Raw genomic sequence first — 99,954 nt, forward strand, 5'->3', positions numbered from 1 at the left:
CCCGTAAACCAGCGCGATGACGGCCAGGGCAATGGCCACATATTTCGCCAGCCGATGGTTCAGCAGATCCAGCAGCGGATTTTGCTGTAGCGGAAAATGGTGCGTCGCAGCGTCATACCAGAAGCCGGTTAGCCATCGGTCGAGCGATTCATCGCGAGAAAGCCAGGTAAAAAGCACCGCGAGGGCGATCAGCACGAAAAGTTGGTAACCATAAAAGCGGGCGGGCAACCGGTAAAGGCGTTTTGTCTTATTTATCGGTAAGGTAGATAATTCTGAAGGGCTGACGGCGTGTGTCATAATTTCGGTCAATAACGTGAAATAGCGCTATCTTAACGAGGGCAACTTAAGGAAACCTTAAACAACAACGATAAGTGCGTTATTTCTGTTTTCTCACGTTATTGTGCTATCTCAGACAGCAGCAATTCATTACACTCATCGCGATTTTTTCATACTAAAGAGATTGCATGATAAACCGTTCTTCTTCCGGTAATCGTCTGGGCCGTCAGGCGTTACTTTTTCCTCTGTGTCTGGTGCTTTACGAATTCTCTACCTACATCGGCAACGATATGATCCAGCCGGGCATGCTGGCCGTGGTTGAGCAGTACAACGCAGGTATTGAATGGGTGCCAACATCCATGACCGCCTATCTCGCGGGCGGCATGTTTTTACAGTGGCTGTTAGGGCCGCTGTCGGATCGTATTGGCCGCCGTCCGGTGATGCTGACGGGGGTGGTGTGGTTTATCGTCACCTGTCTCGCCACGCTGCTGGCGCAGAACATTGAGCAGTTTACGCTGCTGCGCTTCCTTCAGGGCGTGAGCCTGTGCTTTATCGGCGCCGTGGGCTATGCCGCCATTCAGGAGTCGTTTGAGGAGGCGGTATGTATCAAGATCACCGCGCTTATGGCGAACGTGGCGCTGATTGCACCGCTGCTGGGGCCGCTGGTAGGGGCCGCATGGGTGCACGTTGCGCCGTGGGAAGGGATGTTCGTCCTCTTTGCCCTGCTTGCGGCTATCTCTTTCTTTGGCCTGCACCGCGCGATGCCGGAGACCGCGACGCGTCTGGGAGAAAAGCTCTCGCTTAAAGAGCTGGGCCGTGATTATAAAGCGGTGCTGAAAAACGGTCGTTTTGTCGCAGGCGCGCTGGCGACGGGGTTTGTCAGCCTTCCGCTGCTGGCGTGGATCGCCCAGTCGCCGGTCATTATCATCAGCGGCGAGCAGCTTAGCAGCTATGAGTATGGCCTGTTACAGGTGCCGATTTTTGGCGCGCTGATTATCGGAAACCTGGTGCTGGCGCGTCTGACGGCGCGCCGTACCGTGCGTTCACTGATAATTATGGGCGGCTGGCCGATTGCGGCAGGGCTGATCGTTGCGGCGGTAGCGACCGTTGCCTCGTCGCATGCGTACCTGTGGATGACCGCGGGGCTGAGCGTTTACGCGTTTGGTATTGGCGTGGCGAATGCTGGTCTGGTGCGCCTCACGCTGTTTGCCAGCGAAATGAGTAAAGGCACGGTGTCTGCCGCGATGGGGATGCTGCAAATGCTGATTTTTACCGTCGGTATTGAGGTGAGCAAGCATGCTTACGCGTTTGGCGGCAACGGGCTCTTCAGCCTGTTTAACCTCGCCAACGGCGTGCTGTGGGTAGGGCTGATGGTGGTGTTCCTGAAGGACAAACGCGTCGGAAGCGCACTGCAACCGTAATCCTTATTCCGTCTCTCTGCGGGGTGAGGGCATCAGGCCGCAGTAAATTTTGCCCGGTGGCGCTGCGCTTACCGGGCCTACGGGCTGGGTGTTCTCCCTCTCCCTGTGGAGCGCACGGAATCAATTAAACGGCGCCTTCCCATCCAGCACCTTATCAATCACGTCCAGTACGCCTTCGTCATTATTGTTCGGCGCTTCATAGCGGGCCACCGCCTTAATGTGCGGTTTGGCATTGGCCATCGCGAAGCCATACCCTGCCTGGCGCAACATCTCCACGTCGTTACCGCTGTCGCCAAAGGCCACCACTTCGCTGTCTTCAATGCCCCAGCGCGCCTGAAGGATCCGCAGGCCGTTAGCTTTATGCACGCCGGGGATGATCAGGTCGATACTGCCGTGTCCGGTGGTCACCGGCACCATGATGTCGCCGAGCTTTTCGTGCAGCAGCGCCTGAATACGCGGGATCTCTTCGTCGGAGACGTTAAGCCCGAACTTGAAGAAAATATCGTTGAGATGGTCAAAGCTGCTGACGCTTTCAAGGCGGTGATAGTACTTCGCGGCGACCGCTTTGAAGAGGTCGTCATAGGTTTGCAGCGTGTAGGCGCTGTTTTTACCGCAGGCGATAATTTCAATGCCGGGTACCTCATTCAGCAGGGTGGCGACGGTCAGGAAGTGCGCTTTCGACAGTTCGCCGTTAAACACGTCTTCGCCGGCATCCACCACCCAGCCGCCGTTTTCGGCCACGAATGCGATTTCATGGGCGATCTCCGGGAAAAACGAGATCAGCTGGTAGTACTGGTTTCCGCTGGCAACCACAAAACGGATGCCTTGCTCTTTCATGCGCGCGTACTGCGCCAGAAAACGCGCACGATTATAGGTTTTCGCATCGCTCAGGAAGGAGCCATCCATGTCGACTGCAATCAGTTTAACGCTCATATCCCTTCTCCATTGACGTTGTTTCTGCTTCCGGTTTTGCCACCGCACGCGCCACCAGTGCGGCAATAATAACTAACCCTAATACCACCAGCATCGCGCTGCGTAATCCGTAGTGCTCACCGAGGAACCCAAGCAGCGGCGGCCCCACCAGGAAGGCGAGGTAGCCGGTGGTTGCCACCACGCTCACGCGCGTCGGCGCATCCGGGCCGGTATCGCTGGCAGCAGAAATGGTCAGCGGGAAGCCAAGGGAGGCGCCAAGTCCCCACAGGATCACCGACACGCCGGCAATCCAGTCAACATCCACAAAGATGATCATCGCGATGCCCAGCCCGCCCAGCAGAGCGCTGGCACGCACCACCGCCACGCGGCTGTAGCGGTCGATAAACCAGCCGCCGGTGAAGCGCCCGACGGTCATACCGAGCGTAAACCCGGCGTAGATCAGCGAGCCGGAGGTGGGGCTAAAGCCGTGTCCGTCCACCATCAGCAGCGGCAGCCAGTCGTTGGCGGAGCCTTCAGCAAACGCCATCGCCAGCACGACCACGCCAATCAGCATCAGCTGGAAGTCACGGTAGAAGGGCAACCCTTTTGCCGCAGACTTCTGTTCATCCGAGGCGTTTTGTCCCGTACCGGCGGGGATAGCCCTGATGCCGGTGAGGATAGGGATAATGCAGACCAGCGCCGCCAGCAAAATATGCACGTTAGCCGCAATGCCCAGCGCCGTCAGCGCCATCCCCACGCCCGCGCCCGCCAGCGTGCCGAGGCTGTAAAAGCCATGCATCATCGGCAGCACCGTTTTGTTCATCTCCTTCTCGACGGCGGCGCCTTCAACGTTAATGGCGACTTCTGCCGCACCGAAGCTCCCGCCGAACACCATCAGCCCGAGGGCGAACATCAGGGGCGAGGCAAACCACAGCGCCACGCTCAGCGCGACCATTCCGACCACGGCGAAGCACATGGTCGTGCGGATCACCGTACGGGTGCCAAAGCGCTTCACCAGCCAGGCCGAGCACAGGATGCCGCTCATCGAGCCAATCGACAGGCCAAACAGCACAATCCCCATCTCTGCCGTCGAGACGGATAGCGTATCGCGGATGGCCGGGGTGCGCGTCGCCCAGGAAGCCATCAGCAGCCCGGGTATGAAGAAGAACATAAACAGCGCCCACATGCGCAGATGCAGGGCTTTGCGGGGAGAAGATAACGTCATTGGGATCAGCACCAGAAGAACAACAATAGCGACAACACTAGCAACTTTGTGTACATTTGTACACAAACCGGATGAGGAATTTATGAGCAGACCACCGAACGACCCTAACCGTCGGGAGAAGATACTTCAGGCGACGCTGGACACTATTGCAGAGCACGGTATTCATGCCGTGACACACCGCAAGATTGCCACCTGCGCAGGCGTACCGCTGGGGTCGATGACCTACTATTTCGACGGCATGGAGTCGCTGCTGGAAGAGGCATTCACGTGGTTCACGCAGCAGATGTCCCGGCAGTACCGGGATTTCTTCGCGGGCGTTACCGGGCGGGAGAGGGCATGCGAGGCCATTACCACGCTGATCCACAGCTCAGCCGTGACCACGCCACACAATATGGCGCTGATGTATCAGCTGTACGCCTTTATGCACCGCAGCGCCGCGCTGAAAACGGTCATGCAGGACTGGATGAAGATGAGCCAGACCACGCTTGAACAGTGGTTCGATCCGGCGACCGCCCGCGCGCTGGATGCGTTTATCGAAGGGATGACGCTGCACTTCGTGACCGACCGCGCGCCGCTAACCCGGGAGGAGATCCGGGCGATGGTGGGACGCATCGCGCAGGAGCAGGTGCCCTGCGATTAACCGCAGGGCAACCGCGACGTTATCGTCCCTGAATTTTTTTGCCGGAAGCGTCTACAACCGCTTCGCCATCCTCTTTGGTGAACGCCCCTTTTTGTGCGTCGGGCAGAATATCCAGTACGCGCTCCGACGGACGACACAGCCTCGTCCCCAGCGGAGTAACGACAATCGGGCGATTGATCAGAATCGGATAGTGCAGCATGTAGTCAACGAGCTGGCTGTCGCTAAACCTGTCTTCCGCCAGGCCAAGGTTTTCGTAAGGCTCCACGTTTTTTCGCAGCAGATCGCGGGGTGAAATGCCCATCTCAGCCAGCAGCTTCACCAGTTCGTCGCGAGACGGCGGCGTCTCCAGATACAAAATAATCTCGGGTTCGGTGCCGCTGTTGCGGATCATCTCCAGCGTATTGCGCGACGTGCCGCAGGCGGGGTTGTGGTAAATGGTAATGTTGCTCATATCAGGTACTCACTACAGTGTAACGGAGAGACGTAACGCCAGCGCGGCAAGCGTTACAAACAGGACCGGCAGCGTCATTATCAAGCCCGTCCGGAAATAGTAGCCCCAGGAAACGATCATGTTTTTCTGCGCCAGTACATGCAGCCAGAGCAGGGTGGCCAGGCTACCGATAGGGGTGATTTTCGGCCCCAGATCGCAGCCAATCACGTTCGCGTAAATCATCGCCTCTTTAATCAAACCTGTTGCCGAACTGCCATCAATTGAGAGCGCGCCAATCAGTACCGTTGGCATATTGTTCATTATGGATGACAGGAAGGCGGTGATAAATCCGGTGCCCAGCGTGGTGGCCCAGAGTCCATAACCGGCTAAGCGATCCAGAACGTCTGAGAGATGCTCCGTCAGCCCGGCGTTGCGCAGGCCATACACCACCAGATACATCCCCAGCGAGAAGATAACGATCTGCCACGGTGCGCCGCGAAGCACTTTTCCGGTATTAATAGCGTGCCCACGTTTTGCGACGGCAAACAAAATCAGCGCGCCCACGCTCGCGATGGCGCTGACGGGAATGCCGAGAGGCTCAAGCACAAAGAATCCGACGAGAAGTAACAGCAGCACGATCCAGCCCGTCCTGAAGGTTGGCAGATCGTTTATGGCACGTGCCGGCTCCCGGAGTTTCGCCAGATCGTACGTCGGAGGAATTTCCTTGCGAAAGAACAGGTGCAGCACGATGAGCGTGGCGGCAATCGCGGCGATATCAACCGGGATCATCACCGAGGCGTATTCGCTGAACCCCAGCGAGAAGAAGTCTGCCGACACAATGTTGACCAGGTTGGAGACAATCAGCGGCAGGCTGGCGGTATCGGCGATAAAGCCTGCCGCCATCACAAACGCCAGCGTGGCTTGTTGACTAAACCCGAGTGCCAGCAGCATGGCGATAACGATAGGCGTGAGGATCAGTGCCGCACCGTCATTGGCGAACAGCGCCGCAACGGCCGCACCCAGCAGCACGATCCAGGTAAACAGCAACCGCCCCCGACCATTTCCCCAGCGGGCAACGTGCAGCGCCGCCCACTCGAAAAAACCGGACTCATCCAGCAGCAGGCTGATAACGATCACCGCGATAAACGTGGCAGTGGCGTTCCAGACAATATTCCAGACCACCGGAATATCGTTAATATGAATAACGCCGCTCGCCAGCGCCAGCGCGGCGCCAATGGTCGCGCTCCAGCCGATGCTGAGCCCTCTGGGTTGCCAGATGACCAGCACCAGCGTGAATAAAAAAATCGCTCCTGCCAAAAACATTGTTTACTCCATTATATCTGATTTCGTGAATGTGTTTTGCTTAGCATGCACCCGGAACTTTACCTTTCAGCTTCAGGCGGGTGTCTTCACGCAGGCAGTTCCAGCTGTTATCGATAATGGACGCTGCCCACGCGGGCATGTTCGGAGATAAACGGTAATGGACCCATTTCCCTTCACGTCGGTCGATGACCAGCCCGGTCTCGCGGAGCAGTGCCATATGGCGGGAGACTTTCGGCTGCGGCTCGTTGGTGGCGGCGCAGAGATCGCATACGCACAGTTCCCCCGCTTCACGCAGCAGCATGACGATGGCGAGCCGCGTTTCGTCGGAGAGGATTTTGAAGAGCTGGAGCGGGTGGAGCATGGGTGTTCCTGGATGTGTGATTTTTATATGCGTTTAATCATATATGTTTTGGTTGCTGCAGAGAAGCAGAAGTAGATCCGATGCTGCGAGATGGCAGTCTGTAGTTGGGTTGCGCATCTTTTACATGAATCAACGTCCGTAGGAGTATAACTAATGGCATAAGTTATACTAGAGCAGCATGGGTTTGAACTCCATTATTAATCAATGGGTTAGGTGAGTGAAACTTTTTTAGCGTTAAAAGCATATTTTTGCTGTATGTATAACTGTGATGTTGAGAGGAAATGTGAACGATATATTCAGGATGTCACTTGCCCAGCGGACGGATAGAACTTTTACATACAGATTGTCGCTAGCTCTGACTATAGTGTTGAGGGCAAGGACATTGCGATTACGCTGTTAGACAGCAAGGAAGTACACATTAGTGATTCCTCACTTGAGAGCGATAATTAGTGTTATAGGCCTTACAACATGATTGTTATGCATTTTGTTGAGTTTGAAACTTTAAAACGCTACTATCATTGAACTGAATTTATGGTTTTGGGGAATTAGAGGCGGCCCCCCGAAAGTTGATACCGCCTAGTTGGTAACTTCGTCGAACGACTGGGACTCCAACCGTGCCGGCTGTGAGGTCGGCTCTATTTTTTAGACTTGGGCAATTCGTACTTCAAATTCACATCTCGCGTAAGGATATCCCTTGGTCCTTTCGTTCTGTCGAAAAAAAGCCAAATATTAAATTTGCGCTCTTTTGGCCAAGTGTCATACATAAGCGAATCCCACCCTAAATAAGACGCAACTTTGTTGGCAACTGCTAACTTCGCATCCGAAGTTGCTTTGCCTTGATAGGCGCACATCACTGCGCCTAGAAGAAAATCTGCAATTTGAATATGTTCAGAAGATTTTGAATCCTTTGTGACGACGCTCTTGATAATGTCTCTACGGCCAAACCTTTTTGCTAACGTGTGGTTAGTAATGACTTCAAATGCCTCATCAGCTTTTTTATACCGCGATGGAAGTGGGTCCACTTCCACACGGAACTCGCATTCCCTATCTGGATGAGCCTTGATAACGTTGCCTATTTTAGTTTCAATCAGCTTGCCAAAATGCTTACGCATAGCCAGATCGTAGTCGCCGCCATGGAAGGATTTTTCTACTTTTGATTTTTCTACAATGATGCAGTGGAACGCCAGCCATTGGTGTTTGAAGAACGTTTCAAGGAGGTCATGATAAAAAGCAGCATTTCTCTTTGAATGAGCTTTTTGCCACTTTATTTCATCGCTACAGTTATGCTTTTCCCTAAGCTCACGAATGATGCGTACGAAGTCGCCACGCCTTTGGTACTTCATCCACAGGCTGCCAAATCCATAAAATCGCTGACCATCAATGCCTGACTCATCGCAGGCGACATGCCATATCAGCTTCCCAGGATCAGTTGCGTCCATGTTTTTCCTTCATGAGTAAAATTTCAGCGTAGGATTATGATTTAACCACATCACTAAGTGATTGATAAGGATCAGTTTTAATCTGTAACAAGAAGGCTATTCAATGCGAACTTGAGTGGCTTAGGTTTTGCGTGGGGGCATGGCGGACTTTTGCTGGGTTTATGTACACCATAAGTGCCGAGTTGCGTGTAGATTTGCATGATCAAAAGGAGCGTAACGGTGCTGACCCACCAGAACTGCCGCACTTTCCAGCCATAAAACTATTATTTAAAGCGGGCAGGCGTGGCGGGGATACGAGCGCGCGCTCACAGAATGGTTTCAGTAGTTTGTTTAAATTAGGTTATGCAAATTTTGAGAGGATCTTGATTTTGGATAAGCGCTATCAGGTATTTGTTAGTTCAACGTTTTCAGATTTAGAAGAAGAACGCCAAGAAGTGATGCAGGCACTATTGGAGCTTGATTGTATGCCAGCAGGGATGGAGTTATTCCCGGCAACTAATAGCGATCAATGGAGTTTGATAAAGAAAGTAATTGATGACAGTGATTATTATATAGTCATCCTAGCAGGACGATACGGATCTATTGGACCCGATGGACTAAGCTATACGGAAATGGAGTATCGTTACGCAGTTGAAACTGGAAAACCGGTTATTGGTTTTATCCACAAAAACAAGGAAAATTTGGCTGCAAGACTTTGCGAGTCAACCTCTGATGGTAAAGAAAAACTGGCGAGATTTGAAGAGTTGGTTAAAAATCGGCTTTGTCGCTTCTGGGAGTCCCCTGCAGAACTCGGAAGTCAGGTCAGTAGAAGTTTAATCAAACTTACACGAGAATCACCTGCTGTTGGCTGGGTTAAAGGTAATCTTGTTGCCAGTGAAAGTGAAGCTCAAGAAATACTGAAATTAAAAAGAACAATTGAAGAGCTTGAGAGTCAACTTGTTGCCAGCAAAACAACTGCTCCAGTTGGAAGTGAAACTTTATCTCAGGGTGATGATTTATTTGAATTTGAGTATACATTTAATGCATCCCCCTCTCAATGGACCCATGATGGAAAACGTTACTCTGCTAGTGCGAAAATTAGCTGGAATGAGATTTTTTCCTATGTTTCACCGATGATGATAGATGAAATTGCTGATGAGGGATTACATTCTGCAGTTAATTCTTCTATATCAAAAATTGTGCGTGATCAGCTTACGGATAATGAAGATGTTTTGGGGCTGAATATACTTTCAATAATAATGAAGTCATCATCATTTCAAACGGTGAAAGTTCAATTGAGAGCGCTTGGTTTAATAACGAAAAGTGAAAGGAATCGGAGCGTAAAAGACAAAGGGACATATTGGACGCTTACTCCTTATGGTGAGAATCTTATGACAACTCTTCGTGCAATAAAAAAATAAAAAACTGCCGGGGAAGTCCTCGGCTGTTTTTTATTTGATATGATGATGTGGTTTCAGTTTTCTTTAAACGCACTCCATCTTTTAATGAGTGCTGTCAGAGATATACGATGTATCGTGTTTATTATGCTATTATGATAAATATCATAGCCTTCATTGATGACTTTTTTAGAGAAATGAATTGTCAAAAACTCCGGATGTATAGCACATAAATTTAGATCAAACAGAGTATGAATGTCGCTTCTGAGCAGCAATCCGTTGCTTATATGGTTATGACTTTCATTTCTGTAAGCATCAATATGTGCCGCCTCAAGAATATCTACAAGCTCACATCCTGTAACTGCGCATATAGGGCTGGACTTTAACAGCTTATCTCGAAATGTTTTCTGTCCACGTCTTTGCCTGATCTGCCTATCTACTAGTTTCCTCTGATCACCTTCAAGCAAATCTGGAGAGTCGTTATCTGCTTCTCCTGCAGTAAGAAGAATCGACGATATTTGAGCATCAAATAGTTCTTTTGCCCACTGTATATTTACTTCCTGTATGGATAACTGAACGTTATAGCGCAAGCTTTCAGCTTCAAGTTTATCAAGAGGGATGTCTTTTAGTTTCTTAAAAACGGAACCATAAGTAGCTATAAATCCTATAGCAGGCTCTAAAACCAACCTTCTCTCATTAAATTCATGTCCGTTATCGCAACGCCACTTTGGCATCATTGTTTTGCGTGGGCGGATCTTTTTTGCATTGCATTCGTCATGGGGGCATTTATACACATTTTTTTCAGTGTCGTATGTTTCTAATTTTTCTATAATAGAGATTCCTAAAATATTATCTCTATTTCTAATTATTACAAGATCTCCTTCTTTGACATTTTTGTAATTTGGGACAGAATTATTGTAGCGATAGAAAACTGAGTAATCGTCGTTATAGCCATCATTTGCCCAGTACCTTACGTTGCCTTTTTCAATTGCTTTAAAGGACCATGCTTGTTGTACCACGAACTTTTCCCACTGATCAGATTTTTGGTTTGTTCTATCGAACAGCAAAACATGTTGATTTACAAGCATCATCAGCCCAGATAATATGACTTAAATCGCAAAATTTCGTCTCTTACCAGTTTTTTACTTTATCCATTCTTTTCTGTGACGGCAGTAACTCATTTCGAAAAAAAAACTTGGTCGCTTTCTCCTCATCCCCAAACCCCCAACATTACTCGGCATAATTTCCATCATCTGAGGTGGTACAAGATGTGCTGCCATCATGTCGTCCCGGTTCACATTCTTGTTGTTCGAAAACTCATCCTTAGCCGCCACCTCTGACAGAGGGATGATCAGAATTCTGTCTTTTTGCCGTTAGGCGAGTACATAAACAGGTTGCGGAATTTGCCCGGCCCCTTGCGTTTTTCATGGCCTGGCGGATATTGTTTATTACCTCCTGGTTCTGCGCGGTGTCGGTCATGTACAAGATGAAACTCGCGTGGCTGCCGTTAATGTAATACTTCTGGCGGAACAGGGTGGCGAACTCGTTGAGCAGGACTTAAGTATAGCGGACAGGTATGCCAGCAGGCCGTAAATTTCATGGTTCATATCCGGCTCCATCAGATGAAGTTGCTGCCTTGAGTGAACTTATACGGCTGCGTGGTCATGCCGTATTGCACAAACCAGTAAGTATCGAGGTCGATCCAGCGGCGTGTGTATTTCGCCAGCGATGGCTTCAGTTACAGAATGTCCACCAGTCTGTTCGTCCGTTTCTCCAGGTAGGCGTTACCAGACACCTGTCTCCAGGTAGGCGTTACCAGACACCTGATAGTCCTGAACAAAGCGGCTGAATGCCTACTGGCTCAGCAGCGGACGCGGGATAAAGGTGCTGGTGAGAATGTTATGTTTCACCGCAATCGGTGAGCTGTGATGTACGGCGGTGTGTCCGGTCAGTTTTTTGCCGTATCGGGCTTGGGCATTTTCGGTGGACCGCTAGGACGAAAGCTGGGCGTAAAGCGTTAAGCACCGGAAGAAAACCATGACAGCAATGGAGCTGGAGGCGAAGCAGGGAGATTATCTGGTGGGTGCGGATGAAAATGTGCTGGTGCTGAACCGGGCCTATGCCAACAGGGCCGCCAAAATGCAATGGGAGCTCTACAGCGTGGTGTGGCGTCTTTCTCCCTTTAACTGAGAAGGCCGTGCCGATCTCTACACGTAAATGCCCGTGAAGGGAAGATTAGCGGCTTTAAGCAGCTCATAGATGATGCGGAATGGACAATCACCACGTTCATGCATACGGCCAGCGCTGACAGTGGTTTCACAACCAGTATTGAGTTTGAGGTGAAAATTGATGAGTTCGCAATGGAACAATTAGTTCAAAATTGCGAACAATCATCTCTCATTATTGCTATTTAGTTAATAATTAGATCTGATTATTATGATGAATTGTTCTATGTGCGTACAGGCGGCACATATCTGAAACAGTTTCCAAGTTTCCAATCAAACCAAAGAACGCTACAACCTGTGCACTAATATCGAGTACGGGCATACCATCGTGTCGCATGAAACTTTTGTACGGTCAGTATGCCGTCCGCAAAAAATCAGCGCAGCAGCGCCTCATCCCAAAAATATGTAGAAGCAATTTGCTTACTGATTCTGACCCGCCGCTGGCGGTTTTTTTTATTGTTATAGTAAGCTGGATGAACTTTTAAAAAGTATTTAAATCCGGAGTACACATGGATTTTGCAAGTTCGTTCTCTTTTATCGAAAAGATTATTCCTGCATTGGTCGGTTTTGCAGGTGCTTGGGCAGGTAGTCGATGGGGACTCACTAAGTTCAAGAAGGAAAAGTATTGGGAATCAAAAGTTAAGGCATACGAAACTACTTTGAGTCATTTTGAAAAAATTGCTTTCTGGGGGCGTTCTAATAAGGCACAAGCTCACTGTGCCGTAACTGTTGGAGATAACGATTTGCATCCACAAACGTTCAATGAGTCTATGCGTAACCTTGCACAGTTAGAAATTACTGCATTTGTATACTTTGATGGTGAATTTAGAGATCTGATCAAAGAACACAGACATGCTATGGAAAGCATTTACATAAATGAAATTGAAAAATTGGAAGGGGAGCCTAAGGAGAGCGCTTACTACAAGTATGCTGATACACAAGGAAAAATAGGTGATATGGCCTATGCGGCTTTAGAGGTTCTGAACCAACAGGCTCATAAAGATATCGGCCTGAAAGGGCATTGCTGCGAAAGACTTATGGTTAAAATCACCGATGATTGGCGAGAATTTAGAAAAAACATTCAATAGATTACACAAAAATCCGCCGCCATTCCTATCGAAATGGAGCTCTAACTACCTGATTAAAAAGGTCACGAACTTCAGACAACAAAAAACCCATCAACCTTGAACCAAAACGGCGGGGTTGATGGGCTCCACAAATTGGGGACATCAAAGAAAAGCAGTGGCAATAGTTATGACTGTGACCTGTGTAAAAAGTTCTGCACGTAACGAAAATTTTTTCAGCCACGCGCAAACTTGAGACTTATCCGAGTCCAGGCCAGATAATGACGATCAGCGTACCTGCCAGCGTCAGCAGCACGTTTGCGATCGCGTATGTGCCTGCATAGCCCAGCGCCGGGATATTGCTGCGCGCGGTGTCGCTGATGATTTCCATCGCCGGTGCGCAGGTACGCGCGCCCATCATCGCGCCGAAGAGCAGGGCGCGGTTCATGCGCAGCACGTAGGCACCGAACAGGAAGCAGATCACCACCGGCACCAGGCTGACGACAAGTCCGGAAAGCAACATTTGCCAGCCGACAGCGCCCAGTCCGTTGCCAATGCCGCTCCCGGCGCTTAAGCCGACACCCGCCATAAAGACCATCAGGCCGAACTCTTTCACCATGTTCAGCGCCCCCTGAGGGATATAGCCGAAGGTCGGATGGTTCGCTCGCAGGAAGCCCAGCATGATCCCGGCGAACAGCAGGCCGGCAGCGTTACCGATGCCGAAGCTAAAGTTGCTGAACTGGAAGGTGATCATCCCAATCATCAGGCCGACAATGAAGAAGGCGCAGAACGCTAACAGGTCCGTTACCTGGCTGTGAATGGAGATAAAGCCGATACGATCGGCAACGGTTTTAACACGTCGGGCATCGCCGCTGACCTGTAACACGTCGCCTTTGTTGAGCACAATGTTATCGTCGATAGGCATTTCAATCTGGCTGCGGATCACGCGGTTGAGGAAACAGCCGTGGTCGGTCAGCTTCAGCTGCGCCAGACGGCGGCCCACGGCGTTGTGGTTTTTCACCACAATCTCTTCGGTGACGATACGCATGTCCAGCAGGTCGCGGTCGAACACCTCTTTCCCGTTGCGGAAGCTGGGATCGAGACGCGCGTGGGCGTCCGGGTAGCCGACAAGGGCGATGTCATCGCCCATCTGGAGCACCGCGTCACCGTCCGGGTTAGCCAGAATACCGTTACGACGAATTCGTTCGATGTAGCAGCCGGTCTGACGGTAGATCCCAAGTTCGCGCAGGTTTTTCCCGTCGGTCCAGGCAACCAGCTCCGGGCCGACCCGGTACGCGCGGATCACCGGCAGGTAAACCTTACGTTTGGAGTCCGTGTCCAGGCCGCGCTCGCGGGCAATGGTCTGGGCGCTGGTCTGGAGATCCTGATGCTGAAGTTTCGGCAGATAGCGCGCGCCAACAATCAGGCTTACCAGACCAATCAGATAGGTCAGGGCATAGCCCAGGCTCAGGTTGTCCAGCGCGACGGAAAGCGGCGTGCCTGCCATGCCAGAATGACGAAGCGTGTCCCCGGCACCCACAAGCACCGGCGTGGAGGTCATCGAGCCGGCCAGCATACCGGCCGTTAAGCCAATGTCCCAGCCAAACAGTTTGCCCAGCCCTAACGCAATCAGCAGCGCGCTGCCGACCATCACCAGCGCCAGCATCAGATAATTTTTGCCGTCACGGAAGAAAATCGAAAAAAAGTTCGGGCCGGCTTCCACGCCTACGCAAAAAATAAACAGCATGAAACCTAAGTTAAGCGCGTCCGTGTTAATACTGAAATGTTGCTGACCTAATAACAGCGAGACGACTAAAACGCCAATGGAATTACCAAGTTGAACTGAACCCAGGCGCAATTTACCCAGACAAAGGCCCAGTGCCAGTACCACAAATAATAACAGGATGTAATTCCCATTTAACAAGTCTGCGACGTTTATATTCACGGAGGCTAACTTCTTGTTTACCAGTAAGTTGTTGAATGAAAGGACTATTTGGGCTACTGTTTTCAGAGTCAGGGAATCACTGAGAACCTCCCTGCTTCCTGATAAATACCCTAAACACTAGCAGGCGGTTAGTTTAATCGTAATAGCTACCGACAGCCACCTATTATCGCACGACTTCCGTGCGTGTTTTGGCAAGGATTGCCGCAATGCTTTATCTGACTGGGCGTCCACCGGACGATTTTTGTATTTGATAGAGATAAGTCAGGAGGATAGTTTGAACTTTAAACGAAACTGGGCTGGCGTAATCAGCTGTTTTTTGCTGTTTACGGTAGTTTGCATGTCGCTTGCATTTAACGTGAAGGGCGCCTTCAGAGCGTCCGGTCATCCGGAGCTGGGCCTGCTGTTTTTCATTCTGCCGGGGGCCGTGGCCAGTTTTCTCTCGCGCAAAGGCGAGGTGGTGATGCCGCTTCTGGGGGCAATCCTTGCGGCGCCCATCTGCTTGCTTCTGATGCGCGTGCTGTTTCTCTCGTCGAGAAGCGTCTGGCAGGAAGTGGCGTGGTTGTTGAGCGGCGTTTTCTGGTGTGCGCTGGGCGCGCTGTGTTTCTTATTTACGCGCAGCCTGCTGCAACAGCGGAAGCACCGTAAATAAAAACGCCCTCAGGGTGAGGGCGTCTTCGGATTGCCTTACTGAGCGGCAAACAGGCCAAGGTGCTCTTTGGCGTAGGCTTCAAAATCGGTGCAGCCGCCGATGTGTTTCTGGTCGAGGAAAATCTGCGGCACGGTTTCAACCGGTTTACCCACGGTTTTTTCCAGATCGGCTTTGCTGATGCCTTCCGCGTGGATATCCACGTAGCGGAAGTTAAAATCATCACGTTCTTCAGTCAGTTTCTCAGCCAGCTCTTTCGCGCGCACACAGTAAGGGCATCCTGGACGACCAAAAATTACTGCAAACATTTCTCTCTCCTCAAAAAACAAGCCTGACGGCGAATAATGCCTATAGTGCACGATAACCTGTCGTCATGGAAAGAAGGTTTCACCTGTCACTTTGATACAGTCAGGCTATGTTTCGCCAATTACATCATGGGGATCATTGCCTATACTGGCTGCCATACGTTTTACGCAATACAAAGAGAGACAAAATGACGCCAACCATTGACCTGCTTCGTTCCCACCGTTCCATTCGCCATTTTACCGATGAGCCAATTACTCAGGCACAGCGGGAAGCGATCATCGATAGCGCGCGCGGCACCTCCAGCTCCAGCTTTTTGCAGTGCAGCTCGATTATCCGCATCACCGATCCGGCGATGCGTGAACAGCTGGTGACGCTCACGGGTGGACAAAAGCACGTTGCCCAGGTGGCCGAGTTCTGGGTGTTCTGCGCCGATTTTAACCGTCACCTGCAAATCTGCCCTGAGGCGGAGCTGGGGCTGGCGGAACAGCTGCTGCTGGGCGTGGTCGATACGGCGCTGATGGCGCAAAACGCCTTCACGGCGGCGGAATCGCTGGGGCTTGGCGGGGTGTATATCGGCGGGCTGCGCAACAACATCGAAAGCGTGACCGAGCTGCTGAAGCTGCCGAAACACGTGCTGCCGCTGTTTGGCCTGTGCCTCGGCTGGCCGGCGGACAACCCGGATCTGAAGCCGCGTATTCCTGCCGCGATGCTGGTGCATGAAAACCACTACCAGCCGGTCGACCAGGACGTTCTGAATCAATACGACGAAGAGCTGGCGAACTACTACCTGACGCGCGACAGCAACAACCGTCGCGACACCTGGAGCGACCATATTCGTCGCACCATTATCAAGGAGAGCCGCCCGTTCATTCTTGATTACCTGCACAAGCAGGGCTGGGCAACGCGGTAGTCCATTCCTCCCGCGCCTCGTGTATGATAGGCAGGCTTTTACCATGTCTTTAGAGAGGTGCAGGGTGAAGATTGCCATATTGTCCCGGGATGGAACGCTCTATTCATGTAAACGTCTGCGAGAAGCGGCGGCGAAGCGCGGGCATCAGATTGAGATCCTCGATCCGATGTCCTGCTATATGAACATTGACCCTGCGGCGTCGTCGATTCACTACAAGGGCCGCAAGCTGCCGCACTTCGATGCGGTGATCCCCCGCATTGGCTCCCAGATCACCTATTACGGCACGGCTGCGCTGCGCCAGTTTGAAATGCTGGGAAGCTATCCGCTCAACGAGTCCGTGGCGATTTCCCGCGCCCGCGATAAACTGCGCTCGCTACAGCTGCTGGCGCGCCAGGGGATCGATCTGCCTGTCACCGGGATTGCCCACTCCCCGGACGACACCAGCGATTTGATCGACATGGTGGGCGGTGCGCCGCTGGTCATAAAGCTGGTGGAAGGCACGCAGGGAATCGGGGTGGTACTGGCGGAGACGCGTCAGGCGGCTGAAAGCGTGATTGACGCGTTTCGCGGTCTGAATGCCCATATTCTGGTGCAGGAATATATTAAAGAGGCCGAAGGGTGCGATATCCGCTGCTTTGTGGTGGGCGATGAAGTGGTGGCTGCCATTGAGCGGCAGGCGAAAGAGGGCGACTTCCGCTCAAACCTGCACCGCGGCGGCATTGCGCGGGTGGCCATTATCAGCGAGCGCGAGCGTGCGATCGCGGTGAAAGCCGCACAGACGTTAGGCCTGGACGTTGCGGGGGTCGATCTGCTGCGCGCCGAGCGCGGGCCGCTGGTGATGGAGGTCAACGCCTCGCCGGGGCTGGAAGGGGTGGAAAAAACCACGGGCGTCGATATTGCAGGTAAAATGATCGCGTGGATTGAACGTCACGCAACGCCGGGATTTTGCCTGAAAACGGGCGGTTAAATGGATCGGCGCGCACTTTTTGCGTAATCTGGACAACGTTTTTATTTAAGAGGCTGCACAGCGATGGATTTACAGGTCGTACCTACACTGGATACGTTACGTCAATGGCTCGATGATGCCGGTATTACTTTCTTCGAATGCGACTCCTGCCAGGCGCTGCATCTGCCTCACATGCAAAATTTCGACGGCATTTTTGATGCCAAAATCGATCTGATTAACGACGTCATTCTTTTCTCGGCGCTGGCCGAAGTGAAGCCTTCCGCGCTGCTGGCGCTGGCGTCCGATCTGTCTGCAATTAACGCCAGTTCTCTGACGGTCAAAGCGTTTCTCGACATACAGGATGATAACCTGCCGAAGCTGGTGGTTTGCCAGTCTTTATTCTCCGGCGCCGGGCTCTCCTTCAAGCAGTTCGCCTGGTTTATGCGCCTGAGCGAAGAGCAGATTTCCATGGTAATGATGGAAGCCAACGCACACCACCTGCTGTACAGCGCGGAAGATGATGCTGAGAATAATGATGCATCTCCCAATTTTCTCCACTAAGGCCGTCTGACTTTTGCGCAGTCGCTGCCAGAGCGGCTGCATAACACCGTTTTTTCTGCTGCTTTTAACCTTTCTTTAAAGAATTTTTCACCTCCTCTCAGGCCGTTTCGGCTTATCACGTAGACATAATCTGCATAAAAAATTGATAAAAGGCGTTTTTTCGTCTGGGCTATAGCCGGAGACACGGGCTACAGTTATTCTTGCGATGCTTAAAAAAGCGAGCGGATCCTGCCGGAAAAAGGGGGTTATATTTATTTCGGGCAGAGCGACAAACTATGCATGATTATTGCATATCTTCAGGCTGCACAGTTTTGGTTCGTTTGTTAACGAGCTTTCAGAAGGAATAACAATATGATCGCCTTGAATAAAAAATGGTTATCGGGTCTGGTTGCGGGTGCTCTGATGGCCGTCTCTGCCGGCACGCTCGCTGCGGAACAAAAAACGCTGCACGTCTATAACTGGTCTGACTATATTGCGCCGGACACCGTCGCCAATTTTGAAAAAGAGACCGGCATTAAAGTGGTCTACGACGTATTCGATTCCAACGAAGTGCTGGAAGGCAAACTGATGGCGGGCAGCACCGGCTTTGACCTGGTTGTGCCGTCGGCAAGTTTCCTTGAACGTCAGCTGACCGCCGGCGTTTTCCAGCCGCTGGATAAGAGCAAATTATCCAACTGGAAAAACCTCGATCCGGAGGTGCTGAAGCTGGTGGCTAAGCACGATCCGGAGAATAAATACGCGATGCCATACCTGTGGGCGACCACCGGCATCGGCTTTAACGTGGATAAGGTCAAAGCCGCGCTGGGCCCGGACGTCAAGCTGGACAGCTGGGACGTGGTGCTGAAGCCGGAAAACCTTGAAAAACTCAAAAGCTGCGGCGTCTCTTTCCTCGATGCGCCGGAAGAAATTTTTGCCACCGTGCTTAACTACCTTGGCAAAGATCCCAACAGCAGCAAGGCCGACGACTACACCGGTCCGGCAACCGACCTGCTGCTGAAGCTGCGTCCGAATATTCGCTACTTCCACTCCTCTCAGTACATCAACGACCTGGCGAACGGCGATATCTGCGTGGCGATCGGCTGGGCGGGTGACGTCTGGCAGGCGGCGAACCGTGCGAAAGAGGCGAAAAACGGCGTGAATGTTTCCTACTTCATTCCGAAAGAGGGCGCGCTGGCGTTCTTCGACGTCTTCGCCATGCCGGCTGATGCGAAAAACAAAGAGGAAGCGTATCAGTTCCTCAACTACCTGATGCGTCCGGAAGTGATTGCCCACATTAGCGACCATGTTTACTACGCTAACGGTAACAAGGCCTCCGTGCCGATGGTCAGCGAGGATATCCGCAATAACCCGGCGATCTATCCGCCAGCGGACGTCTTTGCCAAGCTGTTCACCCTGAAGGTGCAGGAGCCTAAGATCGACCGCGTGCGTACCCGCGCGTGGACGAAGGTGAAAAGCGGTAAGTAACGGCGTTTGATATCGTTGCCCGGTGGCGCTAACGCTTACCGGGCCGACACAACCCGTAGGCCGGGCAAGCGTTAGCGCCGCCCGGCGATGCGCACCCTGACGGTGCGTTTGCACCAGTGTTGATCTATGCCGGAGAGCACCCCGTGAATGACGCGATCCCCCGCCCGCAGGCGAAAGTCCGTAAAGCGCTGACCCCGCTTCTTGAAATTCGTAACCTCACCAAATCCTTCGACGGCCAGCATGCCGTGGACGACGTCAGCCTGACGATCTACAAAGGCGAAATATTCGCTCTGCTCGGCGCATCGGGCTGCGGTAAGTCCACGCTGCTGCGCATGCTCGCCGGGTTTGAACAGCCGACCGCCGGGCAGATAGTGCTGGACGGCGTTGATCTCTCCAGCGTGCCGCCGTACCAGCGGCCCATAAACATGATGTTTCAGTCCTACGCGCTGTTTCCGCACATGACCGTCGAGCAGAATATCGCCTTCGGCCTGAAGCAGGACAAGCTGCCGAAAGCCGAAATCACCGCGCGCGTGGCGGAGATGCTGAGCCTGGTGCACATGCAGGAGTTCGCGAAGCGCAAGCCGCACCAGCTTTCCGGCGGCCAGCGTCAGCGCGTGGCGCTGGCAAGAAGCCTGGCAAAGCGTCCGAAGCTGCTGCTGCTCGACGAGCCTATGGGCGCCCTGGATAAAAAGCTGCGCGACCGGATGCAGCTGGAAGTGGTGGATATCCTCGAGCGCGTGGGCGTGACCTGCGTGATGGTGACTCACGACCAGGAAGAGGCGATGACCATGGCCGGGCGCATTGCGATCATGAATCGCGGTAAGTTCGTGCAGATTGGCGAGCCGGAAGAGATCTACGAGCACCCGACCACCCGCTATAGCGCGGAGTTTATCGGCTCGGTGAACGTCTTCGAAGGGCTGCTGAAGGAGCGTCAGGACGATGGCCTGGTGATTGAATCGCCGGGGCTGGTGCACCCGCTGAAGGTCGACTCTGACAACTCCGTGGTGGACAACGTGCCGGTCTACGTGGCCCTGCGCCCGGAAAAAATCATGCTTTGCGATGAGCCGCCCGCCGATGGCTATAACTTTGCCGTGGGTGAAGTGGTGCACATTGCCTATCTCGGCGACCTGTCGATTTATCACGTTCGCCTGAAAAGCGGGCAGATGCTCAGCGCCCAGCTACAGAACGAGCACCGGTATCGCAAGGGACAGCCAACCTGGGGCGATGAAGTGAGCCTGTGCTGGGATGCGGACAGCTGCGTCGTACTGACGGTATAAGGAGCGGCCATGAGTACACTTGAACCTCCAGCCCGCGTCAAAACACCGGGCGGCTTCGCGCGCTGGCTGGCGCGCGTGCAGATGGCGCATGGCCGCAAGCTGGTCATCGCCATGCCGTATATCTGGCTGATCCTGCTGTTTCTGCTGCCGTTCCTGATCGTCTTTAAGATCAGCCTGGCGGAGATGGCGCGGGCGATCCCGCCGTACACCGATCTGTGGGAGTGGGCCGACGGGCAGCTGACGCTGACGCTGAATCTGGGCAACTTCCTCCAGCTCACCGAGGATCCGCTCTATTTCGAAGCCTATTTACAGTCGTTGCAGGTGGCCGCCGTTTCGACGATATGCTGTCTGCTGATGGGCTACCCGCTGGCGTGGGCGGTGGCGCACAGCAAGCCGTCAACGCGAAACATTTTGCTGCTGCTGGTGATTTTACCGTCGTGGACGTCGTTCCTGATCCGCGTATACGCCTGGATGGGGATCCTGAAAAATAACGGCATCCTGAATAACTTTCTGCTGTGGCTTGGCGTCATCGACCAGCCGTTGACCATCCTGCACACCAACCTCGCGGTGTATATCGGGATTGTTTACGCTTACCTGCCGTTTATGGTGCTGCCGATTTACACCGCCCTGACGCGCATTGACTACTCGCTGGTGGAAGCCTCGCTGGATCTCGGCGCGCGGCCGCTGAAGACCTTCTTCAGCGTGATCGTGCCGCTGACCAAAGGCGGGATCATTGCCGGGTCGATGCTGGTGTTTATCCCGGCGGTCGGGGAATTTGTGATCCCGGAACTGCTCGGCGGTCCGGACAGCATCATGATTGGCCGCGTGCTGTGGCAGGAGTTCTTCAATAACCGCGACTGGCCGGTGGCCTCGGCGGTGGCGATCGTCATGTTGCTGCTGCTGATCGTGCCGATCATGTGGTTCCACAAGCATCAGCAGAAACAGATGGGAGATCGCGGATGAACAACTTACCGGTAGTACGCTCTCCGTGGCGCATTCTGATCCTCGTGATTGGCTTCACCTTCCTGTACGCGCCGATGCTGATGCTGGTGATCTACTCGTTCAACAGCTCAAAGCTGGTGACCGTCTGGGCGGGCTGGTCGACGCGCTGGTATAGCGCATTGTTCCACGATGAGGCGATGATGAGCGCGGTCGGATTAAGCCTGACCATTGCAGCGCTGGCGGCGACGATGGCCTGCGTGCTGGGCACGATTGCCGCGCTGGTGATGGTGCGCTTTGGCCGCTTCCGCGGGGCCAACGGCTTTGCGTTTATGATCACCGCGCCGCTGGTGATGCCGGACGTGATCACCGGCCTGTCGCTGCTGCTGCTGTTTGTGGCGCTGGCGCACGCCATCGGCTGGCCGGCGGATCGCGGGATGCTTACCATCTGGCTGGCGCACGTGACCTTCTGTACGGCCTACGTGGCGGTGGTGATCTCCTCGCGTCTGCGCGAGCTGGACCGCTCCATTGAAGAGGCGGCGATGGATCTCGGCGCCACGCCGCTGAAGGTTTTCTTCATCATCACGCTGCCGATGATTATGCCGGCGGTCATCTCCGGCTGGCTGCTGGCGTTCACGCTCTCGCTCGACGATCTGGTTATCGCCAGCTTTGTCTCGGGGCCGGGCGCGACGACGCTGCCGATGCTGGTCTTCTCCAGCGTGCGCATGGGGGTGAATCCGGAGATTAACGCCCTGGCGTCTATCATCCTTGGCGTGGTCGGAATTGTCGGATTTATAGCCTGGTATTTGATGGCGCGCGCGGAAAAGCAGCGCGTTCGCGATATCCAGCGTGCAAGACGCGGCTGAAGGAATTATTATTTCCAGTGATGTGCCGCGTATGACGCGGCACTGTTTTTCAGGGAAGTAAAAACATTGGGATTCTTGCAAAAAACACGTCATTCGCACGCCCGTCCGAACGTCCCTGCGCTGGTTCAGGTGGCGGCGCTCGCCATTATTATGATCCGCTGCCTGGATGTGCTGATGATTATGAACACGCTGGGCCCGCGGGGCATGGGGGAGTTCATTCATCGCAGCGCGCAGACGTGGAATCTGACGCTGGTGTTTCTCAGCAGCCTGATGCTGGTGTTTATTGAGATCTATTGCGCGTTCTCGCTGGTAAAGGGGCGCAACTGGGCGCGCTGGGTCTATTTTCTTACGCAGATCACCGCCGCCAGCTATCTGTGGGCCGCCTCGCTGGGCTACGGCTATCCGGAGCTGTTCAGCATTCCCGGCGGTTCCCGCCGCGAGATTTTCCATTCCTTAGTGATGCAGAAATTGCCGGACATGCTGGTGCTCTGCCTGCTCTATGTTCCCGCCTCCAGTCGGCGGTTCTTCCGCCTGCAATAATGTGTATAATCGCAGCCCTCGTTTTCCTTGAGGTTTTCATATGCAGTGCGCACTCTATGACGCCGGTCGCTGCCGCTCCTGTCAGTGGATAGAACAGCCGGTCTCTCAACAACTCACCGCCAAAATGGCCGATTTACAGCAGCTGCTTGCCGGTCACGCGGTGGGCGAGTGGTGCGCACCCGTCAGCGGGCCGGAGCAGGGCTTTCGTAATAAAGCCAAAATGGTGGTCAGCGGCAGCGTCGAAAAGCCGCTGCTGGGCATGCTCCACCGTGACGGCACGCCGGAAGACCTCACCGCCTGCCCGCTGTATCCCGCTTCGTTTGAACCGGTGTTTGCCGCACTGAAGCCGTTTATCGCCCGCGCGGGGTTAACGCCCTATAACGTTGCCCGCAGGCGCGGCGAGCTGAAATACCTCCTGCTGACCGAAAGCCAGATCGACGGCGGCATGATGCTGCGCTTCGTGCTGCGCTCAGAGAGCAAGCTGGAGCAGCTGCGCGCAGCGCTGCCGGCATTGCAGGCCCAGCTTCCGCAGTTGCGGGTGATCACGGCCAACATTCAGCCGGTGCACATGGCGATCATGGAAGGGGAGAAAGAGATTTTCTTCACCGAACAGCATGCGCTGGCGGAGAACTTTAACGGCGTGCCGCTGTGGATCCGTCCGCAAAGTTTCTTCCAGACTAACCCCGCCGTCGCCAGCGCGCTGTACGCCACCGCGCGCGACTGGGTGCGCGCGTTACAGGTTCATCACATGTGGGATCTGTTCTGCGGCGTCGGCGGCTTTGGCCTGCACTGCGCCACGCCTGAGATGCAGCTCACCGGCATTGAAATCTCCGCCGAAGCGATTGCCTGCGCAAAGCAGTCCGCCGCTGAACTGGGGTTAACCAATCTGCACTTCCAGGCGCTGGACTCCACGCAGTTCGCGACCGGGCAGGGCAACGTGCCGGAGCTGGTGCTGGTGAACCCGCCGCGCCGGGGCATCGGCCAGGCACTGTGCGACTACCTGAGCCAGATGGCGCCTAAGTACATCGTTTATTCCAGCTGTAACGCACAGACTATGGCGAAAGATATCGCTAATCTGCCGGGTTACCGCATTGAGCGCGTTCAGCTCTTTGATATGTTCCCGCACACCGCGCATTACGAAGTGCTGACGTTGCTCGTGAAATCTTAAACAAAATGTGAACTCTTCATCCCTGCGAAATCAGGTAAGCTTACGTCATAAAAATTGTATAAAGGCTTAGCGATGAAGCAGATCCTGCTGGTGGAAGATGACCACGATATTGCGGCGCTCCTGCGCCTCAACTTAGAAGACGAAGGCTACACCATTACCCACGAGCCGGACGGGGGGAAGGCGTTACCGCTTCTGGAAAAACAGCCGTGGGACGCGGTGATCCTCGATCTGATGCTGCCGAACGTCGACGGCCTGGAAATTTGCCGCCGTATCCGCCAGATGACCCGCTACCTGCCCATTATCATCATTAGCGCCCGCAGCAGTGAAACCGATCGTATTACCGGCCTGGAAACCGGGGCGGATGATTATCTGGCAAAACCGTTCTCGGTGCAGGAGCTGATTGCCCGCATTAAGGCGCTGTTCCGCCGTCAGCAGGCGATGGGGCAGGCGCAGACGGACGGCATTATCCAGGCGCACGGCCTGACGATCGATCCGCTGGCGCGCAGCGTGCGTCTCAACGGCCAACACGTCGATCTCACCCCGCGCGAATTTGAGCTGCTCTATTTCTTTGCTCGCCATCCCGGCGAGGTCTTCTCGCGGCTGGCGCTGCTGGAACAGGTGTGGGGCTATCAGCACGAAGGCTACGAGCACACCGTCAATACCCACATCAACCGCCTGCGCATCAAAATAGAGAAAGATGCCGCCGAGCCGGAAATCATTCGCACCGTCTGGGGCAAAGGCTATAAGTTTGCGGAGCGTAACCATGATGCGTCGCTTTAGCCTGAGCCAGCGCCTGACGCTGCTGTTTACGGCGTTATTGCTGCTCTGCGCTACCGTTGCCTGTGCGGTGCAGCTCTACAGCAGCATGCAGTACGGCAACGCCATGGTGCAGCGGCTCTCCGGCGGGCTGGCGCAGCAGATCGTCCAGCGGGAACCGATTCTAAACGCGCAGGGCAGGGTGGATCGCAGTGCCTTAAAGCCCCTGTTCGACCGGCTGATGACCTTTAATCCGAGCGTCGAGCTGTATGTTGTCTCCCCGGATGGCGAAATCCTGGCCGATGCCGCCCCGCCGGGCCACATCCAGCGGCAAAAAATTGACCTTGCGCCGATTCAACATTTCCTGAGCGGGACGGTGATGCCGGTGCTGGGCGACGACCCCCGCAGTCAGAATAAAAAGATCTTCAGCGCCACGCCGCTGCGTCAGGACGGCGAGCTGAAAGGCTATCTGTACATTATTTTGCAGGGGGAGGAGTTCAACGCGCTGGCGGAGACGGCCTGGCACAAAGCGCTCTGGAGTACGGCGCTGTGGTCCATGCTGCTGGTGGCGCTGTTTGGCCTGCTGGCGGGGGTGCTCATCTGGTACTGGGTGACGCGTCCGGTCAAACAGCTCACGATGGACGTGGCCGGGCTGGAGCAGGACAGCATCAGCGCGATCAAGCAACTGGCGGCCCAGCCGCTGGCGCCTGCCGGCCAGGATGAAGTGGCGATCCTGCGCAATACCTTTATTGAGCTGGCGCGCAAAATCACCTCTCAGTGGGATCGGCTGGCCGACAGCGACCGTCAGCGCCGGGAGTTTATCGCCAATATTTCACACGATTTGCGTACGCCGCTGACTTCGCTGCTGGGGTATCTGGAAACGCTGTCGCTGAAATCCGCGACGCTGACGCCGCAGGAGCACCAGCAGTACCTCGCCACCGCGCTGCGTCAGGGGCAAAAGGTGCGCCATCTGTCGCAGCAGCTGTTTGAGCTGGCGCGTCTTGAGCACGGCGGCATCAAGCCCCAGCGCGAGCGTTTTGCCATGGCCGAGCTGATTTCCGACGTGGCGCAGAAGTTTGAGCTGGCCGCCCGCACGCGGGAGTTAAATTTGCATATTGATGTGCCGGGTCCGCTGCCGCTGGTGAACGCCGACGTCTCCATGATTGAACGGGTGGTGACGAATCTGCTGGATAACGCGATACGCCATACGCCACCGGGCGGAGACATTCGTCTGGCGGTGTGGCAGGAGAACGACCGGTTGCAGGTTGAAGTGGAAGATAACGGCGCGGGCGTCGATGCGGCCTTGCGGGACGATCTGTTCCAGCGGCCTTCAGCGTTAAATCCTCAGGCGTCGCGGGACAACCGGGGCGGATTAGGGCTATTGATCGTGAAAAGAATGCTGGAGCTGCACGGCGGGGGGATCCGGTTGATGGAGTCCGTAAGCGGGGCGCGGTTCAGGTTCTTTGTGCCGCTGTGAGAAATTGCCGGGTGGCGCTGCGCTTACCCGGCCTACAGACCACCCCCGTAGGCCAGACCACCCGGCAAAAAGCGATTACTGCGGGAACCACTGCTCGCTGATTTTCTGATACGTACCGTCAGCCTTGATCGCTTTCAGCGCGCCGTTCAGTTTCTCCAGCAGGGCTTTGTTATCCGGGCGTACCGCGATGCCGAGGCCAGTACCGAAGTACTGCGGATCGGTCACTTTCTCGGTCGCCGTCCCCAGCTGCGGGTTGGTTTTCAGCCATTCGTTCACCACGGCGGTATCGCCGAATACGCCGTCAATACGGCCATTTTTCAGGTCGATAATCGCGTTCTGGTAGCTGTCATAGGCCACGGTTTTGACTTCAGGGTGCTTGTCCTGGAGGTATTTCTGGTGCGTGGTGCCGTTTTCCATGCCGATGCGCTTGCCTTTCAGCTGGTCAAAGGAGGTGTACGCGCCTTTCTTCGCAATCACCACCGCAGAGTTGGCGTAGTACGGGTCGGTGAACGCGACCTGCTTGCTGCGCTCTGGGGTGATATCCATACCGGAGATCACCGCATCGTATTTTTTGAACTTGAGGGACGGGATCAGGCTGTCAAACGCGTGGTTAGTAAAGGTGCAGTCGGCCTGTATCTGCTTGCACAGCGCTTTCGCCAGGTCGATGTCGAAACCGACGATCTGGTTGCTGGCATCCAGCGATTCAAACGGCGGATAGGTGGCAGAAACGCCGAAATTGATTTTATCTGCGGCTGAGGCGCCAGCGGCGAAGGTTGCCAGTAATGCGGCCAGAACTAACTTTTTCATTGTGTTGCTCCCGTCTGTAGGTCTTATGAACGTACAATGCCATTTAATGAATTTATATGCAATATAAACGATTAAATATTGGGTGGTGGGCAAAAAAAAACGGATAACCAAAAGGTTATCCGTCACGTGTATTCACGTTTATGCATTTTCTGCCGGGCGGGCCCGGCCTACGATCTCCGCTCGAATGCAAGCGCCTTACGCTCGATCAGGCGCATCATCAGCGTCAGCAGGCCGTTGACCACCAGATACACCAGCCCGGCCGCACCGAACACCATCACGTCGTAGGTGCGTCCATACAGCAGCTGCCCGTGGCCCATCACTTCCATCAGGGTGATGGTGTAGGCCAGAGAGGTACTTTTGAACACCAGAACGACTTCGTTGGAATAGGAAGAGAGCGCGCGCTTAAAGGCGTACGGCAGCAGGATCGCCAGCGTGTCCTTCTTGCTCATGCCCAGCGCGCCGCAGGACTGCCACTGGCCTTCCGGGATCGCGCGGATCGCACCGTAAAACAGCTGCGTGGTGTAGGCGGCGCTGTTCAGCGAGAGGGCAATCAGGGCGCATAGCCACGGCTCAGAGAGCAGGTGCCAGAGCACCGGGTATTCCTGCAACGACGGGAACTGCCCCGGGCCGTAGTAAATCAGGAAAATCTGCACCAGCAGCGGCGTACCGGTAAACAGCGTAATGTAACCGCGTACAATCCACACCAGCACCGGCGTTTTCAGCGTCAGGACGATGGTGAAGATCAGCGCCAGAATCAGCGCCACGATGATGGACGCGACGGTCAGCGTCAGGCTGGTGTGCAGCCCTTTCATCAGTTCGGGTAAATAGTCCAGCATCAGCCTGGTCTCCGTTCAAAACGCGTTGCACGCAGATCAATACGCTTAAGAACGTACTGGCTCAGCAACGTGATCGCCAGGTAGATCGCTGCCGCCACAATGTACCAGGTAAAGGGCTCCTGCGTACGGGTGGCGATACTTTTGGTTTGCAGCATCAAATCGTTCACGCTGATCAGGCTCACCAGCGCGGTATCTTTCAACAGGACCAGCCACTGATTACCCAGCCCCGGCAGGGCATGACGCCACATCTGCGGCATCACCAGGCGGAAGAAGATCGCCGCTTTCGACAGGCCCAGCGCCTGGCCGGATTCCCACTGACCCTGCGGCACTGCCTTCAGCGCGCCGCGCAGCGTTTGTGACGCATAGGCCGAATAGAGCAGGGAGAGCGCAATCACGCCGCACAGGAACGGGCTGACGTCGAAGTTCTCGATCTGCATCTGCACCGGGATCTGCGCAACGCCGAGGTTAAGGGTAAAGCCGTCCGACAGCGTGAGCAGCAGCTGTGAGGAACCGAAATAGATAAACAGGACCACCAGAATTTCCGGTAGCCCGCGCAGCACGGTTACCAGCGCTGAACCGAGCCATGCGACAGGGCGCCACTTAACGGACTCCCACACCGCAAAGAACATCGCCAGTACCAGGCCGATAATCAGTGCACAAACGGCAAGGCCGACGGTCATCCCGGCGGCGCTTGCTAAAGGAAAAATTTCATTCATCAGGAATTACTTCTGGAACCATTTTTTGTAGATGGTTTCGTAGGTGCCGTCTTTCTTCACTTTTTCCAGCGCAGCATTGAATTTCTGCTGCAACTCGGTGTTGCCCTGACGTACGGCAATACCCAGACCTGTACCGAAGTAGTCTTTATCGGTCACCTTGTCACCCACGGCGGCCAGCTTGTCGTTCGCTTTCAGCCATTCAGTCACGACAGCCGTGTCCCCGAAGACCGCATCGATACGACCGTTTTGCAGGTCCAGCTTCGCGTTCTGGTAGCTGTCATACGGCACGGTGGTGATTTCCGGATGCTTATCCATGATGAATTTCTGGTGCGTGGTGCCGTTCTGTACGCCCACCTTCTTGCCTTTCAGCAGATCGACAGAAGCGTATTTGCCTTTCTGACCGATGAACAGGGCAGAGTTGTCATAGTAAGGCGCAGTGAACAGAACCTGCTTTTCACGCTCCGGGGTGATGTCCATGCCGGCCATCACCGCGTCGATGCGGCGGAACTTCAGGCTCGGGATCAGGCTGTCGAACGACTGGTTGCTGAAGGTGCAGGTCGCGTCGATCTCTTTACACAGGGCGTTGGCCAGGTCCACGTCGAAGCCAACAATTTTGTTGTTCGCATCAATGGATTCAAACGGAGGATAAGACGCTTCGGTGGCGAAACGGATGGTCTGGGCTGCGGTAGCGGAAAGGCTGACGCTAGCGAGCAGCGCGGCAATCAATACTTTTTTCATTATAATTTCCCTAACACGTCAGTGAGATAAGTAATTTTTGAAGGCATCGGTTTGCGGGTTGGTGAAGCAGCTCGCGTCACCTTGCTCAACGATATACCCGTTTTCCATGTAGACCACGCGGCTGGCGGTTTTGCGCGCCACTTCCACCTCGTGGGTCACGATGACCTGGGTAATGTTGGTTTCCGCCAGCTCGCGAATAATACTCACGATCTGAGCAGTAATTTCCGGATCCAGCGCCGCGGTCGGCTCGTCAAACAGCAGCACCGCCGGCTCCATCATCAGCGCACGGGCAATCGCTACGCGCTGCTGCTGACCACCGGAGAGGTGAAGCGGATAGCGGTCGCTGTAGGGCTTCAGGCGCAGACGTTCCAGCAGCTTGTCGGCACGCGCCATCGCCCGATCTTTGCTTAAGCCGAGCACGCGGCACGGGGCTTCAATCAGGTTTTGTACCACGGTCAGGTGCGGCCAGAGATTGTATTGCTGAAAAACCATGCCCACGTTTTGACGCAGTTCACGAATCGCTTTATCAGAAGGGGTTTTCGCAAAATCAAAATGGTTACCGGCAATGGCCAGCGTGCCCGAGCGGGGCATTTCAAGCAGATTCAGAACGCGCAGAAGGGAGCTTTTTCCCGCGCCGCTTGGGCCGAGCAAAACCAGCGTTTCGCCCTCCGGGCAGCTCAGCGTAATGTCGAACAGCGCCTGGTGTGCGCCGTAGAAGCAGTTAATGCCGTTTAGTTTAATACTCATCGGGGCAGTCTTTACTCATCCAGGCAATCTATAGCAATTGAGGCCGCAGATAGTACCGTTGACAGAATAGTTATGCAATATTTCTGCGTTAAAAGTTAAATATAACCCGTATTTCTTCTTAAACATAGCACAAAATAGCGAAGGGGGAGGGGGGCGAGAATAAATGTCGGCATTCCGCCTGAAATGCCGGACATTTTACGGGGTTAACGTTTATTTCACCGCTGCGTTAGCGGTTTTCAACGGACTGGCGCAGGGTGCCAGCCGGGGCATGAACGCTGCCGCCAATGTAGCGAACATCATCGATGGCCCAGCACTGCCCTTCACGGATCATCAGCACTTCATCCTGCCAGGTCTGGGTGCCCTGCGTCAGTTTCACGCGCAGCGGAATATTGCGCGCGTCGGTGTTCGGGATGGTTGACGCGCTGGCAACCTCGGCGCTGTCGGGCAGCGTCGCGCGGCTGGAGAACGGATCGGCAGACAGCAGCGCGTTATGCTGCGGATCGCGCGAGGCGTCGTTAAGCAGTTTCGCCAGGTTATCGCTCAGGTACGGGCGCAGGGCGGTGAGGTCATTACCGCGATGCTGAATGCGATAATCATAGAACTGTTGCGCCACGGCGTCCGGGCCGCCCTCGATGCAGGGGCCGCTGCGGGAACCGATATCCTTAAAGGCTGGCGTGACCGGCGTAGTGCAGGCGCTGAGCACCAGCGCGCAGGGCACTAAAAGCGTTAAAGCAGAGTAGCGCATGTTGATTTCCTTATTTATTAACTATCCTTTCAATCATAGCGTAACGAACCGATAATGCAGTTGCTAACGCATTGAACGCTAAAGAAGGAGAGAAAGTATGCAGTTTTCAACGACCCCAACCCTGGAAGGGCAACCGATCACCGAGTACTGCGGCGTGGTCACCGGCGAGGCGATCCTTGGCGCTAACGTCTTCCGCGACTTTTTTGCCGGCATTCGCGACATCGTCGGCGGGCGCTCCGGCGCGTATGAAAAAGAGCTGCGTAAAGCGCGAGAGATTGCGTTTAAGGAGCTGGGCGAGCAGGCCAAGGCGCTGGGCGCGGATGCGGTGGTGGGTATTGATATCGACTACGAAACAGTCGGTAAAGATGCCAGCATGCTGATGGTGAGCGTAAGCGGCACGGCGGTGAAGATCCGTTGATGACGCGTTCGCTCTCAGCCGTCCTGCTGGCGCTGCTGCTGGCAGGATGCGCCGCGGAAAAAGGCATCGTTGATAAGGGTGCTTATGAGCTGGATACGCGCCATCAGGCGCAGGCGGCCTACCCGCGTATAAAGGTGCTGGTTATTCACTACACCGCAGACGATTTTGACACCTCGCTTGCAACCCTGACCGATAAAAACGTCAGCTCCCATTATCTCATCCCCGCCAGGCCCCCCGCGCCGGACGGTAAACCACGCATCTGGCAACTGGTGCCGGAGAGCGAGCTTGCCTGGCATGCGGGCATCAGCTTCTGGCGCGGCACCAACCGCATCAACGATACCTCCGTGGGGATTGAGCTGGAGAACCGTGGCTGGCAGAAAGTTGGGGGAGTAAAAACCTTCGTGCCCTTTGAACCGGCACAAATCGCGGCGCTGATCCCTCTCGCTAAAGACATCATTGCCCGCTACGACATCAAACCGCAGAACGTCGTGGCCCATGCCGATATTGCCCCGCAGCGTAAGGACGATCCCGGCCCGCTGTTCCCGTGGCGCGAGCTGGCGCAGCAGGGGATAGGCGCGTGGCCCGATCCGGCGCGCGTGGCGTTCTATATGAACGGGCGATCGCGTTATGAGCCGGTGGATACCGCGGCGCTGCTCGATCTGCTGGCCCGCTACGGCTACGAGGTGCCCGAAGACAGCTCCCCCGTGCAGCAAAAGCGCATCATCATGGCGTTCCAGATGCATTTCCGCCCGCAGCTGTGGAACGGTGTAGCCGACGTTGAATCCCTGGCTATCGCCGAAGCGCTGTTAGAGAAATACGGACAGGGGTAATCCTTCGGAATACCCCCGAATAGGTATATTCTCCTTACTTGTCATGAGATTAATCTTAAGTACATCGTCAATTAACTTTTAGTAAATTGACTTAAAATTATCCGGATTTAAGATAGACACATAGCTTGCTAACTAAATTGGCAAATAAATAAAAGCATTATTCTTTCTTTTTTTTCTTGAGAATGTCATCAGGACTCATATTCAGGATTCGGCGTCATGCCGGAGCCATTAATAATCATTAAAATCTTAAATCGGGTATAACAATGTTAAGAATCTACGCAAATAAATTACGTCCGCAGGCCGAGATGGAAAAAATTATCGCTGCCACTTCCGGCGTTGAGGAAAAAACGCTGAAGAAATGGCAAAAAATCTCTACGGCTGATTCCGAATACATCCATATTATCGTCAGCGGTGAGGTAGAGTTTCGCCGTGAGTCAGACGAGCTGTGTATGTTCAGCGTAACGGGATACTGCATATTCGGCCTCTCCTCAATGTACTACCAGTCCGCCCATATGTACGGCCTTGTGCGGGCGAATACCGTGGTTCGCTCCATTAAGAAAGAGGATTTCGCCCGGCTGATGACCGAGAAAAACCTGTGGCCTGAACTGACGAAGGTGCTTTCCTGGTATATCTGCATGCTGAGCAAACGCGATGATGTTCTGGTTGCCCGCAGCGCGTATTCCGTTGTTCGCGAATTTTTATATGAAATAAACGATCTGATTGTCCAGCATCAACGCGATATCAACGTTTATGATTACATTCAGGAATACACTAACCTGGCGCGCAGCACCATTATTAAAATTCTCTCCGACCTTAAAAAAGGCCAGTATATTGTGGTGGAAAAAGGTCGACTGCTTAATCTCACCTCTCTGCCTGAAAAATATTAATGCTGCACCCGCCGGTCTCCTGATTCATCTGACGGAGGCCGGCTATTATCGCTCTGTTTTACGCTTGCCTGCGTATTATCCTGCGTTTCGTCTACCGGCGGCGCGGGTATTTTTCCCTGCGAATAATCCTGCTCCTGTTCTTTCAACGCCTGCTTAAGTAATTCTTCAAGAGACGCATCGTTGCTGCCTGCGCTGGCGGGCGCGATGTCGCGTTCGTGCGCCTCGGTTCCCGGCAGGGTATCCCGCGACGTGTCCTGCGGCACCGCACCGTCGGGCGCCTGCTGCCAGTCGGCATCATCGCTGTTTATGGGCAGATCCTGCATGGGCGGTACATCAACATGCACCGGCGCAGGTTTAGGCTGCGGATGCGGGAACGGTTTACTCACATACACGTAATGCATATCTGAAAGCTGCGTTTCCGGCTTCGCCACGCTGGCTTTGACCGGTTCGGGCGACGGGTGGCGGAGGTGCCAGTACACATGTGCATACAGGCCGGTAACCAGCATGGCGCAAAGCCCGAACGCCCATAACACCGTTTTGCCGAATACGTTTTTCAGACTGGGGAGGCGGTACGAGAACCAGACCGCCTCTCCGGTTGTGTAGCTGCGCTGGGCCGCAAGACAGATGGTCGACATTAGGCTTTTTTCTCCTGCGTTTTCGCGTCCAAGGTGGTGCGGGCGGCCTGAATCAGTACGCTCGGCGTGCTGTTGGTCACGCGCATTAATTGCATCAGCGTGTCTTCTCCCGGGATGCCGTCCACGTGCAGTTTCATTTGTTGCTGGAACTCGCGGGTGCGTTTCATCATCTCTGCGGTCCAGATCCGGGCGTGCGTTTCCGGCTTGCTGAGCGCGAGGCTTAACTGCTGATCGAGCCAGGCCATGTCTTTACCGTCGCTGGCGGCGCCGATCGCGTCCTGGCCTTCCGGCGTCAGGCGGTGCAACTGGGTAAAGTTGCCGGTCGCATGCTGGTTAAACCAGCTGCGGCTCACCTGCCAGGTCCGGTTATTCATGAGCAGGTCAATCGACGTGTCGCCCACCCGGGCGACAACCGCATAGTTAAGGTGACCGCCGGTTTTGAGCTCGCTGACCCACGGATACCCCTCCCGCGCCAGCGCGTCCGGCGTCGCGTTCCCCTGCTTACACATCAGGTTCACTTTCGCGGCGTTATGGCACAGGGCCTCTTCTGCCGAGGCGTCATACCCCCACATCAGATAAAGCTGGTGCATCGCATCCGGCTGATTCACCATTTCGTTGTCGATAACCGGCACCACGGCTGCTTCAGGTTTTGGCGTCGGCTGTTTCCAGCTGACGGGGACCGGCAGCGGGATGGGAAGGTGCGCGCTGATCGACGAGGTCAGATACCAGCCGCAGGCCGCAAACAGCACCGACGCGAACAGCCCCACGGTCGCCAGGCGCTTACCGTGTTTTTTGGCGGGCAGGATCTCTCCCGCCGCCAGGCGTAAATGACGCGGGCTGACCTGCGCCGCGCGTTCCGTCCAGGCGGCGAGCATTGACAGGTGTGCCAGAGCATTCAGTTTGCTGATGTTGCCTTTGGTCAGCGCGTGCATTTTGCGCACGCGGGCTGGCGTTAACGGCGAATTTTCACAGCCGTGTTCTTCGCACTGCGCCTGCACGTAGCTCAGGTATTCGCGGCAGGTCAGGGGGCGCAGAACGTGATGGGTGTGCATGTATTCGCGCAGTTCAGGTTGCTTAATCAGGCTTTCCCGATCCGCTGCGCCCATTAGCACCACGGACAGGCGGACGTTCAGCTCCTGGGCACGCGTGAGCAGCGTACCCAGGACTTCCAGACAGCCCTCTTTCATGGCTTCGCAGTGGGCGATGGTCAGCACTCTGGATTTCGCTTTTCCCTCCTGCCACTGGCGCAGTATGGCATCCACCGCCTGCATACGGTTGCCGATCGCTTTCGTTCCCGGGTTGAGCTTGTACAGCAGGCTACTGGCACTCAATTTTGGAAACGCGCTGATGGCAAGCACGTTGCCGCTGCTGGCTTTCAGCGCATCGCTGAAGTGAGCCAGAAGCGGCGCGTCGTCGCTAAAGAGCCCGATAATGCCCGCCTGTTGGGTTTTCTCTTTCAGCAGGTTAAACACATCCTGATGATAAGGCACCAGAAAATCCCCGGATAAACGGGCGATCGTCCTGAATGGCGGGTTTTTAAAATTAAAGTGGCTCTGATACATAACGACTTACCGTCTCTGATTAGGAATAGCAACAGCACCAGAAAGTAAGTTAATGCTCTGAGGTGGTCAATTTGCAAACAGGGTAAAAATATCCTGCTGGCAGCGCCTAACATCTGGATTTTATACGGTCAATATTTTTCTTTATGAAAGTTAGCGGCAAAGGCAGTGGTCGCATTTGCAACAGCTTATTACTATTTTCATCCATATTGGCGCAGTATGACGCTGCTTATTTTTGCTTTGCTATAGGCCGGATAAAAAATGAGGTTCTCATTTCTGTCACGGTGGATAACGCCTTGTATTATGTTTGTGTTGCTGATTTTTTGCGGCCAGCAAGGGTATCTCACCTTTAAAGATTATAAAAAAGTTACGAATAAGTTGGCTAATTCTGACGAGCAGCCGCTGAAAACCTTGCGTGAGGAAAAAGTCTTCACGCTATTCACCGCGGCCGTGCGTCAGGATAACGTGCCCGCGGCGGTAAAAGCCCCGCTGGCGGCGGAAATCGAGGGCATCGTGAGCAGCGATGACGCCTGGCTCTCCTTCGCCGTCATCAAAACGGCGGGCGGCCAGAAAAGCTACCGCGAGGGTGAACCGCTCACCGGCTTTAACGACGCATTTATTCAGGAAATTAATAAAGATAATGTGGTTGTTAATTATGAAGGTGCTACGCAGGTACTGGCATTAAATAAGCCGGACTATTTTAAGGGCGGCACAGAAAGCGGCCCGGTGACCAAATCGACAAAAGATCCCGGTGCAGACAGTTTGCATCTGGATGATTATCTGGTGTTAAAGCCGTTAATAGAAAAGGGCCAGCTGGAAGGCTACAGGATCAACCCACGGAATGCCTCCTCGTTCTACAGCCAGTCTGGTCTGGAAAAAGGGGATGTGGCGGTGAAAGTTAATTCTGTCGATATGACTGATGAAGCAAAAGCGAAAAGCATTATTGCTAACTGGTCGAAAATGAAAGAGGCGGAGGTCGTGGTTCGGCGTCACGCTCACCTTGAAAATATTCGGGTCAATGTTCTAAACAATTAACAAGTGTACAGACATGAAGAAATTTCCATGGGCGTGCGTGGCGCTGACCGCATTGTCGTTATATTCCAGTTCGCTGCTTGCAGCTAACTTTAGCGCGAGTTTTAAAAATACCGATATTCGCGAGTTTATCGATACGGTAGGCCGCAATCTCAACAAAACCATTCTGGTCGATCCGTCCGTTCAGGGCACCGTCTCGGTCAGAACCTACAACGTGCTGACGGAAGATGAATATTACCAGTTCTTCCTGAGCGTGCTGGACCTGTACGGCCTGTCGGTGATCCCGATGGACAACGGCATGGTCAAAGTGGTGCGCTCCAGCGTGGCGCGTACCGCCGGTGCGCCGCTGGCGGACAGCAAAAACCCGGGCAAGGGCGATGAGATCATCACCCGCGTGGTGCGCATGGAAAACGTGCCGGTGCGCGAACTGGCACCGCTGCTGCGCCAGCTGAACGATGCCACCGGCATCGGTAACGTGGTGCATTTTGAGCCGTCCAACGTGATGCTGTTAACCGGTAAGGCCTCGGTGGTGAACCGCCTGGTGGATCTGGTGCAGCGCGTTGACAGAGAGGGCGTTCAGCGCCGTGAAATCGTGCCGCTGCGCTTTGCCTCTGCCAAAGATCTCTCCGACATGTTGAACAACCTCAACAATGAAGAGCAGAAGGGGCAGAACGCGCCGCAGCTCGCCACCAAAGTGGTGGCGGATGACGAAACCAACAGCCTGGTGATCAGCGGTTCGGAAGATGCACGCACGCGCACCCGCTCCCTGATTCACCAGCTCGATCGCGAGCAGAACAACGAGGGGAATACCCGCGTCTTCTACCTCAAGTACGCCAGCGCCACCAAAGTGGTTCCGGTGCTGACCGGTATTGGCGAGCAGCTGAAAGACAAGCCGGGTACGGCCAAAGCGAAAACCGCGAGCGCCGCGACGGACCTGAATATTACCGCCGACGAGTCAACCAACTCGCTGGTGATCACCGCCCAGCCTAACGTGATGAATTCCCTGGAGAAGGTGATCGACAAGCTCGATATTCGCCGTCCGCAGGTGCTGGTAGAAGCGATCATTGCGGAAGTGCAGGACGGTAACGGCATGGATCTCGGCGTGCAGTGGACCGGCAAGCACGGCGGCGTGCAGTTCGGCGCCACCGGCTTACCGATTAGCCAGATCAAGAACGGCACCATGAAGGGGACGAGCTTCACCGGCCTGGCGACCGGCTTCTTTAACGGCGACTTCGGCGCCCTGGTGACCGCGCTCTCCACCGACGGCAAAAACGACATCCTCTCCACGCCGAGCGTGGTCACGCTGGATAACAAAGAAGCGTCGTTTAACGTGGGTCAGGACGTGCCGGTGCTTTCCGGCTCGCAGACCACCAGCGGCGACAACGTCTTCAACTCCGTTGAGCGCAAGACCGTGGGTACCAAGCTGAAAATTGTGCCGCAGATTAACGACGGCGATATGATCCACCTGAAGATTGAGCAGGAAGTCTCCAGCGTTGACAACAGCGCGACGGAAGACGCCAGCCTCGGCCCGACCTTCAACACCCGCACCATCAATAACGAGGTGATGGTCCACAGCGGCCAGACGGTGGTGCTCGGCGGCCTGATGGAAAACGTCACCAAGCAGTCGGTCTCTAAGGTGCCGCTGCTCGGCGATATTCCGCTGGTGGGCCAGCTGTTCCGCTACACCTCGCAGGATACGTCCAAGCGCAACCTGATGGTATTTATTCATACCACCGTCCTGCGTGACGACGACAACTACAGCGCGGCGTCGAAGGAGAAATATGACCAGATCCGGGTGCGCCAGATGCAGCGACTGGAAGAGAAAAAGCTCGGCATCATTGCGCCGAGCGACAATGCCGTCCTGCCCGCATTCCCTGTCGACGCCAGCGCCGCGCCGGTGAAAACCAGCGCCACGCGCAATCCGTTTAAAGAATAGTGCGGAGGGGGCAACGTGGACGAACTGAGTAAAGCGCTGTGCAGCAGCAGCTACGCAAAGGATAACGGCGTTCTGTTTTATAACAATGATGTCTATATCCGTGACGACACCCCGGCGTATGCACTGCTGGAGGTGCGCCGTGTACTGGGACGTGCGTTCGTTCCGGTCACCCTGACGCCGGAAGCCTTCGATGAGCTGCTGGCCAAAATCTGGCAGCAGAGCAGCGGCGTTTCGCAGCAGCTGGTGGACGATATGGACGCGGATATCGACCTGATGGCGCTAACCGAGGAGATCCCGGATAACGAAGATCTGCTCGATAACGACGAAAACTCGCCGGTGATCCGCCTGATCAACGCCATTCTCAGCGAGGCGGTGAAGGACGGCGCGTCGGATATTCATATCGAAACCTTCGAGCGCACGCTGAGCATTCGCTTCCGCGTCGACGGCGTGCTGCGCCCGGTGCTACAGCCGGCGCGCAAGCTCGCCCCGCTGCTGGTGTCGCGCATCAAGGTGATGTCGAAACTGGACATTGCCGAGAAGCGCCTGCCGCAGGATGGCCGTATCTCCCTGCGCATTGGCCGCAAGGCGATCGACGTGCGCGTGTCGACCATTCCGTCCCAGTACGGCGAGCGCGTGGTCATGCGCCTGCTCGATAAAAGCAACCTCAAGCCCGACATCAACAAGCTCGGGCTGATTGATGAAGAGCTGGAGAAGCTGAAGGGGCTTATCGATCGCCCGCACGGGATCATCCTCGTTACCGGCCCTACGGGTTCCGGTAAAAGTACTACCCTGTACGCCATTCTTTCGGCGCTGAACGGGCATGAACGCAACATCCTGACCGTGGAAGACCCGATTGAATACGAGCTGGAAGGGGTGGGGCAGACGCAGGTTAACCCGCGTGTCGATATGACCTTTGCCCGCGGGCTGCGCGCGATTTTGCGTCAGGACCCGGACGTGGTGATGATCGGGGAAATTCGCGACGGAGAGACCGCGCAGATTGCGGTGCAGGCGTCGCTTACCGGTCACCTGGTGATGTCGACGCTGCACACCAACAGCGCAGCCGGGGCGATTACGCGTCTGCGGGATATGGGGCTGGAGTCGTTTTTGATTGGTTCATCGCTGCTCGGCGTCATTGCCCAGCGTCTGGTGCGTCGGCTGTGCACGCACTGCCGGACCACCAGTCCGCTGGACGTCAATGAAAAAGCGCTGTTCAGCTTTATGGACGCGCCGCCAAAAACGATCTACCGCGCGGTGGGGTGTGAACACTGCCGCCAGAGCGGCTATCAGGGCCGCGCCGGTATTCATGAATTTCTGGTGGTGGACAGCACCATGCGCCGCGCCATTCATGAAGATAAGGACGAAATGTCCATCGAAACGCAGCTGTTTAAGCAGGCCTACAGCCTGCGCGAAAACGGGCTGCTGAAGGTGATTAGCGGCGTGACGTCTCTGGAAGAGGTGATGCGCGTTACCGCCGAGCGTGGGGGGGATGCGTAATGGCCTTCTACGCCTGGACGGCGACGGATGCTGCCGGAAAAACCCAGCGCGGGACGCTACAGGCCGAGGGGCAAAAGCAGGTTCGCCAGACGTTGCGCGAACAAAAGCTGATGCCCGTCAGCATCACCGAAACCCGCGAGGCGGCGGCAGCCGGAAAAGCAAAAACCGGGGCGAAGCTCTCCACGCCGGTGCTGTCGATGTTTACCCGCCAGCTCTCGACGCTGGTGAACGCCGCGCTGCCGCTGGAGAGCGCGCTAAAGGCCATCTCAAAACAGACGGAAGACAAAAAGCTGGCGGCGATGGTCGTGGAAATTCGCGAGAAAGTGGTGGAAGGGCATACGCTGTTCGACGCCTTCAGCCAGTTTCCGCGCACCTTCGACAAGCTCTACTGCACGCTGGTGATGGCCGGTGAAAAGACCGGTCACCTGGGCGACGTGCTGGAAAAGCTGGCGGAGTACAACGAGCAGCGTCAGAAGATGAAAAGCAAGCTGACGCAGGCGATGGTCTACCCGATTACCCTCACCGTGGTCGCCATCGCGGTCATCAGCATTCTGCTGGTGGCGGTGGTGCCGCAGGTGATTGAGCAGTTTACCCATATGAAGCAGCAGTTGCCGATCACCACCCGCACGCTGATTGCGGTCAGTGATTTCCTGCAAGCCTGGGGCATTTATATTGCCGGCAGCCTGGCGGGGGCGTTCGTCGGCTTTAAAACCTGGGTGCGAAACGTGAAAAACCGTTTTCGCTGGCACAGCTGGCTGGTGAACGGCTCGCCGATTAAAAAGCTGGTGTGCGCCATCAATAGCGCCCGCTATATCCGTACCCTGAGCATTTTGCAGGCCAGCAGCGTGCCGCTGCTGGAGGGCATGTATATCGCAATGGACGGGATTGAAAACCTCTATGCCCGGCAGGTGCTGGAGCAGGCCGCCGACACCGTGCGCCAGGGGGCGTCGCTGTATGCGGCGCTGGAACAGGCGAAATTATTCCCGCCAACCATGCTGTATATGATTGCCTCCGGCGAAGAGAGCGGGGAATTGGGTAATTTAATGGATCGCGCGGCGGAAAATCAGGAATCGGCTTTACAACATCGAATTACATTAACGCTGTCGGTTTTTGAACCGGCGCTGGTGGTATCCATGGCGACGATTGTTTTATTCATCGTGCTGTCAATATTACAACCGCTTCTGCAACTTAATAATATGGTAGGTTAAATCATGGCTTTAAAACGTAAAAACCTGGCTCGCCAGGCGGGCTTCACCTTGCTCGAATTAATGGTGGTGATTGTTATTCTCGGCGTTCTGGCGAGTATGGTGGTGCCAAACTTAATGGGAAATAAAGAAAAAGCGGATGAGCAAAAGGCGACCAGCGATATTGTCGCGCTCGAAGGCTCGCTGGATATGTACAAGCTGGATAACCACCGCTATCCGACCACAGAGCAGGGCTTGCAGGCGCTGGTGACGAAGCCTGAGATCGCACCCATCCCGAACGGCTACCGCGCGGACGGCTATATCCGCCGCCTGCCGCAGGATCCGTGGGGCGGTGATTATATTCTGGTTAGCCCGGGTGAACACGGCGCGGTTGACGTCTTCTCCGCCGGTCCGGACGGCGAAGCGAATACCGCCGATGACATTACCAACTGGTCTCTGGATAAGAACGAGAAATAATGAAAAATCAACGCGGCTTTACGTTGCTGGAAATTATTCTGGCGCTGGTGATATTTGCCAGTTGCGCCATGATGGTGGTGTCAACCATACCTTCACGCAGCGGTACGGATATATTTGGCCAGCAATTAAAAGCCCTCGTTGATTATGGTTCAGACCGTGCGGTCATGGACGGAAATATTGTCGGGCTGGTGATGACCACGGATAAATATCAGCTGGTGACGATCGACGATAAAAATGGCGAGCGTCACTGGGTGCCATTATCCGCCGGACGTATTACCACCAAAGGCGATTTCCCCGAGGAGATGCACGTTTCGCTCTCGCCGCAGCGCCTGGCCGCAACGGTGACGTCCGAGCCGCAGGTGATCTTTTTACCGGACGGTGAAATCAGCCGCTTTACGCTGACGCTGCAAAGTTTCGACAAACAGCACCATTTCCGCGTGGTGTCGCAGGGTGCGGCACCGGTATCGGTAGAAAACGATGACTAAGGACAACAAAAAGCAAAAGGGGATGACGCTGCTGGAGGTGATGGTTGCCCTGGTGATTTTCTCCACTGCCGCGCTGGCGCTGATGAACTCGGTCTCCCTGAACGTGCGGTTTACCCATGGTCTGGCCGACACCTTGCAGGCCAGTTGGGTGGCGGAAAACCAGCTGGCGGAAGCACAGCTCACCAAAACCGACTTCCCGGATGCCGAGCAGCAGGGAACGGAGATCATGGGCGGGCGCAGCTGGAACTGGCGCAAGCAGCGGGTGAAAACCGCCGACAACGTCTGGGCGAACGCCATTCGCGTCTATGCGGAAGGCGACGAGAGCCAGCCGGTCATCTCCCTGCACGTCATTCCGCCGGGAGAGAGCAAGTGAAAAAAACGCGACGCCAGCGCGGGTTTACCCTGCTGGAGATCATGATTGCGCTGACCATCTTCGCGGTGATCAGCACCCTGGCCTGGCAAATTCTGGACGGCGCGATGCGTACCAGCTCGGCGACGGATGCCAGCGCCGCCAGCCTCAACCAGCTTCAGCGCGCCTGGAGTCTGATGGAGCGTGATTTTTTCCAGCTCCAGGCGCGGGCCCCGCGCAATGAGCCGGAGCTGTTTCGTCAGGAGGGCGATGCCCTTGAGCTGACCACCCTGAACGGCGTGAGCGGAACGGTCCAGCTGGAGCGCGTGCGCTGGCGGCTGGAGGAGGGGCAATTGTATCGCGACGTCTGGCCGGTGATTGACGGTCCGGCAGACGTGAAGCCCGACGACGTGCCGATTGTCAGCGGGGTGAAAGCGTTACGGTGGCAGTTTTATCGTCAGGGCTGGCTGAAGTCCTGGCCCGATGCCACCCATCTGCCGGACGGTGTGGAGGCGACGCTGACGATGGATAACGGGGAGACCTGGCGCTGGGTGTTTACCACGCCGGGCGATATGCCGGAAGTGACCGCTGCCGCAGCGCCTGAGAAAGCCGCCGACGCGCCGGCGGCGACCCCGGATGCCGCCCCTTTGCCGGAGGCCAAACCATGAGCCGGATCCGTCAACAAAAGGGCGTTGCCCTGCTGGTGGTGCTGATTTTACTGGTGATGATGTCTGCCCTGGCCGCCAAAATCAGCCAGCAGTTCTGCCGAAATTTGCAGAAAACCCATTATCAGGTAAGCCAGCAACAGCTGCGCTGGGCGATGCAGGCCCAGGAAAAAGTGGTGAAGGACCGGTTGCAGACTGACGCCAGCGGCGAAAGCAAGCCGCTGTCGCTGGACGGCGACTGGCATCAGCCGCTGGAGACGCGGGGTGAAGACTACACGGTCGTAAGCCAGGTGGAAGACGCCCAGGACTGCCTTAACGTCAATAACCTGTTGACCGCCGAGGCCGCACCCCAGGGACAAAGCGCGCCCGGCGTGGTGGAAAAACCGCGTAAAGAGCAGAGTGTCGAGCAACTGCTGACGGAGAGCGGCCTCAGCCAGAGCACGGCGGAGGAGGTCTATTTCCAGCTGGTGGATTATCTCGATGGTGACAGTACAACGGCGAAAGAGGACGCCGAAAGCGACGCGTGGGCCGGCGTCGTGCCCGCGCGGCAACCGGCAAACCAGATGATGCGCAGCATCGCGGAAATCAAGCTGCTGCCGGCGTTTCCTGCTTCGGCCTACCCGAAGGTGAGCAAGCTGCTGTGCGCGCTGCCGGACGCCGCCAGCAAGGTTGACGTGAACACCCTGCAACCGGAACAGGCCGCCGTGCTGGCGGCCATGTTCCCCGGAAAACTCACGCAGGATGACGCCGTTCGCCTGCTGGATTCGCGGCCTGAATCGGGCTGGGAAAATATGGAGGCGTTCAGCAAAGCGCTGGAGCAGACCTTCCCGCAGGTCAAAGACGATCTCCCCCAGGTGGCCGATCGCTTTTCTGTAAACAGCCGGTACTTCCGCGTGAACTACAGCGGCAATACCGATGAATTAACGCTTCGCGTGGTCAGCCAGCTTCAGATTAATAACGAAGCCGGCGAGATCGTGACGTGGCAGCGCCGTTACCGAATGATTGAATAAGAAAAGTAGAACGTTATGAAACAGGTACTTTTTGTTCGTCCCGACAGCCGCGAGGGCGGGAAAATAATGTGGTGTGAGTCCGGCAGCGAGCACGTTGAGGTGCTCGACAGCCTGGAGGCGCTGGCCGATCACCCGCTGGCGGCACGCGTCTGTCTCCTGCTGCCCGCCGGCGACATGATTTTCCGCCACTTCACGCTGCCGAAAAAGGTGGCTTCTCAGGCGATGGCCTTCTCGTGGATGGCGGAAGAGACGCTGATTGGCGACGTAGATACCCTCCACTGGACGGTGCTCCACAAAAAAGGGGCCGAGGTCGACGCCGTGGCCATTGACGCCGACCGCCTGCGCGCGGCGCTGGCCCGCTGTCAGGAGGCCGGACTCCGCGTGATTCAGGCTCTGCCTGATGCCTGGCTGCTGCCCGTGGCGGCAGGCGGCAGCACGCTGGTCGCGCAGGATAATGGCTACTGGCTGCGCTTATCGCCCCACGTGGCGGCAGAAATGGAGGCCAGCCTGCTGCCGCTGCTGATGCAGAAAGCCGGCGAAGGCGAGGTGTGGTGCTACGGCGACGCGCCTGCAAACGTCACCGTTGATGTGCAGCATGCCTGGCAGCATCCGCTGGTGCTGATCCAGCCGCAGTGGCAGGCCTGTCGCGTGAATCTGCTTCACGGTGAATTCAGCCTCAAGGCCGGTAACGGGCGCGTCGCGAAACGCATGAAAGCCGCAGCGGTGGCGGCGGGCCTGCTGTCCGTTGGCCTGCTGCTGGGGCCGCGCATTGCGATGGCCTGGATGCTGGTGCAGCAGGAAAACCAGATACAGGAGGAGATCCTCCAGGTGTATCAGCACCATTTCCCCAGCATGCGTCACCAGACCAACATCAAATATCACTTTGGTCAGAACGTCAAAAAACAGAGCAAGGGGATCTTCCTTCAGCTGGACGAGCTGGCCGCCGCCCGGCAGTCAGTCCCTGCGATGGAAATCGATCTGCTGGAATACGATGCGCAGCAAAACACGCTAACGCTGAGCGTCAGCGCGCAAAACCAGCCCGCGTTGCAAACGTTTGTTAATCAGACCCGTGAGAATTTCGATTTTACCTTACAGCCTGTTTCAACCACCGAACCGTATACCGCCATGATCGCAGGGAAACATAAATGAAAGAGCGAATCGCGCAGCTGAAATCACGCTATCAGAATTACAGCGCCCGGGAGAAAGTTATTTTAAAACTCTGCATCGTCGCCCTGCTTGGGGCTGCGGTGTATTACGCAGGAGTCATCCCTTTGGATAATATGATTCAAAATAGTAAATCGACGCTTAAACGACAAAAAGAGACGCTAAACTGGATGCGCAGTGAAATTAATAAAAATCATCTTCAGGTCCAGTTAGTCAAAACGGATAATCCACGTACGGTGGTTGAGAAAAGCGCCCATGAAATTAACCTTTCACTGACGGACGTGCGTCAGGAGGGACAAACGTTATCGTTCGTGGTGAGTCGGGTAAATGTGTATGAATTAAAAAACTGGCTGCGCGAAATTAATCAGACCTCCGGCGTCAGGTTACAAAAAATAAACCTCACGCCGGTTGACCACCTCAGCGATGTGAAAGCGCAGGTGCAGCTCACCTGGGCAAAAAACGCATGAATACCGTCTCTCTGATGCGGGAGGCCTGTCCGGTTAGTTTCGCGATGATGAGTGCGATCCTGGGCGGGATTATGGGCAGTTTTCTGGGCGTTGTGGCCGAGCGCCTGCCGGGGATGATGATGGACGAGGAGGGGAGCGGCAATCTGCTCTTTCCTGCCTCGCACTGCCCGGTGTGCCAGCACACGCTGGCTGCATGGGAAAATATCCCCCTGGTCAGCTGGCTGTTGTTACGGGGTCGCTGCCACCAGTGCGGCACGGCCATCCCGCTGCGGTTATTTTTGGTCGAATTGTTCTCCGCGCTGTTTTTTGGCGTCACGGCCTGGTGCATGCCGGACGTTCAGGCGATGTTTTCCCTGTGGTTACTGGCGCTCTTTTTACTGCCTCTGGCGATGATCGACTGGCAGCACCAGCTTCTCCCGGACTGCCTGACCCAGCCGCTGCTGTGGGCCGGTCTCCTGCTCCATACTTTTGACCATAAATTGCCGTTGCACGACGCGCTGTTCGGCGCGGTAGCGGGCTATCTGTCGCTCTGGCTGCTCTACTGGGCCTTTCGTTTGGTCACGGGGCGGGAAGGCCTGGGCCACGGCGATTTTAAACTGCTGGCGGCGCTGGGCGCCTGGTGTGGCTGGCAGGCGCTGCCCACCATTGAGCTGGCGGCAGCGTTAAGCGGTATTGTCGGTTATTTCGTCCTGAATAATGTAAATAAAAATAACCTCACTATTTCTTTCGGACCGTATCTCGCCTTTGCTGGAATAACTGTGTTTATCAGCCAGCAACTGGTTTCCACATTTTAAATATAGCGGTCAAGTTATTTTATAAATTTTTTTGACGGTGGAAGAGAAGGACGTCTCTTTACGCCCGGTGTATCGTAAGGGATATAAGCTAGACGGAATTCAGGCTTGTATCTTTTTATGGAGGAATACAACGCAGTAAAAAGCTTTTTTTCACGGCATTCAGGTTGGTTAAATACGCATTATGCGAAGCGCATCCATGATCTCACGGAAGACATGGATTATTACGTTACGAATAAATTTATCAGGAAATAAAAATGAAATTTATGAAGCCTAAATATCTGGCGCTTTTTGTTGCAGCCGCAACGAGCTCGGTATTTGCAGCGGCACCGGGTACACCGTCAATTACATCAGGCAACGATAAGTTTGCGCTGGTAGAGGTGGATCAGGCGGCACAGGACTACAACAACCTCATCAAAGTCCACAAAGATGGCGTTGACGTGAAGGTTGAGTGGAACGTGTGGAGCGGCGACGCCCCTACGTCAGCAAAAGTGCTGCTGGACGGCCAGACCGTCTGGACCGGAGCGGGCAGCACCGCCGGCTCTGCGACGTTCAAAGTGAAAAAAGGCGGACGCTATCAGGAACAGGTCGAGCTGTGTAACGACAGCGGCTGCACCAAGAGCGCCAGCAAGCTGATCATCGTGGCGGACACCGACGGTAGCCACCTGCTGCCGCTCAACACCCCGCTGCTGGAAAACAACAAAGCGTTCGCGCAGCACACTGATAAAGTGGTTGGTGCTTACTTCCCCGAGTGGGGCGTGTACGACCGTAACTTCTCTGCTGACAAAATTCCGGCGGCGAACATCAACCACCTGCTGTACGGCTTCATTCCAATCTGCGGCGGCGACGGCATTAACGACAGCGCCAAATCCTCCGGCGCGCTGGAATCTCTGAAGCGCGCCTGCCAGGGCCGTCAGGACTACACCGTGGCGATCCACGATCCGTGGGCGGCGTTGCAGAAACCTCAGCAGGGTGTGACCGGCTGGGATGAACCGTACAAAGGCAACTACGGTCAGCTGATGGCGATGAAAAAAGCCCATCCGGATCTGAAAATTCTGCCATCCGTCGGCGGCTGGACCCTGTCCGACCCGTTCTATCAGATGGATAATAAAGTGCTGCGCGACCGCTTCGTTGCGTCCGTGAAAGACTTCCTGACCACCTGGAAAGTGTTCGACGGCGTGGATATCGACTGGGAGTTCCCGGGCGGCGGCGGTGAAAACGCTAAACTGGGTAACCCGCAGACCGATAAAGCGACTTACACCGCGCTGATGCACGACCTGCGCCAGATGCTGAACGAACTGTCTGCGGAAACTGGCCGTACCTACGAGCTGACCACCGCTATCGGTGCAGGCAAAGATAAGATCGAAGACGTGGACTACAACACCGCGCAGCAGTACATCGACCACATCTTCCTGATGAGCTACGACTTCTACGGCGCTTGGAGCAATACCGACCTCGGCCACCAGACCGCGCTGTACGGTGCGTCCTGGAAACCAGACACCAACTACACCACTGATAACGCAGTGAAAGCGATGCTCGAGCAGGGCGTTCAGCCAGGCAAGATCGTGGTTGGCGCAGGCATGTACGGACGCGGCTGGACCGGCGTTCACGGCTACACCGGCGACAATCCGTTCACCGGCACCGCCACCGGCCCGGTCAAAGGCACGTGGGAAAACGGCATCGTTGACTACCGTCAGATTGTGAACCAGATGCTGGGCAAACCGGGCTGGGAGTACAAATACGACGAAGCGGCAGAAGCGCCGTACGTGTTCAACAAGTCTACCGGCGAGCTGGTGACCTACGATAACGCCCGTTCCGTGAACGCGAAGGGCAAATACGTACTGAACAAAAACCTGGGCGGCCTGTTCGCGTGGTCTATCGAATCCGATAACGGCGACATCCTGAACGCCATGAATGAAAGCCTGCTGGGCGGCAGCTCTACGCCAGTTGAGCCGGTGGTAACCAACCATGCGCCTGTCGCGTCTGCTACCGACATGACGGTAACAGGCCCGGCGACGGTCACGCTCGACGGTTCAGCCTCCAGCGACCAGGACGGCGATGCGCTGACCTACAAATGGACGCAGGTTTCCGGCGCTACCGTGACCCTGGCGAACAGCACCAAAGCGAAAGCCAGCTTCAGCGTACCGGCTGTGACCAGCGATCAGAACCTGGTGTTCCGCCTGACCGTGACCGACGCGAAAGGCCTGAGCAACGCGATCGACGTGCAGGTTGTGAACAAAGCGCCGAAAGCGAACCAGGCGCCAGTAATCAATGCCATGGACGCCGTGACCGTGGAATCCGGTGAAGCGATTTCCCTGCATGCACAGGCGACCGATCCAGACGGCGACGCGCTGACCTACAGCTGGAGCGTACCGGCAGATATGAACGCAACGGGGACGAATACCGCCAACGTTCGCATTACTGCGCCAGAGGTCAACAACACCTCTTCCTACACCCTGAGCGTTGTGGTCACCGACGGCAAAACCAGCGTGCAGTCTAACGTGCAGGTAACGGTGAACCCGAAAGCAGCACCGGCCCCGGCGCCTGTGGACGAAGACACCACCCCGGCCGACGAAGGTAACGTGCCGTCTGACGAAGGGAATACTCCGTCTGACGAAGGCACTACTCCGGCAACCGGCAGCTGTGATGCGCCAGTTGATCCGGCGGCCAGCCAGCATGCGGTTTGGGAATCCAGCAAGGTCTACAACGGTGGCGACATCGTGAGCTTCGACAACCTGGTATGGAAAGCGAAGTACTGGACTCAGGGCAACCAGCCTGGCTTCGGCGCAGAAGCGTGGGAGCTGGTCAGCCAGGTGAAATTCAACTGGCGTTCCGATGTGGTCTATAACGGCGGCGAAACCACCACGTACGAGGGCAATGTTTATCGTGCGAAATGGTGGACCCGCGGTGATAACCCTGCGAACAGCGATGTATGGGTGAAAGAAGGCGCAGCACCAGACTGCAAATAATCTGACCCGATAAACGCTCACCGCGCCCGTCACGGTGCGGTGAGCGATTTAAATTCATTTTACAGGATGTGGGTAAGGAGAAATAACCGATACTGTCAGCAGGTAAAAATGAAAAAGCTCATTTTGTTATTGTTAATAATAAGCCAAAGCGCACTGGCGAACTGTTGGGATAAAGCGGCGCATTATTATCATGTCGATCCTTATTTATTGTATGCCATCGCCAATGTGGAATCTGGAATGAATCCGTATGCGGTTGGACAAAACCGCGACGGCACGCGTGATGTTGGACTGATGCAAATTAACAGCACGCATTTTACCGCGCTGGAAAGCCGGGGCATCGATGAATATCGCTTAATGACGGAGCCGTGTACGTCCATCATGGTGGGCGCCTCGATTCTCTCCGGCATGATTAAAGTGTATGGCTATAACTGGGAGGCCGTAGGCGCCTATAACGCCGGGTTAAAGAAAGAGAATTATCCACAGCGCATGAAATATGCCCATAAGGTCTGGGCGAAATACCAGCAACTGAAATTAGCAGCACGGTATTAACGTTTTTTATTTTTGAAGAATTCCTGAAGGTGTTCTTCGAAAAGTGAAAACAGCTGAATGTGGTTTATGTATTAACGAAATAATACCTAAGCCGGGATTTTAACGTTTAATCTGAATAAACAGGAATACTGAAATGAACAAAAGGACGTTATTGAGTGTACTCATTGCGGGAGCCTGCGTGGCGCCATTGATGGCCCAGGCTGCAAATCTGAAGGAAACCAGCAGTGAGCCGTACACCATGAAAGCCAGCGATCTGGCGAAGAAAGAAAAAGAATTAACCGATTTCCCGCTCATGACGTCGGTTAAGGAGACCATCAGGACGCTGGATAACGCGCAGGTTGAAATGATTGAGCCAGGCCGCGCGGCAAACCCGGAAAACGTTAAGCGCGTTGAAGGGATTGTGAAAGCCAGCGACTGGGAATATCTCTTCCCGCTGCGCGCTCAGGCCTATACCTACAGCAACTTCCTGAAGGCCGTGGGTAAATTCCCGGCGCTGTGTAAGACCTACGACGACGGTCGTGACAGCGACGCCATCTGCCGTAAAGAGCTGGCCACCATGTTTGCCCACTTTGCCCAGGAAACCGGCGGCCACGAAAGCTGGCGTCCGGAAGCCGAATGGCGTCAGGCGCTGGTTCACGTGCGCGAAATGGGCTGGAGCGAAGGGCAGAAGGGCGGCTATAACGGCGAGTGTAACCCGGACGTCTGGCAGGGGCAGACCTGGCCGTGCGGTAAAGATAAAGACGGCGACTTCCTGAGCTACTTCGGTCGCGGCGCCAAGCAGCTGTCCTACAACTACAACTACGGTCCGTTCTCCGAAGCGATGTACGGCGACGTGCGTACCCTGCTCGACAAGCCTGAGCTGGTGGCGGACACCTGGCTGAACCTGGCGAGCGCGATCTTCTTCTTCGCCTACCCGCAGCCGCCAAAACCAAGCATGTTGCAGGTTATCGACGGAACGTGGCAGCCGAACGATCACGATAAAGCCAACGGCCTGGTGCCGGGCTTCGGCGTCACCACCCAGATCATTAACGGCGGCGTTGAGTGCGGCGGTCCAACCGAGATTGCCCAGTCTCAGAACCGTATTAAGTACTACAAAGAGTTCGCCAATTACCTGAAAGTACCGGTTCCGGCAAACGAAGTGCTGGGCTGCGCCAACATGAAGCAGTTCGACGAGTACGGTGCGGGCGCGCTGAAGATTTACTGGGAGCAGGACTGGGGATGGAGTGCGGATACGCCAAACGGTTCGACCTACGCGTGCCAGCTGGTGGGCTACCAGACGCCGTTCAGCGCGTTTAAAGACGGTGACTACACCAAGTGCGTGCAGAAGAACTACAAGGTGAATATCGTGAACGATGACGGGTCTGCCGACACGCCGGTGACCCCAGCGCCAACGCCAGCTCCGACGCCAGCCGAGGACGAAACGCCGGCCCCTGCGCCAGCGCCTGTTCCGGATGAAACACCAGCAGAGCCTGTCGTGGTGAACCACGCGCCGGTTGCGCAGATTGCGGGCCCAATCGGTGCCGTTGAAGCGGGCGCGCAGGTTTCGCTGAGCGCTGAAGGCTCTACCGACGCAGACGGCAACACGCTGACCTATACCTGGCGTGCTCAGGACGGTCAGACCGTGGCTGGCGAAGACAAAGCGGTAGTGACCTTCACTGCACCGGAGTCTGCAACGGCGCAGCAGTATGAAGTGAGCCTGACCGTCAGCGACGGCGAGCTGAGCAGCACCACGACTTACCTGCTGAACGTGAAGGCGAAAGCGTCTACGCCATCCGAAGAAGACACGTCGTACCCGGCGTGGAGCGCGAACAGCAAGTACAACGCAGGTGATATCGTGAACAACCACGGTAAGCTGTTCCAGTGCAAACCGTTCCCGTACAGCGGCTGGTGTAACAGTGCCCCGTCGTACTATGAACCGGGCGCAGGCCTGGCATGGGCAGATGCCTGGACGGCGCTGTAAAAGCAAACGGCAACCCTCGGGTTGCCGTTTTTGTATTTGCTCTTTCCCCTCACCCTAACCCTCTCCCCAAAGGGGCGAGGGGACAGTACGGTGCAGTTGTAGGCCCGGTAAGGCGAAGCCGCCACCGGGCAAAAAGGCTAGCGGTGCAACTTCCCGTGATCCCGTAACCACGCCGCCGTACGCACAATCCCTTCATCCAGCGATACAATCGGCTTGTACCCCAGCTCGTTCTCCGCGCGTGAGATGTCCAGCGTAAAATCAAAGTTGAGCTTCGACACGCCGTAATGGGTCAGCGCAGGCTCCTTCGCCGATTTACTGCCAAAGCGCTCCATGCTGCGGGCGATCATGTCCAGCATCGGGTAAGGCACGGAACGAATGCGGCAGTCGATTTTCAGCTCGTCAATCAGCCTTTGCACAATGCTGCGCAGGGTGCAGGGTTCGCCGTTGGTGATGTTATACGCGCGGCCCGACACCAGCGTATCGCAGTCCGGCTGGCTCGCCAGCCACATGGCGTGAACGGCGTTCTCGTAATAGGTCATGTCCACCAGCGCATCGCCGCCGCGCGGTAACAGCACGCTGCCGTAGTGGTGCATCATCTGGGCCAGCCGCGGGATGAATACTTTGTCGTGCGGCCCGAACAGGCTCTGCGGACGCAGCACGGTAAAGCGGGTGTGCGGGTTTGACTGGGCCAGCAGGTCGATCACCTCTTCGCCAGCCGCTTTGCTGCGGGCAAACTCACAGGCGAAGCGCGCCGGGCGGAAATCTTCCTGAATATCGCGGTGGTGGTGGTAGTCAAAATAGAGCGACGGGGAGGAGATATGAATAAAGTTACGCACGCCCCAGGCGACGGCCCATTCGCCCAGACGGCGCGTGGCGCGCACGTTCGCGAGATCGAAGGCTTCCTGGGTCCCCCACGGGGAGGTAAAACTGGAGCAGTGCCACAGCGTATCGATACCGGCGAGCATCACCTTAGCCTGAGAGGAGACCAGCTCCGTCAGGTCGGCATGGACAAATTCAGCGCCCATTTTTTGCAGGAGCTTGCCCATCGCCTCGTTGCGACCGGTGGCCCTGACGCTGATGCCTTTGTTGCGCAGAAATTCGACCGCATTTCGGCCTAAGCCGCTGGTCGCCCCGGTAACCAGTACCTTCATAACAATCCACTGTGTTGAAAAGAATTTCGTGCGCATTCTTTCGTGAATTACGATGTGTTGCAATGGGAAAGGTGAAAGAAAAAGGGTTTTATTTACTTACCTTCTCGCTTTTCTTCTGCCAGTTGCGCAATCCGTTTCGCCATTCCACGGAAGATAAACAGGTGTGCCGGGATCATCAGCAGCCAGTAGAACAGGCCCGGCATGCCGTGCGGGTGCCACCACGCCCGAACGTCCAGTTCACGGTGGTCGCCGTGGTCCTTAAGGGTGAAGCAGAGCCGCCCCAGCCCCGGCGCCTTCATGCCAAACAGCAGCGCCAGCTGTTTTTCTGGCTCAACGATGATCACCTTCCAGCTGTCGACCGTATCGCCCACGTTCAGATACGGGGCGGCAGGGCGGCCTTTTGCCAGCCGGTGACCCACCAGCAGATCCAGCGCCCCGCGCGTCTGCCAGAGGATATTGCCGAAGAAATAGCGCTCTTTGCCGCCGATCTGGTTCACAACGTCCCACAGCGCGCTAAGACTGGCCGAGGTTTTTACCGTACAGCCCGCCTGTTTCGGGTAATAGCCGTACTCGGGTCGCCAGCGGGCAAAGGCCTGCGCGTCGTAGCCCCAGTCGCTGGAGTTCACCAGCTTCTCTTCTTCTTTCAGCGTATTGCGCACCGCGTCGTCAAAGCGGATCAGTTCCTGCGGGATCAAGGCCCGCAGCGCGCGATCGTCCGCCAGCAGATCGTGCTTCAGTCCCTGGATCAGCGCCTTCGCGGTTGTCGGAGGAACAGAGGTAATGACGTTTAAAAACCACACCGAGATCCAGCGGGTCGGGAAGGGGATGGGCACCAGCCAGCGTTTGCGGCCGCTCACCCGCATAAAATGTTCGAACTGCTCCTGATAGCTCAGCACCTCCGGGCCTGCCGCCTCCAGCACGCGGTGTTGCTCCGCCGGGTGATCCAGCAATGCCACCAGATAGTGGAGCAAATTCTCCAGCGCAATGGGCGTGGTGCGCGAGCGTACCCAACGCGGCGGCGTCAGCACCGGCAGGTTATAGACCATATCGCGCATTACCTCGAACGCGGCGGAACCCGCGCCGACGATGATCCCGGCCCGCAGCTCGGTAACGGGAATATTCGCGCCGCGCAGCGTGTCCGCCGTCAGCTGGCGGGCGCGCAGGTGATCGGATTGCTCGATCTCAGGGGCCTGGAGCGAGCTTAAAAAAATCACCTGCTTCACCGGCGTTTGCAGCAGCGCGTCGCGGACGTTCATCGCCACCTGACGCTCGTGGGCGATAAAATCCCCGCCTTCGCCCATGCTGTGCACCAGGTAGTAAAGCGTGTCCACCCCTTCCAGCAGCGCGGGAAGCGTCTTCGGCCAGCTAAGGTCAAGGTGGTGACAGGTTACGCCAGGCAAATGGCGCTTTTGCAGGCGCTCAGTGTTGCGTGCCGCTGCCAGCACCTGATGCCCCTGCTGGCTTAACGCAGTGGTCAGATGCTGACCGATATACCCGCTGGCACCGAGCACCAGAATACGTTGCGGCACGGTATGCTCCTTAACGCTGTAAAAACGCCTGCCAGTGTTTCACCACGTCAGTTAACTGTTCGCGGTTAACGTCAAGATGCATCACCAGACGCACAACCGGGGAGGCGTTGATCAGCACGCCGCGCGCTTTCATAAATTCGCCCAGCGCAGCGTGTTCATCGCCGACGCGGACAAACAGCATGTTGGTGTCGTGACGCATTACGTCAGCGCCGATCTCGCTCAGCTGTGCCGCCATCCACGCAGCATTGTCGTGATCGTCTTTCAGGCGCGCCACGTTATTTTTCAGCGCGTACAGTCCGGCAGCCGCCAGGATCCCCGCCTGACGCATCCCGCCGCCGGTCATTTTGCGCCAGCGGTTGGCGCGCTTGATGTAGTCTGCGCTGCCGACCAGCAGCGAACCCACCGGCGTACCCAGCCCTTTTGAGAGGCAGATGGTGAAGGAGTCGCAATTTTGAGTGATGTCCTTCAGCTCGCAGCCATACTCCACCACGGCGTTAAAGATGCGCGCGCCGTCCACGTGCAGGCCGAGGTTGCGCTCGCGAGTGAATTCCCACGCTGCTTTCAGGTATTCGCGCGGCAGGACCTTGCCGTTGTGGGTATTTTCCAGACTGAGCAGCTTTGTGCGGGCGAAGTGAATATCGTCGGCTTTGATTTTCGCCGCGACCTTATCCAGCGGCAGCGTGCCGTCCGGCGCGGCATCGATCGGCTGCGGCTGGATGCTGCCAAGCACCGCCGCGCCGCCGGCTTCGTACAGGTAGTTATGCGCGCCCTGGCCGACAATATACTCTTCTCCGCGCTCGCAGTGGCTGAGCAGCGCCACCAGGTTAGCCTGGGTGCCGGTGGGCAGGAACAGGGCGGCCTCTTTGCCGCCAAGTTCGGCGGCATAGCGTTGCAGTTCGTTGACCGTCGGGTCATCGCCGTAGACGTCGTCCCCGACCGGGGCGGCCATCATCTCTTCGAGCATGGCGCGACCCGGGCGGGTAACGGTATCACTACGTAAATCAATCATTTCACATCCCTTTACTTTAAGAGGTCATGTGAAATGTTTTACCTGAGCCAGTTGGTTTTTGCCAGTTCGATCACCTCGTCACCGCGCCCGCTGATGATAGCGCGCAGCATGTAGAGGCTGAAACCTTTGGCCTGTTCCAGCTTGATTTGCGGCGGGATCGCCAGCTCTTCTTTGGCCACCACCACATCCACCAGCACCGGGCCGTCGATGGAGAAGGCGCGTTGCAGGGCATCGTCCACCTCAGAGGCTTTCTCCACCCGAATGCCGGTGATGCCGCAGGCTTCGGCAATGCGGGCGAAATTGGTGTCGTGTAGCTCGGTACCGTCCGTGAGGTAGCCTCCGGCCTTCATCTCCATCGCCACGAAGCCCAGCACGCTGTTGTTAAAGACAACGATTTTCAGCGGAAGCTTCATCTGCGCTACCGACAGGAAATCCCCCATCAGCATGCTGAAGCCGCCGTCGCCGCACATCGCTACCACCTGACGTTCAGGTGCCGTCGCTTTTGCGCCCAGCGCCTGCGGCATGGCGTTCGCCATCGAGCCGTGGTTGAACGAGCCAAGCAGGCGACGCTTACCGTTCATCTTCAGGTAGCGTGCGGCCCAGACGGTGGGTGTACCCACGTCGCAGGTGAAAATGGCATCGTCGTCGGCGAAATGACTGATCTGCTGCGCCAGATACTGCGGGTGAATGGCTTTCTCGCTCGGTTTGGCGAGGTCGTCCAGCCCCTTGCGCGCATCGCGATAATCGCTCAGGGCTTTATCGAGGAATTTGCGGTCCGTTTTCTCTTCCAGCAGCGGCAGCAGGGCGGCGAGGGTAGATTTAATATCGCCGATAAGCGCCATATCCACCTTGCTGTGCGCGCCGATACTGCCAGGGTTGATGTCGATCTGAATAATTTTGGCGTCCGTTGGGTAGAACGCGCGGTACGGGAACTGGGTGCCGAGCAGGATCAGCGTGTCGGCGTTCATCATGGTATGGAAGCCGCTGGAAAAACCGATCAGCCCGGTCATGCCGACGTCGTACGGGTTATCGTACTCAACGTGCTCTTTCCCGCGCAGGGCGTGGACGATTGGCGCCTTCAGCTTAGCGGCAAATTCCACCAGCTCATTATGCGCACCGGCACAGCCGCTGCCGCACATCAGGGCGATATTGCTGGAGTATCGCAGCAGCTGCGCCAGCTTTTTCAGCTCTTCTTCAGCGGGGGTGACGGTCGGCTGCGGCGCCGAGTACCAGTGGGTGGTGGCGGTTTCAGGTGCGGCCTTCAGCGCCACGTCGCCCGGCAGGACGACCACAGAAACCCCACGATTCAGGACCGCCTTACGCATGGCTATCGCCAGCACCTGCGGGATCTGCTCCGGCGAGGAGACCAGTTCGCAGTAGTGGCTGCATTCACGGAACAGCTCCTGGGGATGCGTCTCCTGAAAATAGCCGCTGCCGATTTCGGATGATGGAATGTGTGCGGCAATCGCCAGCACCGGCACATGGTTGCGGTGACAGTCGAAAAGACCGTTGATAAGGTGAAGGTTTCCTGGCCCGCAGGAGCCGGCACAGACGGCGAGTTCGCCCGTGAGCTGCGCTTCGGCTCCCGCGGCAAAGGCGGCGACCTCTTCATGGCGGGTGGGCATCCATTCTATGGTCTTCATCTTGTTAAGGCTGTCGCTGAGTCCGTTCAGCGAATCGCCGGTGACGCCCCAGATACGCTTTACGCCAGCCTGCTCAAGGGTTTTCGCTATGTATGCAGCCACGGTTTGTTTCATGGTTGTCCTTCTCCTTTATGTGATATCGCTTACAAGCTTAGAAGAAAGTGACTGTATTGCCTGTGCAACAACCTTCATTTAACGATGGCTTTCACGGCAATGGAATGCGTGTGGCGAACCCGGCAAACTCTTGTTACGACTTGCCTTACAGGCGGCAGGCCCAACGTAGGCCGGGTAAACGCAGTGCCACCCGGCAAAAAAGCCCGGTGGCGCTGACGCTTACCGGGCCTACAAGGGTTACAGAGACAGATGAGCTGGACCGGCTAAAAGCCCGGTGGCGTTAACGGTTACCGTTTATGCAAGCACCAAATCCCCCTGCGGGTGACACGAGCATGCCAGCACGTAACCTTCTGCAATTTCCGCGTCGGTCAGCGTCATGGTGCTGGTGACGGTGTACTCACCGGAAACCACTTTAGTCTTGCAGCATCCGCACACCCCAGCACGGCAGGCTGCCGCTACCGGCACGTTGTTGCTTTCCAGCGCTTCAAGCAGCGTGGTGCCCACGCGGCCAAAGAAGGTCTGCGCCGGTTGCAGCTTCGTGAACTTCATCCCGCTGGTTGCCGCTGCCGCCACGGGCGTGAAGAACTGCTCTTTGAAGAAGCGGGTCACGCCCAGCGCTTTCACTTCTTTCTCTACACTCTCCATGTACGGCGCCGGGCCGCAGGTCATCACGGTACGGTTCGCAATGTCCGGCACGCTTTGCAGCAGCTCGCGGCTCAGGCGGCCCGCGATAAACCCGTGCGTAGCATTGTTCTCCGCGACCAGCGTCACCGGATAGTTGCGCCATTCTTCGGCAAAAATCACATCTTCCGGGGAGCGCACGCTGAAGATCGCCTGCACGTCGGCCTGCGGACGGTATTTCGCCAGCCAGCGACGCATGGACATAATCGGCGTCACGCCACAGCCCGCCGCCAGCAGCAGGAATTTATCTTCCGTCTTATCGTCACAGGTGAACTCGCCCTGCGCGTCAGACAGCCAGATATAATCCCCGCGCTTCACGTCACGGGTCAGCCACTGGGAGCCTGCACCGTCATCAATGCGGCGGACGGTGAGCGTAATGTATTCGCTCACGCCCGGCGTTGAGGAGATCGTGTAGGCGCGCAGGGTGTCCGCTGAATTGCGGACGCTGACCAGCGCATACTGACCCGCGCGGTACGGGTAGTAGTCATGGCACAGCAGCGACAGCGTCCACACATCCGGCGTCTCCTGATGGATGTGATGCACCTGCATCCGCCACGGACATTGTGAGGTTGGCATGGTCATGAATTACTCCTTACGCGCTCAGCAGCTGTTTCATATCATCTTCAACATTGGTCACGGAACGCAGACCAAATTTCTCGTTCAGGATGGCCAGCAGGTCCGGCGTCAGGAAGCCTGGCGCGGTCGGCCCGGTGACGATGTTGGTCACGCCGAGAGAAAGCAGGGTCAGCAGGATGACGATCGCTTTCTGCTCGAACCAGGAGAGCACCAGCGACAGCGGCAAATCGTTCACGCCGCAGCCCAGCTTCTCTGCCAGCGTGACCGCCAGAATGATGGCTGAGTAAGCATCGTTACACTGGCCGGCATCCACCAGGCGCGGCAGACCTTCGATGTTGCCGAAGTCCAGCTTGTTGAAGCGGTACTTACCGCAGGCCAGGGTCAGGATCAGACAGTCATCCGGCACGCGGGTGGCGAAATCGGTGAAGTAGTTACGTTCGCCGCGCGCGCCGTCACAGCCGCCGATCAGGAAAATGTGGCGCAGCTTTTCACGGCTGACGAGGTCAATCAGAGAATCTGCCGCCCCCAGCAGCGTTTCGCGGCCAAAGCCGACGGTGATCAGATGTTCGATTTCACTGTACGGGAAGCCCGCCATCTGCTGCGCCTGGGCGATAACCGGACCGAAATCATCGCCTTCAAGGTGGCTCACGCCCGGCCAGCCGACGATGCTGCGGGTCCAGATGCGGTCATCATACGCGCCCACTGTAGGGTCGATGATGCAGTTAGAGGTCATCACGATAGGGCCAGGGAAGCGGGCGAACTCTACCTGCTGATTCTGCCAGCCGCTGCCGTAGTTACCCACCAGATGACTGAACTTGCGCAGTTCCGGGTAGCCGTGGGCGGGCAGCATTTCGCCGTGGGTATAGACGTTAACCCCGGTGCCTTCGGTCTGCTTCAGCAGGTTGTAGAGATCTTTCAGGTCGTGGCCGGAGATCAGGATGCATTTGCCTTCGGTCGCTTTGACGTTGACCTGCGTCGGGGTTGGGTGGCCGTAGGTGCTGGTTTCACCGGCATCCAGAATGCTCATGACCTTGAAGTTCATCTGGCCGATTTCCATTGCGCATTCGAGCAGGGCGTTCATGTCGGAAGGCCAGGTGCCGAGCCACGCCATGATTTTGTGGTACTGGGCGTAGATATCGTTGTCGTACTGACCGAGCACATGCGCGTGTTCCATATAGGCCGCTGCACCTTTCAGGCCGTACAGGCACAGCAGACGCAGGCCGAGGATGTTCTCGCCAATCGCCGCTTTGTCCTTATTGGGGGTAAATTCTGCGGCCTGGCGCTGTAGCTCGCCCAGGTCGTCGCTCACCAGCTGAAGCTCCGCCATTGGGTTGTCCACGTGGGCACTGACATCGGCATTCAGGCACTGCGCTTTCAGAGCTTCACGCAGGGCAATCGCTTCGCGGGCATAGCCCACAATACGTGGAGAATCGAAGTTAACGTTGGTCAGCGTGGAGAAAAATGCGCGCGGCGCAAAGCTGTCGACATAATGATCGACAATGCCATATTCACGGGCCTTGAAGGCCCAGGCGGACAAGCCTTGTAGCGCTGCAATCAGCAGATCCTGAAGATCGGACGTTTCTGCGGTTTTACCGCACATACCCTGCGCGTAAGAGCAGCCGTTGCCTGCCGGGGTACGGATGGTTTGTTCACATTGCACACAAAACATAATCACACCTGTTAAAGTTATATTTGAGATACATGTTTAAGGTTATGCCTGTGCCACAGCAGAGAAAAGTGCTTTCTTGTACTAAGTGGAGGGTTATTGATTTAGCGCAATTTTGGCGGCAGGGTCACTACCGCCAAAGCAGTATCAGGCTGAGAAAAACGCCATGAGAATGGGCACCAGCAGGCTCAGAATAAAGCCGTGTACGATGGCGGCAGGGACCATCTCCAGCCCCCCCGAGCGCTGTAGCACCGGCAGGGTAAAGTCCATCGAGGTAGCGCCACACAGGCCCAGCGCGGTAGAGCGGCTGCGGCGCACCAGACCGGGGATCAGCATAATGGCTATCAGCTCGCGCGCCAGATCGTTAAAAAAGGCGGCGCTGCCAATCACCGGGCCAAACGATTCGGTCAGTAAAATACCGGAGAGAGAATACCAGCCAAACCCGGATGCCATTGCCAGGCTGGTTTTCAGCGGCAGGTCGAGAATAAAGGCGTTAATCACGCCCCCGGCCATTGAGCTGACCACAACGATAACGGCAACAATCATTCCCCTGCGGTTAAGGACAATCTGTTTCAGCGTCATGCCGTTATTGCGCAGCTGAATACCGATCAGGAACAGCAGGAAAATCAGCGTATATTCGCTGGCTTCCGTTGCGTGCTGTAAAAATGCCCAGCCGGTCAGCCCCAGTAAAAAACCGAGCACCACAACGCCGCACAGCTTTAATGATTCCAGCGCCATCGCAATTCGGGAGGGAAGCTTTTCCTGATGGTGGTGATTTTTCCAGGGAATAGTGCGTTCCAGCCACAGTAGCGCGGCAATATTGCACAGCAAAATAACCACGACCGTGACCGCAGAATAATGCAGGATGGAAAGTAAATTTGTCGCCAGATTATCCAGAAACGCCAGGCTGATCCCCATAAAGAAAAGAATGACGTAAACAATCCAGCTGAGAAAACGATTAATGAGCTTTAAGGCCGATTCATGACGCAGCGGAATAAGGTAGCCCACAATCAGGGGCAGAAGAATGATGAGGAGTCCTGAGAACATGAACAGCCGGTCCTTTTGAGTTTTCGTTAAGCGCCAGAGACACTACCCAATAAAGGCTGTACAGTAAAGCGGCAAAAGAAAGCCGGGTGGCGGCTACGCCTTACCCGGCCTACAAAGTGCACACTCACGTAGGTCGGGTAAGCTTTAGCGCCACCCGACATTACAGGCCGCACTTAATTAATCGCGTTTTTCCAGCAGGGCGCGATACAGCACGCCGCCCAGAATACCGCCGACGATCGGCATCACCCAGAACAGCCACAGCTGCTCAAGCGCCCATCCGCCCTGGAAAATGGCGACGGCGGTGCTGCGCGCCGGGTTTACGGAGGTGTTGGTCACCGGAATGGAGATCAGGTGGATCAGCGTCAGCGCCAGGCCAATCGCGATAGGGGCGAAGCCGGCAGGCGCATGTTTGTCCGTCGCGCCGTGGATCACCAGCAGGAAACCGGCGGTGAGGACAATTTCAATCACGATGGCTGACAGCATTGAGTAGCCGCCCGGAGAATGTTCGCCGAAACCGTTCGAGGCAAAGCCGCTGGCCGCTGCGTCAAAGCCCGCTTTACCGCTGGCAATTACGTACAGCACCGCCGCGGCAATAATACCGCCAATAACCTGAGCAATAATATAGCCAATAATGTCTTTCGCCGGGAAACGTCCGCCCGCCCATAAGCCTAACGTAACGGCCGGGTTGAAATGTCCCCCGGAAATATGCCCTACGGCGAAGGCCATGGTTAATACCGTTAAACCGAATGCCAGCGCAACGCCGACAAATCCAATACCTAATTCCGGAAATGCGGCTGCCAGTACTGCGCTACCGCAACCACCCAATACCAGCCAGAATGTACCAAAACATTCTGCCGCTAATTTTCTGAACATAACCACCTCAAAAATAAACCTCCGCACGCAGCTCTGCGCGCGGTTTATATCGTCATAAAGGGATGACGACGCAAAGAGCCAGTATTTTGAAACCATCAACTTTCCTTCGCCACTCAAATAAATTCACTAAATTTGATTTAAGGCAATGTGATGGCATTCCTTGTTAAGAACGGAGGGAACCGCGCATGGCCCAATGATTAATCGGGCATATATTCTACTGTCGTGACACATAGCCTGCCGCTATACTGCTGATAACGTGAAGGAAAAAGTGGCCGAAATGCGGGGGATGTATGCTACTCGAACGTGTGGAGATTGTCGGGTTCCGCGGGATTAACCGCCTGTCACTACAGCTGGAACAGAACAACGTCCTGATAGGCGAAAATGCCTGGGGTAAATCCAGCCTGCTGGATGCCCTGACGCTGCTGCTTTCGCCCGAAGAGAACTTGTACCACTTCGTTCATGACGACTTCTGGTTTCCGCCGGGGGATGTCAACGGACGAGAAAAACATCTGCATATCATTCTGACCTTCCGCGAATCCGAGCCCGGTCGCCATCGCGTGCGCCGTTTTCGTCCGATGTCCCCCTGCTGGGTGCCCTGTGAAGACGGTTTCCACCGTATTTTCTATCGCCTTGAGGGCGAAATGGCGCAAAACGACGGGGTATTAACCCTGCGTGAATTTCTTGATGAGAAGGGAAATCCGATCCCGCTCGAACAGATTGACGATCTTGCCCGCCATCTGATCCGCCTGTCTCCCGTGCTGCGCTTACGTGACGCGCGCTTTATGCGGCAGATCCGTAACGGCACCGTGCCGAATATGCCAGAGGTGGAGGTGACCGCCCGCGAGCTGGATTTTCTCGCCCGGGAACTGGTTTCGCGGCCGCAGAACCTCACCGACGGCCAGATCCGTCAGGGTCTTTCTGCCATGGTGCAATTACTGGAGCACTACTTTTCCGAGCAGGGAACGGGCCAGGCACGCCACCGCCTGATGCGCCGCCGCTCGCACGATGAGCAACGAAGCTGGCGCTATCTCGATATCATCAACCGCATGATCGACCGCCCCGGCGGGCGCACGCATCGGGTGATCCTGCTGGGACTTTTCTCCACACTTTTACAGGCGAAAGGGACGGTGCGTCTGGATCGGGACGCGCGCCCGCTGCTGCTGGTGGAAGATCCGGAAACGCGTCTGCACCCGATTATGCTTTCCGTGGCGTGGCATCTTCTGAATCTGCTGCCGTTGCAGCGTGTCACCACCACGAATTCCGGCGAGCTGCTCTCCCTGACGCCGGTAGAGTACGTCTGCCGCCTGGTGCGTGAGTCGTCGCGCGTTACCGCCTATCGGCTCGGGCCCGGCGGGTTAAATGCCGAAGATGGGCGTCGAATTGCGTTTCATATCCGTTTTAACCGCGCCTCTTCCCTGTTTGCCCGCTGCTGGCTGCTGGTGGAAGGGGAAACCGAAACCTGGGTGATAAACGAGCTGGCTCGCCAGTGCGGACACCACTTTGATGCCGAGGGGATCAAGGTGATCGAATTTGCCCAGTCCGGCTTAAAGCCGCTGATCAAATTTGCGCGCCGGATGGGGATCGAGTGGCACGTGCTGGTAGACGGCGATGAGGCGGGGAAAAAATACGCGGCGACCGTGCGCAGCCTGCTCAATAACGATCGTGAAGAGGAGCGGGAGCATCTGACCACGCTGCCCGCGATGGACATGGAGCACTTCATGTACCGCCAGGGATTTGACGACGTTTTTCACCGCGTGGCGATGATCCCGGTAGACGTGCCCATGAATATGCGTCGGGTGATTGCCAAAGCCATTCAGCGGTCGTCGAAGCCGGATTTGGCCATAGAAGTGGCGACGGAAGCGGGCAGGCGGGGCGTGGAGTCGGTGCCGACCCTGCTGCGTAAAATGTTCTCCCGCGTGCTCTGGCTGGCGCGCGGGAGGGCAGATTAGCGGGCGGTCGCCTGCGAAACCTGCTGGATCAGGCTATCAAGCAGGGCATAGCGGCGGCGGTATTCGGCCCGTTTTTTACTCGCAATCTCTTCCATCGGTTTACGGGGCATGGTTAAAGGCAGAGCAAAGTGGCCATTCTCCTGCTGCTGTCCGCCAAGAGAGCGCCAGAAGCTGTCGTAGTCAGCCAGCAATTTTCCCTCTTTTTTCTTGCGATAGCGCCAGCTGCGGTAGATGTGGGTGGCGTTGCTCACCGCGAGGATCTGCTCGACCGGGAAAGCGTCTGCCAGCGTCATGACCGCTTCCACCAGCAGACGTTTTGGGAACAGTCCGTGGCAGGCTTTTGTCGCAAGCTGAATGTGCTCGTGCGGGACATGCGCTTTCGCCCCCTGCATTCCGCCGATAAACAGCGTTGTCTTGCCTTCATATTTGCACAGCGTAAAGGTCAGTTCGGCCAGCACCGTGTTCTCGTGGTCGCAAAACGTAAGGGTCGCTTCCCCTTCTTTATCCAGAAATGCATCCGCGCTCAGGCGAATGCTAAACTGTTGCTCCTCTTTGCCCGTTAACGTCACCAGCGTGATGCCCTGGCTGGAGAGGTAGCCGTTCAGCAGCGACGTCGGTAGATGGCGGTTCATCATCTGATAATGATCGTTCAGGGCCTCCAGCGTATGCTGACGGTCCATGTTGACGGTCAGCCACGGTCGGTGCAGGCGGCACGGCAGACCGGGCTGCACGCGCAGAAGCTGCATCAGACGGGGCTGTTTCGCAAGGTTTGCGAGCAGGCGCGCAGTGGTCAGAGGCGTTGCCAGCGAGCGCAACATAAACTTACGTCGATAGGCCGGGTTTTGCCACGCCAGCCCCGGCGTGAGGGAACCCGATGCCAGGCTTTTGAACAGTTGCCAGCCCGATTTAGGCTGGGGCAGCGTTGAATAGGGTGTATCGACGATGGAAGACATGTTAGATCCTGCTTCTGGTGGAATGTCGCTATTTCAGCAGGCGCTTTATCAACATCGGGTAAACAATTCCCGACGATTACGGGGATCGGGGGTTTCGTTGAGGAGTGGTTTAGATAAAATCAACGTTGATGGTAGCCAGAACAACTATTTGGAATATTTATGAACCTGAAGGGAAAACGCAGAAAGCTGTTTCTGCTGCTGGCGGTTGTGGTGCTGGCGGGCGGATTCTGGTTATGGAAGGTGCTGAACGCGCCGGTGCCACAGTATCAAACGCTGATTGTCCGTCCGGGCGAGCTGCAACAGAACGTGCTGGCGACGGGAAAACTGGATGCTCTGCGTAAAGTTGACGTGGGCGCGCAGGTCAGCGGCCAGCTTAAAACCCTGTCAGCTGAGATTGGCGATAAGGTTAAAAAAGGCCAGCTGCTGGGGGTGATCGATCCTGAGCAGGCGCAAAACCAGATCCGCGAAGTGGAAGCGACGCTGATGGAGCTGCGCGCGCAGCGCGCTCAGGCTCAGGCGGAGCGTAATCTTGCCCAGGTCACCCTGACGCGCCAGCAGGCGCTGGCGAAAACGCAGGCCATCTCGAAACAGGATCTGGACACTGCCGCCACGGAGCTTGCGGTGAAGCAGGCGCAGATTGGCACCATCGATGCGCAGATTAAGCGGAATCAGGCCTCGCTGGATACGGCGAAAACCAACCTTGATTACACGCAAATCGTTGCGCCCATGGCCGGGGAAGTGACGCAGATCACCACCCTGCAAGGCCAGACGGTTATCGCCGCGCAACAGGCGCCGAACATCCTGACCCTGGCAGACATGAGCACCATGCTGGTGAAAGCTCAGGTGTCCGAAGCGGACGTCATTCACCTTAAGCCGGGGCAGAAAGCCTGGTTTACGGTGCTGGGCGATCCGCAAACCCGCTATGAGGGCGTGCTGAAAGATATCCTGCCGACGCCGGAAAAGGTAAACGACGCCATCTTCTACTATGCGCGTTTTGAAGTGCCAAACCCGCAGGGCGTGCTGCGTCTGGACATGACCGCTCAGGTGCATATTCAGCTGACCGGCGTGAAAAACGTGCTGACGGTTCCGCTCTCCGCGCTGGGCGAATCCGCCGGGGATAACCGCTACAAGGTGAAAGTGCTGCGCAACGGCGAAACCCGCGAGCGGGAAGTGGTGATTGGCGCGCGTAACGATACCGATGTGGTGGTGGTGAAAGGGCTGGAGGCGGGTGAGGAAGTGGTCACCAGCGAAAGCCTGCCCGGAGCCGCGCAATGACGGCGCTGCTTGAGCTGAATGACATTCGCCGCAGCTACCCGTCCGGCGACGGGCCGGTGGAGGTGTTGAAGGGCATCTCCCTGCGCGTGGAAGCCGGTGAAATGGTGGCGATTGTCGGGGCGTCGGGCTCGGGTAAATCAACGCTGATGAACATTCTCGGCTGTCTGGATAAACCCACCGGCGGCACCTATCGCGTGGCCGGCACGGACGTGTCCACCATGGACGGGGACGCGCTGGCGAAGCTGCGCCGCGAACATTTTGGCTTTATCTTCCAGCGCTACCATCTGCTTTCACACCTGAGCGCGGCGCAGAACGTGGAAGTGCCGGCGGTGTATGCGGGCGTGGAGCGGAAAAAACGCCTTGAGCGCGCAAAGGCGCTGTTAACGCGTCTCGGGCTGGCGGAGCGGGTGGATTATCAGCCCTCGCAGCTTTCCGGCGGTCAGCAGCAGCGCGTGAGCATTGCCCGCGCGCTGATGAACGGCGGACAGGTGATCCTCGCCGATGAGCCAACCGGGGCGCTCGACAGCCATTCCGGGGAAGAGGTGATGGCGATCCTCCACCAGCTTCGCGATCAGGGGCACACGGTGATTATCGTCACCCACGATCCGCAGGTGGCGGCACAGGCCGAACGGATCATTGAGATCCGCGACGGGGAGCTTGTCAGCAACCCGCCGCCGCGTCAGTCCAGAGCGGCCGCACCGAAGGAAGCCTTGCCCGCGTCTGGCGGCTGGGGACAGTTCTCCAGCGGCTTTCGCGAGGCGCTGACCATGGCCTGGCTGGCGATGGCGGCAAATAAAATGCGCACGCTGCTGACCATGCTCGGCATCATCATCGGTATTGCCTCGGTGGTGTCGATTGTGGTGGTGGGCGATGCGGCGAAACAGCTGGTGCTGGCGGATATTCGCGCCATCGGGACCAACACCATCGACGTCTATCCCGGCAAAGATTTTGGCGACGACGAGCCGCAGTATCAGCAGGCGCTGAAGTATGACGATCTGGCGGCGATTCAGAAGCAGCCGTGGGTCAATTCCGCCACGCCTGCCGTCTCGCAAAATCTGCGTCTGCGCTACGGCAACATTGACGTGGCGGCCAGCGCTAACGGCGTCAGCGGAGATTACTTCAACGTCTACGGCATGACCTTCAGCGAAGGGGCGACCTTTAACGCCGAACAGCTGGCGGGCAGGGCGCAGGTGGTGGTGCTGGATGCCAACTCGCGCAGGCAGCTTTTCCCCAATAAAACGAACGTAGTGGGCGAGGTGATACTGGTCGGCAACATGCCTGCCACGGTGATTGGCGTGGCGGAGGAGAAGCAGTCGATGTTTGGCAGCAGCAAGATCCTGCGCGTCTGGCTGCCGTACAGCACCATTTCCGGGCGCATTATGGGGCAGTCCTGGCTTAACTCCATCACCGTGCGGGTGAAGGAGGGCTACGACAGCGCGCTGGCGGAACAGCAGCTGGAGCGGCTGTTAACCCTGCGCCACGGGAAGAAGGATTTCTTCACCTGGAACATGGACGGCCTCTTGAAAACGGCGGAAAAGACCACACGTACTCTTCAGCTGTTCCTGACGCTGGTGGCGGTGATTTCGCTGGTCGTCGGCGGGATCGGGGTGATGAACATTATGCTGGTGTCGGTGACGGAGCGTACGCGGGAGATTGGCATCCGCATGGCGGTCGGGGCCAGAGCCAGCGACGTGCTCCAGCAGTTTTTGATTGAAGCGGTGCTGGTCTGTCTGGTGGGCGGTGCGATGGGGATTGCGCTCTCGATGATGATCGCCTTTGCGCTCCAGCTCTTCTTACCGGGCTGGGAGATTGGCTTCTCGCCGATGGCGATCCTGACGGCGTTTTTATGTTCCACCTTCACCGGTATTCTTTTCGGCTGGCTGCCGGCGCGAAACGCGGCGCGGCTCGATCCGGTGGATGCGCTGGCGCGAGAATAACCCGAAAATAAAAATGCCAGCCGATCGGGCTGGCATTTTGCCTGCGGGGTGTACACAATGAATCAGAGAGCTATGCAACCGTTTCTGCTTCAACGGGCACGATAAGACTGGCGTGATTGCCTTTTGGCCCTTGGTGTACATCGAACCGGACGGACTGCCCGGCTTTGAGCGTCCTGTAACCATCCATCTGAATGGTGGAATAGTGAGCGAAGATATCCTCGCCGCCGCCTTCGGGGCAGATGAAGCCAAACCCCTTGGCGTTGTTGAACCACTTAACAGTACCCATTTCCATGCTTCGACATCCTTCGTAAATCTTATAAATTAAGATGGAATGAACCGGTGGTGGAGTGGGGGCTGTTCAAAACCTCGCCAACTCACGCTTGTACAATTTAGAGAATCGGAAGACGCCGTCAAGCGTTTGGCGCTGGAGTTGGGACAATAATCAACCAAAATTTGAGGCAGTTAACGCTATTGCAACAGTTTGTGACAGACATCGCGGATGACAGTAATAGATGATTGTTATCTAACATCTGAGGTAGATTCAAAGTGGTTATGCATCATGGGTAAGACCAACGACTGGCTGGATTTTGACCAGCTGGCGGAAGATAAAGTGCGCGACGCGCTAAAACCGCCATCTATGTATAAAGTTATGTTAATGAACGATGATTACACGCCAATGGAATTTGTTATTGACGTGCTACAAAAGTTCTTTTCTTATGATGTTGAACGTGCAACGCAACTGATGCTTACCGTTCATTATCGTGGCAAAGCGATCTGCGGCATCTTCACCGCCGAAGTCGCGGAAACCAAAGTAGCGATGGTGAACGACTATGCAAGGGAGAACGAGCATCCGTTGCTGTGTACGCTGGAAAAGGCCTGATAAGGCATAAAATTGGGGGAGGTGCCTATGCTCAATCAAGAACTGGAACTCAGTTTAAACATGGCTTTCGCCAGAGCGCGTGAGCACCGACATGAGTTTATGACCGTCGAGCACCTGCTGCTCGCATTGCTTAGCAACCCATCTGCCCGCGAAGCGCTGGAAGCCTGCTCCGTGGATCTGGTGGCGCTACGTCAGGAACTCGAAGCCTTCATCGAACAAACCACACCGGTGCTGCCCGCCAGTGAAGAAGAGCGCGACACGCAACCGACGCTCAGCTTCCAGCGCGTATTGCAGCGCGCGGTTTTCCACGTCCAGTCTTCCGGACGTAGCGAAGTGACTGGCGCAAATGTCTTGGTCGCCATCTTCAGCGAACAGGAGTCCCAGGCGGCCTACCTGCTGCGTAAACACGAAGTCAGCCGGCTCGACGTGGTCAACTTCATCTCTCACGGAACGCGAAAAGACGAGCCTAACCAGGCGTCGGATCCCAGCGGGCAGATCAACAACAGTGAAGAGCAAGCAGGCGGGGAGGATCGTATGGAAAACTTCACCACCAACCTTAACCAGCTTGCTCGCGTCGGCGGTATCGACCCGCTGATTGGCCGCGACAAAGAGCTGGAGCGTGCCATCCAGGTTCTGTGCCGTCGCCGTAAGAACAACCCGCTGCTGGTGGGGGAATCTGGCGTGGGTAAAACCGCGATTGCCGAAGGGCTGGCCTGGCGCATTGTGCAGGGCGACGTGCCGGAAGTGATCGCTGACTGCACCATCTACTCGCTGGACATCGGTTCGCTGCTGGCGGGCACTAAATACCGCGGTGATTTTGAAAAACGTTTCAAAGCGCTGTTAAAACAGCTGGAGCAGGATACCAACAGCATCCTGTTTATCGATGAGATCCACACCATTATCGGCGCAGGCGCGGCCTCCGGTGGACAGGTGGATGCCGCCAACCTGATCAAACCGCTGCTCTCCAGCGGCAAGATCCGCGTGATGGGCTCCACGACGTACCAGGAGTTCAGCAACATTTTCGAGAAAGACCGTGCGCTGGCGCGTCGTTTCCAGAAAATCGACGTCACCGAGCCGTCTGTTGACGAAACGGTGCAGATCATCAACGGCCTGAAAACGAAGTACGAAGCGCACCACGACGTGCGTTACACCGCGAAAGCGGTGCGTGCGGCGGTGGAGCTGGCGGTGAAATACATCAACGATCGTCATCTGCCGGACAAAGCGATCGACGTGATTGATGAAGCGGGTGCGCGTGCGCGCCTGATGCCGGCCAGCAAGCGTAAGAAAACCGTGAACGTGGCGGATATCGAGTCCGTGGTCGCCCGCATCGCGCGTATTCCTGAGAAGAGCGTTTCTCAGAGCGACCGCGATACGCTGCGTACGCTCGGCAATCGCCTGAAAATGCTGGTCTTTGGTCAGGATAAAGCCATTGAGGCCTTAACCGAAGCGATCAAGATGGCCCGTGCTGGCCTTGGGCATGACCACAAGCCTGTTGGTTCCTTCCTGTTCGCCGGCCCGACCGGCGTGGGGAAAACCGAGGTAACGGTTCAGCTCTCTAAGGCGCTGGGCATTGAGCTGCTGCGCTTTGACATGTCCGAGTATATGGAGCGTCACACCGTCAGCCGTTTGATTGGTGCGCCTCCGGGATACGTGGGCTTTGACCAGGGCGGCCTGCTCACCGACGCGGTGATCAAGCATCCGCACGCGGTACTGCTGCTCGATGAAATCGAGAAAGCGCACCCGGACGTGTTCAACATCCTGTTGCAGGTGATGGACAACGGAACGCTGACCGATAACAACGGGCGCAAGGCGGACTTCCGCAACGTGGTGCTGGTGATGACCACCAACGCCGGGGTGCGTGAAACCGAGCGCAAATCCATCGGCCTGATCCACCAGGATAACAGCACCGATGCGATGGAGGAGATCAAGAAGATCTTCACACCGGAGTTCCGTAACCGTCTGGACAACATTATCTGGTTCGATCACCTGTCTACCGAGGTGATCCATCAGGTGGTGGACAAGTTCATCGTCGAGTTGCAGGTTCAGCTGGATCAGAAAGGCGTGTCGCTGGAAGTGAGCCAGGAGGCCCGCAACTGGCTGGCTGAGAAAGGCTACGACCGTGCGATGGGTGCCCGTCCGATGGCGCGCGTGATTCAGGACAACCTGAAGAAACCGCTGGCGAACGAGCTGCTGTTTGGATCGCTGGTGGACGGCGGCCAGGTGACCGTGGCGCTGGACCAAGCGAAGAACGAGCTGACGTACGATTTCCAGAGTGCGGCGAAGCACAAGCCGGAAGCGGCTCACTGATTTGTAACGTAGGTCTAAAAACCGGGCAATAGCCCGGTTTTTTTATGCCTGCCTTTCTCCCTCTCCCCGTGGAAGAGGGCCGGGGTGAGGGCATCAGGGCGCAGAGGAATTTTGCGAGGCGCTTTCCAGTTTCGTTCGAAGTTGGTTGCTGGATAAATCCACAGTAATAAAATGGCGGCGCACCTGCAAAATCAGGTGCCGGGATTGGCGTCCTGATTACACACATATGGAAAGATGTTGCTAACGCAACGTCACTTGTTTCGTTCACTCTTTATTTAGCTACGGTATAATCCGTATCTTCAAATATGGTGGGCTGAACCGGGGCTTCTTTTGAAGCGCCGATTTTCCATATGGTCGGTACGCCAAACCGGTTCAGTCTGCCACCCAAAGTTGGCGTTTTTGGTGGCAGTTTTCAGCTTTTAATATGGAAATTATGAATATGGAAAACCAGTCTATCTCCCAGCTCTATAGCGAACTTTCACTCAACCCCGATCTCCCAACTCTTGCCGAACGCTGTAACCTGCTTACTGAAATCCTGCTCGACTGTCATTCGCTCCCACAAACGCAGCCTGTTTGCCGCTGTCTCGGAGCTTATCTGGAAGAGGTAAAATCCGGCCTCACAGAATCCATGCGTGATTTTCAGATACTGGAATTTGAGGAAGAAGCGGAACAACCGCGACAAAAGGAGTGGCTGCTGGAAGATACAGAAACGAAATGTGACTATTGCCGGGCGTTAAACCACGTGCTGCTGGTATCGCATTTTAACCACGATACGCTGCCGCACCTGACGGGACTGCTGCATGACATTACTCATTCTATGGCCGCTGATGTCGTTGCGCCTCCACGTGCAGAATCGGTAATTCACATTATTTCCTGAGTGGAATCCGAGGCGTCGGGGGCAGGCCTCTAACGCCTCTGGCTTGACCCTTTTTTTGATGTTTACGTAACGTATTGATTTATATAAGGCGAACTTACGTGCCAGAAAAAAGGGTTTTATGCGCGAAAGTTGATTATTTTGTTTTCAAACAATAAGATGGCGTGGTTTTCTTTCAGTTCACTGCCGTACAGGCAGCTTAGAAATCTGTAACGGTGTACCGGTAGAAGCGACCATCGTTCACTGCCGTACAGGCAGCTTAGAAATTTTTTCACAGAGACGTCGATCGCGATTCTTTGTTCACTGCCGTACAGGCAGCTTAGAAAGCATCTTCGTTTACTGCACCTTGCGTCGCATCGTTCACTGCCGTACAGGCAGCTTAGTAAAGCATCGACGCAAACATAGTTAGAGTGTGGCTGTTCACTGCCGTACAAGCAGCACAGCTAAACTCAATCCGCTCAAACATTCACGCTATCTATTCAAAATTAAATACCATCATACCTCCCCCCCTTTTTTTTTTAAATTAAATAAAAAACCTATTCACACACCAATCATATTGCTAAATATATATTATCCACAAAAATAATAAATCAAAAGGAAAGGTCAGATTTCATCCGTCTATTACAGTAATTACTATTCATTTGATACCCGTCACATTTGTCCTCATCTTATGTTCGATAACATACCAGCACTCAACGCATTGAACTAAAAGCCCTTTATATGTCTGTAAACAGCATCACCCCCACGGATTTAAAAACTATTCTGCATTCAAAGCGCGCCAATATTTATTATCTTGAAAAATGCCGTATTCAGGTGAATGGTGGACGCGTTGAATACGTCACTCAGGAAGGTAAAGAATCGTTTTACTGGAATATTCCCATCGCCAATACGACAGCGGTGATGCTGGGCATGGGAACCTCCGTGACGCAAATGGCAATGCGGGAGTTCGCGCGAGCGGGGGTGATGGTCGGTTTTTGTGGCACGGATGGCACGCCGCTTTATTCAGCGAATGAAGTGGATATTGATGTCTCCTGGCTGTGTCCGCAGAGTGAATATCGTCCGACGGGATATTTACAGAACTGGGTGTCATTCTGGTTCAACGAAGAAAAGCGTTTGCAGGCGGCAAAACAATTTCAGTTTATCCGTTTACTGCAAATCGAAAAACAGCGGACAGGGCTGCGTATGCAGCGGGAAACGGCCTTTCAGCCAGATAAAGATGCACTGAATATCCTGCTTGAGCGTGCCAGACAAGGCATGGAAAAGGCTCAGGACCACACCTCACTGATGCTCCAGGAAGCCCAGCTCACGAAATCTCTCTACAAACTCACCAGCCAGACGACGGGTTATGGCAGTTTTACCCGAGCTAAACGGGGAGGCGGTGTGGATATGGCAAACCGTTTTCTCGACCAGGGTAATTATCTGGCCTACGGGCTGGCGGCTGTTGCGGCCTGGGTGACGGGCATTCCGCACGGTCTGGCTGTAATGCATGGCAAAACCCGACGCGGCGGGCTGGTTTTTGATATTGCCGATTTAATAAAGGACGCGCTGGTCATGCCTCAGGCATTTATGGCCGCAATGGAAGGAGAAGATCATCAACAGTTTCGCCAGCGCTGCATTAATGCCTTTCAGCAGGCGGACGCGCTGGATGTGATGATTACCACGTTGCAGGAAACATCCCAGACACTGGCGGTAACCGCGCCATAAATGTTCTCATTATTTCCCGATGTACGAAAAACGCCCGGGATGAAAGCTGTCGCATTATCGACCAGTTTGCAGAGCGCACGGGCGATGCGGCCTGGCAGACAACCATAACCCTGGATGGCGTTACCACGCTCAGAAAACTTTTGCGTAAAACGGCGCGGCGCAACACCGCGGTGGCCTGTCACTGGCTGAAGAAAAGCGGGGAAACAGAGCTGCTGTGGATTGTCGGAAACCTTCGTCGCTTCAATGCGCAGGGGCGCGTTCCCACCCATCGCACCACGAAAAATGTGCTTAAGAATGGTGATGAGCACCGCTGGAACAGCGCTGAAAGCATCGCGTTGCTGGCTGCTATCGCCGGTCTGTTCCACGATTTTGGAAAAGCAGGGATGTGCTTCCAGCAAACGCTGCTGAAAGAGAGTCAGCATCGTTTTCAGCCATACCGGCATGAATGGATCTCGGTGCGTCTGTTTCAGGCTTTTGTAGGGCAACAAACCGATGCGCAGTGGCTGGCATCGCTTGAGCATCTCAAGTCAGCTGACGAAAAAGGTATGCTGAAAGCCCTGACGATGGATACGCCGGAAAGAAGCGGGAGTCCACTGGGTAACCTGCCCCCTCTGGCGCGAGTAGTGGCATGGTTGATGCTGTCGCACCACCGTTTACCGCAGTCCCGTTCGGCAGAGCCACAATTAATGTACTGCGATGGCTGGCTTGAACGACAACTGAATGCGGACTGGAACTCCCTGAATCACCGATCTGAAAAACCCAAATGGACCGAGCGTGATAAAAAGAATGTCTGGAAATTCCCTCACGGCACGCCGTTAAAAAGTAAAACCTGGCGCGAGAAAGCCCGACAGATTGGCAAACGTATCAGGAATACCCCCGCGTTATTTAACTTTGGATCGCTTGATAACCTGTTCACTATCCACCTTGCGCGTCTGTCGCTGATGCTGGCAGATCATTTTTACTCGTCGCAGCCTGCGTATTCAGGATGGCAGGACGAAGCTGTCCAGACCTGGGCGAACAGTAATCCCGAGCCCAACCAAAAGCTGGATGAACATAACGTGTGCGTGGCGCATCATGCTCTGCTGATGGGCCGTTCTCTTCCCACTTTACGGCGCGCATTACCCGCCATTGCCCGACATAAAACGTTTCGGGAAAGGGCGAAAGATCCGCGTTTTCACTGGCAAAACAGGGCCTGGGACGTTGCCTCTTCGCTACGGGCAAAAAGCGCTGAGCAAGGCTTTTTTGGCGTCAATATGGCCTCGACCGGATGCGGTAAAACCTTTGCCAACGCCCGGATTATGTACGCCCTGGCGGACGAGCAGGAGGGATGCCGCTTCAGCGTCGCGCTGGGGCTACGGACCCTAACCCTTCAGACGGGACATGCGTTGCAGTCTCGTCTGGCTCTCGACGATGATACTCTGGCCGTCGTGACCGGCGCGGCGGCGGTGAAGGAGCTTTACCAGGGCAACGACGCAGAAGATAACAACAGCGCCAGCGACGAAGCGTTTTTTGCCAGCCATCATTACGTCCATTACGAAGGCGCGACGAGCGGCGGCACGGCGCAGCAGTGGCTGGCGAAAGAACCCGCGCTTAATCGTCTGGTCAGCGCGCCGGTGCTGGTGACAACCATTGATCATCTGATGCCGGCAACCGAGGGCGTGCGCGGCGGCAGGCAGATCCCTGCCATGCTGCGCCTGCTGACCAGCGATCTGGTGCTTGATGAACCTGATGATTTTGACATCGATGATTTGCATGCCCTTTGTCGGCTAATGAACTGGGCGGGAATGCTCGGCTCTCGCGTGCTGCTTTCCTCTGCGACGCTACCGCCCGCGCTAACGGAAGCGTTGTTTGAAGCCTATCGGGAAGGGCGAAAAGCCTGGCAGGCTGCATGCGGTCAGTCTGACAGACCAATGAGCATCTGCTGCGCCTGGTTTGATGAGTATGGCGCGCAGTCGCAGGATGTGACCGACGACGCGCATTTTCGCCGGGCGCATGACGATTTTGTTCGCCAGCGAATCAAACGTCTGCCTGAACAGCCGCGGCTTCGTCTGGGAAAACTGGCTGCCGTGAAGCCGCACTCTTCAAGGTCGGCAGATGTTATCTCCGCGCTGGCACAGACGCTACACCAGCAAATTATCGCGCTGCATGGCCTTCATCACAGCACGCACAAAAGCGGCAAAACCGTGTCGTTTGGTCTGGTGCGGATGGCCAACATCAATCCGCTGGTTGCCGTCGCGCAAGCGCTGATGGCATTACCCTCACCGGACAACTTCTGCATTCATTATTGCGTTTATCACAGCCAGCACCCGCTGGCGGTGCGTGCGGCGATTGAAAAACGACTCGATTGTGCATTTACGCGGCACGAGCCGGATCTGGTCTGGCAGTTGCCCGAAGTTAAGCAGGCGCTGACGTCATCGGAGCAGCATCATCTTTTTGTCGTGCTGGGAACGTATGTTCTTGAGGTCGGGCGCGATTTTGATGCCGACTGGGGGATTATTGAGCCGAGCTCAATGCGTTCACTTATTCAGTTTGCGGGGCGTATTCAGCGCCATCGTCAGATCGCTCCTGAGAGCGAAAACCTGGTAATTCTGGATCGCAACGTCCGCGCCCTTCGTGGGGAAAAGGTTGCCTACTGCCGACCCGGTTTTGAAACCGGGCAGCATCTGCTACCTCATCACGATCTCCATGAACTGATCGATAAAGAGGGCTATCGCACCCTGAATGCGATTCCGCGCATCGCTGCGGGTATTCCAGGCAATGCTCTTGCGGCACTGGAGCACGCCCGGTTGCGTGCCGCGCTGCTGGACGGAGGCGACAAATCTGATGCGGTCGCCGCGTTGTGGTGGCGACGGCCCTTAACCTGGAACGGTGAACTTCAGAAACGTACGCCATTTCGGCGAGCTTCACCTCAGGCTTCTTTCTTTTTGCGTTTGGAAGAGGAAGGCGATGATCCTGAGTTTTGCCTGATGCAGGAAAACGGGGAGTTAAAACCTGCGGGACGTTTTTGCAAACAGCCGTTATCCGTGGCTGATGGCGTAGAGCCGTGGATTGCTATTGATTATGCCGAGGTATTACAGGCGCTGGCGGACATGAAGCAGCTAGAGCTGGCTGCGGTGTCGCGACGGTATGGTGAAATCACATTAAGAGTGTCCAGGGAGGAGGAAACAGAGCAATGGTTGTATCACCCGGTATTGGGTGTGTTCAGGGAATATCTATAAAGAGCCAGGAGCGAGTATGTCAGTTGAAGCACTAAGCGCTTTCATCGCTGAGTACATTGCCGGACGACGGCAAACAAAGCTGGAAGCATTTGATAAAGAGGCCGCGAAGCGCAGCGATACAGATAGCGCAACGCTTGCGGCCGAACGCCGGGAGCTGGAACTTCGCTATGAACCGAAAGCATGGCTGACGGATGCCGCGAAGCGGGCCGGACAAATTAACCTCGTGACCCATGCGGCGAAGTTTACCCACGGGGATTCAAAAAGCAGCAGTATCTACAGCGAGGCAGTGGCGCAGGAAGGGTATCTCAACACCGCGACGCTGTCAGGTCTGGAACCGGATGCGGTAGGCAACGCCGCGGCGCTGGATGTTGCGAAGCTGCTGCAAACGCGGGTAGAGGGCGGCGACTCCCTTCTGGCAAGCCTGAAACGAGGCGATCGCGCTGCGCTGGCCGCTTTTACCGATGACGAGAATCAACTGAGGGAGTGGATTGACGGGTTTTCCCGCGCGTTAACTCCTGGAGAACCGGCTTCGCACAAGCTGGCGAAACAGGGATATTTTCCGGTAGGAGAAGGTTACCACCTCTTAAGCCCGTTATTTGCCACCTCGCTTGTTCACGCCATGCATCAGAAAATGATTGCCTACCGTTTTGGCGATGAGGTTAAAGCGATCTGGAAAGCACGACGCGAGAAAACATGGCATCCCACTCCGCTGACGCTTTTCCCTGATTCAGCGGAAATACACTTCGGTGGCACTAAACCGCAAAATATTTCCTATCTCAACAGCGTGCGCGGCGGACGTAGCTGGCTCCTTTCCTGCCAGCCACCGCAGTGGAAAAGGGCAGAAAAGCCACCAACGCATTTGCGTTCTGTTTTCGCCTCGGGTGGGCAATTTGACCGTCGTGCCAGGAATCACATTCAGCTGCTTGTTTCCTTGCTGACGAGAACGGGCGATTACACCAGCTTTCGTATTCGTGAAGCGCGTGATGGCTATATCAATATGCTTATCGATCTGCTGTTCGAAATTGCATCTGAACTTCAACGTGGAGGCTGGCAGAACTGGACGCTCAACAACCCGGATCTGAAACCACATCAACAGCTCTGGCTCGATCCCTGGCGCACAAAAACAGATGAGGCCTTCCGACTTGAGCGAGAAAAAGACGACTGGCAGGACGCAGTGGCAGAAGATTTTGCCCTGTGGCTGAACGCTCGTCTGCGCAAGGCGATGCCGGATTTAGGCGCCGTGGAAAAACGTGAATGGGAAACCCGCGAACGTTTACGCACCAACCTCCGGGAAATGGAAAAAATCATTCAGGAGGCGCTGAAATGAGCTCACTGATCCTGCTTCGTCGTATCAGAGTTGAAAACGCCAACGCCATTGCGGGCCTGACGTATGGTTTTCCAGCCATCACCCATTTTCTGGGATTTTCCCATGCGTTATCTCGCAAGCTGAAGGAAACGCACGGGCTAAACATTGATGGTTGTGCTGTCGTCAGCCACGAGCACCAGATCCATGCGCATACGTCCGGTCGTGATTATCAGTTTGCCCTGACGCGCAATCCGCTTACCCGTGACGCGAAAACGGCCTCCTTTAATGAAGAGGGGCGCATGCATATGACGGTTTCGTTGCTGCTGGAATGCCATGGGGAGATCCCTAATGGCGAATACGGGCAGCGCGACCTCGCAGAGCATCTCCGGCAAGTTTGCCCGACGCTCAGGCTGGCGGGTGGCATTATCGTCGATATTCAGGCTATTACCGTCATGGCGATGCCGTCCAACAGCCGTGACCTGTGTCGGTTGCAGTGGCAGCTGATGCCCGGTTTTGCCTTACGCGATCGCAGCGGCTGGCTGGGGGAACATTATCAAACGCTTCTGGAAAACGATCCCAACACCACGATGCTCGATGCCTGGCTCGATTTCGCTGCGCTGAAGTTTCAGGCTGAAACGCCGGAGGAGGGCGACATGCGCGAAGGCGAGCCAGCAAGCTGGCACTATGTTCCGAAACCAAACCCGGGTTATCTGGTGCCCTTAATGACTGGCTATCAGCGGATTTCCGAACTCTATTCCCCTGGCGTTGTAAGCAACGCACGTGATGCAGAAACACCCTTTGCATTTACGGAGGCAGTGTATGGCGTAGGCGAGTGGTGCGGCCTGCACCGGATCCAGTCTCTTGATGAAATTTTCTGGCGTTTTCATACGACAGAAACCGGCTACTACTGTCAGGGCGCGGGCGCGCCGGTGACATCTGCACATTCAAAATAAAAAGGATTTAGCTATGGCAAAGGCTCCAACTGCCGTTAAAACGGCATCTGTACTGGCATTTGAACGTAAACTGGCGACATCGGATGCGGTGATGTATGCGGGAAACTGGCAGGGTAAGACCTGGCAACCGATACGCATTCAGGAAAAAGCGGTGCGTGGCACCATTTCCAACCGCCTGAAAAACGCGCTCACCAACGATCCGGCAAAACTGGATGCTGAGATCCAGAAAGCTAACCTACAGCGGGTGGATGTGGCAGCGCTGCCCGCAGACGCGGATACCTTACAGGTGAAGTTTACCCTGCGCGTGCTGGGAAATTTATCCACGCCTTCCGTATGTAATGACCGCGCCTATCAGGATGAACTTCAGCAGGTTATTGACGGCTACATCAGCGAGCATGGTTTTGCAGAACTGGCGCGCCGCTACGCAACTAACCTGGCGAACGGACGTTTTTTATGGCGTAACCGCGTTGGCGCTGAAAAAATCATCGTGAACGTGACGGGCAGTAAGGCGTGGACATTTGATGCGCATCGTTATGCGCTGCGAGATTTTTCTTCCCGTGATGAGCAACTCGAGACGCTGGCGCAGGAAATCGAAAAAGGACTCAGTGGTGAAGGTTTCGTGCTGTTGAACGTAGAGGCACAGGTGCTTCTCGGTGCCGGACAGGAGATTTTCCCATCGCAGGAGCTGGTCCTGGACAGCAACAGCAGCAAAAGCCGCCTGTTATATCAGGTGGATAATATCGCTGGCATGCACTCGCAGAAAATCGGCAATGCGATTCGGACGATCGATACCTGGCATCCAAAAGTGGATGAGCTTGGCGCGATAGCCGTTGAGCCGTATGGCTCTGTCACCAGCCGCGGCGTGGCCTGCCGTCAGCCGAAAGAGAAAATGGATTTCTACACGCTTCTTGATAGCTGGGTGACGAAAGGGCAGAAACCCGATGTTGAGCAGCAGCATTACGTGATGGCCGTGCTGATCCGGGGCGGTGTCTTCGGCGAGAAGGGCGAGTAAGGAGTGATTATGGATCACTACATTGAGATCCGCGTCCTGCCCGACCCGGAGTTTAGCGAGGAGATGCTGATGGCCGCGCTGTTGGCCAAACTGCATCGTGCGCTGGGCTTGCGGGGGAAGGGGGATATTGGCGTTAGCTTCCCTGCGCACGGCATCAAGCCTGGCGCGGTGTTACGCCTGCATGGCGATCGCCAGGCGTTAAGCGAACTCGAATCGCTGACATGGCGGAAAGGGCTAAACGATTACTGCCTGTGCACGGCAATTAAAGCCGTGCCAGAGGTAAATCGCTGGCGATGCGTATCCCGGATCCAGGTGAAAAGCAGCGCGCAACGGCTTATGCGTCGCTCGGTAAAGAAAGGATGGATAACCGAAGAAGAGGCGCAGAAAAGGATACGTACAATGGAGGAAGCGCGGACCGATTTGCCCTGGCTTAATTTACGTAGCCTCTCAACAGGTCAGTCTTTCAGGCTCTTTATCCGTCATGGTGAGCTGCTTCCCTCACCTGTGGTTGGGCTGTTTTCGACTTATGGACTCAGCGCGACGGCGACAGTTCCCTGGTTCTGATAAATCACAGCCGCATCAGCTTTCAGGGTGCGGTTTTTTCTGCAAGACGGGTATCAAAATTAAAAGGGAGTTGCTCAACAGAATTGAGTGCCTTGTGGAATGCAGGATGCAATGGATTGAGTATGGCATTGTTTTCATAGGGAATGATGCAAGAAGGTAAAATCAGGGCGAGGGCACCGCTAGCCTGCAACCAACCGGTTCCCAGGTCCATTGTCGAAACCGGCGCCGGATTTTCCTGCCAGTCGTCCGGTAACCACGCTTTATCCAGGTAATCGATCTGATTGTCCGGGATAGCAATGCTGAAAAGCTGGTACTGATTCAGCACGGTATCTTTTCTGACGTGCACCAGAATTTCCAGTGAAGCCAGCGAGATGGAGGTGGAGACATACACGGCAGGGTGGCCTTTATGATTCCAGCGTCCGCCATACTGGTTAGCACCACTTCCACTCCATGCCTCGCTGGCATAACGTTCTGTCACCATACGATAAAAAATCATGCAAACACTCCGTGTTCCAGTCGACCAATCAAGTCGGTGACTTCGAGCGCCCCGGTTTCCGTAGCAATCAGGTCCACAGGCGCAACGTTCCCAAGCCCGCGCACCGGTAGCTGCAACCAGTTCCATGCCTCTTCTTTGCTGCCGAAATACTCGACAGCCGCATCCAGTACCCGAACGAAGCGTGCCACACGCTCGCTCTCGTCTGGCGTCAGCGTCCGGCCTGCGCTTTTGCGGCGGGCAACGTTACGCTCGTTGATTCCCGTGACGCGTAAAATCTCCGCTTTCGACATGTCCGTCCACTCGTGAATATTGTCGAGGACGCTGACAGGTAATCCTTGATTGAGATACTCAATCAGCCGCATACCTCTGTTTGCCGGTAAACCAGCGTAGCGCCACAGTGTGTTATCAGCAGGTTTTTGTGCGGGGACCCATGTTCTCATGATACCTCCTGAGTAATGTCATTTGTCATAGGTAAGTATAGCCATTTGTCAGGTGTCAGGAAATGGGTATTTTTTGTGCTGAGTGGGTTATGAAAGAGTGGGTTTTGACCCTAATTTTCGATAAGAGGCTAATGTATTGATTTTAATATGAATTTTTAATTGGCGAGAAAAAAGGGTTAGAGAAGGACGTTTAGCTTTTTTTGTATGAAAATCATGATGGTGTGGAGCTATTATTCCAGTGCACTGCCGTACAGGCAGCTTAGAAATGGCACCGAACCATTTAAGCGAACATGCACGGGTGCACTGCCGTACAGGCAGCTTAGAAAACGACAAAAACCAAAAGCCCGCCAAAACGCCGGTGCACTGCCGTACAGGCAGCTTAGAAAATTAAACCGCCGGATTTTAAATTCTGTGATTTTGTGCACTGCCGTACAGGCAGCTTAGAAAAAGACGGAGTGCCTTACCCACTGCCTGGTTTAGTGCACTGCCGTATAGGCAGCTTAGAAAGCTGCGGCCGTTGCGTGAGTAGCTCCACTGTGGTGCACTGCCGTACAGGCAGCTTAGAAAATCAACGATATCCCACGCGAAGAAATGCTGAAGTGCACTGCCGTACAGGCAGCTTAGAAATCAGCCAGCACGAAGCCAACCGCAGATGATATGTGCACTGCCGTACAGGCAGCTTAGAAAGTCAATCACTTCACCACCGGCGCGGCGCTCGAGCGCACTGCCGTACAGGCAGCTTAGAAATGCGCAGGCGTGGCCGATAATAAACGGGAACAGTGCACTGCCGTACAGGCAGCTTAGAAACCAATGAGCAACATCGACAAACAGGCACTCCGGTTCACTACCCTACAGCCAGACCAGAAACAACATCCAATCATTTGTTCAAATAATCGACTGACCTGACAAAAAAATAAGGCCGGGATTATCCCGGCCTTATTTAATATTCATCTGCCATTACAGGCGAAAACAATTAGCGACTACGGAAGACAATGCGGCCTTTGCTCAGGTCGTACGGGGTCAGTTCAACAGTCACTTTGTCGCCCGTCAAAATGCGGATATAGTTTTTGCGCATTTTACCGGAGATGTGCGCAGTTACCACGTGACCGTTTTCCAGTTCTACGCGAAACATGGTATTAGGCAACGTATCAAGTACGGTACCCTGCATTTCAATATTGTCTTCTTTGGCCATCTAATCCTCTGGGGTATCACTACCAAGTTTTGAACCGGCAAGATAATGCCGAAATTCATCAATTAAGTAAAGAATTGCGCGTTTAAAACGCAGCAAAACAATTTCAGCGTATTGCCCAAGCGTCACGGTACAACCGAACGGAAAGCGCATTCGTAAAGGGGAGACGACAGGATAAACGTCAGGACGTTATCTGAAGCGGGGGTCCCAAACGGCGGCGGGGCAACAGGCAGAAGCTACTCTGCGGCGTAATTATAACACCCTCATAAAAAATATGCGGAAAACATTTAGGCATTGGGCATAAAGAGCGTTCTGGGTACCCAAAAATCGCGCGGAAGGGTCTCCTGTCGGCACTGTTCAAGGTGTTCGATATAGCGTCGGCGGGAAATTTCCACGGCGCCCAGCGAGGCGGTGTGCTCATTCAGCACCTGGCAATCCATCAGCTGTCCACCTCGTTGGGCAAATTCCTCGCTAAACACCAGCAGCGCGGTTTTCGACGCATTGGTAGCGCGGGAGAACATCGACTCGCCGCAGAACAGCGTGCCCTGCGCCACGCCGTACATTCCGCCAACGAGCTCATCCTCTTTCCATACTTCGATGGAGTGCGCGTAGCCCAGCTCATGAAGCTGGTGGTAGGCGATAATGATGTCGCGGGTTATCCAGGTGCCTTCGTGACGATCTTCAGCGCAGCCTTCAATGACCTGCCCGAAGGCGTGGTTGAGCGTAACGCGATAGGGCGATTTTGCGTGAAAACGCTTCATGCTACGGCTCAGGTGAAACTGCCCAGGCCATAGCACGGCTCGCGGGTCAGGAGACCACCATAAAATCGGGTCGCCGGGGGAAAACCACGGGAATATGCCGCGCTGGTAAGCCATCAGGAGACGCGCCGGGCTGAGATCGCCGCCCAGAGCCAGCAATCCGTTAGGTTCACGCAGCGCCCCCTCCGGAGAAGGGAACGCAATATTATGGCGAGAAAGCTGCACCAGGCGCATGACAACAGAACTCCAGTACGCGAGAGAGGACGCTACAAATATAGTCTACAGGCGCTGTTTAAACTGGTAGTAGCGACCCTGTTTTGCCAGCAGCTCTGCGTGATTACCTTGCTCAATTATGTGTCCGTTGTCCATCACAATTATCCGATCGAAATTCACCAGCCCCCGCAGGCGGTGAGTGACCATCAGCACGGTTTTGCCTTTCATCACATTTGTCAGTAAATCAAGAATTTGACTCTCGGTTGTCGCATCCAGACCTTCTGTTGGTTCATCCAGCAGCATCAGCGGCGCATCGTGCAGCAGGGCGCGCGCGATGGCCAGACGACGCAGTTCGCCGCCGGAAAGCTGTCGACCCCCTTCACCCAGCCAGCTGTTTAACCCGTCGTCCTCAAGCAGCTTGTGCAGCCCAACCTGTTCCAGCATCGCCCGCAGCGTATCGTCGGAGGCGTCCGGCGCCGCCAGAAGAAGATTATCCCGCAGCGTAGCGCTGAACAGATGCACCCGCTGAGGCACGACGCTGACCGTTTTACGCAAGGCCGCTTCGCTAAAACCAGACAGCGGAATATCGTTAAGCCGAATCTCGCCCTGCTGCGGATCCCACGCGCGCGTGAGAAGTTGCAGAAGCGTCGATTTGCCACATCCCGTACGGCCAAGGATCGCAATGCGCTGCCCGGCATCAACAGACAGGCTGATGTCTTCCAGCGCGTTTTGCGCCTGCTTGTCGTAGGCGAATGTGACGTTGCTGAGCGTCAGCGCGACCTGCTCCGGCACGGCGGTTTGACCGGCGCTAAACTTCACTTCAGGCTCCTGCTCGGCAATGTCCGTAATGCGCAGCGCAGAGGCGATGACCTGGCCGAGATGCTGAAACGCGCCCGTAACCGGAGCTAGGGCTTCGAAGGCAGCCAGGGCACAGAAAACAAACAGCGCAATGAGCGGACCGGGCTGCGCGTTACCGCCCACGCCACCGGAGGCCATCCAGAGCATGGCGATAACGGCAATTCCACCAATTAACATCATTAGCGCCTGGGAAAACGCGGTCAGCTCAGACTGGCGACGCTGGGCTTCATGCCAGTTAAGTTCCGTATTTTCCATACGGGCGCGGTAGCGTTTGCTGGCGCCAAAAATGGTGAGCTCGGCCTGTCCCTGTAACCAGGAGGTGAGCTGCTGGCGGTATTCTCCACGCAGACGCGTCAGGTTTTCCCCGGTGGTTTTACCTGCACGATAAAACAGGGGGGGCAGAATAATCAGCGTCATCAGCATGATGCCGCCGAGCGTCAGCGCGATAGGAACATCCAGGAAACTCAACCCCAGCGTGACCACGACAATCACCACAAACGCGCCCACCATGGGCGAAATGACGCGGAGATAGAGGTGATCCAGCGTATCTACATCCGCAACTACGCGGTTGAGTAATTCGCCCTGACGAAAACGTGCCAGTCCGGCAGGGGAGAGGGGCAGCAGCTTGCTGAACGTATAAATGCGCAGGTGTTGCAGCACGCGGAAGGTCGCGTCGTGGCTGACCAGACGCTCGAAGTAGCGCCCGGCAGTTCGCGTAATCGCCGTGCCGCGGACCCCGGCGGCAGGTAGCATATAGTTAAAGCTGTACAGCCCGGCAAAGCCTGCGGCCGCAGACGCGGAGAGGAACCAGCCGGAAAGCGTAAGCAGGCCGATGCTGGCGAGCAGCGTGACGATCGCTAGCACGATACCGAGCGTCAGCATCCATTTATGGCGTTTATACAGTGCAAGATAGGGAAGCAGGGCGCGCATCAGATGTCCTCCTGACGATTCGCCAGCAGGTTCGCAAACGGCCCCTGCGCGGCAACAAGCGCGGCGTAATCGCCTTGCTCAACAATGTGTCCGTTTTCCATCACCCAGATCCGATCCCAGTCGGCAATACCTTCCAGCTGGTGGGTCACCATCAGGGTGGTTTGCTGGCGTGAGGCGGCGTTAAGCGCATCCATCACGCGCTGCTCGCTGTGTGCATCCAGGCTGGCTGCGGGTTCGTCCAGCAGCATTAGCGAACAGGGGTTCAGCAGCGCACGGGCAACCGCGACGCGCTGTGCCTGGCCCACCGACAGCCCGGCAGACTGATCGCCAATGACCGTATCGACGCCCTGCGCAAGCAGCGGCAGAAACTCGCTGACCCAGGCGCGGTCGAGGACCGATTGCAGCTCATCGTCACGCGCATCCGGACGTGCCAGCAGCACATTCTCGCGCAGCGTCGGAGCAGGCAGCTGCGGGTTTTGACCCACCCAGCTCAGCTGCTTACGCCAGGCATCAGGATCAAGCTCGCGCAGCTCCGTTTTGTTGATACGCAGCGATCCGGTGTAGGCCATAAAGCCTGATAGCGCATTCAGCAATGAGCTTTTCCCTGAACCGCTGGTGCCCACCAGCACCACACGTTCCCCGGCGGGCAGGGTAAAGTTCAGCGGACCTGCCAGCACTTTGCCTTCAGGCGACAGAACAGAAAAATCCTGTGCTTCAATGGTCACCGGATCGTTCGTATTCAGCGTCACTTCACCACGCTCAGGATGCGCCAGCGGCGTTTCCATGAAGGTTTTGAGGCTGTCGGCAGCGCCAACCGCCTGCGCTTTAGCATGGTAAAAGGTGCCGAGATCGCGAAGCGGCTGGAAAAATTCCGGGGCCAGGATCAGCGCCAGGAACCCGGCGGAAAGCGTGACCGCCGTACCGTAGTGGCCAAAGTCCAGCGCGCCGAGGTAGGAGAAGCCAAAGTAAACCGCCACCAGCGCAATCGACAGGGAGGTGAAGAACTCGAGCACGCCGGACGAGAGGAAGGCCATGCGCAACACTTCCATGGTGCGCTGACGAAAATCCTGCGACGCCAGGCGAATGTTTTCGGTCTCCGCTTCACCGCGACCAAAGATACGCAGGGTTTCCATGCCGCGCAGACGGTCCAGGAAATGGCCGCTTAACCGACCCAGCGCCAGGAAGTTGCGGCGGTTTGCGTCTGCCGCGCCCATGCCGACCATCGCCATAAACAGCGGGATCAGCGGGGCGGTCCCCAGCAGGATCAGCGCCGCCACCCAGTTAACCGGGAAGATGGCGATAACAATCAACAGAGGCACAAATACCGCCAGCGCCATCTGGGGAAGATACCGCGCGTAGTAATCGTGCATATCGTCGATTTGCTCAAGGATCAGCGTCGCCCAGCTGCCGGCTGGCTTACCCTGGATCCATACAGGCCCGGCTTCCGAGAGCCGATCGAGCACCTTGCGGCGAATCTCATAGCGGATGTGCTGCCCGGCATGGAACCCAACCCGCTCGCGCAGCCAGACCACCCACGCACGCAGAATGAAAACCAGCACCAGAATGATAAACGGCAACAGCAGTGCTTCGCGCGGAATGTTCTCCATGATCATATGATTGAGAATGCGGGCCAGCAGCCATGCCTGGGCAACAATCAACAGACCGCTGATGAATCCCAGAACGCGGGAAATCATAAGCCAGCGGCGGGATAGAACGCTTTGCTGTTTCAGCCAGCGTGTTAACTCTTGTTGACGGGTTTTTTCCATTGCGTACTTTGCAGGTGACGTTATAAGAAATTAGACCTCTGCATGTTACACGTGAGCAAAAATAAAGGCGACCAATGGCCGCCTTTATTTACGTTTGTTACTGACTTGTAAAGATTATTTACCTTGTTCAGCCAGTCCGTCCAGATAGCGTTCTGCGTCCAGCGCGGCCATACAGCCGGTGCCCGCAGAGGTGATCGCCTGACGATAAATATGGTCCATGACGTCGCCTGCCGCAAAGACGCCCGGAACGCTGGTCTGGGTCGCGTTGCCGTGAATGCCGGACTGCACTTTAATGTAGCCGTTTTCCAGCTCCAGCTGACCTTCGAAGATAGCCGTGTTCGGGCTGTGGCCGATGGCCACGAACAGGCCCGCCACCTCCAGCGTTTCGACGGTGTCGGTGTTCTGCGTATCACGAATACGCAGACCCGCCACGCCCATCTGGTCGCCGGTCACTTCTTCCAGCGTACGGTTGGTGTGCAGCACGATGTTGCCGCTCGCCACTTTATCCATCAGGCGTTTGATCAGGATCTTCTCGGCGCGGAAGGTGTCGCGACGGTGGATCAAGTGCACTTCCGAGGCGATGTTCGCCAGGTACAGCGCTTCTTCGACCGCGGTATTACCGCCGCCGATCACCGCAACTTTCTGGTTGCGATAGAAAAAACCGTCGCAGGTTGCGCAGGCTGACACGCCGCGGCCTTTGAACGCTTCTTCAGACGGCAGGCCGAGATAACGGGCAGAGGCGCCGGTGGCAATGATCAGCGCATCGCAGGTGTATTCACCGCTGTCACCCGTCAGGCGGAACGGACGGTTCTGCAAATCCACTTTGTTAATGTGGTCGAACAGGATTTCGGTTTCGAATTTGGCGGCATGCTCGTGCATGCGCTCCATCAGCAGCGGCCCGGTCAGGTCGTTCGGGTCGCCCGGCCAGTTCTCCACTTCCGTGGTGGTGGTCAGCTGACCGCCTTTTTCCATCCCGGTGATCAGTACCGGTTGCAGGTTAGCGCGTGCAGCATAGACCGCTGCGGTATATCCCGCAGGTCCAGAACCAAGGATTAGCAGCTTACTGTGTTTGGTCGTGCCCATGAGATCCCCATTGTTGTTGGCAGGCAATGGGCTGGATTGTAGGGAATTTGTTGCCGTAAAAAAAGAGCACGGCAGTTTTGCTTCCGATATATGCAATAGCCGCGCCCTATGAATTAGATGCGTTCATATCACGTCCGCTACTGAAAATCGCGCGTTTATAAGGCAATAAAATGAGGATTAATACCCCTCCGTAATGAATATCCGGCATCTTGTACTAAAAATCGATGTTTTGCTTTGACAATCCCCTGCGCTTTTGCGAAAACATTCAAGGAAGAAAAAAAGACGCATGTACTGCATGCCGAATAGACATGCACGTAAATGCCATTTTTACCGGGTCAGTGAAATCTACGCATGGTGTGGACAGACGCCATACGTGATGTCTGTGACTGCTTTCGGGCAACGGTCTTCTTACCGCAGAACCCGAATCCACATCGCGTTAAATACATAACCAGGCGATGTGATGAATAACGGGTGCAGGCTCTGAACAGTGATGTGCACAGGGTCCAGGCAGGAGTAGGGAAGGAATACAGAGAGACAATAATAATGGTAGATAGCAAGAAGCGCCCTGGCAAAGATCTCGACCGTATCGATCGTAACATTCTTAATGAATTGCAAAAGGATGGGCGTATTTCCAACGTCGAGCTTTCAAAACGTGTGGGACTTTCCCCGACGCCGTGCCTTGAGCGTGTGCGTCGACTGGAAAGACAGGGTTTTATCCAGGGCTATACGGCTCTGCTGAACCCGCATTATCTGGATGCCTCACTTCTGGTATTTGTTGAGATTACTCTGAATCGTGGTGCACCGGATGTGTTTGAGCAATTTAACGCCGCTGTACAAAAACTTGAAGAAATTCAAGAGTGTCATCTGGTTTCCGGTGATTTCGACTACCTGTTGAAAACCCGTGTGCCCGATATGTCCGCCTACCGTAAGCTGCTGGGTGAAACCCTGCTGCGTCTGCCAGGCGTGAACGACACCCGTACTTATGTGGTGATGGAAGAGGTCAAACAGAGCAATCGTCTGGTTATTAAGACGCGCTAACACGGAACAGGTGCAAAATCAGTGTAGTTTGATTACACTCCTGTTAATCCATACAGCAACAGTGCCGGGGATACCCGGCGCTGTTGTCCGTTTTAGCACACAGGCAGGACATGCCTGATACCTGGAGAGCCTTTCTTGAGCCAGGAATACACTGAAGACAAAGAAGTCACACTATCGAAGCTAAGCAGCGGACGTCGTCTCCTCGAGGCTTTGCTGATTGTTATTGCCCTTTTTGCCGTCTGGCTGATGGCCGCCTTACTCAGTTTCAACCCCTCAGATCCCAGCTGGTCACAAACCGCATGGCATGAGCCTATCCATAACTTATGTGGCGTTCCCGGCGCCTGGCTTGCGGACACGCTCTTTTTCATTTTCGGTGTGATGGCCTATACCCTTCCCGTCATCATTATTGGCGGATGCTGGTTTGCCTGGCGTCATCGACAGAACGACGACTACATCGATTATTTTGCCGTTTCGCTGCGCCTGATTGGCGCCCTGGCGCTGATCCTCACCTCCTGTGGGCTGGCGGCGATCAACGCCGATGATATCTGGTATTTCGCCTCCGGCGGGGTGATCGGCAGCCTTCTGAGCTCCGCGCTGCAACCGATGCTTCACAGCAGCGGCGGCACGCTGGCGCTGCTGTGTATCTGGGCGGCGGGGCTGACGCTGTTTACCGGCTGGTCCTGGGTGAGCATTGCTGAGAAGATCGGCAGCTTTATTCTGACGCTGCTGACGTTCGCCAGCAACCGTACCCGTCGTGACGATACGTGGGTCGATGAAGATGAATACGAAGATGAGTATGACGAAGACGATGCGCCTGATGTGCGTCGTGAGTCTCGTCGCGCGCGTATTCTGCGCGGTGCCCTGGCGCGCCGCCAGCGCGTCGCTGAAAAATTTGCGAACCCGTTAGGCCGTAAAACGGACGCCGCGCTGTTCTCCGGCAAACGTATGGATGAAGACGAGCAGATTGAGTATCGCGGTGCGGCCGTCGATCCTGATGACGTGCTGTTCTCTGGTCATCGAGCCACGCCGGGTGAGTATGACGAATACGATCCGCTGCTGAATGGTCATTCCGTGACTGAACCGGTAGCCGCCGCTGCTGCCGCAACGACGGCGGCGCAGGCCTATGTTGCACCTGTTGAAGCCGTGATGCCGTCCTCGCCTGTGCCTGCCCCGGAGTCCGCAATTCAGCAACCGCAGGTAGACTGGCAGACTGCGCCTGGCGTCCATACGCCTGAGCCGACCATCGCGCCTGAGCCAGAAAGCTATATTCCCGTTCAGCAGGAGCAGTGGCAGCAGCCCTATCAGCCGCCTGAGCCTGTCACCGAGCCGCAACAACCGTATCAGGCTTATACGCCAGAACCCGTTGTACATGAACAGCCCAACGTTGCGCCGGAGCCTGAACCTGAAGTGGTCGAGGAAGCGAAGCCGTCTCGTCCGCCACTGTACTATTTTGAAGAAGTGGAAGAGCGCCGCGCCCGTGAGCGCGAGCAGCTTGCCGCCTGGTATCAGCCCGTGCCCGAGCCGGTACAGGAGCCTGTTGCAAAAGCGCCTTCGGTCAGCGTTCCACCTGTAGATCCTACGCCAGCCGTTGCGTCGGGTGCTGAAGCCGTGAAGCAGGCAACGGCAGCCGCTGCCGCGTCCGCTCCGCTATTCAGCCCGGCAACCGACAGCGCCCCGCGTCCTCAGGTGAAAGAGGGCATTGGTCCACAGCTGCCGCGCCCTAACCGCGTGCGCGTACCGACTCGCCGGGAGCTGGCCTCTTATGGCATTAAACTGCCTTCCCAGCGTATGGCGGAAGAGAAGGCGCGTGGTTCCGACTACGAAGATGATGCAGACGAACTGCATCAGGACGAGCTGGCGCGTCAGTTTGCCGCCCAGCAGAATCAGCGCTACGGCGACGAGTATCAGCACGACGTGCCTTCACACCAGGACGACGATGATGCGGCCGAAGCGGAGCTGGCGCGCCAGTTTGCCGCTACGCAGCAGCAGCGTTATTCCGGTGAGCAGCCTTCGGGGGCAAACCCGTTCTCGCTGTCGGATTTCGAATTCTCACCAATGAAAGATCTGGTGGATGATGGCCCAAGCGAACCGCTGTTCACGCCGAGCGTAATGCCGGAAGCGGAGCCGGTGCGTCAGGCGCCAGCGCCACAGGCTTACGCGCAGCCGCAACAACCTGCGCCACAGGCGTATGCTCAGCCGCAGACGCCTGCCCAACCGCCACAGCCGCAGTTCCAGCAGCCGGCACCGCAGCCGCAGGAGAGCCTGATTCATCCGCTGCTGATGCGTAACGGAGACAGCCGACCGCTGCAACGTCCAAGCACGCCGCTGCCGTCGCTGGATCTGTTAACGCCGCCGCCGGCTGAAGTCGAGCCGGTTGATACTTTTGCCCTCGAGCAGATGGCCCGTCTGGTGGAAGCGCGTCTGGCTGACTTCCGTATTAAAGCGGACGTGGTGAACTACTCACCGGGCCCGGTGATCACCCGTTTCGAACTGAACCTGGCGCCGGGCGTAAAAGCGGCGCGTATTTCTAACCTCTCCCGCGACCTGGCGCGTTCCCTGTCGACTGTGGCTGTTCGCGTGGTGGAAGTGATTCCAGGCAAGCCTTACGTTGGCCTTGAGCTGCCAAACAAGAAACGCCAGACCGTCTATCTGCGTGAAGTGCTGGACAACACCAAGTTCCGCGATAATCCTTCCCCGCTGACCGTGGTGCTGGGGAAAGACATTGCGGGCGATCCGGTGGTTGCCGATCTCGCGAAAATGCCGCACCTGCTGGTTGCGGGTACTACCGGTTCCGGTAAATCGGTCGGTGTGAACGCCATGATCCTTAGCATGCTCTACAAAGCGCAGCCTGAAGACGTGCGTTTCATCATGATCGACCCGAAAATGCTCGAACTGTCCGTCTACGAAGGCATTCCGCACCTGCTGACGGAAGTGGTCACCGACATGAAGGACGCCGCCAACGCACTGCGCTGGAGCGTCAATGAAATGGAGCGTCGCTACAAGCTGATGTCGGCGCTGGGCGTGCGTAATCTTGCCGGTTATAACGAAAAGATCGCCGAGGCGGCGCGCATGGGTCGTCCGATTCCGGACCCATACTGGAAGCCGGGTGACAGCATGGATGCCCAACATCCGGTGCTGGAAAAACTGCCTTACATCGTGGTGCTGGTGGATGAATTTGCCGACCTGATGATGACCGTTGGTAAGAAAGTGGAAGAGCTGATTGCACGTCTGGCACAGAAAGCGCGTGCGGCGGGTATCCACCTGGTTCTGGCTACGCAGCGTCCGTCCGTGGACGTTATCACCGGTCTTATTAAGGCAAACATCCCGACCCGTATCGCGTTTACCGTGTCGAGTAAAATTGACTCGCGTACTATCCTTGACCAGGGTGGAGCAGAGTCGCTGCTGGGGATGGGTGATATGCTCTACTCCGGGCCGAACTCCACCTCGCCGGTGCGTGTTCACGGTGCGTTTGTTCGCGACCAGGAAGTGCACGCGGTTGTGCAGGACTGGAAAGCGCGCGGGCGTCCGCAATACGTTGACGGCATCACCTCCGACAGCGAAAGCGAAGGTGGCGGCGGTGGTTTTGACGGCGGCGAAGAGCTGGATCCGTTATTCGACCAGGCGGTTAATTTCGTCACCGAAAAACGTAAAGCGTCCATCTCGGGCGTGCAGCGCCAGTTCCGTATCGGCTACAACCGCGCAGCGCGTATCATTGAGCAGATGGAAGCGCAGGGCATCGTAAGCGAACAGGGGCACAACGGTAACCGTGAGGTGCTGGCGCCACCGCCGTTTGAGTAACCTTCAGCGATTGCAAAGAAGGGTAAATCAGCAAAAATTAAGCATATTCTTCTGTCGCCTGCCTTCGGGCAGGTACAGAATAGAAACGGAACCCCCATATCGGGAAGACGTATTTTAAGGAATAACAATGAAAAAAATCGCCATCGCCTGTGCATTACTCTCCAGTTTTGTTGCCAGCAGCGTCTGGGCTGATGCAGCCAGCGACCTTAAAAGCCGACTGGATAAAGTGAGCAGCTTCCACGCCAGCTTCACGCAAAAAGTGACTGACGGCAGCGGCAACGCGGTGCAGGAAGGCCAGGGAGATCTGTGGGTGAAGCGCCCAAATCTGTTCAACTGGCACATGACCCAGCCGGATGAAAGCGTTCTGGTGTCTGACGGTAAAACCCTGTGGTTCTACAACCCGTTTGTTGAGCAGGCGACCGCCACCTGGCTGAAAGACGCGACCAGCAATACACCGTTTATGCTCATTGCCCGTAACCAGTCCAGCGACTGGCAGCAGTACAACATTAAACAAAACGGCGACGAGTTTGTCCTGACGCCAAAAGGCAGCAACGGTAATCTGAAGCAGTTCACCATTAACGTGAGCAGCAACGGCACCATCAATCAGTTTGGCGCGGTTGAGCAGGACGATCAGCGCAGCAGCTATCAGTTGAAGTCTCAGCAAAACGGCGCTGTTGATGCATCGAAATTTACCTTTACCCCGCCGCAGGGCGTAACGGTGGACGACCAACGCAATAAGTAAGAGGCATGAGTGAGCAATTTGTCGCTCGATTTTTCAGATAATGCGTTTCAACCTCTGGCCGCCCGTATGCGGCCAGAAAATTTAGCGCAGTACATCGGTCAGCAACATCTGCTGGCTGCGGGGAAACCCTTGCCGCGCGCCATCGAGGCCGGGCATCTGCACTCCATGATCCTCTGGGGGCCACCCGGCACCGGAAAAACCACGCTCGCTGAAGTGATTGCCCGCTATGCCAACGCGGACGTTGAGCGCATCTCGGCGGTCACGTCGGGGGTGAAAGAGATCCGCGAGGCGATCGAACGGGCGCGACAAAACCGCAATGCCGGGCGTCGCACCATTCTGTTTGTCGACGAAGTTCACCGCTTCAACAAGAGCCAACAGGATGCCTTCCTGCCGCACATTGAAGACGGTACGATTTTCTTCATCGGCGCCACCACGGAAAACCCGTCGTTTGAACTGAACTCTGCACTGCTGTCCCGGGCGCGCGTCTATCTGCTCAAATCGCTGACCACGGAAGATATCGAAAAGGTTCTGACGCAAGCGATGGATGACAAAGCGCGGGGTTACGGCGGGCAGGATATCGTTCTGCCGGACGAGACGCGTCGTGCGATTGCCGAACTGGTGAACGGTGATGCCCGTCGGGCGCTGAACACGCTCGAAATGATGGCCGATATGGCCGAAGTGGACGATGCGGGCAAGCGCGTATTAAAGCCTGAACTGCTCACCGAAATTGCCGGTGAACGCAGCGCGCGCTTCGATAATAAAGGCGACCGTTTCTACGACCTTATATCTGCGTTACATAAATCCGTGCGCGGCAGCGCGCCGGATGCGGCGCTCTACTGGTATGCGCGTATTATCACCGCCGGTGGTGATCCGTTATATGTCGCGCGTCGCTGCCTGGCGATTGCGTCGGAAGACGTCGGCAATGCCGATCCGCGCGCCATGCAGGTCGCGCTTTCCGCCTGGGATTGCTTTACCCGCGTCGGGCCTGCGGAGGGTGAGCGCGCCATTGCTCAGGCGATTGTTTATCTGGCCTGCGCACCGAAAAGCAATGCGGTGTATACCGCCTTCAAAGCGGCGATGTCGGATGCACGTGAACGCCCGGATTACGACGTTCCGGTACACCTTCGCAATGCCCCGACTAAGCTGATGAAAGAGATGGGTTACGGGCAGGAGTATCGCTACGCCCATGATGAACCCAATGCCTACGCCGCCGGGGAGGAGTATTTCCCGCAGGAGATGGCACAAACCCGCTATTATCACCCCACAAACAGAGGTCTTGAGGGTAAGATTGGCGAAAAGCTCGCCTGGCTTGCCGGACAGGATCAAAATAGCCCTATAAAACGCTACCGTTAGTTCAATCGTTGCGGTAATGTTGGCAATATATCTCTGTGGCCGCAGGCTGTGGTCACTTTTTCCTTTTTTAATTCGATAAGCACAGGATAAGCATGCTCGATCCCAATCTGCTGCGTAATGAGCCAGACGCAGTCGCTGAAAAACTGGCACGCCGGGGCTTTAAGCTGGATGTAGATAAGCTGCGCGCTCTTGAAGAGCGTCGTAAAGTTTTGCAGGTACAAACTGAAAATCTGCAAGCAGAGCGTAATTCTCGATCGAAATCCATTGGCCAGGCGAAAGCGCGCGGGGAAGACATTGAGCCATTACGCCTGGAAGTGAACAAGCTGGGTGAAGAGCTGGATAAGGCGAAAGCTGAACTGGACGTTCTTCAGGCTGAAATTCGCGATATTGCTCTGGCGATCCCGAACATTCCTGACGACAGCGTGCCTGTCGGCAAAGACGAAAACGACAACGTTGAAGTGAAACGCTGGGGTACGCCTCGCGAGTTTGACTTCGAAGTGCGCGACCACGTGACGCTGGGCGAAATGCACGCGGGCCTGGACTTTGCGGCAGCGGTTAAGCTGACCGGTTCTCGCTTCGTGGTGATGAAAGGGCAAATTGCTCACCTGCACCGCGCGCTGGCTCAGTTCATGCTGGATCTGCACACCGAGCAGCACGGCTACAGCGAAACCTACGTACCGTATCTGGTTAACCACGATACGCTGTACGGTACAGGCCAGCTGCCGAAATTTGCCGGCGATCTGTTCCACACCCGTCCGCTGGACGAGGAAGCAGACAGCAGTAACTACGCGCTGATCCCAACCGCGGAGGTGCCGCTGACCAACCTGGTGCGTGACGAGATCATCGACGAAGACGATCTGCCAATCAAACTGACCGCGCACTCTCCGTGCTTCCGTTCTGAAGCGGGCTCTTACGGTCGTGATACTCGCGGCCTGATCCGTATGCACCAGTTCGATAAAGTTGAGATGGTGCAGATCGTTCGTCCGGAAGAATCGATGGATGCGCTGGAAGAGATGACCGGCCACGCGGAAAAAGTGCTGGAGCTGCTGGGGCTGCCTTACCGCCGTATGGCGCTGTGCACCGGAGATATGGGCTTCGGCGCCTGCAAAACCTTCGACCTCGAAGTGTGGGTGCCTGCGCAGAACACCTACCGTGAAATCTCTTCCTGCTCTAACGTCTGGGATTTCCAGGCGCGTCGTATGCAGGCGCGTTGCCGCAGCAAGTCCGACAAGAAGACCCGTCTGGTTCATACCCTGAACGGTTCTGGTCTGGCGGTTGGCCGTACGCTGGTGGCCGTGCTGGAGAACTACCAGCAGGCAGACGGTCGCATTGAGATACCTGAGGTGCTGCGTCCTTACATGAAAGGCCAGCAGTTCATCGGTTAATATTTTGCTTCAAAACAAAAAAGCGCCTCAGGGCGCTTTTTTTATATCCCTGATTTGATACGACGCAATACCTCCTCCCTCTAAAGTAGTAATACTCCTCCGAACGAAAGTTAGCATAAAACACCGATAACGTAGCTTTTCGTTATATATAAAACTACATAGCGGTTTGCACCGCCTCTCTTTTCTTTGTGAGCAACCAAAGTGAGTCTTTATGAAAATCAAAGCGCCTGAAGCGTTAATGGCTGCCGAGGTCACTCGCCGTGGGTTGATGAAAACCACGGCAATAGGCGGCCTGGCTGTTGCCAGCAGCGCCTTTACGCTCCCCTTTACCCGACTGGCGTCGGCGGCGGAGGCTCTGTCTCCCGCTTCAGCCCCGGAAAAAGTGGTGTGGAGTGCCTGTACCGTTAACTGTGGTAGCCGTTGTCCGCTGCGTATGCACGTGGTGGACGGTGAAATCAAATACGTAGAAACCGACAATACCGGCGATGATAACTACGAAGGGTTACATCAGGTTCGTGCCTGTCTGCGTGGCCGCTCAATGCGCCGTCGCGTTTATAACCCGGATCGTCTGAAATATCCGATGAAGCGTGTCGGTAAGCGTGGGGAAGGGAAGTTCGAGCGCATTAGCTGGGACGAAGCCTACGATATTATCGCGACCAACATGCAGCGCCTGATCAAAGAGTACGGCAATGAATCCATCTACCTGAACTACGGCACCGGGACGCTTGGCGGCACCATGACCCGCTCCTGGCCGCCGGGTAAAACGCTGGTAGCGCGCCTGATGAACTGCTGCGGCGGTTATCTCAACCATTACGGCGACTACTCTTCCGCACAGATTGCCGCGGGCCTGAACTACACTTACGGCGGCTGGGCAGACGGCAACAGTCCGTCGGATATCGAAAACAGTAAACTGGTGGTGTTGTTCGGCAACAACCCGGGCGAAACGCGCATGAGCGGCGGCGGAGTAACCTATTACCTCGAGCAGGCGCGCGCCAAATCCAACGCACGAATGATCATCGTCGATCCGCGCTACACCGATACCGGCGCCGGGCGTGAAGACGAGTGGATCCCCATTCGCCCTGGTACCGACGCGGCGCTGGTCAATGCGCTGGCGTATGTGATGATTACTGAAAACCTCGTCGACCAGCCGTTCCTGGATAAATACTGCGTTGGTTATGATGAGAAGACGCTGCCAGCCAGCGCACCGGCTAACGGGCACTATAAAGCCTATATTCTTGGCCAGGGCAGCGACGGCGTGGCGAAAACCCCGGAGTGGGCATCCACTATCACCGGCATTCCTGTCGAACGTATTGTTCAGCTGGCACGTGAAATCGGTTCAGCCAAACCGGCTTATATCAGCCAGGGCTGGGGACCACAGCGTCACGCGAATGGTGAGATTGCCACCCGCGCCATTTCTATGCTCTCAATTCTGACCGGCAACGTCGGCATTCACGGCGGTAATAGCGGCGCGCGTGAAGGCTCGTATGAAGTACCGTTTGAACGTATGCCAACACTGGATAATCCGGTTCAGACCAGCATCTCTATGTTTATGTGGACTGACGCGATCGAGCGCGGCCCGGAAATGACCGCGCTGCGCGACGGCGTTCGGGGCAAAGATAAGCTGGATGTGCCGATCAAAATGATCTGGAACTATGCCGGTAACTGCCTGATCAACCAGCACTCCGAAATCAACCGCACCCACGAAATCTTGCAGGACGATAAGAAGTGCGAAATGATTGTGGTGATCGACTGCCATATGACCTCGTCGGCGAAGTATGCCGATATCCTGCTGCCAGACTGTACCGCCTCCGAGCAGATGGATTTCGCGCTGGACGCCTCCTGCGGCAACATGTCCTATGTGATCTTCACTGACCAGGCCATCAAACCGCGCTTCGAGTGCAAAACCATCTATGAGATGACGTCCGAGCTGGCGAAACGTCTTGGCGTTGAGCAGCAGTTCACCGAGGGACGCACTCAGGAAGGATGGATGCGCCATCTGCATGAGCTCTCCCGCAAAGCCATTCCAGACCTGCCGGACTTCGATACCTTCCGCAAGCAGGGGATGTACAAACAGCGCGACCCGGACGGGCATCACGTGGCGTACAAAGCCTTCCGCGAGGATCCGCTGGCCAATCCGCTGACCACGCCGTCGGGCAAAATCGAGATCTATTCAGAAGAGCTGGCAAAAATTGCCGCGACCTGGGAATTGCCGGAAGGGGACGTTATCGATCCACTGCCGATCTATACGCCTGGTTTCGAAAACTACAACGATCCGCTGACGGAGAAATTCCCGCTTCAGTTGACCGGTTTCCACTATAAAGCGCGTGTTCACTCCACCTATGGCAACGTTGACGTACTGAAAGCGGCCTGCCGACAGGAGATGTGGATCAACCCGATGGATGCGAAAGCGCGCGGCATCAGTAATGGCGATCGCGTACGTATCTTCAACGGGCGTGGCGAGGTGCATATCGAAGCCAAAGTGACGCCGCGCATGATGCCGGGCGTTGTCGCGCTGGGGGAAGGGGCCTGGTATAACCCGGATGCGAATCGCATCGATCAGGCGGGCTGCATCAACGTTCTCACTACGCAGCGTCCGTCGCCGCTGGCGAAGGGCAACCCATCCCACACGAACCTCGTTCAGGTTGAAAAGGCGTAAGGAGTAACCGATGACAACCCAGTATGGATTTTTTATTGATTCCAGCCGTTGCACCGGGTGCAAAACCTGCGAGCTGGCCTGCAAG

General features: G+C 55.8%; 88 protein-coding genes, 3 pseudogenes and 2 CRISPR repeat arrays (1 of these 93 running past the window's edge). Of the genes and pseudogenes, 55 read left to right on the forward strand and 36 right to left on the reverse strand.

Going from position 1 to position 99,954, the window contains the following annotated elements; genetic code table 11:
- Positions 1-297, reverse strand: the start of a protein-coding gene (locus tag IM300_RS07020; RefSeq protein WP_063449244.1) for a phosphatase PAP2 family protein. It extends 432 nt beyond the left edge of the window; only the first 297 of its 729 coding nucleotides appear in the window; the start codon lies at positions 295-297; its stop codon lies off the left edge, out of view.
- A gap of 167 nt (positions 298-464) precedes the next feature.
- Between IM300_RS07020 and IM300_RS07025 the strand changes: the two genes are divergently transcribed.
- Positions 465-1,697, forward strand: coding sequence for an MFS transporter (locus tag IM300_RS07025; RefSeq protein ID WP_193035879.1), 1,233 nt, complete (start codon positions 465-467; stop codon positions 1,695-1,697).
- A 120-nt stretch (positions 1,698-1,817) separates the two neighbouring features.
- Here IM300_RS07025 and IM300_RS07030 read toward each other — a convergent pair whose 3' ends face one another.
- Together IM300_RS07030 and IM300_RS07035 are read right to left on the reverse strand one after the other, a co-directional pair.
- The gene (locus IM300_RS07030) at positions 1,818-2,630 is read right to left on the reverse strand and encodes a Cof-type HAD-IIB family hydrolase (protein ID WP_112792539.1); all 813 of its coding nucleotides are present in this window, start codon (positions 2,628-2,630) and stop codon (positions 1,818-1,820) included.
- Positions 2,620-3,834 carry an MFS transporter gene (locus IM300_RS07035; protein WP_063866215.1) on the reverse strand — a complete coding sequence of 405 codons (1,215 nt, stop codon included), beginning with the start codon at positions 3,832-3,834 and terminating at the stop codon, positions 2,620-2,622. Before IM300_RS07035 ends, IM300_RS07030 begins: the two co-directional genes overlap by 11 nt.
- 82 nt (positions 3,835-3,916) lie before the next feature.
- Between IM300_RS07035 and IM300_RS07040 the strand changes: the two genes are divergently transcribed.
- Positions 3,917-4,474, forward strand: coding sequence for a TetR/AcrR family transcriptional regulator (locus tag IM300_RS07040; protein ID WP_131636246.1), 558 nt, complete (start codon positions 3,917-3,919; stop codon positions 4,472-4,474).
- A gap of 19 nt (positions 4,475-4,493) precedes the next feature.
- Here IM300_RS07040 and arsC read toward each other — a convergent pair whose 3' ends face one another.
- The 4 genes from arsC to IM300_RS07060 all read right to left on the reverse strand — a co-directional run bounded on the left by arsC (position 4,494) and on the right by IM300_RS07060 (position 8,027).
- Positions 4,494-4,925, reverse strand: coding sequence for a glutaredoxin-dependent arsenate reductase (arsC, locus tag IM300_RS07045; RefSeq protein WP_063866218.1), 432 nt, complete (start codon positions 4,923-4,925; stop codon positions 4,494-4,496).
- Between the two features lie 12 nt (positions 4,926-4,937).
- Positions 4,938-6,227 carry an arsenic transporter gene (locus IM300_RS07050; RefSeq protein WP_063866219.1) on the reverse strand — a complete coding sequence of 430 codons (1,290 nt, stop codon included), beginning with the start codon at positions 6,225-6,227 and terminating at the stop codon, positions 4,938-4,940.
- A 40-nt stretch (positions 6,228-6,267) separates the two neighbouring features.
- Entirely contained in the window at positions 6,268-6,588 is a 321-nt protein-coding gene (locus tag IM300_RS07055) for a metalloregulator ArsR/SmtB family transcription factor (protein ID WP_048965812.1), read from the reverse strand.
- Between the two features lie 635 nt (positions 6,589-7,223).
- Entirely contained in the window at positions 7,224-8,027 is an 804-nt protein-coding gene (locus IM300_RS07060; RefSeq protein ID WP_048965813.1) for a DUF3800 domain-containing protein, read from the reverse strand.
- 161 nt (positions 8,028-8,188) lie between these two features.
- Here IM300_RS07060 and IM300_RS07065 point away from each other — a divergent pair, with 161 nt between their 5' ends.
- Positions 8,189-9,427, forward strand: coding sequence for a DUF4062 domain-containing protein (locus IM300_RS07065; RefSeq protein WP_225303551.1), 1,239 nt, complete (start codon positions 8,189-8,191; stop codon positions 9,425-9,427).
- Positions 9,428-9,480: 53 nt separating this feature from the next.
- On the opposite strand, the gene IM300_RS07070 is transcribed toward IM300_RS07065, so the two are convergent.
- Together IM300_RS07070 and IM300_RS07075 are read right to left on the reverse strand one after the other, a co-directional pair.
- Positions 9,481-10,494, reverse strand: coding sequence for an HNH endonuclease (locus IM300_RS07070; RefSeq protein WP_226842120.1), 1,014 nt, complete (start codon positions 10,492-10,494; stop codon positions 9,481-9,483).
- Positions 10,494-11,355 (reverse strand): annotated as a pseudogene (locus IM300_RS07075) (phage portal protein). The gene IM300_RS07070 and the pseudogene IM300_RS07075 overlap by 1 nt, the downstream one beginning before the upstream one ends.
- Positions 11,356-11,419: 64 nt before the next feature.
- Between IM300_RS07075 and IM300_RS07080 the strand changes: the two are divergent.
- The 3 genes and pseudogenes from IM300_RS07080 to IM300_RS07090 form a co-directional block, all read left to right on the forward strand.
- Positions 11,420-11,817: pseudogene (locus tag IM300_RS07080) on the forward strand (hypothetical protein); the annotation flags it as partial.
- 22 nt (positions 11,818-11,839) lie between these two features.
- A pseudogene (locus tag IM300_RS07085) lies at positions 11,840-12,037 on the forward strand (ogr/Delta-like zinc finger family protein).
- 100 nt (positions 12,038-12,137) lie between these two features.
- Positions 12,138-12,716 (forward strand): hypothetical protein, encoded by a 579-nt coding sequence (locus tag IM300_RS07090; RefSeq protein WP_193035881.1) that lies wholly within the window; start codon positions 12,138-12,140, stop codon positions 12,714-12,716.
- A gap of 235 nt (positions 12,717-12,951) precedes the next feature.
- On the opposite strand, the gene IM300_RS07095 is transcribed toward IM300_RS07090, so the two are convergent.
- The gene (locus IM300_RS07095; RefSeq protein WP_063866223.1) at positions 12,952-14,637 is read right to left on the reverse strand and encodes an aspartate:alanine antiporter; all 1,686 of its coding nucleotides are present in this window, start codon (positions 14,635-14,637) and stop codon (positions 12,952-12,954) included.
- A gap of 274 nt (positions 14,638-14,911) precedes the next feature.
- On the opposite strand from IM300_RS07095, the gene IM300_RS07100 reads away from it, so the two are divergent.
- Positions 14,912-15,286: an inner membrane protein YbjM gene (locus IM300_RS07100; RefSeq protein ID WP_063449233.1), complete on the forward strand. Its 375-nt coding sequence runs from the start codon at positions 14,912-14,914 to the stop codon at positions 15,284-15,286.
- A gap of 35 nt (positions 15,287-15,321) precedes the next feature.
- Here the strand turns inward: IM300_RS07100 and IM300_RS07105 are convergent, their stop codons facing one another.
- Positions 15,322-15,591: a GrxA family glutaredoxin gene (locus tag IM300_RS07105; protein ID WP_014169305.1), complete on the reverse strand. Its 270-nt coding sequence runs from the start codon at positions 15,589-15,591 to the stop codon at positions 15,322-15,324.
- Positions 15,592-15,776: 185 nt separating this feature from the next.
- Between IM300_RS07105 and nfsA the strand changes: the two genes are divergently transcribed.
- The 11 genes from nfsA to IM300_RS07160 all read left to right on the forward strand — a co-directional run bounded on the left by nfsA (position 15,777) and on the right by IM300_RS07160 (position 26,493).
- On the forward strand, positions 15,777-16,499 hold the full coding sequence (gene nfsA, locus IM300_RS07110) for a nitroreductase NfsA (protein WP_193035883.1): 723 nt from the start codon (positions 15,777-15,779) through the stop codon (positions 16,497-16,499).
- A gap of 64 nt (positions 16,500-16,563) precedes the next feature.
- The gene (rimK, locus tag IM300_RS07115; RefSeq protein WP_193035959.1) at positions 16,564-17,466 is read left to right on the forward strand and encodes a 30S ribosomal protein S6--L-glutamate ligase; all 903 of its coding nucleotides are present in this window, start codon (positions 16,564-16,566) and stop codon (positions 17,464-17,466) included.
- Positions 17,467-17,529: 63 nt separating this feature from the next.
- Complete coding sequence (locus IM300_RS07120) at positions 17,530-18,006, forward strand: YbjN domain-containing protein (protein ID WP_003858385.1); 477 nt, start codon at positions 17,530-17,532, stop codon at positions 18,004-18,006.
- A 351-nt stretch (positions 18,007-18,357) separates the two neighbouring features.
- Positions 18,358-19,470 carry a spermidine/putrescine ABC transporter substrate-binding protein PotF gene (gene potF, locus IM300_RS07125; RefSeq protein ID WP_193035885.1) on the forward strand — a complete coding sequence of 371 codons (1,113 nt, stop codon included), beginning with the start codon at positions 18,358-18,360 and terminating at the stop codon, positions 19,468-19,470.
- Between the two features lie 143 nt (positions 19,471-19,613).
- The gene (gene potG, locus IM300_RS07130) at positions 19,614-20,747 is read left to right on the forward strand and encodes a putrescine ABC transporter ATP-binding subunit PotG (protein WP_017693732.1); all 1,134 of its coding nucleotides are present in this window, start codon (positions 19,614-19,616) and stop codon (positions 20,745-20,747) included.
- A 9-nt stretch (positions 20,748-20,756) separates the two neighbouring features.
- Complete coding sequence (gene potH / locus IM300_RS07135) at positions 20,757-21,710, forward strand: putrescine ABC transporter permease PotH (RefSeq protein WP_063866228.1); 954 nt, start codon at positions 20,757-20,759, stop codon at positions 21,708-21,710.
- Positions 21,707-22,552 (forward strand): putrescine ABC transporter permease PotI, encoded by an 846-nt coding sequence (potI, locus tag IM300_RS07140; protein WP_063449228.1) that lies wholly within the window; start codon positions 21,707-21,709, stop codon positions 22,550-22,552. The genes potH and potI overlap by 4 nt, the downstream gene beginning before the upstream one ends.
- 42 nt (positions 22,553-22,594) lie before the next feature.
- Positions 22,595-23,092: a YbjO family protein gene (locus IM300_RS07145; RefSeq protein WP_087878582.1), complete on the forward strand. Its 498-nt coding sequence runs from the start codon at positions 22,595-22,597 to the stop codon at positions 23,090-23,092.
- Positions 23,093-23,132: 40 nt separating this feature from the next.
- A complete protein-coding gene (rlmC, locus tag IM300_RS07150; protein WP_193035886.1) occupies positions 23,133-24,260 on the forward strand; it encodes a 23S rRNA (uracil(747)-C(5))-methyltransferase RlmC in 1,128 nt (375 codons plus the stop codon).
- A gap of 72 nt (positions 24,261-24,332) precedes the next feature.
- Entirely contained in the window at positions 24,333-25,040 is a 708-nt protein-coding gene (locus tag IM300_RS07155) for a response regulator transcription factor (protein WP_063866230.1), read from the forward strand.
- Positions 25,024-26,493: a sensor histidine kinase KdpD gene (locus tag IM300_RS07160; protein WP_193035888.1), complete on the forward strand. Its 1,470-nt coding sequence runs from the start codon at positions 25,024-25,026 to the stop codon at positions 26,491-26,493. Before IM300_RS07155 ends, IM300_RS07160 begins: the two co-directional genes overlap by 17 nt.
- Before the next feature lie 75 nt (positions 26,494-26,568).
- On the opposite strand, the gene artJ is transcribed toward IM300_RS07160, so the two are convergent.
- The 6 genes from artJ to IM300_RS07190 form a co-directional block, all read right to left on the reverse strand.
- Positions 26,569-27,300 (reverse strand): arginine ABC transporter substrate-binding protein ArtJ, encoded by a 732-nt coding sequence (gene artJ / locus IM300_RS07165; RefSeq protein ID WP_045417365.1) that lies wholly within the window; start codon positions 27,298-27,300, stop codon positions 26,569-26,571.
- Positions 27,301-27,467: 167 nt separating this feature from the next.
- On the reverse strand, positions 27,468-28,136 hold the full coding sequence (artM, locus tag IM300_RS07170; RefSeq protein WP_131637835.1) for an arginine ABC transporter permease ArtM: 669 nt from the start codon (positions 28,134-28,136) through the stop codon (positions 27,468-27,470).
- Positions 28,136-28,852: an arginine ABC transporter permease ArtQ gene (gene artQ / locus IM300_RS07175; protein WP_063449222.1), complete on the reverse strand. Its 717-nt coding sequence runs from the start codon at positions 28,850-28,852 to the stop codon at positions 28,136-28,138. The genes artM and artQ overlap by 1 nt, the downstream gene beginning before the upstream one ends.
- 6 nt (positions 28,853-28,858) lie before the next feature.
- Positions 28,859-29,590, reverse strand: a complete 732-nt coding sequence (gene artI, locus IM300_RS07180; RefSeq protein WP_063449221.1) for an arginine ABC transporter substrate-binding protein ArtI — start codon at positions 29,588-29,590, stop codon at positions 28,859-28,861.
- Positions 29,591-29,608: 18 nt separating this feature from the next.
- On the reverse strand, positions 29,609-30,337 hold the full coding sequence (artP, locus tag IM300_RS07185; protein ID WP_063449220.1) for an arginine ABC transporter ATP-binding protein ArtP: 729 nt from the start codon (positions 30,335-30,337) through the stop codon (positions 29,609-29,611).
- A gap of 226 nt (positions 30,338-30,563) precedes the next feature.
- Positions 30,564-31,082, reverse strand: coding sequence for a lipoprotein (locus IM300_RS07190; protein ID WP_063449219.1), 519 nt, complete (start codon positions 31,080-31,082; stop codon positions 30,564-30,566).
- A gap of 97 nt (positions 31,083-31,179) precedes the next feature.
- On the opposite strand from IM300_RS07190, the gene IM300_RS07195 reads away from it, so the two are divergent.
- The 3 genes from IM300_RS07195 to IM300_RS07205 all read left to right on the forward strand — a co-directional run bounded on the left by IM300_RS07195 (position 31,180) and on the right by IM300_RS07205 (position 33,217).
- Positions 31,180-31,500: a heavy metal-binding domain-containing protein gene (locus tag IM300_RS07195; RefSeq protein WP_063449218.1), complete on the forward strand. Its 321-nt coding sequence runs from the start codon at positions 31,180-31,182 to the stop codon at positions 31,498-31,500.
- Positions 31,500-32,330, forward strand: a complete 831-nt coding sequence (locus tag IM300_RS07200; protein ID WP_193035890.1) for an N-acetylmuramoyl-L-alanine amidase — start codon at positions 31,500-31,502, stop codon at positions 32,328-32,330. Before IM300_RS07195 ends, IM300_RS07200 begins: the two co-directional genes overlap by 1 nt.
- A gap of 263 nt (positions 32,331-32,593) precedes the next feature.
- The gene (locus IM300_RS07205) at positions 32,594-33,217 is read left to right on the forward strand and encodes a helix-turn-helix domain-containing protein (protein ID WP_107535021.1); all 624 of its coding nucleotides are present in this window, start codon (positions 32,594-32,596) and stop codon (positions 33,215-33,217) included.
- On the opposite strand, the gene IM300_RS07210 is transcribed toward IM300_RS07205, so the two are convergent.
- Positions 33,214-33,852, reverse strand: a complete 639-nt coding sequence (locus IM300_RS07210; protein ID WP_193035892.1) for a hypothetical protein — start codon at positions 33,850-33,852, stop codon at positions 33,214-33,216. The genes IM300_RS07205 and IM300_RS07210 overlap by 4 nt on opposite strands.
- A complete protein-coding gene (locus IM300_RS07215; RefSeq protein WP_193035894.1) occupies positions 33,852-35,414 on the reverse strand; it encodes a peptidoglycan-binding domain-containing protein in 1,563 nt (520 codons plus the stop codon). Before IM300_RS07215 ends, IM300_RS07210 begins: the two co-directional genes overlap by 1 nt.
- A 300-nt stretch (positions 35,415-35,714) precedes the next feature.
- Between IM300_RS07215 and gspC the strand changes: the two genes are divergently transcribed.
- From gspC to IM300_RS07290, 15 genes are all read left to right on the forward strand, one after another.
- Positions 35,715-36,446, forward strand: coding sequence for a type II secretion system protein GspC (gspC, locus tag IM300_RS07220; protein WP_193035897.1), 732 nt, complete (start codon positions 35,715-35,717; stop codon positions 36,444-36,446).
- Positions 36,447-36,459: 13 nt separating this feature from the next.
- A complete protein-coding gene (gspD, locus tag IM300_RS07225) occupies positions 36,460-38,379 on the forward strand; it encodes a type II secretion system secretin GspD (protein WP_193035899.1) in 1,920 nt (639 codons plus the stop codon).
- Positions 38,380-38,394: 15 nt separating this feature from the next.
- Positions 38,395-39,873 (forward strand): type II secretion system ATPase GspE, encoded by a 1,479-nt coding sequence (gene gspE / locus IM300_RS07230; protein WP_193035901.1) that lies wholly within the window; start codon positions 38,395-38,397, stop codon positions 39,871-39,873.
- Positions 39,873-41,081 carry a type II secretion system inner membrane protein GspF gene (gspF, locus tag IM300_RS07235; RefSeq protein ID WP_193035903.1) on the forward strand — a complete coding sequence of 403 codons (1,209 nt, stop codon included), beginning with the start codon at positions 39,873-39,875 and terminating at the stop codon, positions 41,079-41,081. Before gspE ends, gspF begins: the two co-directional genes overlap by 1 nt.
- Before the next feature lie 3 nt (positions 41,082-41,084).
- Positions 41,085-41,534 (forward strand): type II secretion system major pseudopilin GspG, encoded by a 450-nt coding sequence (gene gspG, locus IM300_RS07240; RefSeq protein ID WP_112792522.1) that lies wholly within the window; start codon positions 41,085-41,087, stop codon positions 41,532-41,534.
- Complete coding sequence (gene gspH, locus IM300_RS07245) at positions 41,534-42,019, forward strand: type II secretion system minor pseudopilin GspH (protein ID WP_193035905.1); 486 nt, start codon at positions 41,534-41,536, stop codon at positions 42,017-42,019. The genes gspG and gspH overlap by 1 nt, the downstream gene beginning before the upstream one ends.
- Positions 42,012-42,392, forward strand: a complete 381-nt coding sequence (gene gspI, locus IM300_RS07250; protein ID WP_193035907.1) for a type II secretion system minor pseudopilin GspI — start codon at positions 42,012-42,014, stop codon at positions 42,390-42,392. The genes gspH and gspI overlap by 8 nt, the downstream gene beginning before the upstream one ends.
- Entirely contained in the window at positions 42,389-43,036 is a 648-nt protein-coding gene (gene gspJ, locus IM300_RS07255; RefSeq protein ID WP_193035909.1) for a type II secretion system minor pseudopilin GspJ, read from the forward strand. The genes gspI and gspJ overlap by 4 nt, the downstream gene beginning before the upstream one ends.
- On the forward strand, positions 43,033-44,043 hold the full coding sequence (gene gspK, locus IM300_RS07260; RefSeq protein ID WP_193035911.1) for a type II secretion system minor pseudopilin GspK: 1,011 nt from the start codon (positions 43,033-43,035) through the stop codon (positions 44,041-44,043). Before gspJ ends, gspK begins: the two co-directional genes overlap by 4 nt.
- Positions 44,044-44,058: 15 nt before the next feature.
- Positions 44,059-45,192: a type II secretion system protein GspL gene (gene gspL / locus IM300_RS07265; RefSeq protein ID WP_193035913.1), complete on the forward strand. Its 1,134-nt coding sequence runs from the start codon at positions 44,059-44,061 to the stop codon at positions 45,190-45,192.
- Positions 45,189-45,674, forward strand: coding sequence for a type II secretion system protein GspM (gene gspM / locus IM300_RS07270; protein ID WP_063866249.1), 486 nt, complete (start codon positions 45,189-45,191; stop codon positions 45,672-45,674). Before gspL ends, gspM begins: the two co-directional genes overlap by 4 nt.
- The gene (locus tag IM300_RS07275; RefSeq protein ID WP_193035915.1) at positions 45,671-46,468 is read left to right on the forward strand and encodes an A24 family peptidase; all 798 of its coding nucleotides are present in this window, start codon (positions 45,671-45,673) and stop codon (positions 46,466-46,468) included. The genes gspM and IM300_RS07275 overlap by 4 nt, the downstream gene beginning before the upstream one ends.
- Before the next feature lie 254 nt (positions 46,469-46,722).
- Positions 46,723-49,434, forward strand: coding sequence for a glycosyl hydrolase family 18 protein (locus IM300_RS07280; protein ID WP_193035917.1), 2,712 nt, complete (start codon positions 46,723-46,725; stop codon positions 49,432-49,434).
- 108 nt (positions 49,435-49,542) lie between these two features.
- A complete protein-coding gene (iagB, locus tag IM300_RS07285) occupies positions 49,543-49,983 on the forward strand; it encodes a type III secretion system invasion protein IagB (RefSeq protein WP_063449202.1) in 441 nt (146 codons plus the stop codon).
- 133 nt (positions 49,984-50,116) lie between these two features.
- Positions 50,117-51,943 carry a chitinase gene (locus tag IM300_RS07290; RefSeq protein WP_193035919.1) on the forward strand — a complete coding sequence of 609 codons (1,827 nt, stop codon included), beginning with the start codon at positions 50,117-50,119 and terminating at the stop codon, positions 51,941-51,943.
- A 137-nt stretch (positions 51,944-52,080) separates the two neighbouring features.
- Here the strand turns inward: IM300_RS07290 and IM300_RS07295 are convergent, their stop codons facing one another.
- The 8 genes from IM300_RS07295 to aqpZ form a co-directional block, all read right to left on the reverse strand.
- On the reverse strand, positions 52,081-53,094 hold the full coding sequence (locus IM300_RS07295; RefSeq protein WP_063866510.1) for an NAD(P)-dependent oxidoreductase: 1,014 nt from the start codon (positions 53,092-53,094) through the stop codon (positions 52,081-52,083).
- 92 nt (positions 53,095-53,186) lie between these two features.
- A complete protein-coding gene (locus tag IM300_RS07300; protein WP_193035921.1) occupies positions 53,187-54,623 on the reverse strand; it encodes an SDR family oxidoreductase in 1,437 nt (478 codons plus the stop codon).
- Between the two features lie 10 nt (positions 54,624-54,633).
- On the reverse strand, positions 54,634-55,632 hold the full coding sequence (ltaE, locus tag IM300_RS07305; protein ID WP_193035923.1) for a low-specificity L-threonine aldolase: 999 nt from the start codon (positions 55,630-55,632) through the stop codon (positions 54,634-54,636).
- A gap of 38 nt (positions 55,633-55,670) precedes the next feature.
- Positions 55,671-57,389: a ubiquinone-dependent pyruvate dehydrogenase gene (gene poxB / locus IM300_RS07310; protein ID WP_155024272.1), complete on the reverse strand. Its 1,719-nt coding sequence runs from the start codon at positions 57,387-57,389 to the stop codon at positions 55,671-55,673.
- A 294-nt stretch (positions 57,390-57,683) separates the two neighbouring features.
- On the reverse strand, positions 57,684-58,652 hold the full coding sequence (hcr, locus tag IM300_RS07315; protein ID WP_193035925.1) for an NADH oxidoreductase: 969 nt from the start codon (positions 58,650-58,652) through the stop codon (positions 57,684-57,686).
- A gap of 10 nt (positions 58,653-58,662) precedes the next feature.
- Positions 58,663-60,315, reverse strand: coding sequence for a hydroxylamine reductase (gene hcp, locus IM300_RS07320; protein ID WP_193035926.1), 1,653 nt, complete (start codon positions 60,313-60,315; stop codon positions 58,663-58,665).
- Positions 60,316-60,459: 144 nt separating this feature from the next.
- Positions 60,460-61,359 carry a lysine exporter LysO family protein gene (locus IM300_RS07325; protein WP_102750849.1) on the reverse strand — a complete coding sequence of 300 codons (900 nt, stop codon included), beginning with the start codon at positions 61,357-61,359 and terminating at the stop codon, positions 60,460-60,462.
- A gap of 177 nt (positions 61,360-61,536) precedes the next feature.
- Positions 61,537-62,232, reverse strand: coding sequence for an aquaporin Z (gene aqpZ, locus IM300_RS07330; RefSeq protein WP_112792661.1), 696 nt, complete (start codon positions 62,230-62,232; stop codon positions 61,537-61,539).
- A 290-nt stretch (positions 62,233-62,522) separates the two neighbouring features.
- On the opposite strand from aqpZ, the gene IM300_RS07335 reads away from it, so the two are divergent.
- On the forward strand, positions 62,523-64,181 hold the full coding sequence (locus IM300_RS07335) for an ATP-dependent endonuclease (protein WP_193035928.1): 1,659 nt from the start codon (positions 62,523-62,525) through the stop codon (positions 64,179-64,181).
- Here the strand turns inward: IM300_RS07335 and IM300_RS07340 are convergent.
- Complete coding sequence (locus IM300_RS07340; protein ID WP_193035930.1) at positions 64,178-65,134, reverse strand: VirK/YbjX family protein; 957 nt, start codon at positions 65,132-65,134, stop codon at positions 64,178-64,180. The two genes, IM300_RS07335 and IM300_RS07340, sit on opposite strands and share 4 nt — an antisense overlap.
- A gap of 159 nt (positions 65,135-65,293) precedes the next feature.
- Between IM300_RS07340 and macA the strand changes: the two genes are divergently transcribed.
- Together macA and macB are read left to right on the forward strand one after the other, a co-directional pair.
- Positions 65,294-66,409 carry a macrolide transporter subunit MacA gene (gene macA, locus IM300_RS07345; protein WP_193035932.1) on the forward strand — a complete coding sequence of 372 codons (1,116 nt, stop codon included), beginning with the start codon at positions 65,294-65,296 and terminating at the stop codon, positions 66,407-66,409.
- Complete coding sequence (gene macB / locus IM300_RS07350) at positions 66,406-68,346, forward strand: macrolide ABC transporter ATP-binding protein/permease MacB (RefSeq protein WP_193035934.1); 1,941 nt, start codon at positions 66,406-66,408, stop codon at positions 68,344-68,346. The genes macA and macB overlap by 4 nt, the downstream gene beginning before the upstream one ends.
- Before the next feature lie 70 nt (positions 68,347-68,416).
- On the opposite strand, the gene cspD is transcribed toward macB, so the two are convergent.
- Complete coding sequence (cspD, locus tag IM300_RS07355; RefSeq protein WP_006809408.1) at positions 68,417-68,638, reverse strand: cold shock-like protein CspD; 222 nt, start codon at positions 68,636-68,638, stop codon at positions 68,417-68,419.
- A gap of 267 nt (positions 68,639-68,905) precedes the next feature.
- Between cspD and clpS the strand changes: the two genes are divergently transcribed.
- From clpS to cas6f, 9 genes are all read left to right on the forward strand, one after another.
- Positions 68,906-69,226, forward strand: coding sequence for an ATP-dependent Clp protease adapter ClpS (gene clpS / locus IM300_RS07360; RefSeq protein WP_006174393.1), 321 nt, complete (start codon positions 68,906-68,908; stop codon positions 69,224-69,226).
- Positions 69,227-69,253: 27 nt separating this feature from the next.
- Entirely contained in the window at positions 69,254-71,533 is a 2,280-nt protein-coding gene (clpA, locus tag IM300_RS07365) for an ATP-dependent Clp protease ATP-binding subunit ClpA (protein ID WP_063449189.1), read from the forward strand.
- A gap of 433 nt (positions 71,534-71,966) precedes the next feature.
- Complete coding sequence (locus IM300_RS07370; protein WP_193035935.1) at positions 71,967-72,410, forward strand: hypothetical protein; 444 nt, start codon at positions 71,967-71,969, stop codon at positions 72,408-72,410.
- A 175-nt stretch (positions 72,411-72,585) separates the two neighbouring features.
- Positions 72,586-72,850: direct repeats of the CRISPR family, unit length 25 nt; unit sequence GTTCACTGCCGTACAGGCAGCTTAG.
- 277 nt (positions 72,851-73,127) lie between these two features.
- Positions 73,128-74,111: a type I-F CRISPR-associated endonuclease Cas1f gene (gene cas1f, locus IM300_RS07375; RefSeq protein ID WP_193035937.1), complete on the forward strand. Its 984-nt coding sequence runs from the start codon at positions 73,128-73,130 to the stop codon at positions 74,109-74,111.
- Positions 74,108-77,329: a type I-F CRISPR-associated helicase Cas3f gene (cas3f, locus tag IM300_RS07380; protein WP_193035961.1), complete on the forward strand. Its 3,222-nt coding sequence runs from the start codon at positions 74,108-74,110 to the stop codon at positions 77,327-77,329. Before cas1f ends, cas3f begins: the two co-directional genes overlap by 4 nt.
- Positions 77,330-77,345: 16 nt before the next feature.
- Positions 77,346-78,656, forward strand: a complete 1,311-nt coding sequence (csy1, locus tag IM300_RS07385) for a type I-F CRISPR-associated protein Csy1 (protein WP_193035939.1) — start codon at positions 77,346-77,348, stop codon at positions 78,654-78,656.
- Entirely contained in the window at positions 78,653-79,588 is a 936-nt protein-coding gene (gene csy2, locus IM300_RS07390; protein ID WP_193035941.1) for a type I-F CRISPR-associated protein Csy2, read from the forward strand. The genes csy1 and csy2 overlap by 4 nt, the downstream gene beginning before the upstream one ends.
- Positions 79,589-79,601: 13 nt before the next feature.
- Positions 79,602-80,600: a type I-F CRISPR-associated protein Csy3 gene (csy3, locus tag IM300_RS07395; protein WP_193035943.1), complete on the forward strand. Its 999-nt coding sequence runs from the start codon at positions 79,602-79,604 to the stop codon at positions 80,598-80,600.
- A 9-nt stretch (positions 80,601-80,609) separates the two neighbouring features.
- Positions 80,610-81,164: a type I-F CRISPR-associated endoribonuclease Cas6/Csy4 gene (gene cas6f, locus IM300_RS07400; RefSeq protein WP_193035945.1), complete on the forward strand. Its 555-nt coding sequence runs from the start codon at positions 80,610-80,612 to the stop codon at positions 81,162-81,164.
- A 22-nt stretch (positions 81,165-81,186) separates the two neighbouring features.
- On the opposite strand, the gene IM300_RS07405 is transcribed toward cas6f, so the two are convergent.
- From IM300_RS07405 to trxB, 7 genes are all read right to left on the reverse strand, one after another.
- On the reverse strand, positions 81,187-81,660 hold the full coding sequence (locus tag IM300_RS07405; protein WP_193035947.1) for an RES family NAD+ phosphorylase: 474 nt from the start codon (positions 81,658-81,660) through the stop codon (positions 81,187-81,189).
- Entirely contained in the window at positions 81,657-82,100 is a 444-nt protein-coding gene (locus IM300_RS07410; protein WP_112792498.1) for an antitoxin Xre/MbcA/ParS toxin-binding domain-containing protein, read from the reverse strand. The genes IM300_RS07405 and IM300_RS07410 overlap by 4 nt, the downstream gene beginning before the upstream one ends.
- Before the next feature lie 238 nt (positions 82,101-82,338).
- A CRISPR array of direct repeats spans positions 82,339-82,967; the repeat unit is 28 nt; unit sequence GTGCACTGCCGTACAGGCAGCTTAGAAA.
- A gap of 106 nt (positions 82,968-83,073) precedes the next feature.
- Positions 83,074-83,292: a translation initiation factor IF-1 gene (infA, locus tag IM300_RS07415; RefSeq protein WP_002211347.1), complete on the reverse strand. Its 219-nt coding sequence runs from the start codon at positions 83,290-83,292 to the stop codon at positions 83,074-83,076.
- A 284-nt stretch (positions 83,293-83,576) separates the two neighbouring features.
- The gene (gene aat, locus IM300_RS07420; protein WP_107535041.1) at positions 83,577-84,281 is read right to left on the reverse strand and encodes a leucyl/phenylalanyl-tRNA--protein transferase; all 705 of its coding nucleotides are present in this window, start codon (positions 84,279-84,281) and stop codon (positions 83,577-83,579) included.
- Between the two features lie 45 nt (positions 84,282-84,326).
- Positions 84,327-86,048, reverse strand: coding sequence for a cysteine/glutathione ABC transporter ATP-binding protein/permease CydC (gene cydC / locus IM300_RS07425; RefSeq protein WP_193035949.1), 1,722 nt, complete (start codon positions 86,046-86,048; stop codon positions 84,327-84,329).
- Positions 86,048-87,814: a cysteine/glutathione ABC transporter permease/ATP-binding protein CydD gene (gene cydD, locus IM300_RS07430; RefSeq protein ID WP_193035951.1), complete on the reverse strand. Its 1,767-nt coding sequence runs from the start codon at positions 87,812-87,814 to the stop codon at positions 86,048-86,050. The genes cydC and cydD overlap by 1 nt, the downstream gene beginning before the upstream one ends.
- A gap of 114 nt (positions 87,815-87,928) precedes the next feature.
- On the reverse strand, positions 87,929-88,897 hold the full coding sequence (gene trxB / locus IM300_RS07435) for a thioredoxin-disulfide reductase (RefSeq protein ID WP_063449177.1): 969 nt from the start codon (positions 88,895-88,897) through the stop codon (positions 87,929-87,931).
- A gap of 543 nt (positions 88,898-89,440) precedes the next feature.
- Here trxB and lrp point away from each other — a divergent pair.
- From lrp to IM300_RS07470, 7 genes are all read left to right on the forward strand, one after another.
- Positions 89,441-89,935 (forward strand): leucine-responsive transcriptional regulator Lrp, encoded by a 495-nt coding sequence (lrp, locus tag IM300_RS07440; RefSeq protein WP_000228469.1) that lies wholly within the window; start codon positions 89,441-89,443, stop codon positions 89,933-89,935.
- A gap of 135 nt (positions 89,936-90,070) precedes the next feature.
- Positions 90,071-93,733, forward strand: coding sequence for a DNA translocase FtsK 4TM domain-containing protein (locus tag IM300_RS07445; protein WP_193035953.1), 3,663 nt, complete (start codon positions 90,071-90,073; stop codon positions 93,731-93,733).
- Between the two features lie 127 nt (positions 93,734-93,860).
- Complete coding sequence (gene lolA / locus IM300_RS07450) at positions 93,861-94,475, forward strand: outer membrane lipoprotein chaperone LolA (RefSeq protein ID WP_003858270.1); 615 nt, start codon at positions 93,861-93,863, stop codon at positions 94,473-94,475.
- Positions 94,476-94,484: 9 nt separating this feature from the next.
- A complete protein-coding gene (rarA, locus tag IM300_RS07455) occupies positions 94,485-95,828 on the forward strand; it encodes a replication-associated recombination protein RarA (RefSeq protein WP_112793205.1) in 1,344 nt (447 codons plus the stop codon).
- A 92-nt stretch (positions 95,829-95,920) separates the two neighbouring features.
- On the forward strand, positions 95,921-97,213 hold the full coding sequence (serS, locus tag IM300_RS07460) for a serine--tRNA ligase (RefSeq protein WP_063449174.1): 1,293 nt from the start codon (positions 95,921-95,923) through the stop codon (positions 97,211-97,213).
- Positions 97,214-97,424: 211 nt separating this feature from the next.
- Positions 97,425-99,869, forward strand: coding sequence for a dimethylsulfoxide reductase subunit A (gene dmsA / locus IM300_RS07465; protein WP_193035955.1), 2,445 nt, complete (start codon positions 97,425-97,427; stop codon positions 99,867-99,869).
- Between the two features lie 10 nt (positions 99,870-99,879).
- Positions 99,880-99,954: 4Fe-4S binding protein (locus tag IM300_RS07470; protein WP_023215649.1), on the forward strand; the 75-nt coding region annotated here is incomplete at its 3' end.

The organism is Enterobacter cloacae complex sp. I2, assembly GCF_014896205.1.
In the GTDB taxonomy this organism is placed as follows: Bacteria; Pseudomonadota; Gammaproteobacteria; order Enterobacterales; family Enterobacteriaceae; genus Enterobacter; species Enterobacter quasihormaechei.

Coding starts and splice junctions, on each gene's coding strand:
- rlmC (WP_193035886.1), top strand. CDS start 23,133: ATGCAGTGCGCACTCTATGACGCCGGTCGCTGCCGCTCCTGTCAGTGG.
- IM300_RS07190 (WP_063449219.1), bottom strand. CDS start 31,082: ATGCGCTACTCTGCTTTAACGCTTTTAGTGCCCTGCGCGCTGGTGCTC.
- cspD (WP_006809408.1), bottom strand. CDS start 68,638: ATGGAAATGGGTACTGTTAAGTGGTTCAACAACGCCAAGGGGTTTGGC.
- gspI (WP_193035907.1), top strand. CDS start 42,012: ATGACTAAGGACAACAAAAAGCAAAAGGGGATGACGCTGCTGGAGGTG.
- potF (WP_193035885.1), top strand. CDS start 18,358: ATGATCGCCTTGAATAAAAAATGGTTATCGGGTCTGGTTGCGGGTGCT.
- gspC (WP_193035897.1), top strand. CDS start 35,715: ATGTTTGTGTTGCTGATTTTTTGCGGCCAGCAAGGGTATCTCACCTTT.
- artP (WP_063449220.1), bottom strand. CDS start 30,337: ATGAGTATTAAACTAAACGGCATTAACTGCTTCTACGGCGCACACCAG.
- ltaE (WP_193035923.1), bottom strand. CDS start 55,632: ATGATTGATTTACGTAGTGATACCGTTACCCGCCCGGGTCGCGCCATG.
- IM300_RS07410 (WP_112792498.1), bottom strand. CDS start 82,100: ATGAGAACATGGGTCCCCGCACAAAAACCTGCTGATAACACACTGTGG.
- serS (WP_063449174.1), top strand. CDS start 95,921: ATGCTCGATCCCAATCTGCTGCGTAATGAGCCAGACGCAGTCGCTGAA.
- IM300_RS07295 (WP_063866510.1), bottom strand. CDS start 53,094: ATGAAGGTACTGGTTACCGGGGCGACCAGCGGCTTAGGCCGAAATGCG.
- IM300_RS07120 (WP_003858385.1), top strand. CDS start 17,530: ATGGATTTACAGGTCGTACCTACACTGGATACGTTACGTCAATGGCTC.
- aat (WP_107535041.1), bottom strand. CDS start 84,281: ATGCGCCTGGTGCAGCTTTCTCGCCATAATATTGCGTTCCCTTCTCCG.
- IM300_RS07030 (WP_112792539.1), bottom strand. CDS start 2,630: ATGAGCGTTAAACTGATTGCAGTCGACATGGATGGCTCCTTCCTGAGC.
- gspG (WP_112792522.1), top strand. CDS start 41,085: ATGGCTTTAAAACGTAAAAACCTGGCTCGCCAGGCGGGCTTCACCTTG.
- csy3 (WP_193035943.1), top strand. CDS start 79,602: ATGGCAAAGGCTCCAACTGCCGTTAAAACGGCATCTGTACTGGCATTT.
- cas1f (WP_193035937.1), top strand. CDS start 73,128: ATGTCTGTAAACAGCATCACCCCCACGGATTTAAAAACTATTCTGCAT.
- IM300_RS07155 (WP_063866230.1), top strand. CDS start 24,333: ATGAAGCAGATCCTGCTGGTGGAAGATGACCACGATATTGCGGCGCTC.
- artJ (WP_045417365.1), bottom strand. CDS start 27,300: ATGAAAAAGTTAGTTCTGGCCGCATTACTGGCAACCTTCGCCGCTGGC.
- infA (WP_002211347.1), bottom strand. CDS start 83,292: ATGGCCAAAGAAGACAATATTGAAATGCAGGGTACCGTACTTGATACG.
- IM300_RS07290 (WP_193035919.1), top strand. CDS start 50,117: ATGAACAAAAGGACGTTATTGAGTGTACTCATTGCGGGAGCCTGCGTG.
- artI (WP_063449221.1), bottom strand. CDS start 29,590: ATGAAAAAAGTATTGATTGCCGCGCTGCTCGCTAGCGTCAGCCTTTCC.
- IM300_RS07210 (WP_193035892.1), bottom strand. CDS start 33,852: ATGTCGACCATCTGTCTTGCGGCCCAGCGCAGCTACACAACCGGAGAG.
- IM300_RS07060 (WP_048965813.1), bottom strand. CDS start 8,027: ATGGACGCAACTGATCCTGGGAAGCTGATATGGCATGTCGCCTGCGAT.
- IM300_RS07215 (WP_193035894.1), bottom strand. CDS start 35,414: ATGTATCAGAGCCACTTTAATTTTAAAAACCCGCCATTCAGGACGATC.
- IM300_RS07275 (WP_193035915.1), top strand. CDS start 45,671: ATGAATACCGTCTCTCTGATGCGGGAGGCCTGTCCGGTTAGTTTCGCG.
- IM300_RS07370 (WP_193035935.1), top strand. CDS start 71,967: ATGAATATGGAAAACCAGTCTATCTCCCAGCTCTATAGCGAACTTTCA.
- IM300_RS07025 (WP_193035879.1), top strand. CDS start 465: ATGATAAACCGTTCTTCTTCCGGTAATCGTCTGGGCCGTCAGGCGTTA.
- artQ (WP_063449222.1), bottom strand. CDS start 28,852: ATGAATGAAATTTTTCCTTTAGCAAGCGCCGCCGGGATGACCGTCGGC.
- IM300_RS07070 (WP_226842120.1), bottom strand. CDS start 10,494: ATGATGCTTGTAAATCAACATGTTTTGCTGTTCGATAGAACAAACCAA.
- gspD (WP_193035899.1), top strand. CDS start 36,460: ATGAAGAAATTTCCATGGGCGTGCGTGGCGCTGACCGCATTGTCGTTA.
- IM300_RS07325 (WP_102750849.1), bottom strand. CDS start 61,359: ATGTTCTCAGGACTCCTCATCATTCTTCTGCCCCTGATTGTGGGCTAC.
- artM (WP_131637835.1), bottom strand. CDS start 28,136: ATGCTGGACTATTTACCCGAACTGATGAAAGGGCTGCACACCAGCCTG.
- cas6f (WP_193035945.1), top strand. CDS start 80,610: ATGGATCACTACATTGAGATCCGCGTCCTGCCCGACCCGGAGTTTAGC.
- aqpZ (WP_112792661.1), bottom strand. CDS start 62,232: ATGTTCAGAAAATTAGCGGCAGAATGTTTTGGTACATTCTGGCTGGTA.
- IM300_RS07050 (WP_063866219.1), bottom strand. CDS start 6,227: ATGTTTTTGGCAGGAGCGATTTTTTTATTCACGCTGGTGCTGGTCATC.
- cydD (WP_193035951.1), bottom strand. CDS start 87,814: ATGGAAAAAACCCGTCAACAAGAGTTAACACGCTGGCTGAAACAGCAA.
- lolA (WP_003858270.1), top strand. CDS start 93,861: ATGAAAAAAATCGCCATCGCCTGTGCATTACTCTCCAGTTTTGTTGCC.
- hcr (WP_193035925.1), bottom strand. CDS start 58,652: ATGACCATGCCAACCTCACAATGTCCGTGGCGGATGCAGGTGCATCAC.
- IM300_RS07195 (WP_063449218.1), top strand. CDS start 31,180: ATGCAGTTTTCAACGACCCCAACCCTGGAAGGGCAACCGATCACCGAG.
- arsC (WP_063866218.1), bottom strand. CDS start 4,925: ATGAGCAACATTACCATTTACCACAACCCCGCCTGCGGCACGTCGCGC.
- clpS (WP_006174393.1), top strand. CDS start 68,906: ATGGGTAAGACCAACGACTGGCTGGATTTTGACCAGCTGGCGGAAGAT.
- hcp (WP_193035926.1), bottom strand. CDS start 60,315: ATGTTTTGTGTGCAATGTGAACAAACCATCCGTACCCCGGCAGGCAAC.
- IM300_RS07340 (WP_193035930.1), bottom strand. CDS start 65,134: ATGTCTTCCATCGTCGATACACCCTATTCAACGCTGCCCCAGCCTAAA.
- nfsA (WP_193035883.1), top strand. CDS start 15,777: ATGACGCCAACCATTGACCTGCTTCGTTCCCACCGTTCCATTCGCCAT.
- potI (WP_063449228.1), top strand. CDS start 21,707: ATGAACAACTTACCGGTAGTACGCTCTCCGTGGCGCATTCTGATCCTC.
- potH (WP_063866228.1), top strand. CDS start 20,757: ATGAGTACACTTGAACCTCCAGCCCGCGTCAAAACACCGGGCGGCTTC.
- gspF (WP_193035903.1), top strand. CDS start 39,873: ATGGCCTTCTACGCCTGGACGGCGACGGATGCTGCCGGAAAAACCCAG.
- IM300_RS07335 (WP_193035928.1), top strand. CDS start 62,523: ATGCTACTCGAACGTGTGGAGATTGTCGGGTTCCGCGGGATTAACCGC.
- iagB (WP_063449202.1), top strand. CDS start 49,543: ATGAAAAAGCTCATTTTGTTATTGTTAATAATAAGCCAAAGCGCACTG.
- gspH (WP_193035905.1), top strand. CDS start 41,534: ATGAAAAATCAACGCGGCTTTACGTTGCTGGAAATTATTCTGGCGCTG.
- gspM (WP_063866249.1), top strand. CDS start 45,189: ATGAAAGAGCGAATCGCGCAGCTGAAATCACGCTATCAGAATTACAGC.
- IM300_RS07065 (WP_225303551.1), top strand. CDS start 8,189: ATGTACACCATAAGTGCCGAGTTGCGTGTAGATTTGCATGATCAAAAG.
- IM300_RS07055 (WP_048965812.1), bottom strand. CDS start 6,588: ATGCTCCACCCGCTCCAGCTCTTCAAAATCCTCTCCGACGAAACGCGG.
- dmsA (WP_193035955.1), top strand. CDS start 97,425: ATGAAAATCAAAGCGCCTGAAGCGTTAATGGCTGCCGAGGTCACTCGC.
- macA (WP_193035932.1), top strand. CDS start 65,294: ATGAACCTGAAGGGAAAACGCAGAAAGCTGTTTCTGCTGCTGGCGGTT.
- IM300_RS07280 (WP_193035917.1), top strand. CDS start 46,723: ATGAAATTTATGAAGCCTAAATATCTGGCGCTTTTTGTTGCAGCCGCA.
- clpA (WP_063449189.1), top strand. CDS start 69,254: ATGCTCAATCAAGAACTGGAACTCAGTTTAAACATGGCTTTCGCCAGA.
- gspK (WP_193035911.1), top strand. CDS start 43,033: ATGAGCCGGATCCGTCAACAAAAGGGCGTTGCCCTGCTGGTGGTGCTG.
- csy2 (WP_193035941.1), top strand. CDS start 78,653: ATGAGCTCACTGATCCTGCTTCGTCGTATCAGAGTTGAAAACGCCAAC.
- IM300_RS07200 (WP_193035890.1), top strand. CDS start 31,500: ATGACGCGTTCGCTCTCAGCCGTCCTGCTGGCGCTGCTGCTGGCAGGA.
- lrp (WP_000228469.1), top strand. CDS start 89,441: ATGGTAGATAGCAAGAAGCGCCCTGGCAAAGATCTCGACCGTATCGAT.
- macB (WP_193035934.1), top strand. CDS start 66,406: ATGACGGCGCTGCTTGAGCTGAATGACATTCGCCGCAGCTACCCGTCC.
- IM300_RS07160 (WP_193035888.1), top strand. CDS start 25,024: ATGATGCGTCGCTTTAGCCTGAGCCAGCGCCTGACGCTGCTGTTTACG.
- csy1 (WP_193035939.1), top strand. CDS start 77,346: ATGTCAGTTGAAGCACTAAGCGCTTTCATCGCTGAGTACATTGCCGGA.
- IM300_RS07090 (WP_193035881.1), top strand. CDS start 12,138: ATGGATTTTGCAAGTTCGTTCTCTTTTATCGAAAAGATTATTCCTGCA.
- IM300_RS07205 (WP_107535021.1), top strand. CDS start 32,594: ATGTTAAGAATCTACGCAAATAAATTACGTCCGCAGGCCGAGATGGAA.
- trxB (WP_063449177.1), bottom strand. CDS start 88,897: ATGGGCACGACCAAACACAGTAAGCTGCTAATCCTTGGTTCTGGACCT.
- cydC (WP_193035949.1), bottom strand. CDS start 86,048: ATGCGCGCCCTGCTTCCCTATCTTGCACTGTATAAACGCCATAAATGG.
- gspL (WP_193035913.1), top strand. CDS start 44,059: ATGAAACAGGTACTTTTTGTTCGTCCCGACAGCCGCGAGGGCGGGAAA.
- IM300_RS07035 (WP_063866215.1), bottom strand. CDS start 3,834: ATGACGTTATCTTCTCCCCGCAAAGCCCTGCATCTGCGCATGTGGGCG.
- IM300_RS07405 (WP_193035947.1), bottom strand. CDS start 81,660: ATGATTTTTTATCGTATGGTGACAGAACGTTATGCCAGCGAGGCATGG.
- poxB (WP_155024272.1), bottom strand. CDS start 57,389: ATGAAACAAACCGTGGCTGCATACATAGCGAAAACCCTTGAGCAGGCT.
- IM300_RS07105 (WP_014169305.1), bottom strand. CDS start 15,591: ATGTTTGCAGTAATTTTTGGTCGTCCAGGATGCCCTTACTGTGTGCGC.
- IM300_RS07040 (WP_131636246.1), top strand. CDS start 3,917: ATGAGCAGACCACCGAACGACCCTAACCGTCGGGAGAAGATACTTCAG.